Origin of the sequence: Pygmaiobacter massiliensis (assembly GCF_900199435.1) — a bacterium.
Lineage (GTDB): Bacteria > Bacillota > Clostridia > Oscillospirales > Ruminococcaceae > Pygmaiobacter > Pygmaiobacter massiliensis.
In genome coordinates this window covers 1092906-1208248 of record NZ_OAML01000003.1, presented here as the reverse complement: position 1 = coordinate 1208248, position 115343 = coordinate 1092906, and the positions used below count along the sequence as shown (strand labels likewise).

Below are 115343 nucleotides of genomic sequence, written 5' to 3'. Positions count from 1 at the left end.
TTCAGTATTAGAATCAAATTCAGTTTCCACCTCTGATAAAATCCCAAGTGTGGTCAAAAGTGTGGTCAAAGCATAAAACAACGCCCGAAAAATATGGCTTATACAAGCTATATTTTCGGGCGTTTTGTTTGGTGGAGATGACGAGAATCGAACTCGTGTCCAAAAAGAAATCCACTAAAGTGTCTCCGGGTGCAGCCAGACGTTTGCATTCCCTTGCTGTGCCGCCATCTGGCAGGCTGCACAGTTTAGTAGCTTCATTAGTTCATGACGGTCCGCAAAGCTTAAGTCCGTTCACGTGCTCCGCTAAATTGATGCCCGGGTCCCGGCGCGCGGAAAGCCGGGTCGGACAGCTGCCTTAATTAGGCAGCGACTGCTAATTTATTATTGTTAGCTATTTTTTTGGAGCCTTTTATAGTGGTGGCCCCACCACTACCCGCTGCTTCGGCTTCTCTCTCCCTGTCGAAACCTTTACATCCCCATATTAAAACGCAGAAAACTCTGCGTTTTGGCATAGGTTATGTCCGTGCACGTTCTTTCATCGCACGGTCGATGTCGCGCTTCGCATCCCGCTCTGCGGTAGAAGCTCGCTTGTCATACAGCTTTTTGCCTTTGCACAGCCCTACTTCTACTTTTACACGAGAGCCTTTAAAATACAACTTCAGCGGCACCAGGGTAAGCCCCTGCTGCTTCAGCTCCGCGCTCCATTTTGCAATTTCGCGGCGATGCACCAGCAGTTTACGGGGGCGAACCGGGTCCCGGTTAAAGATGTTTCCTTTTTCATATGGGCTGATATGCATTCCCATAACCAGCATTTCACCGTTTACAATGTCTACCCAGGAATCCTTAAGGTTAACAGAGCCTGTGCGAATGCTTTTCACTTCCGTGCCTACCAGCTCAACACCTGCTTCCAGCGCTTCGAGGACAAAATAGTCATGCCGCGCCTTGCGGTTATCGGCAATCACGCGGTTGCCTTCTTTTTCTGCCATTCTGTCCCCTCCCTTCTGGAATATTGAGTATACACGCTTTCGATTATGCTGTCAAGAGACCCTTTGTCGAACGCTGTTACAGCTCATCACGGCTGATGAGACTGCGCCGCAGCGTAGTAGGGTCTGCATATTCCAGCGTACCGCCGACCGGTAGCCCATAGGCAAGCCGGCTTACTTTAACGCCCAGCGGTTTGATAAGCTTTGCCAAATACATTGCAGTGGCCTCGCCTTCTACTGTGGGGTTGGTGGCCATAATGACTTCCTGCACCTCATCTGTGGCAAGCCGGGTCAGCAGCTCCTTTACCGTAAGCTGCTCTGCGCCGATGCCATCCATGGGCGAAATCAACCCATGCAGCACATGGTAAGAGCCTTTATATTCGCGAGTGCGTTCAAATGCGGTCACGTCACGTGGGCTTTCGACCACGCAGATGGTCGTTTTATCCCGCGTAGTCGAAGCACACACCGGGCAAAGCTCGGCATCGGTAAAGTTTTGGCACTGCTTGCAGCGGTGCAGCTTTTCGTGTGCATCGGCAATCGCCTGTGCAAACTCCAGCGCTTCCGCTTTGGGCATGCCCAAAACTTGATAAGCCAAACGGGTAGCGCCTTTGCGTCCGATCCCGGGCAGTTTTGCAAATTGTTCAATCAGCTTTTCCAGCGGCGCTGCATTGGCAGACATACGGTTTGACTCCTTTTATGGCAAAATTACAGGCCAAAACCTGCGGGCAGACCCATAGTGCTGGTCAGTGCACCCATCTCTGTTTCCTGGGTATCACGTACAACGCGCACACCCTCGTTTACAGCTGCTGCAATCAGGTCTTCCAGCATCTCGACGTCGTCCGGATCAACCATTTCGGGTTTGATTTTAACGCCGCGGACTTCGTACTTGCCGTCCATGGTCAGTTCAATCTGGCCGCCGCCTGCGGTAACAGTATGCTCGCGAGCTTCCAGCTCTGCGGTCAAATCTTCCATTTTCTGCTGCATCTGCTGATACTGGGCAAGAATGGCACCGCGGTCCTGTTTGCCAAAGCCCTGAGGAAGTCTTGCTTTCATAATTGATTGTCTCCTTTAAAGTTAAAATCTAGTCGGGAAATGATTCCCATTTATTTGAATTCGACTGGTACGCCGTTTTCGCGCAGCATGCGGAAAGTCTCTTCCGCTTTATCATCCACGGTGCTTGCAGCACCTTTTTTCTTTTCATAAGGTCCTAGGGCATATTTTTCGCCGGTCACCTGTTCAATCAGGCGGCGGATGCGCTCTGCGGAATCCTTGTTTGCCCGCATAAAGCTGAGGAACAGCGGGCTACCGTCAATCAAAACACGTTTTTCCTGCACATATGCACGGGTGTTTTTGATGAATCCATATACCATATTATCCTGTTCCTGCGCAAGATCTATCACCTGCTGCCAAAACGAACAAGGCTGTACCCCTTCTGGAACACTTGCAGCGGCCTTTACAGGCTTTGCCGCTGCAATCTCTTCGGATGAAACGTCTTGCTCCCAATGGGGACGGTCAGCCACGGGCGGTGCAACAACACGCTCCGCTTTAGATGCGGCCTTTGCCACGGCCGGCGCAGCTGCCACAGGGGCTGCTTGCGGTGTGCAAAGCCCTACCAAGCAAAGTTCCAGCTCAATACGCGGGTCGGTACCGCGGCCCATACGGTCGAGGCAATCACCCAACTTTCGCAGCGCATTCAGCGCCACCGGCAGGGGGATTTCTGCAGCTTCTTTTTTATAGCGCTCTGCCAGCGCAGCGTCAGGTGCACCGGTGCTATCCGCCGCATTGGCAGCCGCGAGCATTAAGCTGCGGTAGTGGTGAATCAGCTCTTCGCAAAGCCGCTTCATATCAATCGCCTTTTCGCGCAGCTCTGCCACCAGCAAAATTGCTTTGGCTGCATCCTGTTCTTTCACTGCATCAGAAAGCGAAAACAAATAGCTTTTATCGGTTACGCCTGCCATGCGCCGCACCAGCGGCTCATCCACAGCTTCTTCCGTTGCCGAAGCGCAGGTGTCCAAAATCGAAAGCGCATCGCGCAGCGCTCCATCTGCAAGGTGCGCAATCAGCCGCTTTGCTTCGGGGGTCACCGGGATATTCTCCTCATTTGCCACAATGGTCAGCCGCTCTTCAATAATTTCGGGACGAATGCGCCCAAAATCATAGCGTTGGCAGCGAGAAAGAATCGTGGCCGGAACCTTGTGAATCTCGGTGGTTGCAAGGATAAAGATAACGTGGGACGGAGGCTCTTCCATAATTTTAAGCAGCGCATTGAACGCGCTGGTCGATAGCATATGCACCTCATCCACAATGTAAACCTTGTATTTACAGTTGGTCGGCGTATACACCGCCTCATCGCGCAAATCTCGGATATCGTCGACGCCGTTATTCGATGCTGCGTCGATTTCTACAACATCCAGGATAGAGCCTTCTTCTAATCCGCGGCAGTTGGCACACACACCGCAGGGCTCGCCGTCTTGCGGATCCAGACAGTTGACCGCACGTGCAAAAATTTTAGCACAGGTCGTTTTGCCGGTGCCCCGCGTACCGGTAAAGATATATGCATGACCCACTTTGCCGGAAGCGATTTGATTTTTGAGCGCTTCCGTAATGCTTTTTTGGCCAAATACGTCCGCAAAGGTTTTGGGACGGTATTTGCGGTAAAGTGCATGATGCATTCTCTTCGCCTCCTTAACGGCTAATATGAAAAAACACCGAGCCTGGATTATGCGTTAAATACGAAGCGCAGGCTTGCTGCGGCGCACAAAGAAAACCACTTAATGCTGCTCGGTTCCCCGCCTGACATGGTTCATGGCCCTTCATCGCACAGGGCCAACGCTCCGTATTTAAGGCACAATTTTCCCTGCCCCGTGTCTTTTCATGCTGCGCGGCAAAAGGCTTGCTTTGCCTGCAACGTTATAATTATAACCGAAACTGCACAAAATAGCAAGACAAAAAAGAAAACAGGCTCCATAAAAGGAGCCTGTTTTACGCTTAATTTAGCGAACGATATAGCCGATAGATGCGCCATAAGCTGCATTGCTCTCATCGGTGTCGATGTGCATTGCAAGGCCAGCAGTCTCGGAAACACGTGCCAGAACGTCGTCAAAGATGAGGGTACGGCCTTCGCCGCCGCAAGCAACTTTGATGATTTCTTTGTCTTTCACGCCAAACTCTTCAGCATCTTTCGGGGGGAAGTGAACATGACGGAGCGCAACGATGACGCCCTCTTTCATCTCAATTTCGCCTTTGGGGCCAACTACTTTGCAGCCCGGGGTGCCAGCGAGGTCGCCGGACTCACGGATGGCCGGATCAAGGCCCAGGGTGCGAGCATCGCTTTTGGATACTTCAACCTGGTTGTAGGGGCGCTCAGGTCCCAGGATGGACATTTTCAGCTCACCTTTGGGGCCGATAACGGTAACTTTCTCTTCGCAGGCGAACTGGCCCGGCTGAGAAAGATTCTTTTTCGGAGTAAGTTTGTAATCTTTACCGTAAAGAACATCGAGAGCCTCGCGCGTAACGTGAATATGACGCGCAGAAGTTTCCACAATAAAAGTTTTTTCCATAAGAAAAACCTCCTTCTCTAATTTACACCTTAATTGTAAACTTTCCTTCTTAAAAATTCAAGGGAAATATGTTACAATAAACAAAATAAGGGAATGAGCCGGAAAACAATGACAATTAAAGGATTTTTTTGCACAGATTGCCCTTGCATCTTTGCATATTCCCCTATTAGAATTCCCTAAAAATGCAATCTCACTCTTTTATCTTCACTTCTTGCAGGTGCGGCATTTCTACTTACCAACTACCTGCATGTTGCAATAGAAAGGATCAATATCATGGATTTCAAAACACTCAAACAGGAATGTCTTACCTGCACTCGCTGCGCTCTGTGCGAAACCCGCAAAAATGTGGTATTCGGCACCGGCGCAGAGGACGCTGAAGTGCTTTTTATCGGAGAAGCCCCTGGCCAAAACGAGGACGAGCAGGGTCTGCCGTTTGTGGGTCGCAGCGGTGCGCTGCTGGATTCTTACCTACACACAATCGACCTTGACCGCGAAAAGAACATCTATATTGCAAACACCATCAAATGCCGTCCTCCGCAAAACCGCGACCCGCAGCCGGCAGAACGTGAAGCCTGCCTGCCCTGGCTGAGAGAGCAGTTTCGCCTGATTCGCCCGAAGATTATCGTTTGCTTGGGCCGCATTGCCGCACAGCAGATTATTCGCCCCGACTTTCAGGTAACCAAAGAACACGGGCAGTTTATTGAAAAAGACGGCGTACTGTTCATGGGCACATTTCACCCGGCCGCGCTTTTGCGCAACCCCAATAATAAACCGATTGCTTTTGAAGATTTTGCCGCCCTGCGTGAAAAAATCAAAGAAGTGTGTGACCACACTTACTAACCATTGATTCTGACTCAAACAAATATCCGTGCAAGAGAGTTTTCTTGCACGGATATTTTGTTTTTATCAAAGATTGTCGAGGCCCTATGGTTTAAAATATTGTTCCTCTTTTACGTTTCTTTGGGTTTCAGAGGCTTTTCCCACCTGTTTTCTGCTTTTTTGAAAGCATTCCTTGTAACACATTTTGCTTTTTCGGAATACGATGGGACACAAAACGCAAAAGTCGGAAACCAATAAAACAACTGGCTTTTGCGTCCAAAAAGGAGTGATTTGTTTTGGACGAAAAGCAAAAGCTGGATTTTCTTCTGGGTGCAGTCTCCCCGGGTGGCTTCACCGGATATTTCGACCAGGTATTGGCGGTTAAATCTGGGTGGCGTACGCTGCTGATTAAAGCAGGCCCCGGTTGCGGCAAATCCACAATGATGCATCGCATCAGCGACGCACTGGTCGCCGCGGGCGAAACGGTGGAGTTCATCCACTGCTCTTCTGACCCCGACTCGCTGGATGGCGTCATCTGCATGAATCGCAAGTTCTGCATTGTGGACGCTACCGCGCCCCACACCCTTGAGCCGCGTTATCCCGGGGCATCAGAAGAAATCATCAGCCTGTATGACTGTTTGGACCGCGGCAAGCTACACGACGCACAAAGCGATGTGGTGGATCTTTTCACCAAATGCAGCACACTGCAAGAGCGGGCCGGGCGTTACATCACCGCTGCTGGCAGTCTGCTAACCGACAGCATGCGCATCGCCGGTTCTACGGCAAACCTTCCCGCAGCTAAAGCTTTTGCGGGTCACCTTGCACTGAAGTATTTCCCCAAAAACGGCAACGGCGGCGACGAACAGCTGCGTCTGCTTTCTGCCAATATGGCAGATGGCGTTCTCTTCTATGCCGACACAGTCAAAAAGCTGGCTGACAACATCATCGTGTTGCAAGACGAATTTGGCGCTGTTAGCAAAACCATTCTGCGCACCCTGCATGATGCAGCATTAGCACGTGGTCACAACGTGATTACCTGCTACTGCCCGTTTGCACCGTGGGATAAAATCGAGCACTTGATTTTGCCCGATTTGTCGCTTGCTTTTGTCACCGGCAACTATTTCTTATCGCAGCCGTTTGAGGGCGCCCGCACCATTCATTGCCGCCGCTTCTGCAACAAAGAAACGCTCGCCGGCTACCGCAGCCGTCTGCGCTGGAACCGCCGCGCTGCCGAAGAACTGCTTGAGCAGGCCAGTGCACTGCAAAAAGAAGCGAAAGCAAGCCACGACCTGCTTGAAAAGCATTATACCTCTGCCGCTGATTTTGCTGAGATTGACCGCATTACCGAGCGAATTATCGCTTCGCTTTAGGACGAAAGGCTTCCAGCTTTTCTTTCGAGATGCAACCCGTCAGCCACAAGAACAGCAGATAGCAGATACCGACCGTCAGCATGCCGGCGATGAGCCGTACGACAAGGCCCATCGCCGCGCCGACGAGCGGCAGCAGCACAAACCGGTAAGCGATAAATCCTGCCGCAAGCGAAATGCAGGGCTTAATTGCCCAAAGCGACCAGTCATAGCGCATTCCGGTCACCCGCAGCATGCGCAGCAAATTCAGAACGCTGGTAAACAGGTTAGAGTAGAGCATTACAAACAAGAAACCAGCCATGCCAAAACGCGGCACCAGCAGCAACGTACCCGCAATGCGCAGACAAGAATCGCAAACGCTGTACCGGAAAGTCGCAATCTGTTCGCCAAGGCCGCGCAAGATGCCGTCGACCATACTTTCTAAGTACATCAGCGGTGCCAATGGACCTATCACCCGCAGGTAAAAGCCAATCTCCTCCGAATGGTAGAGCGCCTGCCCCAGTTCGGCAGAAAAAATAGTAAAAAGTCCGCCCATCAGCACCGATACCAGCGAGGTGACCAGCATGGTGGAACGTACCAGCCGCTCGAGTCCTTTGGTATCGTTTTTTGCGTGGGCCTCGGTTATCTCGGGCAAAAGCAAAGTGGAGATGGTTGCCAAAAACGAAAATGGGAAAAAGAGAACCGGCATGGCCATACCTTTTAACTGGCCAAATGCAGAAAGTGCCGCCGCTCTCTCACCAAACCAAGAAGCAAGACAAGCGGGAACAATCATGTTTTCCGCGGTCACCAGTAGGCTGCCGATACCGCGTGTTGCGGTAACCGGCGCACTCATTGCAGCGTAATCGCGCAGCGGATGCTCCAGCGCTTTCGCGGGTTTGCTGCCCATTTTGGCAACATACCGCTTCCAGCTAATCGCCATGTAAAGCGCGGACAAGAACTCCGACACGGTATTGCCCACCACGATAACTGCACAGGCGATCGATACGCCGTACGGCAGAAAACGCGGCAACAAGTACGCCACAAGCGCAATGCGGACAATCTGTTCAAAAATCTGGCTGCCAGAAGAACTGCGCACATTGCGGCAAGCCGAAAAACACCCGCGCAGTGCTGCACCTACCGCCATGCACGGCAGGCTCGGGGCCAAAATGCGCACGGCCAGAATGGCGCGCTCATCCTGCAAAAGCATCGTGCAAGCAGGCTCTGCGCTTACATAAAGCAGCACGCCCGCTGCGCCGCCTACGAGTAAACTGTACCGCACCACCCGGCCTGCCAACTGGCGCGGGTTTCCCCCGTCACGGGCGAGCCATTCTGCCACCATACGGGTAGACGCTACCGAAACGCCGGTGGTTGCCAGAGTAATGCCGAAATTGTACAAGCTAAAGATCAGCTGATAAAGGCCCATGCCTTCGTCGCCAACCTTATTTGCAATGTAAATGCGGAAAAACATTCCCGCCACCCGCAGTAGCAGAGAGGTCACCGTCAGCAACATTGCATTTTCTACAAACAACCGTTTTTTCAATGCTGTTCCCCCATTTTACGCAATCTGTTTCTGCCAAAGCAGAAAAGCGTTTGCCTTCACCACAGCCCGCTGAGCTCTTTACATCTGCTGCCACAGACGCAAGCTTATCTCCTTATGAGCCATAGTGGATTCATTTATATATATGGAAGAACAACGAAATTTAGGTCCCCAAACTAGGCCATGCCGGTTGCAATCAGCACCAGGCCCCAAATTGGAATAGTTGCCATAGAAAGCGCAGTGGTTAGGACAACGATTTTAGCTGCAAAGCGCTCCTCTACATTATAGTTCGCTGCAAGGATAGAGGTTGTCGCGCCAGCCGGCATACCTGCCAGAATAACAGCAACGCCGGTCACCAGCGGGTCTGCCCCGGCAAGCATGCAAACCCCCAGCGTAAGCGCTGGGATACCGATCAGCCGCAGTGCAGAGAAAAGTATCGTCTTTTTGCTGAACACTGTGCGGAAATCCACCTCTGTCAAAATGGCACCGATAACAAACATTGAGAGCGCCGTGCAGCAGTCACTGGATTTTTTAATCGCGGACAGCAGAATTTCCGGCACCGGAATGCGGAAGGTCATAATAGCAATGCCAATGTAAACCGCAATAAGGCAAGGGTGCGTCAGTGCTTTGAAAATTGCTTTTTTATCCTTGCCGCCACCACTGAAATAAGAGACACCGACCGACCACATAAAGAGGCGCTGCGGAATGAGATAAATCGAGGTGTAAACCATGCCGATAGAACCAAACAAGCCTTCCGCGATGGCATTGCCCATAAAGCCCGCATTAGAACAGACAGTGGCATATTTCAAAATGGTCTGCTCCCCTTTGGCGAGCCGCCGATAGAGCACCATTGAAAGCAAAATAGAAGCAATTTCAGTCACAATGCCAATCAGCAGCACCGTCCCAAAGGTTTGCATGGCACTGCCATCAATAATAGCAAATGCGTAAACAATATTGCATGGCACGATAATATGTAAAATCATGTCTGTCAGACACTTTTTGCCCGCGTCTGTCATAAGTCCTTTGCGTTTTGCCCAAATACCTGCTGCCATCAACAAAAACATAATGGCCTGCATTTTCAACATGCTTTGTGCGTCCATAAATTCCTCCTCTGATTGCGTCTTGTGCCTTTAAGTTCAAACAGCCTTTTGCTTCGTTCTCAGCACAATTGCATCGCCTGAAAAAATCCTTTCAGGCTTCCCCCTCCATTTTCAAACAACAAATGCCCTGTCGCATAAAACAGGGCATTTTTGTATTTTTTAAGCCTGTGCCGGAATCTCTTCTGCACGTTTGCGCAAAATCGAAAGCGGCGGTACGTCATGCGGCACCGGCATCGTAAAATGCATCATCGAATGAGGTGTCGCCTGAATTTCTTCCCCTGCTTCGTTTTTCAGCCAGCCCGGTACAAAAGTACAGGTTTCGCCGCTCGGCAGCAACAATTCCACTTCATTGCCAAGGAAAAAACGTCCGCGCTGAGTACAGCTTGCAATGCCATTTTCACAGCTGTCCACCACTGCAAGCACTTCCCAGTCACGCACATAGCTGCTGGTTGCCGTGTTTTGGGTGGCGTGCTCTTTGCCAAAATAAAACCCCGGAGAGTAGTGGCGATGGCTTGTTTTGCCCAGCTCTTCAAGCGTTTCTTCCGGGCAGGTATAGTGGTATGGGTCTGCGAGTACGGCATCCAGTGCACGGCGGTATGCTGCGGCAAGGCTTGCTACATAATAAAAGCTTTTTGCCCGGCCTTCAATTTTAAGACTCGTTACACCCGCTGCCAGAATAAGGTCGAGAAACGGTGCGGCGCAAAGGTCGTCTGCATTCAAAATAAACGCACCATCCTCATTTTCACCAATATCGTAATAATGGCCGGAACGTCTCTTCTCTACAAGCGAGTATTCCCAGCGGCAAGGCTGTGCGCATTCGCCACGGTTACCGTCGCGTCCTGCCATATACTGCGAAAGCAAGCAGCGGCCGGAAAAGCTTAAGCACATGGCACCATGCACAAATGCTTCCAGCTCAAGTTCCGGCGGGGTGTTTTCGCGAATCTCTGCAATTTCCTGCAAAGTCAGCTCACGCGCAAGCACTACACGTTTTGCGCCCATCTCATAGGCGGCATTTGCGGTGGCGTAGTTCATAATGCCCACCTGAGTAGAAAGGTGCAATTCAATGCCGGGGGCATATTTTTTGCACATCGAAATTACGCCAATATCCGCTACGATAAACGCGTCAATGCCGAGGTCGCGAATTTCAGTTAAAAATTGCGGCAATTCTCGAGCTTCTGCGTTTGTGGGAACGGTGTTTAGGGTCAAATACAGCTTTTTACCAGCTGCGTGGGTCAACTGCACTGCTTCTGCCAATTGTTCAAGGTCAAAGTTTTTGGGGGAGGAGCGCATACCGAAACGGTCTGCGCCAAGATAAACTGCATCCGCGCCATAGCTAAGGGCAAAGCGCAGCCGTTCCATATCTCCTGCCGGCAATAGCAGTTCTGGGAAAGTGGATATCATCGTATTAGAAGTTCCTTTCTGGAAGTTTGCCCGCAGGCTTAACCTTTTGCACCAATCGAGGCTTTTACCTGGCCATTAATCTGCTTCATGGTTGCGACGTTGGCAAGGTGCTCTTCAAAGGTTTTTGCATAATAGTATTTGCCGTTAAAATCGGTAAGGAAGAAGTAATAATCGTTCTTCTCGGGGTTCAGTGCAGCATCGATGGCCGCTTCACCCGGGGACGAAAGAGGTCCAGCGGGCAGGCCTACACAATCATAGGTATAGTAAGCCTCTTCCATCCCCGCCGGTACTTTTTGGCCAAGGTTTTCGTAGTAGGGGCGGATAAAGTCCTGGATATAGTACCAGGAAACATCGCTTTCCAGTTTGGGATAGGGAGACCCCTGTGCCAAACGGTTGTGGAAAACGCCCGAAACGCCGGGCATGTTCACTGGGTCGCCGGCTTCTTCCTGAATAAAGGAAGCCAGATTCACAACGTCTTTCACGCTAAGGCCCAGCTCTTTGGCTTTCGCCTGGCGCTCCGGCGTCCATTTTTTATCAAACTCTGCAAACAGCTTGCCCACCATGTTGTGAACAGTGTCATCCGGGAAGAAGTCGTAGGTATCCGGGAAGAGATACCCCTCTGCACGCATAAAGCAGTTTTCAGAAGGCTGCAGTTCATTCCAGATTGCAAGGTTGGAAAAATCGCCGTGGTTTGCCTCTTGCAAAAATTCTTCTTTGGTGCAAAGGCCCGCCTTTTCCATAATCGCAGCAAATTGCAGCACAGTGCTGCCCTCCGGGAAAGTTACCCGAACGGTTTCTACGTTTTTATTGACCTTTTGCAGTTCCTCTGCAATGGCAGCATAGCTCATGCCCTCCTGCAAAGAGAAGGTGCCATACTGGAATTTCGGGCCAACACCTGTCTGCTTAAGGTAAATCTTAAAGCACAGATCAGATCCAATAAAGCCCTCTTCTTTGAGTTTTGCCGCAATGGTATTGGGAGAAGTCCCCTGCTCTACTACAAACTCGCGAGACTCGCCCACAGCGCCGCTGCCTGCAACCTCAGAGGAATAGTAAAAGAAGCCGCCTGTCAGCACGAGGACGCCCACGAGGACGAGAATGCCCAGTGTGATAAGTACCTTTTTCATATTAAAGACCAAACCTTTCACGTTCTTTGGTGCAGCGCACCGCATTTTACCAGTTGGGATAAATGGAGTGCTTCAACGCTGCCGCAACTTCACGGCCTTTGAGCTCTGTAACGAGTGTCAGCCCAAACAGTACCGCGCACCCGGCAGCACGTCCGGTAATCACTTTGCCGTCCACCACTACCGGCTCTTCCGTATATACGCCATGCTCCATCTCGGTTTGCATGGTCGGGTACATTGTAGCGCGGCGTTTATCCAGCAAACCGTTTGCATCCAATACCCAGGGGGCGGCACAAATAGCTGCAACAAACAGGTTGCGTCGCTTTGCTTCTGCGAGCACCTCGCGTACTACGGGCGACGCCATTAAGTGGGTAGTACCCGGCATACCGCCCGGCAGCACTACCATTTCGGCATCTTCGGGCAGTACAAAGTCTGCATCAGTGCGGTCTGCAATCACTTGCACTCCTGCGCTGCTGCGGGGGCTGCGGCTGCCGATGCCAACGGTGGTCACCTCTACCTTGGCACGTTTGAGCATATCCAGCGGTGCCATTGCCTCGGTGATTTCAAAACCGTCCGCTAAAAATAGGTAGACCATTTTTCTTTCGTCCTTTCGCAAAACGTATTTGCCCGCCCAAGGGCAGGCAGCCTTCACCGCTACTTGCGGCAGATGGCTCGTGGAAACAAGTTTGTCAGAGATGCGCGAGCTAGTCACACATCAGCCCCATGTACGGGTCGGTCAGCTGATGCGGGCCATCCAGCCAGCAGAGCATGCCATAGGGGCAAAGCTCACCTTCGCCCAAAAACACATCGCTGTATTGCGGCAGATAAATCTCCGCCTGCTCCCGTCCGGTCTTTTGGCGTGCCGCTTCTAAAATTTTCGCTGCGGCGGAGCTGCCGTCTGCCAGCAGCTCTTTGAAAACCAAAGTATCTCTGGTTTCAAAATAAACGCCATAGCCATTATCTGTTTCTATTGTGGTCGCGCCACCGGTATATAAATCCTGCACCATAGCAGCATGCGCCTCTTTTCCAAAGCTCATATAATCGCATGCCATTCGTTCTTCTCGCAGGGTTGCAAGGCGGGGCGCAGTGATTGTATCAAAATCTGCCACCGCCCACAGGTTTGCGCGGATGCTGCGCTGCACCACGCGCCGATAAAACATCGTTTCGTAGCCAAAGAGCTTGTAATAATCAAACAAAGATGCACTTGCCGGTACGAGTGCGGCAAATGCACGCCCTGCTTTTTTCTCTTCGTTATGCACCGTTTCCAGCAATGCCTTCATTACGCCTTTGCCGCGCAAATCAGCACGGGTGTTGACACCGTAAATGTAAACGCCCGGCAGCTTTTTTAGCAGCACAGGCACCGCGCAGACAGAGGCAATCACTTGGCCTGCCTCTTCTGCCACCCAGGTGTGTTCCAACCCGGCAAAGCGGTCAAATACAAAATCAATATAGGGCTGCTCGTCTTTAAATGCAGCCTGCCAAAGAGCCGACAGGTCGGTCCTGTCTTCCTCTTTTGCTTTCCGGTGGTTCACCATAGCATCATTCCTCGGTTCTTTCAGGCGGGTAAGCAGGTGCCTCCCGCTTTAAAACAGCAAAATATTTTTTTGCAAGCATTGCCGGACGGTACGAGAGCTTCGCCTTACGCAGACCCTCTTCGCCAAGGTCGTCCTCACGGTTAATATAAGTCACGTCCTGCCCGTACATCCGCGCAAACTCACGGTTAATCAGCGCATAAGCGCCGTTTACCTCGTGATAAGCTTTTTCCACGTGGGTACAAAGCACCTCGTCGTTCAGCTTACTGCCATAGCAAAAAGCCAACGGTTTATCTCCATCGCGCAGCAGCCCGCCCACAAGACCCAGCTCAAAGAAGTGGTCCAGCACACGAACGATGGCTCCGTGCTCGCCTTCCAGCCCCGGGTTGTCTGCATCGTACATTGCACCCCAGATTTGGTTAAACTCCTTTACCATTTCAATGTTTTCAGGACTGATAGCTTCAAACGTATAATCCGGATGCTCTTTCAAAAAGCGGCTGACGTGGTTGCGCTTTTTTTGGTATGGCTTGCCCGGCAGGTTGGCAAGGTCGCTGGCAAGATAAAGATAGTCATCGTTTTTGCGCTCTGTGCCAAAGTGAAATACGCCCGGCATAGCCGCTTCAATCCGAGGCAGCTGCGATTCCGGAATCGAGTAAATCATCGGGGTTTTGCCGCCGGCTTTGGCATCTTCAATGCACTCGGTAAGCACCGCTTTCAAGTTGTCGCCGCCCACCGGGTACAAAAAATGGTGATGCGTTCTGCCAATATTACGTACCAGCGCATAGCCCTGATACTCGCCGATATAAGTGTGATACAGCTCTGCCCACATATAGATGTTGGCAAAGGCAAACTCACAGGTTTTGTAATTGGTTGCTTCCAGCAGTGGGCGTACCCACTTGCCGTCTTCGAGTGTTACTTTATGGTATTCCATGTATTCTCCATTTTGCAAATCAGCGGCCTTGACCATGAGTTCATTTTTTTGCTGCGCACTGCTTGTGCGATAAGCCGCCCGCATTGCTTTCAGCTTACCGGGCCGTTACAGCAATGCACTTGCGCGTTGCTGCACCTTTTGATGAATCTCTTCGATAGAAAGAAGCACACCATCACGGGTACAGTCAATTTTTTCCCAGCCGAGCTTTTCGGCGCAGTAGTAGGCCGCCTCCCGGCTGCGGGAAAGGTATTCGAGATCTTTTTCGTGGATATCTTTACGGGTTTCATCGCCGTGGTACCGCTCGTTCATCAGCTTTTGGCTAACCGCTGTGGGCAGATCAAGAAACAATACCTCATCCGGCGCAGGGATACCCATTTTGTTGTATTCAAAATCGAACAGCCAATCAAGATAAGCGTCCCACTCGCCGCGGGGTAGTTTAGAGCACTGATGCACCGCATTGGAGGTAGTATATCGGTCTGCGACGAGAATACCGCCACTTTGGTAAAAGCTGCCCCAATCCTGCTTATAGCTTGCAAAGCGATCTACCGCATAAAAGCTGGAGGCCGCATAGGCGTTTACATCGCCCGGCTTATCGCCAAAGCATCCGGCAAGATACATCTTTACCAGCGCACTGGAACCCGATTCATAGGCAGGGAAGCGGATGCGTCGGCATTGCCTGCCTTCGGCACAAAGCTGCTCTGCAAGCAATTTGCTTTGAGTCGCTTTTCCGCTGCCGTCCAGCCCCTCTATCACGATTAGTTTACCCATTTTCTTTATCAAATCCTTCGTTTGCCCTCATCACTGCGGGGCTACTGTTCTTGCTTTGTTAGCAGCCATCAAAAGGCAATACTTTAGCGCACCGTTTCTTTCAATTCTGCATATTTTTCACGCATTTCAGCTGCAGCGCCGCAGGTCATTTTACCCTCTGGGCAAGCGCCTTTTACGCAGGGCGGGCCAGATTTCACAAACAGTGCCGGCGAAACCTCGCACACCAGACGCAGCATTTCATCTGCCAGCGCACGGATTTCCCACTGTGCACGATTGCAGCAGCGATGAGCAAAGAAATTGTTCAGGCTACGTGCATTCATCGTGACCACCATCTTGGTGTCGCATGCGTTCGGCAGCACAAAACGGGCATCTTCAATTGCCATTTTTTCCGCTTTGCGAGTCGCAGCTTTTTCATCTTCGCCCGCTGCCATCAGCTCATTTTTATGTTTTTCTTTGAGGATTGCCGCAAGCTTGCGATAGCTTTCTGCCTGCTGTTCCATCATTTCATCATAGGCCGCCTGTGCCTCTTCATTTTCTGCAATTTCCGGCGGGGTCACATAATCAAACTCGTTCAGCCGAACATAACGCTGGCTTTGCACGCTGTAACTTGCGATGCGGTGGCGGGTAATCTGTGCCAACAGGCTGCGAGAAACACCCTCAATAGCAAAGGTGAAGCTAACGTGCTCGGTGGGGCTTTCGTGCCCGAGAGATGCCAGCATCTGCACAAACTCAGCTGTTTTCTCCGGGGTAAGGCCCTGCATCAGCTCTTCTACACCCACCTGCGAATAGCAAAGCTTTGCTGCAGCTGCTACAATTTTTTCCGGTTCCGGCGTGTGGGCAATCAACTGTACTTTCATTATTATGACCATTCCTTTCTTAGGGGCTGTGCCGTCTTGAGCTTTGCTGCTTTTTCTATCAGCGCAAATCCAGAGGCACAATAAGCGTTGAAAGAAAATCCTCTCAAAGCTATCTTTTGCGCGGTTTTCTCACCGCGGATAATATGGGCTTGTTGTCGTTTTTTTCTGGCCGCTCTACCGCTGCCGGGGAATTGCACGATAGCAAGCACTGCCTGCCCTAAATTATTCTTCCAGCGTAAGCGGTGCGTAGTTTGCCATTGTCTTTTTCTCACCTACGGTGTCAAAGCGAATCTTCACAATCGTGTCGCCTGCCACCGGGGTAACCTCCAGGACAATACCGCGCCCAAACACTTTATGCCGTACTACATCGCCCGGCTTAAAGGCAGCTTTGGTGCCGGCAGCTTTCGGCTGCGGTGCTGCCCCAGCCAAAGTAGACCCGCGAGAAAAGCTGCCAAGGCCAGCGGCGGGGTGCCGCGGCGCTACGGGTTCTACCCGACGGCTGCCAAAAGCGGCAGCCTGCTCTTTGCGGCGGGCAATCATAAACGAGCAATCCTCTTCGATGAGCGAATTGTCGATTTCTCCCAAAAAGCGAGAAGGCTGGTTGCGCTTGGTCTGGCCAAAAATCATACGCATCTCGGCAGAAGAAAGGTAGAGCGCTTTTTTGGCACGGGTAATACCAACATAACAAAGGCGGCGCTCTTCTTCCAAATCTTCTGCATTATAGCGCGCCATTTCACTCGGGAAGATGCCATCCTCAAGACCTACAATGAAAACATACGGAAACTCAAGGCCTTTCGCTGCGTGCATCGTCATCATAACAACGACGTCGCTGCTTTCGTCATAGCTGTCAATGTCCGCGATGAGAGCAACTTCTTCAAGGTAGCCAAAAAGACTTGCTTCTTCCCCTTTTGCATCTACATAGGTTTTAACGCTGGAAATCAGCTGTCCCAAGTTTTCCAAGCGGGTCTGGCCCTCTTCGCCCTGTGCCTCTAGCATCGAGCGGTATCCGGTGCGGTCAATCACAAAGGTAACCAGCTCGTCCAGCGGTTGCTCCGCAGCAGCGCACAGCAGTTCTTCGTACATTGTGTAAAACTTTTGCAGCGCTGCCGAAGCACGGGAAAGCGCCGGATAGTTTGCTGCTGTGGCGGCAACCTCCAGCATGCAGCAAGAAAGTCCATCTGCGATTTGTGCCATGTTATCGACGGTAGTTGCACCAATTTTGCGGGCAGGCTCGTTGATAATGCGCCGCAGACGCAAATCATCCTGCGGGTTTGCCAAAATCGAAAGATAAGACAAAATGTCCTTCACTTCTTTTCGGTCAAAGAATCGCTGGCCGCCAACGATTTTATAAGGAATACCGGCACGCGCAAAATAGGTCTCGACGGGGCCGGATTGTGCGTTCATGCGGTACAGAATGGCATGGTCGCGAAGCTTTGCACCCTCTTTGATGTGTTCACCAATTACCTCGGCAATATGGGCCGCTTCGTCATGCTCATTATCTGCCTGATAGTGGTGCACTTTGTCGCCATCGCCGTTTTCAGTCCATAGTGTTTTGCCTTTTCGGCCCTCATTGTTTTTGATGACTTCGTTGGCTGCGTTCAAAATATTAGAGGTGGAACGGTAGTTCTGCTCGAGCCGAACCACCTTGGCCCCCGGGAAATGCTCTTCAAAACTGAGGATATTCTCGATGGTTGCGCCGCGGAAACGATAGATGCTCTGGTCATCGTCGCCAACGACGCAGATGTTGCCGCTGCCTGCCGCCAGCTGACGCACAAGCTCGAACTGTGCCACGCTGGTATCCTGATATTCGTCTACCAGAATGTAACGATATTTCGTCTGGTGTTTTTCCAGCACGTCGGGGTGCTGTTCAAACAGCCTTACAGTATGGAAAATCAAATCGTCAAAATCAAATGCACCTGCCGCCCGCAGACGTTTGGCGTAGGCCTCGTAAACATTGCAAATCAGTTTCGAGCGCATATCGCCTGCCTGCTCTGCTGCCTGCTTATAATCGAGCATCTTATCTTTGTAGTGCCCAATTGCAGAGAGTGCCGCTTTCACAGGCAAAAATTTATCGTCGATGGAAAGTTGCTTGTACACCTCTTTCATCGCACGCTGAGAATCGTCGCTGTCGTAGATAGTAAATGCCTGCGGCCAGCCCAGCACCTGTGCTTCACGCCGCAAAATGCGCACGCAAGCAGAGTGAAAGGTAGAGGCAGTAATATCTTCCGCCGCACTGCCAAGCATATCGGAAAGGCGGTTTTTCAGCTCCCCTGCCGCTTTGTTTGTGAAAGTGATGGCGAGGACATTCCAAGGCCGTGCGGTAGAAACCCGCAGCATCTCTTCCAGCTCCGGAGAAGGCTCGCTGGAGCCGCGCTGGACTAAATCTTCCAGCTCAGCAATCCGTTCGGCCGTTACGGTACCGTAAATCTTATCGCTGTGGTAAGCCTTGCCAAACCGCACCAAATTAGCAATGCGGTTAACCAGTACTGTGGTTTTTCCGCTGCCTGCGCCCGCCAAAATCAACAGAGGGCCGTCCACAGTAAACACGGCATCTTTCTGCACCGGATTTAGGCGCCCAAAGCGCCCCTCGATGTAGCGTTTACGGAGGTTCAAAAACTGCGTTTGCTGGTTCTCTGTCATCTCAATGGTCCTTTCCCGATTTTTGCCGCCGGCATATATGTTGCACTATGCCGTTTCATCCTGCAAAAATCGTGTCCGGGAAGGGAAATTCCCGGACGCCTGCTTTTCAATATAGTTCGCTTTATTGTAGCACAAAACAGCATTGTTGGAAAGTGTCGAAGTCACCAAACCGCCAACTTCATAGGCATAAAAAAACGAAAGACCGCTGAGTGAGCGATCTTTCGTAAGAAAAATTTTATCCCAACATATTAATAAGAATACCAGCAGCCACTGCCGAGCCGATAACGCCAGCGACATTGGGGCCCATAGCATGCATCAAAAGGAAGTTTTGCGGGTTTTCTTTCTGTCCAACCTTTTGGGCAACGCGGGCTGCCATCGGCACTGCAGAAACACCGGCAGCGCCAATCAACGGGTTAACCTTGCCCTTGGTGAGCACGCACATCAGCTTGCCGAGCATAACACCACCGGAAGTACCGAATGAGAACGCCACAAGGCCAAGACCAATGATTTTAACTGTCTGCCAGGTAAGGAAGGTATCACCACTGGTGGTGCAGCCAACCGACAAGCCGAGGAAAATAGTGATAATATTCATCAGCTCGTTGCCGGCAGTTTTGCAAATACGATCCACCACACCGGATTCTTTCATCAGGTTGCCCAGCATCAGCATACCGACAAGCGGTGCTGCGGTAGGCAGGATGAGTGAAATCAAGATGGTGCACATAATCGGGAAAATAACTTTTTCTGTTTTGGATACCGGGCGCAGCTGTGTCATTACAATGCTGCGCTCTTTATGCGTCGTTAACGCACGCATAATTGGTGGCTGAATAATGGGCACAAGCGCCATATAGCTGTAAGCCGCCACAGCGATGGCACCTAGCAAATGTGGGGCAAGCTTTGTGGTGACGAAAATTGCCGTGGGGCCATCTGCGCCGCCGATGATGCCGATAGAGCCTGCCTCCGCCCCTGTAAAGCCGAGCATTTTTGCGCCCCAGTATGTAAAGAAGATACCAAGCTGCGCCGCTGCGCCCAAAAGCAGGCTGGCGGGGTTCGAAATAAGGGGCGAGAAATCCGTCATTGTGCCGATGCCAAGGAAAATAAGCGGCGGATAAATACCAAGTTTAACACCCAGGTAAAGCATATCCGCAAGGCCGCCATTATTCAGCACCTGCATAAAGTCGGGATGTCCCGATTCTGTCAGAAAATATTCCATATGGATGATGCCTGCGCCGGGGAGGTTGGCAAGCAGCATACCAAATGCGATGGGTAGTAACAATAGAGGCTCAAATTGTTTGACAATGGCAAGGTACAGCAGAACGCACGCCACACAAATCATAATTAAATAGCGCGGGTCTTCAAACAATCCATTAAAGCCAGACTCTTGAGCGATTCCGCGAATCGCACCTAAAAATCCCTCCATGATTCAAAACACCCTTTTCTGTCAAATTATAAAAGCACTACGCCTTTAAAACGGTTCCGTATAAGCCCTCACTGCCGCACGGGACCAGGCACTGCGGCCAGCCACCTTTTTCTGCTTATTTTTGGTGATACTCAAAATTTCAAAGGGGCCTTCGCTGACTGCTGCCACTGCCGCAGTGATAGCTGCCACGATTTCGCCCGGCACACCAGCCGGTGAAGCGTTTGCATAAGTCGCGCCGGCAATTGCCGCTACCAGTTCCGGCTCCACTGCTGCAGCGGCCCCCGCGGGTGCTACATTTGCTACCGGGCTTGACGATGCAGGCTGTGCTTTGCTTGCAGCCGCCTCGGTTGCTTTTTTACGGTCGATGCCAGTGAAAATTTTGCCCTGCAGCTTAATAACTAAAGTAAGCAGTACCAAAATTGCAAAGACTAAAGTAATACCTGTCAGGATAACGATCCATTTACTAGGCTCCATTTGAATTTTCCTCCTTTTTCCTTTAAAGCCAATCTGCGTCTATTATAGTTGATTTGCTAGGGGCTTGCAATGCGAATTTTGTGATTTTTTAAACAAACTCCAAAAGTGTCCAAATTTTGCGGTTGGGACACTTGGCGCGCTAAAAACGTTGCAGACTAGCGTTTTCAGCGGCATACACCTTCTTACTGCACCGCAATAAATGAAAAGAGTGCCTTTTGCAAGCCATTTATATGCAAAAATATTTGGCAGATTCTTGACATTTCTTGTGCGATGAAAAGGTTCTATTTTGCTTATTCGCGATATGCCTCTACTCGATTTTTGTTCACTGTGTTTTATTGTAGCGGAAAATCAAGCAAAAAGACAAGCCATTTAGGACTTTTCTTCTCTTAAAATGTGATAAGGTTTTTTAGACTTTTTTAGATTTATCAAAATTGCAGCATAGCGCAGGCTGTGCTATATGTCTTTATCGGGAGGCAGCTCTATCGGTGCAAGCTTAGAGTAGACAAGCTTTTGCGCGGCGTACAAACTGTATCTTCCGCTGAGCATATACCCTACCGCTACCGCAATCGCAAAATAAAGCAGCCCCTCGCTGCCGAAAAATTCTACACTTAACGCAAGGCTGGCAATGGGGCAGTTAACGGCGCCGCAGAAAACCGCAATCATTCCCAAGGCGGCGGCAAAGCCCGGATCAAGCCCAAGCAAGCCCCCCACTGCGCTGCCAAATGTAGCACCGATGCAAAGGGTAGGCACAATTTCGCCGCCGCGGAAACCGGCGCCCAGAGTGAGCGCGGTAAAAAGCAATTTCAGCAAAAAGGCTGCGGGGGCAACGGCTTTGCCCTCTATGGCGTGGGCGGCAAGTTCCATTCCCGCTCCGTTATAATCAAAATTACCAACCAGCGTAGTCAAAAACAAGACGAGTAGCGCGCCTACTATCACTCGCAAATAAGGGTTGGGGAAAAACCGCTTATAGATTTTTCCGCTGTTATGCAGCACCTCGCATAGCACAATAGATACTGCGCCGCACAATATGCTAAGCACCAGCACACGGCCTGCTGTGGTAAGCAAAAACACCTCTGGAACGTGGCGCAGCACAAATCGTTCCGGCGCTATTCCGCACCAGCCAGCCAGTTGGTATGCAATGAGCGAAGACCCCAGCACCGGCACCAATGCCGCATACTGAAAAACACCTACGTTAATTACCTCAATACAAAACAACGTCGCTGTCAGTGGTGTGCCAAACAGGGCACTAAACACCGCAGCCATACCGCAAACCATTGCAATGCGCAGCTCCTGGTCGTTCAAACGGGCCACGCGCGCAAATGCCGCGCCGATGCTGCCTCCCATTTGAAGTGCAGCACCCTCTCGCCCGGCAGAGCCACCTGCGAGATGGGTCAATGTGGTACCAATAAAAATAAGCGGAGCGAGCCGCAAGGGCACACGTTCGGCAGAACGTACCGCTTCAAAGATATCGTTGGTGCCCCGATGTTTGCTCATTTTAAATTTGTAGTAAAAAAAGACGATAATCACACCCCATAAGGGCAATAGCAGCATCAAGCGCTTGTCAGCCAGACGCCACGCGGTCACTTTTACCAACGCATAGTGGAATGCAATACCCGCAGCCCCACATAAACTGCCGATTAATATCGACAACAATAACCACTTAGCAAAAGTGAATAGGTACGACTTTACTTTTTTCATCTTTTCGTTGTTAGTCAATATCTTCCTCGCCTCTAAATCATCAATTCGTTTTTTGCATGCTTTATGCAGACGGTTTTTATTATAGCAAAATATGGAAAAATATCAAAATCTTGCTTGATTTTTATTGCCTTGTTTCGTAACTTAGTCACACACTCTAGAAAAAAGCGTTGACTTTGCAAACTGAAACTCACATAATTACAGTATCATCTTTCCCGCTTTACCCAAACGATTTTACCACGTTTGGATGATAGAAAGGATTGTGCTCTATGCAGTTCAAAAAATCACTTTTTATTGTGTCCTTTGCCCTGGCAGCAATGCTTGCTGCCTGCGGCGGTGCTCTCTCTTCCTCCTCCAGCGCCTCTTCCCCCGCTAGCTCCTCTGCCGTAGAAAAGGCTGAATATCGCACCCTGACAGCACAAGAAGCCAAAGCCAGAATGGACAGTGGCGATTCTATTGTCGTATTGGATGTGCGCACCGAAGCTGAATTTGAAGAAAAGCATATCGAGGGTGCTGTGCTAATCCCTAACGAAACAATCATCAGCGAACCACCTGCCGAGCTGCCGGATAAGGATGCTGAAATCCTCATCTACTGCCGTTCTGGAAACCGAAGCAGACAGGCAGCAGAAAAGCTAATTGGGATGGGTTATTCCAACGTTTACGATTTTGGCGGCATTAATAGCTGGCCATACGACACAGTATCGGGAAAGGCAGAAAAATGACCGGTGAATTTTCCGTGGCGGTCCACGCCCTCGTATACCTCAACCACATGCAGCGCCCCCTTACCAGCGACGCACTTGCAGAAAATGTTTGTACCCACCCGGCGCGTATTCGTAAGGTGATGGCAAAGCTAAAAAAAGCAGAGCTCGTTTTTACACGCGAGGGTGCAGACGGCGGCTATACCTTTTTAGGCGACCCGCACAAAATCAACTTAGCACAAATTCTCACCGCTTTAGAGACACCTGTGGTAGAGCTGACCTGGCGCTCCGGCAACTTGGACATGGAATGCCTTGTTGCCTCTGGAATGGCCAATATCATGGATCATATTTGCGAGGAGCTGGACGATACCTGTAAACAAAAACTTGCCCAAATCTCAATCGCTGACATTGATGCCCAGATTTTTCGTCCGAAAAGCCAGAACATTTAATCGGCCGACCTTTTTTCTCTTTTATTTATCCGTAGAAATGTGAGATTTTATTATGAAACAATTTGATGCAATCATCCTTGGCTTTGGCAAAGGTGGAAAAACGCTTGCCGCCGCACTAGCCGCAAGCGGTAAAAAAGTGGCGCTGGTTGAGCGTTCCAAAGAGATGTACGGCGGCACCTGCATTAATGTAGGGTGCATTCCTTCCAAATCCCTCGTGCACAGCGCACTTTCCGCCAAGCAGCACGCCGACGCTGCTTTTGAAGAAAAAGCGGCTGCCTACCGTGCCGCGATTGCCGAAAAGCGCCGTCTAACCAGTATGCTGCGCCAGAAAAACTATGATAAACTTGCCTCTCACCCCAACACCACCGTGTTTGACGGCACTGGCAGCTTTGTGGATGCCCACACTATAAAAGTAGCTGGCGCAGAGAGCGAAGAGCTGCTTTCTGCCCCGCAGATTTTCATCAATACCGGCTCGGTCAGCGTCGTGCCGAAAATTGAGGGCATCGAGGGTAATCGGCGCGTACTGTTCAGCGACGGTATGCTTGACCTCGACACTCTGCCTCGGCGGCTCGTCATCATCGGTGGGGGCTACATCGGTTTGGAATTTGCTTCTATTTACGCCAATTTCGGCAGTGCGGTTACCGTGGTGCAGGATGGTGCAGATTTTGTGCCGCGTGAAGACCGTGATGTGGCAGACGAGCTACAGGCGATTTTAGAAAAGAAAGGCGTGAAATTCATATTGAACACCGCAATCACCCGCCTGGAAAATCATGAAAGCACTGCCGCTGTGGTTTACACCAAAGACGGCACCGAATATACACTTTCCGCTGAGGCTATCCTCATTGCCACCGGCCGCCGCCCCAACACCGATGAGCTGAACCTTGCCGCTGCCGGGGTAGCCACCACGCCGCGGGGCGCCGTGCAGGTAAACGAATATCTGCAAAGCTCTGCGGAGCACATTTATGCTATGGGCGACGTTGCTGGCGGGCTGCAATTCACCTACATTTCTTTAGATGATTCCCGCATCGTAAAAGATCACCTTGCTGGCGGCAACCGCTCTACCGCTGCCCGCACCAATGTGCCGTACAGCGTATTTCTGGACCCGCCATTCTCTCGTGTAGGCTTATCTGAAACAGAAGCTCGCCAGGCCGGATATGAAATAAAAGTTGCAAAGCTGCCCACCGCAGCAGTGCCCAAGGCACAGGTTCTGCGCAAAACGGAAGGTTTTTTGAAAGCTATTGTAGATGCAAAAACCGACAAAATTCTAGGTGCGACGCTTATCTGCCCAGAGTCTTACGAAATCATCAACACCGTAAAGCTGGCAATGCAAATGGGTGCAGACTACACCGTTTTGCGCGACCAGATTTTCACCCATCCTACCATGTCAGAGGCTCTCAACGATTTATTTTCCCTTATCTAGCAAAATCATAAAGGCTCGCTGCTTTTCTCTTGCCGAGAATGCAGCGAGCCTTTCGCTTTCAGATTGCCCTAAGGCTGTTCAGTGCGATAACGATGAATCTGATCTTCCAGCGTGCGGTACAACAAATCTGGTATCACAGGTTTAGAAAGATGCAGGTTCATGCCTGCGGCAAGCGCCTGCTCAACATCCTCCTGAAAAGCATTTGCCGTCATCGCGATAATGGGCACCTTTTTAGCGTCCGCTCGTTCCATTCGGCGCAGCCCGGCGGTTGCGGCATATCCATCCAGCACCGGCATACGGATATCCATCAAAATCGCATCATACCACCCGGGCGCCGAGGCTGCAAACAGCTCCATCGCCTGCTGTCCATCCCGCGCTACTGTCACCGCCACACCTTGGCTTGTCAGCAATTTGCTGGTGATTTCAATGTTGAGCGGATGATCTTCTGCCAGCAAAATCTTCCTGCCTTTAAGCGCTACAGCATAGTCTATCTGCTTTGCCGTTTCTACGGTTTGAGGCTCACTCGCTGGCGAAAGCGGCAGCGCAACTGTAAACAGGGTGCCTTTGTCCTTTTCGCTTTCTGCCTCTATGGTGCCACCCATCAGTTCAATAATGTTTTTTGAGATGGGCAGTCCCAGCCCGGTGCCGCGGTACTGGCTCGTCGCTCCCACGTTTTCCTGCGAGAAAGGTTCAAACATAATGTTTAAGAACTCTTTGCTCATGCCAATGCCGGTATCGGAAATCAAAAATGAAACTTGATGTGATCCCTTTTCAGAGGCTATTCTGGCAACATCCAAACGCACCTGCCCACCCGAGGGGGTGAATTTGATGGCATTGCCCATCAGATTTATGAGCATTTGCTGAATACGCATTTTATCCCCATAAAACCATTCTTCATCTAAGGTGGATTCAATTTTCAGATAAACTTTCTTTTTGATTGCTTGCGTTTCTATCATTTCAAGCACCGGCAGCAGCATCTGGTCAAACCTAAAAGCTTCTTGCCGCACTTGCAGCTTGCCATGCTCAATGCGCGCCATATCCAAAATGTCGTTGATGAGATTAAGCAAATATCCCGCGGCACCGCTGATTTTATTTAAGTAGATCTGCACAGCAGGCGAACTTTCTGCTTCTTTTTTCGCCAAATCGGTAAGTCCGATAATGGCGTTCATCGGAGTACGCATCTCGTGGCTCATGCGCGATAAAAACTCGGATTTACTTTGAGCATGCATCTCCGCCATAGAAAGCGCCTCTCGCAGACGCTGCGTTTGTTGCTGCTCTCTTTCATACAGGTACGTCACATCGTCGCAAGCCAGGCAGAGCAACTGGTTTTCTCGGTCAATATAAGAAAACCGTAAGCGCATCTGTGTCAGTTTTCGCTGCTTGCCAACCAGCGGTACAACGTATTGAAATACGGAAGCTTGTTCTAAATGATGCAGCACTTTGCTCATTGCAAGCTGATGCATAATATCGCCCGGTGCGGTTTTATCCTTGTGCTCGTAAACCCATTCCAGAAGCCTTTTCTCAAAGCCCGAAATCTGCTCCATATTATTTTTATCGTTTTTCCGGGGGAATAGCTGTGCAACGTCTTGCTGCACATCAATGTAAAAAAGTGCCTCATAATCATTTAGGATTAAGGTGCTGATGAGTTTTTTCATCAGCGTCTCGTTTTGAATGGTGCGGGTATAGAAAAACACGGTAATTTCTTCACTGCCGGGGCGCTTTAATATTCGAGCAATGCTTTCTACCCAGTGCAGTTCGCCTGTTTTCAGTCGTCTGCGGTAGGCTAGTTGGGCATCGGCTTTACCGGCTGCAAAATTTTTGCGCATCTGCTCTAACCCGAAAAAGGCACGGAATGCCTGCTTGTCTCGCTCCGACGGAATTGTTTCGACAATGCGATTGACAAGCTCATCGCAGTCCACAACGCCACTAAAGCAATAATCAGCCTGTGTATCTTCCACTTTTCCGGTAATTAAGTTCATTTTGAGGGAGGCAAGCATTTGGTCATTTTGCAGCAACGCTTTGCGATACGCAAGCTCCTCTTGGTAGCGTCTTTCCAGGCTGCGGTTTTGCTCTTTTAGCAGCCGTGCGTGCTTTGCCCGTGTAAAAACAAGTGTTGCAAATAAAACTACCGCCAGCACACCGCACAATATAACGAAGGTATGGTTTACATCCAGCACCTCACTCATCGTTATTTTTTCATTCATCATTGCCGCGTCGTGCAAAATCTGTTTTTCTGTTTCGGTGCGTTCCATTGCCGCAAGTGTTTTGCTTAAAACGCTACGTAGCATTTCGTCGTTCGATGCCACATTGAAGCTGACGCGCTCCTGCGTTATTTTCCCTTCAAAAGTGCGCAGTCCACTATACTTGTTGTTTTGCAATAAAGAAGATACGTAGTAGCTGCTTTCCAGTGTTATGTCTGCCTGACCGCTGAGCAGCTTATTCAAGCATTGCTCCAAATCGTCAGCTGCAGTAATTGACAGTGTTGGATAAGCAGAAAGCAACGGTTCTGCAAAAGCTTTCATAGAGCTGGGCAGTACCAAACGAACGGTATTGTTCCAATCCAAAACAGCCTCGCCCCGTTTTACAAATTGAATATCTCCGGTAAAGAATCCTAAAGAATTACCTTCTGCCCGCGTTCTCATTGGCAAGCTTTCCACTTCGATCACAGTTGCCTGGCTTTGCCCGGATTCAGAGGCGATTTCTGCACGAAATTGCAGCCCCGAAAGGTCAGTCATCGTTTGAAGAATACGTGGTACAATACCTTCCATTTTTCCGGTTTTGTCATCCTCTACAAAAAAAGGCCCGCGTTTCCCACTCAGCTTTACTGTAATTTCGGGAGCGGTGCGGATGTATTCTGCCTCAGCACGGGTAAAAAGAGGGAATCGGCCAAGATTTTTTCGCCAGTAAGTGCTATGCAGCGTTTCACGGTAAAACGGGTCTTCCTGCTCAATGCGGAGCATCGCGGTGTTCAGCTGCTGCATCTTTTCATTTTCAGGCAGCGCATATAAGTAAGCTGAGGGAGCTTGCATCAAAGCAATTACTTTGCGTTCTGCGCACTCCTGCATTTCTTCCGAGATTGCAGCGTCAATTTTGCCCGCTTCCAGCGCCTTTTCCATTGTATCAGCGGTTTGGTATTCTTTGTGAACGCTTACAAAGCCCTGCTGAGTTTCCAGCTCCTCCAGCAGTTCTTTCGAAAAGCTCTCTTTTACATAGCCAATTTTCTTTTTATTTAAAGACGCATAATCCTCATAATATAAATCGATTTGAGGCATGGTATATAAAACTATCCCCCGCTGTGCCAGTGGCAGTTCGGAACGCAAAAGCGGTTCCTCTTGTGCGCTCGGCTCTGTGGCACATAAAAAATCAATTTTCCCTTCGCGCAGCAACCGCTCTGCTTCCCCTCTGGACACATAAAGGTACTGATAAGACCAGTCTGTGTACAGCGCAACACGTTGCAGATAAGCATGCACATAGTCACTCGCGGTTTCTTCGTTCGGGCTTACCGAAAAATCTGATGTCGAATAAGCGATTTTCACCGGGTTCTGCTCAGCTGCCGCAACGGTTTGGGCATGCGCATACCTAGCCCCGCCGGTTACTAAAAGCACCAGCGTTGCCAACGTGGCGAGCCATCTTTGTTTTACCCTAACACTATGTGCCATGTAGTCTCCCCTTTTCGCGTTTTCCGTTTATATAGTATCATAAAGGTATACAAATTTCCAAAATCTCACATAAATTTGTGATTTAGCCTTTGCGGCAGATTTTAAGCGCGTGCCAGATGCAAGCGTTTGATAGCGAGAAATGGGAGGCTTTCTTTTTCTATATTCGGTAAGAGTAATCTATTCACAAAATGCCATTTTTCAAAAAAAGCAAAAAAATGCAAAAAACTTGATTTTTATGCTTGACTTTTGCGTCTGTGGTATGATAGAATAATTCTCGCGGCACGGGAGACCGATGCCCAATATATGCGGAAGTGCTGGAATCGGCAGACAGGCACGTTTGAGGTGCGTGTGTCTATGACGTGTGGGTTCAAGTCCCATCTTCCGCACCAGAAAAACACCGAAGATTGAAAAATCTTCGGTGTTTTTCTTTTATTTATGCGTTTACACCTAAAACGAAAAAGCGAGCTCTTTGAGCTCGCTTTTTTCATTGCACCAGTTCGCCTTTCCACTGAGCTATGCCGCCTGCATTGATTACATGGGTATAACCCAAACGCTCAAGAATCCCCGCTGCCTGCGTGCTGCGTATCCCGCTTTGGCAATAAACAATCACAGTGGTACTCTTGTCTGGCACCAGCTCTTCCAACGCTTCGGTACGGGGCAGCGGCAGCGATTCGCTTAACGGCAGATGCCCTGCACGATACTCCTGGGGTGTGCGTACATCCAGAAGACGTACCTCGTTATCACCGCTCATCAGTTCAGGAACAGTATTAATATCTGTCAGCTTTGCAGATCGCGACTTTTTAAAAAATTGAAACATTTTGTGCCTCCGTCTATTTCTTATGTGCCAATTTTAACTTTTTAGCGCTTTTATTACAGTAACCTGATTACAAATTCTCCACGTTGTGCGAGAGGATAAGTGTTGTTTTACTTTGTAAGGGTTTCCTTTTTCGTCACAAAAATACCAGACTGTGAATTCACCTAATGCTTTTGGGTTCTGATACACGCGCAAGCGACATTGTGCATAATGTAAAGTCAGACAAGGAGGAGTACTATGAATTCGATTGCACTTTCTTTGGTGATTGCCGTTACGGTAGAAGGCATTATGGAATATCTAAAAACTCTTGTCTTGGCTTTTCAAAATAAAAAGTATAAAAAACTCGTTTACTATACTTCATCCTTGCTGCTTAGCATATTGCTTTGCTTTTTAGGCAAAATCGATTTATTCTCTACCCTAACTATAAAATTTTCACCGGCATGGTTGGGTGTTTTACTTACTGGCACCTTCGCTTCGCGCGGCACCAATTATATGGGGGCATTTACCTCCCAGCTGGAAACGGTGCGTGATGAATGAGCCATTTTCTCTCAAAGCTTATAAGCGCAAAAAAGAGCCGCCCAACACGGGCGGCTCTTTTTTATTATGTAGTTTATTCGTCTTCGTCGGCTGCGTCCAGCAATGCGCCGGTGGGGGCAGTGGGCAAACTCGTAACTTTTTTGAGTTTTCGCTGAATCTGACGCGTCCGCACGCCCACCAGATTTTCCAGCTCATCAGAAGCTTGGTTAATACGGTTTTGTGCCTGCGAAAGTGCTTTGCCGAAAGTTTCAAACTCCGACTTTACGCCGCCGAGAATATCCCAAACCTCGCTGGAACGCTTTTGGATGGCAAGCGTTTTAAAGCCCATCTGCAAGCTGTTCAGCAGGGCCGCCATGGTGGTAGGGCCAGCAATGTTCACCTTGTAGTCCGCCTGCAACCGTTCTACCATACCCCGACGTACCACCTCGGCATACAGCCCTTCTACCGGCAAGAACAGAATACCAAACTCGGTGGTTTCCGGCACATGAATGTATTTATCACGAATATCCTTTGCCTCGCTTCGAATACGGTTTTCAAGCGCTTTGCCCGCTGCGTTGATGGCATCGGAGTCGCCGCTGTCGTATGCATCCATCAGGTTGCTGTACAAATCGCCAGGGAACTTTGCATCGATAGGCAGATAGATTGATCCATCTTCTCCCGCAGGCAGCTTTACTGCAAATTCAACACGCTCTGAAGAGCCCTTGCGGGTCGCAACGTTTTCGTCATATTGATCCGGTGTCAAAATCTCCTGCAAAATTGCGCCCAATTGAATTTCGCCCAAAATACCACGTGTCTTAACGTTAGAGAGTACTTTTTTCAAATCACCAACGCCAGTGGCAAGGTTTTGCATTTCGCCAAGACCTTTGTACACCTGTTCCAATCGCTCATTCACAAGTCCAAAGCTCTTAGTCAGCTTATCCTCCAGTGTTTTCTGCAGTTTTTCATCCACCGTGGCGCGCATCTGCTCCAGGCGTTTGTTGTTATCGTCCTGCAGTGCTGCTATACGGTTTTCCATTGTGGCACGCACGCCAGTTAGCTGCTGCTCTGTCTGCACACCGAGGGTTTTAAAGCGTTCATCGAGTGCGCGCAGGCGGGCATCCTGCATGGTTGCTATCTGGCCTAATGCGGCAGACTGGCTTGCGCCATAGGTTTTCAGCGCTTCATTCACCGCAGTGGTCATTTCAGTACGGGTAGCGCGCAGCTCATCGCTTACATCGCGCCGCAAAGCGTCCAGCTCCGCGCGGGAAATCGCATTTTTATCGCGTTTGAGCAAACACAAAATCGAAACAACAAGGCAACCTGCCGAAAGCGCGGCCACCAGGTAAAGTAAAAAATCCATACAAATCTCCTTTAATAATCGGGGGATAGCTTACATAGACATAGTATAAATGCTTTGCCCAATAGAATCAACCGAAAGGTGGCCATCCCTTAATGTTTTGTTCGTTTCGTATCCGTAAACGCCATTTACTTACCGCACTTTGTGCCGTTTCGGCACTGGCAGTTTCGGTTTCGCTGCTAAAAGGCGGCGGTACCGAATACTGCACCAACGAAATGCTCGCGACCGCTGCAAAAGCCAACTCGGAGGTGGCGGAATCTCCCCCCACGCAGGACACCGGTGCCGAGGGTGAAAAAGTCGCCTATCTCACCTTCGATGATGGCCCGAGCGAAACCACAGAGCTGGTTTTGGATGTTTTAAAAGAATATGGCGTACGAGCGACCTTTTTTGTGTGCGCCGCTGAGAATAACGAAAACTATCTTCCTACCCTCACTCGTACGGTATCAGAAGGCCATCAGATTGGCCTGCATTCCAGCAGCCACAGCTACAAAAAGATTTACAGCAGCCCCGAAAGCTACTGGAACGACATTGAGGAATTGAAAGAGAAAATAGCCCCCTATGTAGGCGACACCGCTCATCTTACCTGCCTGCGCTTCCCTGGCGGCAGCACCAATTCTGTTTCGCACAAATATGGCGGCAGCGGCATTATGAAAACGCTAAAACAGCAAGCAGACGAAAAAGGTTACCGCTACTTTGACTGGAACAGTTGCGCCGACGACGCGGTGGGGGAGAAAAAATCTCCCGAAACTTTGTTGCAGCATGTCATGCGCGACACCAACAACCGTAAACGAGTGATTGTTCTAATGCATGACACCAAAGCCACGAAAACAACCGCACAAGCCCTGCCTGACATCATCGAATCTTTGCGTAAGGAAGGGTATGTGTTTGATGTGCTGGAAAATTATCCTCCAAAATCCGCAACCCCGGTTATAACGACTGAAAGCCAGCCGCCGGTCTGAAAATTCATCAAAAATTAACATAATTCCCCCTGCGCATATTTGTAATGCAATACGAAATCCTGTATAATAGTATTACTTTGTATGTGAAAAGGGGGATGTTTTTTTGTTTGGCACCATCACCCCGCTAACAGAGGAACTGCGCGTACGCGAGTACACCGAATACCGCAGCGTTTACTGTGGGCTTTGTAAAGAACTAAAGCGACGTTACGGCTTCTTCGCCCGTCTTTTGCTCAACTACGACCTTGTGCTGGTCGCGTTGCTGGCAGATGGCCTTTCCGGTGAAGATGGCGGCACCCGGCCGGAGCGCTGCATCGTTAACCCGGTGCGTCCGCGCCCCACTGCCGGTGAATCTGCCGGTCTTGCACTTGCCGCTGACAGTCTGCTGCTGCTTTCGTGGCACAAACTGCGCGATAATTTGCACGACGAAAAGCTTAGCAAAAAGCTGCTCTGTGCAGCCGCTCTGCCGTTCTATCATTTCCATTACCGCCGTGCAGCGCAGCATCGACCCGAGCTTTCCGCAGCCATTGCCGCTGCGATAGAAAAGCAATCTGCATTAGAAGCTGCGGGCTGCACCTCTCCCGATGAGGCCGCTGCCCCCACCGGCGAGATGCTCTCTGCTTTATTTGCCGACTGTGCAGAAGGTGCTGACCGCCCCGCTGCCGCAAGGCTTGGCATGTTTTTGGGACAGATTATTTATTTGCTGGATGCTGCTGATGATTTCGACGAAGATGCAGCCAGCGGCAGCTACAATGTTTACCATGCTGCCGGTATCCCGAGGGACGAAGCCCTGCGGCTTGCCAAAGAACAATGCAATATGCGCGCGGGCGAAGCCACGCTTTGCTATCATTTGCTGGCGATGCGCCGCTACCGCGAAATTTTTGATAATGTTATGTATCTGGGGCTACCAAAAGCAATTGCCGCAGCAGGCTGCCCCAAAAAGAAGGACAATCCTTCTGGCGAACTCGCTTAACATTCCTTTACAGAAAGGCTGATAAAAATGAGAGATCCTTACGAGGTACTGGGCCTTGCACCGGGTGCAAGCACCGACGAGATTAAATTAGCTTACAAAAAACTTGCTCAAAAATACAGTGCAGATAATTATGCCGGCAGCCCGCTGGAAGCAACCGCCAAAGAGCGCCTTGCTGAAATTGACGCAGCTTTTGACCAGCTGATGGGCCAAATCCGCACTGGTGGTGCCACTGCTGGCAGCAGCGCTGGCCAAACCGCCGGTGCCGGTACTGCCTATGCCGACATTCGCACCATGATTAACGAGGGGCGCGCTGATGAAGCCATGAGCCGACTTTCTGCCATGCCTGGTGCTGATACCGACGGCGAGTGGAACTTTTTGTATGGCAGTGCCCTTTATTACAAAGGCTGGCTTGCCGACGCTGTGCGCTATTTTGAAAAAGCTGTCAGCCTTGCACCGGGAAACCAGGAGTACCAGGCAGCTTACAACCGGCTGCGCAACTCGGCAAACGGCAACGTTGCTGGCAACCCCTACGGTGGCTACCAGCCCACTGCGGCCGGCTGCAACTGCTGCGACATGTGCACTGCATTGATGTGCATGGATATGTGCTGCGGCTGCGGGCGCGGATGCTAATCTGCCACCCCTCTGCGGGCCTTGCCGCGCAGTGTCTATTTTGAAAGGAAGTTTGCCTTATGCGTGAAAATAGCCGCAAGACCGCACTTTGCGGTGTACTTGCCGCCCTTTCCGCTGTAATGATGTTTATGGGCGGCTTACTGCCGCTTGCCACCTTTACTGCTCCGGCACTGGCCGGAATGTTCTTGCTGCCTCTCGCGCTGGAATTTGGAAAAAACAGCGGACTCATCGCCTATGCTGCTGTTGGCTTTATTGCATTTTTCATCGTTCCTGACCGAGAAATCAGCCTGATTTTTATTTTTTTTCTCGGTTATTACCCAATTATCAAATGGTCGCTTGACAAAATCAAGTCGTTCATCATACAATGGGGCACGAAACTTCTTTTGTTTAATGCCGCAATCTTTTCCATGTATGGCATCATTTTATTTTTGTTTCCCATCCGCGCCGTGGTAGAAGAATTTGCCGATAGTTCTTTTTGGTTTACCGTCGCACTTGTTCTTCTTGCTAACGTCGCGTTTATCATCTACGATCTTGCACTGGTCAAGATCCGGTTGATTTATTATTATCGGCTCCGTCCCAAGGTGCTGAAATAGTAGCATTGGACGAGGGAAAGGCCGAAACCAAAGAAAGGGGCTGAAAGAGAACAGTTTTATATGTAAAGCGCCGGGCCCGTTTGCAATGCGGGTGACGAGGTGCAGAGTTATCGAAAGATTCGGCGGATGCTCTGCTGGCCCTAGACGAGTTATGAACGTCGCTTTCCCGAGGGCCATATGAAAACGCACAAAGAACGGCAGCAATGCCGTAACAGAAGCGTTTTTAAGGGAACTTTTTGAATTTAATCGCTGCCGGAAGGGCGGCGGTGTGATATTTAAAGCTTGCCTGTAAACACTGCAACCGAAAGCAGGCGGCAAAAGTTTGCTTTGCCAGCAGCATTTTTGCTGTTTTCTTTGGCGGGCACAACTTCTTTTTACGATAATATAAACCGAGCCTCGCATTTTTGCGCAGGCCTTTGAGAAAGTGCGGCAGTTTGGGCGATACCCTCTGCGGTGCCTGGATAGCTGTCTGCATTTTTCTCTACACCATAAAGGAGAATATGTCTTATGTGTGGAATTGTTGGATACGTGGGCGAAAAAGAAGCCCAGAAAGTTTTAATCGATTGCCTTTCTAAACTGGAATACCGCGGATACGATTCTGCTGGCGTTGCACTGTTTGAAAAAGACGGAATTGAAGTAATCAAAGCAACCGGCCGCCTGCAGGTGCTTGCAGATGAAATTGCAAAGCGCACAGATTTGACCGCTACCTGCGGTATTGGACACACCCGCTGGGCAACCCACGGTGCCCCCTCTGATGTCAATAGCCACCCCCACTCCAGTGAGCGCATCACACTGGTGCACAATGGCATCATTGAAAACTATTTGAAACTGAAAGCACTGCTTACCGAAGCCGGCTACTCCTTCCAGAGCGAGACCGACACCGAAGTGCTCGTCAAGCTGCTGGATTACAACTATGACGGCGACCCGCTTTGCACCATCCTTAAAACGCTCTCGCAGGTGCGTGGCAGCTATGGCCTGGCCATCATGTTCCAAGATTATCCGGACCGCATCTATTCTGTGCGTAAAGAAAGCCCGCTCATTGTCGGCTACGGCGAAGGCGAAAACTTCCTGGCTTCGGATATTCCTGCTCTGCTCAAATACACGCGTGATTACAGCATCCTCGAAGAGGGTGAAATCGCTGAGATTACCAAAGAGAAAATCCAGTTTTATAACGAATTCGGCAACCCCATCAAAAAAGAGCGTCTGGTCGCTGACTGGGATGTCGAAGCAGCAGAAAAATGCGGCTATGCTCACTTTATGCTCAAAGAGATTCACGAGCAGCCCAAAGCAATGCTGCAAACCATCAGCTCCCGCATTGAGGACGGTCTGCCGAAGCTGCGACTGGAATCTATGACCACCGATTATCTGCGCAGCCTGCGCCGCATTCACATCGTCGCTTGCGGCACCGCAATGCACGCCGGCATGGTGGGCAAAACCGCCATCGAAAAGCTGTGCCGTGTACCGGTAGAGGTAGATATCGCTTCCGAGTTCCGCTATCGTGATCCCATCATCGAAAAAGATGAGCTGGTAATTATCATTTCGCAGAGCGGCGAAACGCTGGACACACTCGCTGCGCTGAAACTTGCAAAAGAAAAAGGCGCACATACCCTCGCTATCGTCAACGTGGTCGGCTCTTCTATCGCCCGTGCCGCCGATGATGTAATTTACACCTATGCCGGTCCCGAAATCGCTGTGGCAAGCACCAAGGCTTACAGCGTGCAGCTGGCAGTGCTTTATGTCTTTGCGCTTCGCCTTGCGCTGGCCCGCGGCACAAAATCCGAAGAGGAAATCCGCGCTGACGTAGCTGAGCTGCTTCGTTTGCCGGACCTGCTGGAGAAAGTGCTCGAGAGCAGTGACCGCATCAAATATCTCGCATCGCTATTCATGAACTGCGACGATCTGTTCTATCTCGGCCGTGGCTTTGACTATGCGCTTAGCCTCGAAGGTTCACTGAAGCTCAAAGAAATCAGCTACATTCACAGCGAAGCATATGCCGCTGGCGAACTGAAACACGGCACCATTAGCCTGATTGTGGATGGCACCCCTGTTATTGCTCTGGCAACCCAGGATGATGTCTTTGAAAAGACCATCAGCAATATCAAAGAAGTCAAGAGCCGTGGTGCCCGCGTTATTCTCTTTACCAAAGAGGGCGTGTCGGTTCCCCAGGATGTTGCGGATTATATCGTCACCCTGCCGAAATATGCTGAGCTCTTTATGCCGATGCTGACTGCGGTTCCGCTGCAGCTGTTCGCCTACTATATGGCGGTTCTGCGTGGTTGCGACGTTGATAAGCCACGCAACCTTGCTAAGAGTGTAACTGTAGAGTAATTTTCAGCGAACCGCTTGTTGCTGTAATCTTTAAAGGCACCTGTTTTAATACAGGTGCCTTTTCTCTTTTGTTTGTGCCCAGCAGTTTTTGCATACTCGAATATGCATAAAATCGTTGCTCGATCAATGTCTTTCTTTTGTATTTGGGCACGTTTTATGCTATACTTTTTGCAGCAGCAAGCAAAGGCTCTGCGCTTTTGCTGTACTGATTACCGGAAAGGAACAAGAAGTAATATGGGCTTTTTTCAATTAGGCGACCACCCCGTTGCCGAATCTCGTGCTGAAGGACCGCAGGACCGCGCAACTGGCCGCAAACTGCTTTTGCAAATTTTAAGTGAGCGGGGCTGGGACCTTGCGGTGTTTAACTTTATCTATTTTTTATTTTGTGCGCCGATGCTTTGGGCGCTCTGGTCTTTTCTTACCGAAGTCCCTTTGCTTATTTCAGCAGGTATGCTTATCCTTTCCGGCTTGCTTGCAGGCCCGGCTTCGGTCGCTATGGCTAAACTCGTTGCTAGTCTGTTGCGCGGTACTGCGTACGACCCTTACCGTATCTTCTTCTCGGCTTTTCGCGAGAATTGGCGCCGAGGGGCGCTGGCAGGTGTTGCGGCGCATGCTGTGGCGGCCGTCCTGCTTGTTTCGGCTGTCTTTTATCTGTTTAACCCCGGCGCTGTTTCGGCTGTTCTGCTCACCTTCTGCGGCCTGCTGACACTTGCTCTTGTTTTGGTAATGTTCTATGTTTATATGATGCTTGCAAATATCCAGCTTCCCACGTCTGCCACACTGCGCAATGCCGTGCTTTTGCTTTTGCTCATGCCAGCGCGCACTGGCTGCATGGTTCTTCTTTTGCTTGGTGCCACAATAGCCTGCCTAATTGCAATGCCTTATACGCTTTTTCTTGTCCCTATCGTTTACTTTAGTTTTCTGTGGCTTTTTTGCGGATACTTGTGCTGGCAAACAATTCTCGGCCATGTTGCAAAGCCAGAAGAATAAGCTGCTCGTAATTGTTTGTAAAACAAAACTCCCCTCACCTGCTTTTGCGGTGAGAGGAGTTTTTTATTTAATCGCCGGTTGTGCCCTCAGCAGCAGAAACATCCTGCGAAGCTTGCTCCGGCTGTGCCGGTCTCTTCGGTGTTCTCGGCTTACGAGGTTTGCGAACCGGCTTTTTTTCCAGTTCGTCAGCAACGGGTTGCCCGTCTACTTTTGGGGTTGGTGCCGTTTTAGTTAGCTTTTTTGTTTTACCACGCGGCTTTGCAGCTTTCTCCGCTTTTTCAGCCTTTTCGGCCTTTTCGGCTTTTGCCTGTTCCTGCTTTTCGCGCAGTTTTTTCTGTTTTTCTGCCTGTTTTTGTTCTTCTTTCAGTCTTTTCTCGTCTTTCAGCTTTTGTTCCGCCTGGGTTACTTGCTTACGCATACCCATCTTAAAGCGGTGACGATGACGGAACACGTGCAACAGCATCAAAATCAGCGCGGCAAGGTAAACCAAACTGCGCACCAGAGGCAACGGCATTTTCTCAACGGTAGAGAGCATCGCCGGCAAAGCCGTAAGAATACTGAGCAACAGCGCAAAACCGCAGCTTTTGCCAAGGCGTCCACCTGCTGCAAATACTACAACAAGTGCTAGGTAGCCGTAGCTCTGCGGTGCAGCACTTTCGCTGCTGTATATAATGCCAGAGCCGAGTACACAGCCAATACCTGCAAAGCTTGCAAGCAGACCAGAAATAAGCAGGCCCTTCATCTTCAAAGCTGAAACCTGCACACCGGCATTTACAAGCGCCGTGGGGTTTTCTTCCGCAGCACGCAGGCAAAGGCCGAGCCGTGTACGGTTTACCAGCATATAGATGCCCACCGGCACAAACGCCGTAAGCCAAGACAAAATACTTGATTGACCAAGAATAGGCCCAATGATGGGGATTCCATCTAAAAAAGCAAGCCGCACAACAGGCAATTTGCTGATGGCCGCAGTGCTTACAATGCTTGCAGCAAGCCCGGTGATAACAAGGCTAAAGTGCCGTGCCGCATAGTTTGCAACAAGTCCCACGATAATATCGTTGCCGCCAGCATAAATAATCAACCAGCCAACAAGGGCGGTAAAAACCACGCCTGCAAACACACCTGCCAGCACGCCAGCCAGTACAGAAATCGCGCCCGGTTTGTCGCCCATCCAGTGGGTGGTGAGCTGTGAAAACAAAAAGGCAAAACACGCACTCACAAGAATAGTGCCATCTAATGCCAGGTTGAAAATGCCACTTCTGCGCGCCATAAAGGCAGCCAGCGTCGCAAGCAGAAAAATCGTCGCTACCAGCACCAATTTTTGAATGCTAATATCGCTGATAAGGTTTTCCATCACGGTTAAAATCCAATCAAACCAGCTCATTTCGGCTCCACCTCCCCAGTGTCAGTTGTGTGCCGAACAAGCTTTTGCATGAAAGGCAGCCCTGCCGGATATTTTTTGGAAATATAACGGAAGGCAAAAAGGAACAAAAGAATCATCGCCTGTGCCAGGCCGCCAAGTCCCTGCGAAATACCGGTATTTTGCTCTAAAAACAGTCCGCCGGTATTTAAATAGCCAAACAGCAGTGCCGAAAGCGGAACCCACGCAGGGTTGCAGTTTACCAGCAATGCCACAATAATACCTGCAAAACCGATGTTGGAAAAGACACCGTCCCAGGTATATCTCGGCGCAATACCCATCATCTGTATGGCGCCGCCAAGCCCTGCCATGGCGCCCGCAAATACTTGGGAAAACATAACGATGCCCGCAGAAGAAAGCCCAACGTAAGTGGCAAGGTTCTGGCTAGCCCCTACCATGCGCACTTCATAGCCGCGGCGGGTACGGTAAAGCACCAGATAAGCAATGATGCCAGCTGCAATCGCAAACAGGGTGCCTACACGCACCATTGGGGAATGCAGAATCACCGGCAGGCGCATCCGCTCAGGAATGCTGAACGAGACGGTTTCTGTCTGCAACGGGTCCGCCATAAAACGCTCCAGCAGCCAAGTGGTAACCTGCAGAATGAAAAAGTTCATAATTGCAGAGCTTAAGGTAACATTTACGCCGTGCTTTGCATGCATCTGCGCTGGCACCCATGCTGCTGACATACCAGAAACTGCGCCTATAAACAGTGCACCGACAATAAGAAAGCTGCTCGGCTTTGTATTGTTGTAGAGCAAAAACAGACTGACAGTGCAAGCACCCAACAAAAATGAGCCCTCAGTAATCAGGCTGTATTGCCGGCACTGATACATTACTGATACGCCGATTGCAATGAAGGTAAACGTGGTTGCCGCATTTATCATCTCGCTCCAGCCGTTAGCGGTGGTAAGTGGCAGAATGAAAAAGCTCTTAAGGGCTTCTCCTCTGCCGCCGGTAGCAAACAAAAGCAAAAATAACAGGCAAACTGCAAGCGATGCCACAATAGCAAGCAAGCTATGCTGCACTTTTTGTGAAAGAGGAAGTTTCTTTTTGTTATTCAAAGCACATAGCCTCCATTTCTTCGCGGGTCATGCACAGCTCGCCCGAAATATATTGGTCCAGAAGCTCCTGCTCGGGCTTACCCTGACAGCAAGCTGTCTGACGGCCCTGATGCAGCACCAAAGAGCTGTCTGCCAAAAGGCGATATTCCTCTGCATCCGTCGGCACCAGCAAAATTGCGGTGCCTTCGCGGCGCAGTTCGAGCAGCTTTTGGCGCAACAGCGACGCATTCGCGCCACTGGTGCCCGCTGTGGGGCGATAAGCAATCAGCAGCACCGGCTCGTTAGAGCATTCTCTTGCAAACAGCAACTTCTGTTTCGATGCAGAAGACAATGTGCTAGCCAGATCATTTACATCATCGTAGTCAATTTGGTATTCTTCCAGCAGGTGCTGTGCTTCCTGCGCGAGTTTGTCGTTATCCAGCAGGCCCTCGTTCAGATATTCCGGGTTGGAATACTGATACGGCAGCAAGTTTTCTTGAATGCTCAGCGTGTTGGCAACACCAGTACGGTGAGAAGCCGCAATCAGGAACGACACGCCCAGTGCACGGGTGCCCTGTACGCCGTCTTTGGTAACATCGTCATCGTATACGGCAATCTGCCCGCCTACAATGTGCCCCAGCCCCGCAATGGCTTCGCACAGAGTGTGGGTGCCACTGCTTGCGTTGCCCAGCACTGCTAAAATTTCTCCTTCACGCACTGAAAAATTAATGTCGGTAAGCGCAGTGAGCCCCGGCGTGTGATAGGTAGCAAGGTTGCGCACTTTCAGCACGGTATCCTGGGGACGAAACGGTGATTTAAGCAGCGGCTTAATTGCTCTTTCCGAGGTAATGCCGCGGCGCAGCTCGGTGGCGGTGGTGGCTGCCACCTCAACTGGCTCCTGCGTGGTACCGTCGCGCATAATCGTAACCCGGTCGCAAATATGCATGACCTCTTTTTCGTGATTCGTCACGTACAATATTGTAATGCCTGCATCTTTCAACTTGCGCAGCATTGTAAACAGGTACTCTACCTGCGCCATGCTGATATGAGAAGAGGGCTCATCGATAATCAGCAGCTTGACCCCTTGGTGCACGGCTTTGAGCAATTCTGTTTCCAGCGCATCCTCTTCATTCAGGCGCACCGCAAGCTGGTTTGGGTCCAGCACAATGCCAAACTGGTCGATAAGAGCCTGTGTAGTTTTCACCGCTTGTTCTTTATCAAACAAAAAGCCTTCGCCTTTGCCCAGACAGATGTTTTCAGCCACAGTCAACGAAGGAACCAGATCAGACCGTTTTTGCAGCTTGAAAACGCCATGCTGCGCTGCCTCTGCCGGCGTTTTCACCGTATAGGGCTTGTCCTCCAGCAAAATGACGCCTTCGTCCGGCGGCAATACGCCCGAAAGCAGCTTAACGAAAGTGGATTTACCCGCACCGTTTTCGCCCAGCAACCCATGAATTTCGCCTTTGCGGACCTCAAGATTTGCGTCGTGTATGGCAACAAAGCCCTCTCGATAGGCTTTGGTGATATGTTGCATTTGCAATGCAAATTCAGACATTAATGCTTCATTCCTTTCCGCGGCTCGGCTTATCTTGTGCACCAGAACTTGTCACAGGAGGCAAAGCCAGAGTTTGAAAAACTTTCAAACTAAAATCGAGTATCGGCAGCTTTCAACCACCTAAGTAGATTTCTGCATATATGAATATATTTTATCCTAAAATCGACCAAAAGTAAACCTGCCCGCCTGTTTTTCACAAGGCTGACACACCAAGAAACAGCAAAATTATCGATGAAAGTTACCGTTTTGCATCCGCTGCGCCTTTGTAGTTCTTCCCTCACTTTTGTAAGAGATAAAATATAGCATCTGGTCTTTTTGGCTTGTTTTCCTAGTTTTTTCTAGAATGCGTCAAAAGACATAATAAAAGAGCGAAAAATAAAGCAAGAAGGGCAAAGAAAAAAACAAGCCGCCCGTCAGCAGAGTGCTGAGAGCGGCTTGCCATTTTTTGTTAATAGTCGTCGCGCTTTTTGCGCACGTTTTTGCGCCAGATGCTCAGGATAATTACCGCTACCGCAATCAACATCAGCACTGGAATAATCCATCCGCTGCCACCCTCTTCGTGGGCTTTCATGCTGCTCCATGCAGCGTCCATTGCAGTATTGATTTCTTCCGGTAGCACCTCAAACACCTCAGTGTTCTCAAGCACCTCTTCAGAAGGATACATAATCGGGCTGTTTGCCAGCTCTTCCGGCAGCAGCTTCACTGCTTCTACCTGCGGGGTGGAATATCCAATAAACTCGCAGTTGGCAAGGGCCACTTCTGTTTCGCACATATAGTTGATGAACATCTCGGCAGCCTCTTTGTTGGTGCTGCCTTTCGGGATGCACATTGCATCAACGAAATAGTTCGTGCCCTCTTTGGGAATCGCAAAAGCAAGGTCTGGATTATCTTCAATCATTGTGATGGCATCGCCTGCATAGTAAGGGGCAAGCGCAGCCTCTCCGCCGGTCATTTTATCAAAGATTTCGTCCATGACATAAGCCTGCACGATGGGCTTTTGCTTTTTCAGCTCAGCGGCAATCTCATCGATTTCTTTCTGGGAGGAAGGATTGAGGCTAAGCCCCAGCTTTTTTGCGGCAATTGCAAACGCATCGCGGCTGTTGTTGAACATCAGCACGTTGCCGCTATAAGCTGCATCCCACAAAATGTCCCAGCTGTCTACTTCGCCATCTACCATGGTGGTGTTGTACACGACACCCACAACGCCCCAGGTGTAGGGCACGCTGTATTTTTCGTCGGAATCATAGGCAAGACCTTTGTACTGGTCGCCAATCATTTTATAGTTGGGGATGTTATCGAAGTTCAGCTCTGCAAGCATCCCCTCCTGCGCCATCTTACCAATCATATAGTCGCTGGGAATAATGACATCGTAATCCGCACCACCGGATTTGATTTTTGCATACATGCTCTCGTTGGTGTCGTAGGTGGTGTAGTTTACTTTAATGCCAGTCAGCTCTTCAAAGTCTTTCACCACATCTGCAGCACCATCGCTGCCGTCAGAAATATAAAGGCCCCAGTTATACACGTTTAGCGTAACACCTGCACCTTTAAAACGGGTATAGTTATAATCAGACTTTGTTTCTGCTGCGGCTGCCGAAACCATTGGCAGCATCGCAGTAAGCACCAGCGCAAGCAGTGCCGAAATCATTTTTTTCAATTCTGTTCCATCCCCTTTTTCACCGAGTAACGCGTGAGGTCACGCTCTTGTTTTCTTCTTTTTCTGGCTTTGGCTGTCTTTTGCGTTGATCAGCAAAATAACCGACAGAATGACCACGAACATAATCGTGGAAAGCGCATTAATCTCTGGGCTGACCTTTTTACGCGTCATGCTGTAAATTGCAATGGGCAATGTCTGCACAGTGCCGCTTGCAAAATAGCTGATGATAAAATCATCAATCGAGTAAGTCAGGCAGATTAAAAAGCTGGAAACGACCGCGGGCATAATTTCGGGCAGAACAACTTTAAAAAACGCCTGCCGCGGATTGCAACCAAGGTCAAGTGCCGCCTCGTACATCTTTACATCCATTTGTTTGAGTTTAGGAGTAACATTAAAGATAACGTATGGCAGGTTGAAAGTAATGTGAGCAATCAGCAATGTGCTCATGCCGAAGATTTTGCCGCCCATCGCCGTTTTAGCTACAACAAACAGCAGCATCAGCGAAACACCGGTAATAATCTCCGGGTTGATGACGGGCATATAGCTGATATTCATGATAATGCCGCGGGTGGTTTTGCGCATGCTGTTGATGCCGATGGATGCCAGCGTACCAATCACGGTAGCCACAATGGCAGACCCAAACGCAAGCACCAGGGAGATGCCAAGCGCAGACAAAATCATCTCATTGCGGAACAGGCTTTTGTACCAATCCAGCGTAAAGCCGGTAAAAACGCTTCGGCTTTTGGATTCGTTAAAGCTGAAAACAATCATGACCGCAATGGGGATATACATGAACGAGAAGAATACGGCGAGATATATCTTAGAAAAAACACTCATTTTTTTCATCAGAGCATACCCTCCTTTTCTTCGGAGTCAAGCTGGTTGGTAAGGCTCATGCAAAGCAGAACGATAACCATTAATACCAAGCTCATGGCACTGCCGAGGTTATAGTTATAACTGTTGCCCAGGAACTGAAGCTCAATCAAATCGCCAATCAGCAGGTTGCTGCCGCCGCCAAGCATACGGCTGATGATGAAGGTCGAGATACTCGGCACAAACACCATGGTGATGCCGGTTGTGATACCGGGCATCGAAAGCGGAATAAGCACTTTTGTTACGGTGCCAATCAGGCCGGCACCGAGATCCTGTGCTGCTTCAATCACACTATTGTCGATTTTTACCATAATGGTGTAAAGCGGCAAAATCATATAGGGCAGATAGTTATACACCATGCCCAGTACTACGGCCCCCTGTGTATTGATCATCTGGAAAGGTCCGAGGCCAAACAAACCAAAAAAGCGGTTAATCAAGCCATTCTTTTCCAAAAGAGTCATCCAGGCGTAGGTGCGCAGCAAAAAGTTCATCCACATGGGCAGCATAATCAGCATCAGCATAATGCGCTGCTTTGAGGCATGCAGACGAGAAAGCATATAGCTAAGCGGGTAAGCCAGTACAAGGCAGATAACTGTGGCGATAGCGGCAAGCAGAATGCTGCGCACAAACACCGCGGAATACTGCCCCAGCCCCGAAAGGTTTGCCAGCGTAAAATTGCCCGCTTTATCCGTAAAGGCAAAATACAGCACCATTAGCAGCGGCGCTGCAATAAAAATCACCATCCATACCAGATAAGGATAAGCGCAGGGTTTCGATTTCATGGCACTAATCCTCCATCTTATGCATGATGTGGATTTCGTCCGGGCCGATGTTCATGCCGACGATTTCGCCGGGCTGCTGCGCTTGGGTGGAATGAATCTTCCACTCATAGCCTGCCTGCTCGACAATCATCTCGTAATGCACGCCCTTAAACAGAACGCTTTTTACGACGCCGGAAAGCTGACCCTGAATGGTGGGGACGATTTTGATATCCTCGGGACGAACCACGACATCTACCAGCTGCTGGCGGGTAAAGCCCTTGTCCACGCAGGTAAAGGTTTGTCCACCAAACTCGACCATAAAGTCTTTGTCCATCACGCCCGAAAGGATGTTGGATTCGCCGATAAAATCTGCTACAAAGGCATTTTGCGGCTCGTTGTAAATATCAACGGGGGTGCCGATTTGCTGAATGTAGCCGCCTTTCATAACGACGACAGTGTCGCTCATGGTCAATGCTTCCTCTTGATCGTGAGTGACGTAAATAAAGGTAATATTAAGGCTCTGCTGAATACGCTTAAGCTCCGCCTGCATCTCTTTGCGGAGTTTGAGGTCCAGCGCGCCGAGCGGTTCGTCCAACAACAGCACCCGCGGGTGGCCCACCAGCGCACGCGCAATTGCAACGCGCTGCTGCTGCCCGCCCGAAAGAGTGGTTGTGTTGCGGCGCTCAAATCCCTTGAGGCCAACCAGCTCGAGCATTTCAAGTACCGAAGACTTAATCTGAGCCTCCGGCACCTTCTTCAAACGAAGAGAAAACGCGACGTTCTCGTACACATTCAGGTGCGGGAACAGCGCGTATTTTTGAAAGACAGTATTCACGTGCCGCTTATACGGTGGCAGAGCCGTGATGTCTTTACCGTCAAAAAAGACACTGCCGGACTTTGGTGACTGAAACCCACCGATTACTCGAAGTGTCGTGGTTTTGCCGCAGCCAGAAGGCCCAAGCAAGGTCACGAACTCCTTATCGTGGATGTCGAGAGACAATCCGGATAGGATAGACTCATCATCAAAATCAACAACAATGTCTTTAAGTGCTACAATTACAGTATCATCCATTGTGCATCCCCCTTTGCGGTAGTTACTACTTGCCGTGCAGAAAAGCCGCACGGACAGGCTCAGCGTCAATTATACTGCCCCGCAAAAGGTTTGTTACACCACCGGGAAGCCGGCAGCTACAGCGGTACATACAACGCCAATGTGTTATAAGATGCAAACACACAATATGTACTATACGGCGAAAGCCGCATAATGTCAATACTTTTTTGCAAATTTCTGCGAATATTAGGAAAAAACCGACACTTGCCGTGTTTTTCTCAAGGATTTCATGGATTGCCTCTGTTTTGCTTGCGTTTCCTCTCAAATCCTCGAACATCCTTTTTTATTTCAGCTTCTGCCGCTAATGGTTTACAGTTTAAAAACTATGCCTGCCACAGCGGCCAGCGCCAGCCAAAGCGCCGGGTGTAAATCTTTTGTTTTCTTGAAGTTAAGCGGAATCAACCCGACCAGGAAGAGAACAAGCAGCTTCCAGTCAATGCCGGTTTCTAAAAACAGACAGCTTTGTAGCAAAGACCATGCCGCTGCTGCAATCAATGCGCAAACTGCCGGGCGCAAGCCATAAAAGATGTGCTTCACCAACGGCTTATCGGCAAAGCCTGAAAGAAATTTGGCAATAAGCAATATAATGACGATGCTGGGCAGCACCAGGCCAAAAGTAGCGGTAAATGCACCCGGCAAGCCTGCCGTTTTAAAGCCTGCATAGGTCGCCATATTTACGCCGATCGGCCCCGGCGTGCTTTCACTGATGGCAATAATATCAGTCAGCTCGGCTGCGGTAAACCAGCCGTATTTGGCGGGCAGCTCCATTAAAAAAGGAATTGTGGCAAGGCCGCCGCCCAAAGCAAAGAGGCCAGTTTTAAAAAACTCAGCAAAAAGCAGCAGATAGGTCATTGCTCTTCCCCTTTCTTTTTCAGCTTTTGTGTAATTACACCTGCACTGCCAGCACCAATGATGCAAACTACGGTGGGCAAGCGGAACAAAATCGTTCCAAATAGTACGAGCGCAAAGATGCCCAGCGTCAGTTTATCTACAATGCTTTTCTTTGCAAGCCGACACACTGTGCTGACGACTAATGCACAAACCATCGCCCGCACCCCCTGCATGGCATGGTTAAACGCGGCCATATGGGTCAACATGCCCAGTACATTCGCAAGGGTAGCAATGAGTATAAACGGCAAGAAAATCTCGCCTATGGTCGCCACCAACGCCCCCATAACTCCGGCTACTTTATAGCCAATGAAGGTTGCGGTATTAATTGCAATAATACCCGGAGTGCATTGACCAATCGCATAAATATCCAGCAATTCTTCCTCAGTTGTCCATTGGTGAACATCCACCACCTCGTGCTGTAAATTCGGCAGCATCGCCATGCCGCCGCCAAAAGTAAGGCCGCCTATTTTAAAAAACGACCAGAATAGCTGCCACAACTTGTTCATTCCACTTCCACCTTTTCAGAAAAAATCACCGTATTATTATACCATTGTGATGATTTTTTTCAATAAAAGAAGCCCATAGTTTAAAGCGCCGTCAAATTTTGCTTGAAAGTTTGCTTTAACATGTTACAATAAATGGACAAACTAAATACCCTTTGCCCATTGGATTTATGGAGAAGCAGGTGAAATTCCTGCGCGGTTCCGCCACTGTAAAAAAGCATTGCTTTTAAGCCAGATCGCCACCCAATGTGGGTACTGCTGTTCACGATGAATGGATACAGTGCAAAACAAATTTGTTTTTTCTGCACCCTTTCTCGGCGAAAGGGTGTTTTGTTTTGTGATTTTTCCATCATCAAAAAGAAAGGACACAAAAAAATGAAAAACAAGAAAAAACTTTGGATTGGCATTGCCGTTGTCGTTGTGCTTGCCTTGCTGCTTGGCAGTGTTTATGCGGTTTGGGGGCCGAAAGGTACCGCTGGCAGCAAAACCATCGTAGTCAGTGTTGTAGACACTACCGGAAAATCAGAGAATTTCACTCTGCACACCGATGAAGAATACCTGCGCGGTGCATTGGAAGAAGCCAAGCTGGTAGAAGGCTCTGAAAGCAATTATGGCTTATTTGTCACCGCGGTAAACGGCATTAAAGCAGATGATGCAAAACAGGAGTGGTGGTGCTTTACCAAAGGCGGCGAAATGCTGGCAACCGGCGTAGATACTACCCCGATTGCAGACGGCGACCAATTTGAGGCCACGTTGACTGTCGGGTACTAATTTAATGAAACCAAAAGAGATTGTCATGACGGGATTGCTGGGCGCCGTGCTCATGTTAGCGCAGGTCGCACTCTCTTTTCTCCCTAACATTGAGCTGGCTACCTTGCTGATTGTCTTGTATGCGCTCTGTTTTCCGCGTAAGGTGGCGCTGGGTTCGATTTATGTATTCGTGCTGCTCGAGGGCTTGATCTATGGCTTTGGCAGCTGGTGGTTTGGCTACCTGTATATATGGCTTGTTCCGTTTTTGCTGGCTTTGCTTTTCCGCAAAAACGACTCTGCTGTGTTTTGGGCTGTAGTCAATGCAGCATATGGGCTGTTCTTCGGACTGTTTTTTTCCCTTACCTATGCTGCAATTGGCGGTTTTTGGGCTGGCGTCAGTTGGTGGATTGCCGGTATTCCGTTTGACATTGCACATTGTGTCGGCAACGCCCTTTCTGCACTGTTCCTTTATCGGCCGCTTAAACGGTGTTTTGACCGTTTGGCAAAACAATTTTTTACGCAAAATGCATCTTCTGAAAAGCTAAGCTAATATAACACTATAAAAAAAGCCGTACCCTCAAATGTTAAAAGGGTGCGGCTTTTTTATACATCTTGATACTTGATAGGGATTTCGTTATCAACTGGTTTTCTGTTTTTCTAATATCTTTTTAGCGTTATCCTTTTACGCTCCAATTACGCAAATGCGCCTGCTGTACTCAGCTGTGGAGTAAGCGGAAAAAGGGTTAGCAAATTAGAAAAAACAGAAGGCGGTGTTTCATCGCCTTGCGCCAAATTAATAATCAAATTCTGCCGTAGGGTCATCCTCACGGTCCTCGTGAATCGGATCCATCAAGTTCTGGCTCTGCTGAGCACTGTGTTGCGAGTCCATTTCAGGGTCCCAGGTGTATCCGCCGTCGTAGTCCGTCTCCAGTGCAGAGAAGATTCTTTCATTAATATTGCGAAATTCGGGACGGCCACCGTCAAAGATCTGATGGTCGCTTTTACTTTCTTTTTTCTTGTGACTCATGGCTTTTTCCTTTCCGGGAAGATACGACCTTTGTCTTAGTTTGCTTTTTGGCCCGATGGGGGCCCTGCACACAAAGCCTTCGCCTGCTTGCATCTAAATAAATTTATTTGTGAGACGAAGTGATCTCCCGACATTAGTATATGTAGGTGGATATCGCATATACAGTGTCAGTTCTTGTCAAAAAATGAAGATTTTTACCTGTTTTATCAGTTTTATTTAAAAAAACAGTTGACAATTTTAAGGCTAATAGATATAATATATTTGCTGCCCAAAAACAGGCAGATATCCGGGTGTGGCGCAGCTGGTAGCGCGCTTGACTGGGGGTCAAGAGGCCGCATGTTCAAGTCATGTCACTCGGACCAGATAATCCGTAGAAATTGCTTTGTTGAGCGGTTTTTACGGATTATTTTTTTATATTAACAAGATTTATTTCTCAGCAAAAACAGTCCAATCTATTTTTCTGTTTTTTATTTTCAGTCATTCTTTTTTACATTATATAAAGGCAAAAGATAATAAAAGCCGAGCCAGTAAAGGCTCGGCTTTTTCTTTCTTGGACGCTTAAAATATACGTGTAGGCTTGTAATATCTCCACGTCCACGCAAACGCCCTCAGCGGCACTGTTGCTGGCGCCAGTGCAAGGGAGCTGCAATCCACAGCACATCCACGCTCCCGGCCTCACAGCTGCGGCTAGTACATCCTAAAGCATCCTCTCACCTAGGCTAACTTCTTTTCCGTTCATCTAGCACTCTGAACAATATCTTGTATCAATGGAGCGATTAGATTTTTGTCCACGAAACTCACATCCTGCCCGTAGGTTTCCAGCATGGCTTTGTCATCACTGCGCAGCTCGCTCTCCGGCTTTTTTAATAACATTTTGTGCATCATTCCCATCATGGATTTATGCATAAAACTCATTTTGGAATAAGACAATCCGCCGCGAAAATGATAAACTTTGATTTTCTCCAGCATGGGAGGTGTAAGCACCCGAGCGAGGGAACCTTTTATAGAAGCAATATTTTCTTCATCGCTAACGTCGGCTGCTCCCACTGTGAAGAGGTAGAGAGATTTGTCTTGGAGACTTTCAAAATTTCGAGTAATCAAAGAGACACCGCTTACTCCGCCTGCATATAATCCGCCCCCATAAATAATTGTATGGTACCGCTGCAAATCAGTCGCTTTTACTTTATCAGCTTCCATTAAGTCTGCAGATAATTCTTCCGCAATCCAGTTGGCGTAGGTTTTGGTAAATCCATAGTGGGATTTGTAAATAACTGCAATATTAGACATGAGCTTCTTCCATCCTCTCAATATTCTCAAATAAAGTATCAAAGGTCTGACGTGTGGTTGCGAGCTGTTCTGGGCTGATATTCTGGAAAAGCTGCTCAAGCAAGGCATCGCCCTGTGCCTCAAACTGCTCAAAAAAGTGCTGCGTTTGAGAAGTCAGCGCTACTGATAAATTTCTTTTGTCTTTCTCGTTTTGGCTAAGAATGACATAGCCTTTTTTCTCCAGTGCCTCTAGCATTTTACGTATATTTTGCCTTGTGCTGCCCATGAAGACTGCAACTTCTGTCACTGAAGGTCGTTCTTTGTCAATTGTCTGAATCATAATAAGCAGCAGCCATTGTTTTAGCGTGATTTCTTTTAAATAGCCATCGCCCAAAGCTTGTAGTTTGTTCGACAGTAAAAAGATGCTGCCAAATAAAAATTCTTTTGTCAGTATCATCTTGGTGCACCTCCGTAAAAAATGAGCAACCTATTGCACATTATACGCAATAGATTGCTTATTGTCAATCTTTTATTAATCTATTATGGGCTTGCTTGGGGGTTAGTTTTATATTTTGTACAGGCTGCTTGTGCGGTTGCCCTGCTTGGCATTGTACGTAGAATCGACTCCTTGTAAAGGCCGCCTTGTAAACATCGGCTTCCTTTTCACTTTTGCTTGGGCGCATCATTCCAAGTTCTGCGTTTTTGCGAACTGGCAAGCTACGCAAACTTTGGATTCTTTTGTCACAAAAGTGTCCCTGCTGTAATATGCTGAAACAGAAAGTTCTTTAGGAAATATTATGCCTTTTTACCGGAGGCCATTATGTTTGCAGTAAATACTTATGAAGAAATTGAGAAAAACGAGCGACAGCTAAACGACCGCCATATTATTGTTTTGCTGTTTGTGCGCCCCAGCCTACGAGGGGCACAAGAAATCATCAATGAATTTGACTACCTTAAGTACAATGCGGGCCGCTATTGCTCAGTGTATGCCGTAGGCTACACGAACGATGCGCAGGTGGCAAAAGAAGCCGGATTTCGTGCGATATCTGAAAATCTGGAGGGGGATTGGTATTTCAGCGAGAAAGCTTTTTCCGACTTTAAGAACGCGCTGGAAACAAGGCTTGGCTGGAGATACTCAGGCGAAGTGGAAATTGTCGTGTTGCAGAGCAATCCGGACGGTGCGAAAATTTTAAACTTCCAGAACTATGTCGCTCTTGACGTGAACTATGGCATTCAAAGAGGCTATATCGCTTCTTTTCCGCGGTTGATGGAGGCTTTGCTATACAGCGCCCGTTCAGAAGTGACAGCGGCAGAAGCCGTCACAAACGCCAGCTTTTCACGTTTCAGCATTCGCAATATTTTGCTCACAGCGATTGAAGGCTGCAAAAAAATCCCCTCCCCCATCAAATCCATTTTGGGAGACCGCTTGTTTTACTGGCCCTCTTTCTATAAGGCACCCGAGCCTTCATTGGAGTAGTTTTTTGCCACACATGCAAAACCGCTACATCACTTATCCGTCGTTATCAAAAGAAAAAAGGGCTTTGCCAAACGGCTCAGCCCTCTTTTTTATTTCTCTTCTTCCGCCATGCGGTAACCCACGCCAACTTCAGTGAAAATGTAAATCGGCTCGTCGGGGTTCGGCTCGATTTTGCGGCGGATATTCGCCATATGTACCCGCAATATCTTGTTGTCAGAGCCAACAGAAGGCCCCCACAACTCGCAAAGCATCTGCTTGTAGGTCAACACCTGGCCTGCATGTTTGCCCAGCAGTGCGACAATTTTAAATTCGTTGGGGGTAAGGTTGGTATCCACATCATCGAGATATACCCGGTGCTTGCGGTAGTCAATGCGCAGTTTACCGACGCGGTAGCATCCACTCATTGCAATTTCGTCATTTTCCAAATTGGTTCTGGTATGGCGCAATGCGGCGCGGATACGCGCAAGCAGCTCTACCGTGCCAAAAGGTTTGGTCAGATAATCATCTGCACCAAGATCCAAAGCACGTGCTTTGTCGTCTTCATTGCTGCGTGCAGAAATGACAATGATAGGAATTTTGGTCCAGCCACGCACATTTTGAATTACCTGGTTGCCATCCAAATCGGGCAAGCCAAGGTCCAGCAAAATGCAGTCTGGGCAATGAGATGAAATCATCGCCAGCGCACTTTTTGCGGTTTCTGTAATTACCACATCATAAGAATTTGCGGTAAGGTTCGCTTTTAAAAACTTACCAATACCGGGATCATCCTCTACAATCAAAATTTTATCCCGTAATACAATGCTCATTACAATTCTCCTCGTAAGGCAGCCAAAAAGAAAATGTTGCGCCGCCGTATTCATTGTTTTCTGCTGTCATATCTCCGCCATGTGCAGAGATAATGGAACTGCACACCGAAAGGCCAATGCCCATATTTCGTTTGCCGTCCTGGGTTTTGGGCCCCTGCTGCAATTCACAACCTTCAAAAATGTGCGCTCTGCGAGAGGGCGGAATGCCCACTCCGTCATCTGCGACCCGAAAAATCACCTGCCCGTTACGACACTCGATATTTACCCAGATGTGAGTTGCTTTTTCGCCGTGGGCCACCACGTTCTCGAGCAGGTTAATCAGCACTTGCTCGATCAGCACCGCGTCCATCGGCACGAGTAAAATCTCACTCGGCTTTGTGACCGTGATTGGAATAGACGCCTGGTTTTTTCTAAACTTCACAATGGCGCTGCTGACGATTTCTTCCACAACTTCGTCGGACTTTTTCAGGATTACATTATCACCGCTGAATTTTGTCACCGACAACAGATTTTCCGTCACCCGTACCAGCCACTGTGCATCCTTATTAATCTCACGCAACAAATCGTCTCGTTCTGCAGTGGGCAGCCCATCATTTTCAAGCAAGGTTGAGCTGGCACCCATAATAGAGGCAAGTGGCGTGCGAATATCGTGCGAAATGGACCGCAGCAAATTGGCTCGCATTTTCTCTTTTGCCGCTTCGTATTTCAGCTTTTCCTGCATTTTCACCCGTGAGGTCAGCGTGCTGATAATTAAAGAAACAAACAGCATTACCGCAAACGTCAGCGGATATCCTGCAATCGTCAGATTGAATTCCCAAAACGGATAAGTAAAAATGATATTCACACAGAATACCCCTATTACCGAGCTGACAATGCCATAAAGGTAGCCATCAGTAAATCGAGAAATCAACGCAATCGCCAAGATAAACACCGGTGCTGCAAACTGGTTGTTGTCATCAAAGATTTGCGACATCCGCAAAGAAATGGCCAATGATAATCCCATCACCAGCAAGCTGTAAACCAAATCTCTTAGTTTTTTGTTGTACTTCATCTTTTAAGGTCTCCTCTGAAAGAGTTAGAGTAGACATTCGTTAAAAGCTGTACCGCAACCGCATAACGCTTAAAGCCATATAGTTGCACAAAATCCAAAACAGACTGTTTGGGGCTTAATAGAATGCCTGATGGAGCTATTATAGCACATTTTTATATTGCTGCAATCTTCTGTTCTTTCTCAGTTCGGCACTGGCCTACATTGATTATATCACAGCTCTAAAAATTACTCGATAAGGAAGTGGAAATCTGCCACTCCTTTCCGAAAAATTAGCGCGCGGTTGGATTATAATGCATATGGAAAGCTAAGCGGCATTTTGGTTCCGCAAAGCTAGAGCATTAGGAGGAATGAATTATGCATAGTCCCGAATATATCCAAGCACGCAAAGAGTTTATCAACTGTCTTGTACTCTCTCCCCTCGGCTTTTTTGTCCCGCTGGTTCTGGCGTTCACCGAATGGCTCCCCGCCATGAAGGCCGCTCGTCTCAAAGAGAACCAAACTGCAAAAGTTTAAGTTATTACATAACCAAACCTTTTGCCGGGTTTGAAACTTAGAAAGAGAGGCCGGCGCTTTTGCGTTTGTCCTCTTGCTATCGCTGTGGCTTTTGCCGTATTTCGCCCAGCGTAGTTCCCCTTGCAGTGCATACTGCCGCTGCGCCCTCTAGGTTTCTCCCCTCAGATACGCCGCCACTGGCAGTGTATCACTCTTGTATTGAGTTCAAAATTCGCTTGCCGTGCCGATAGTGCCTACCTTTTTAGCAAAAGCTATCCCCTTTTGCTTTCACCCTACCGGGTAAAAGATGAACACTTCTGCCTCCTGACGAATGGACTAGTGCTGTGACTTTCCACGCAGCACGTATGGCAAAGCTTAGGCTTTGCTGGTGGATCTCCAAAAATTTCACACCAAACAAAAGCAGTCTTGCCAGCTCCCTCCGGCAAGGCTGTTTTTGTTTCTCAGCGCTTGTTACAGCTTTTAGCTGTGGCAGGCGTTTTTTACTTTTCATGATTTGACAGTAAAATCACTATTTTTCGACCATTTTTGCCGTCCAAAGCGATGCTAATATAGAAAATTAAGTGACGGGTAACCGACTGCCCACATACTATGAGGTGTGTAGCGAACTAACGGAAGGAGTACCTGGGCATGATTATTGAACTCCAGCAGGTTGCCCTGACTTACCAATCTCCTGATGGAGAAATCGAAGCGTTAAAAGATGTTTCGTTTCACATGGCAGAAGGTGAATTTGTCAGTATCATTGGCCCTTCAGGCTGTGGAAAATCGACGTTGCTCTCTTTAGTAGCGGGGCTGGAAAAACCATCGCATGGCGCCATCTGGGTAGACGGTGACATCGTAACCGCACCATCCCCCAAAATAGGCTTAATGCCACAGCGCGACCAATTATTTGAGTGGCGTACTATATGGAGTAACGTTACCTTAGGGCTGGAAGTAAGACATGAGAACACACCGAAGCGACAGGCTCACGTGCGGGAGCTGTTAGAACGATATGGCTTAAGCGAATTTTTGAGCAAAAAGCCGTCCCAGCTTTCAGGCGGTATGCGACAGCGCTGTGCACTGATACGCACCCTCGCCACTGACCCTCGCATTTTGCTTCTCGACGAGCCGTTTTCCGCATTGGATTACCAAACTCGTCTCTCGGTGTCCGATGATATTCACAGTATTATCCGGCAAGAAAAGAAAACCGCGCTGTTGGTTACTCATGATATTTCTGAGGCCATCAGCATGTCTGACCGAATTGTGGTGCTCTCTCACCGCCCCGCAACGGTGAAAGCGATTCATGACCTGGGAGAGCTGCGATCGCTTTCTCCGATGGAACGCAGAGATGCCCCCAATTTTCGCACTTATTTCAATCAAATTTGGAAGGAGCTGGAGATCAATGTCTGATAAATCTTCTTCAGCAGAGCAAGTCTCATGGCTGCGTGCCCGCCAAGCCCGCCTGGCAGAGCCCGGGCCGCCCCCCTCAGAAGAACGTGTTGCCTATCTGCAAGCCCGTAAACGCCGCTTAACAGCCATTCATGTGATACGCATTTCCCTGCTGGTGTTTTTTCTTGCTTTTTGGGAACTTTCTGCGCGCATGGGTTGGGTAGATGCTTTTATAGTCAGCTCCCCTACGCGGGTGGTGGCTACCTTGCGCAAGCTATATGAATCCGGAGACTTGTGGCTGCACCTTGGCACCTCCACACTTGAAACTGTCGTGGGCTTTACACTGGGCACCGTGCTCGGCACCTTGATTGCTATCGGGCTTTGGTGGAGCGACTTTCTCTCACGCATCCTTGAGCCATACTTAGTGGTGCTGAATGCACTGCCGAAAACAGCGCTAGGCCCTATTTTCATCGTCTGGATTGGTGCAGGCACCGGCTCCATTATTGCTATGACCCTCGCAATTTCCATCATTGTGACCATTTTAAATATGCATGTTGGTTTTCTTTCTACCGACCCTCAAAAAATTCGTATGATGCGCACCCTGGGCGCTACGCGTGGGCAGATTTTACGCTATCTAGTCTTCCCCGCGAACTACGATACCTTGTTCAATACGCTGCGTGTTAATGTCGGTCTTTCTTGGGTTGGTGTTATCATGGGCGAGTTCCTGGTTTCGAAAGCTGGGCTTGGTTATCTGATTGTTTATGGTTCTCAGGTCTTTAACATGGATCTCGTTATGGCTACCGTGCTGTTACTTGCAATCGCGGCTGTCGTAATGTATCAATTTGTGCTTTGGTTGGAAACTTTTATGAAAAAACGTATAGGAGTGATTGCATGAAAAAAGCGTGTTCTTTGCTGCTTACACTGGTCTTAGTGTTGGCACTACTCTGCAGCTGTGGCAAAACCGAAGCTGTAACCACCGTCCGACTCAACGAAGTAACCCACTCGGTGTTCTACGCACCCCAGTATGTCGCAATGAAGCAGGGCTTCTTTAAAGAAGAAGGTCTAAACATTGAGCTTACCAACGGCGGCGGTGCAGACAAGGTAATGACTGCCGTACTTACAGATCAATCCGACATCGGTTTGGCGGGACCGGAGGCTTGCATCTATGTGCTGAATCAGGGCAAAGAAAATTACCCTGTTGTATTTGCACAGCTGACCAAACGTGATGGTTCCTTCCTGGTGGGCCGCAGCAAAGATGGTTTCTCTTGGGATGACCTCAAGGGCAAAACTATCATTGGTGGCCGTGCCGGTGGCGTGCCGGAAATGACTCTTGAATACGTAATGCGTCAGAACAACGTAGTTCCGGGCAAAGATGCTACTGTTGACACCACTGTACAGTTCAACATGATGGCTGGCGCCTTCACCGGCGGCAACGGCGACTTTGTTACCTTATTTGAGCCCACGGCGACCGAAATTGAGCTGGCTGGCAAAGGCTATGTACTCGCTTCTATCGGTCAGGAAAGCGGCGAAATCCCCTACACTGCTTATTTCGCTTCTCAGACCTATATCGCAGATCATAAAGATGTAATTCAGAAATTCACCAACGCAGTAGCAAAAGGCCAGAAATGGGTGCAGGAGCATTCTGCGGAAGAAATTGCAACCGCCATTGCTGACCAGTTCCCCGATACTGATATCAAAGTGCTCACCTCTGTTGCACAGCGCTATAAGGATATCGATGCCTGGAATGCAACTCCTGTGATGAAGCAAGAAGCGCTCGAGCGTTTGGAAACCGTAATGGAAACCGCTGGTCAGCTGCAACATGAGCAGTGGGTCGACTTTAATCGCCTCGTGGATAACACCTACGCAGAAAAAGCCGCAAAATAAATATAGTAATTTAAGCTTCTCTTCTCACAAAGCCTATTTAATATAGTAAAAGCAGAACGCCCCGGCTTTATGTGCTTGCTGCACGTTGCCGAGGCGTTTACTTTTATGCCATTTTGGTTATGGCGTATTTGAGCCTCTGAAAGCAGAAAAATCCGAGAAGTGCTATAAAGCAGCTTCTCGGATTTTACTAGTTGTTATTCCCACTCAATCGTTGAGGGCGGTTTTGTAGTGATATCATATACGATACGGTTGACACCGGGGACTTCGTTTACGATACGAGAGCTGATTTTCTCCAGCACTTCGTACGGAATCTTAGCCCAATCGCTGGTCATGCCATCAATGCTGGTGACCGCACGGATTGCCACTGCATCGCAATAGGTTCTGCCGTCGCCCATAACACCAACACTGGTGATGCCGGGCAGCACGGTGAAGTACTGCCAAATCTCTTTATCTAAGCCTGCTTTCGCAATTTCTTCGCGCAGGATGGCATCGCTTTCGCGGATGATGAAGAGTTTCGGCTCGGTTACCTCGCCGAGGCAGCGGATTGCAAGACCGGGACCCGGGAACGGCTGACGATCTACAACGTAGTTGGGTAAGCCAAGCTCACGGCCAACGTTGCGCACTTCATCCTTAAACAGCAGACGAAGCGGCTCAAGCAGCTCAAACTGAACGTCTTCCGGCAAACCGCCAACATTGTGGTGGCTTTTGATGACTGCAGCGTCACCGGTGCCAGACTCGATAACGTCGGGATAGATGGTGCCCTGCAACAGATAATCCATTTTGCCAAGTTTTACAGCTTCCGCATCAAACACACGAATAAACTCGTTGCCGATGATTTTGCGCTTCTGCTCAGGCTCAGTCACACCAGCCAATTTGCCCAGGAAAAGCTCCTTGGCATTGACGCGGATTACTTTCATATCGAATTCTTTTGCAAGAGTATCCATAACCTGATCGCCTTCATCTTTACGCATCAGGCCGTGGTCAACAAAGATACATGTAAGCTGGTCACCGATTGCTTTGTGTACCATAACTGCAGCAACCGTAGAATCCACGCCGCCAGAAAGAGCGCAGAGCACACGTTTGTCCCCTACCTGCTCACGAATCGCAGCAATACTGCTATCAGCGAAGCCAGCAGCAGTCCAATCGCCAGCGCAGCCACAAATATCAAACAAGAAGCTGTGAAGCAGCTCTTTGCCAAACTCAGTGTGGTTTACTTCCGGGTGGAACTGTACTGCATACAGATGCTTCTCCGCATTTTCCATCGCAGCTACCGGGCAGGTAGTGCTGTGCGCAGTTGCAACAAAGCCTTCCGGCAATTTAGAAATTTGGTCGGTGTGGCTCATCCAGCAAATTCCTTCGCTAAAAACGCCTGACATCCAGCCGCCGTCTGCGTTAACCGGAATTTTGCCATATTCGCGATGCTCCGGGTGATAAACTTCGCCGCCGAGCGTATATGCCATCAACTGAGCGCCGTAGCAAATGCCCAGCACGGGAATGCCAAGCTCAAACACTTCGCGGTTAATCGCAGGTGCGCCTTCTTCATACACACTGGCAGGGCCGCCGGTAAAAATAATGCCTTTGGGGCACTTTTCTTTGATCACATCAACAGCTTTCGTAAACGGCACCACTTCGCTGTATACGTTATTTTCACGCACGCGCCGTGCAATCAGCTGATTGTACTGACCGCCGAAATCCACGATGATAATTGTTTCGTGAACCATACATGACCTCCATTTTTTGATACTAGCAGTGCCTAACACTGCAAAAGAGCCTTTTGGGCTTTGCTCTACCTAAACGCTTAGAGTTTTAGATAGAGCAAAGCCCCCTTACGGAACCGCAAAGGGGCTTCACAATGTTGCTTAATTAGGCATTGACTTTGGAAACAACGCCGGAGCCAACGGTACGGCCACCCTCACGGATAGCGAAGCGCAGACCTTCCTCGATAGCAATCGGGGTGATCAGCTCAACGTCCATGGTGACGTTGTCGCCAGGCATGCACATCTCAACGCCTTCCGGCAGTTCGATAACGCCGGTAACGTCGGTGGTACGGAAGTAGAACTGCGGACGATAGTTGTTGAAGAACGGGGTGTGACGGCCGCCCTCATCCTTTTTCAGGATGTAAACCTGTCCAGCAAATTTGGTGTGCGGGTGAATGGAACCCGGCTTTGCGAGAACCTGGCCACGCTCGATGTCAGAACGCTGCACGCCACGGAGCAGAGCGCCGACGTTATCGCCAGCCTGTGCGAAGTCGAGCAGTTTGCGGAACATCTCGAGGCCGGTAACGGTGGTTTTAGCGGTTTCTTCGGTCAGACCAACGATCTCAACCTCTTCGCCGACTTTGATGGTGCCACGCTCAACACGACCGGTAGCAACGGTGCCACGGCCAGTGATGGTGAAGACGTCCTCAACGGGCATAAGGAAGGTAAGGTCAGCAGCACGATCCGGGGTGGGGATATAGCTGTCAACTGCTTCCATCAGCTCAAGAATGCATTTGTACTCAGGAGCATTGATGTCGGTGGATGCAGACTCAAGCGCTTTCAGCGCAGAGCCTTTGACGATCGGGGTGTCGTCGCCGGGGAAGTCGTAGCTGGAGAGGAGGTCACGGATCTCCATCTCAACCAGCTCGAGCAGCTCGGGATCGTCAACCTGATCGACTTTGTTCATGAAGACAACGATATAGGGAACGCCAACCTGACGGGAGAGCAGGATGTGCTCACGGGTCTGGGGCATCGGGCCGTCTGCAGAGGAAACAACGAGGATAGCGCCGTCCATCTGAGCAGCACCAGTGATCATGTTTTTAACATAGTCAGCATGGCCCGGGCAGTCAACGTGTGCGTAGTGACGAGCAGCGGTCTGATACTCAACGTGAGAGGTGTTGATGGTGATGCCGCGCTCGCGCTCCTCAGGAGCTTTATCGATGTTGGCATAGTCCATAAAGTCAGCGCCGCCCTGCATAGCGAGCACCTTCGTGATAGCAGCGGTCAGAGTGGTCTTGCCGTGGTCAACGTGGCCGATGGTGCCGATGTTGACATGCGGTTTAGTACGGTCAAATTTTGCCTTACCCATGGTAATTAGCCTCCTTAATAACTTTGTTAGTCACTTGCATTAATTGTAGCAATTAGAGCTATAAAAATCAAGTGGATTTTTGTTTTATCCCGGGCATTTTGCCAGGAATTAGTCCTCTTTTTTCGCACGGCCGGCCATAATGGTCTCGGCAATATTCTTCGGAACTTCCACATAGTGGCTGGGCTCCATCGTATACTGGCCACGGCCCTGCGTTTTGCTGCGCAGGTCGGTTGCATAACCGAACATGTTAGACAGCGGGACAAACGCATTGATCTGCTGGACAGCACCGCGGGACTCCATGCCCTGGATCTGACCACGACGTGCGTTGAGGTCGCCGATAACGTCGCCCATGTAATCCTCGGGGACGATAACTGCAACTTTCATGATGGGCTCGAGGATAACGGGGTCTGCCTTGCGAGAAGCCTCTTTGAATGCCATAGAACCGGCAATCTTAAACGCCATCTCAGAGGAGTCAACCTCGTGATAAGAGCCATCATACAGGGTGACTTTAACGTCAACTACCGGGTAGCCTGCAAGCACACCGGCCTGCATTGCGCCCTGGATACCCTGATCAATCGGTCCGATAAACTCTTTGGGGATAGAACCACCAACAACAGCGTTGATGAACTCGTAACCCTTGCCGGATTCATTCGGAGCGATGCGGATTTTAACATGGCCGTACTGACCTTTACCACCCGACTGACGAGCATATTTGGTATCCTGGCTCACTTCACGGCGAACAGTCTCGCGGTAAGCAACCTGGGGTTTACCAACGTTTGCTTCAACCTTAAACTCACGCAACAGGCGGTCAACGATGATCTCCAAGTGGAGCTCGCCCATGCCCGCGATGATGGTTTGTCCGGTCTCTTCATCGGTATAGGTGCGGAAAGTCGGATCTTCCTCTGCCAGTTTTGCCAGCGCGATGCCCATTTTCTCCTGGCTTGCTTTCGTTTTAGGTTCGATAGCAACACGGATAACGGGTTCCGGGAAGTCCATGCTCTCAAGAATAATCGGGTGCTTTTCATCGCACAGGGTGTCGCCGGTGGTGGTATTTTTCAGACCAACAGCAGCAGCGATATCGCCTGCATAGCAGGTGTCGATGTCCTGACGATGGTTTGCGTGCATCTGAAGGATGCGGCCCATACGCTCGTTATTGTCTTTAACCGAGTTGTAGTAGGTCGAACCAGCCTCTGCTTTACCGGAGTAAACGCGGAAGAAGCACAGCTTACCAACAAACGGGTCGGTCGCAATCTTAAATGCGAGCGCAGCGAAGGGAGCGTCGTCAGAAGACGGACGAGTCTCCTCTTCTTCAGTGTCGGGGTTTACGCCTTTAATGTCCTCGATATCAGTCGGGGCGGGCATATAGTCGACAATGGCGTCAAGCAGTTTCTGGACGCCTTTATTTTTGTAAGAAGTACCGCAGACAACCGGAATAACGGTGTTTGCGATGGTCTCTTTACGCAGAGCTGTTTTGATCTCCTCTTTGGTGAGTTCTTCACCGTCGAGGTATTTCATCATCAGTTCTTCATCACTCTCAGCAATCATTTCGATCATCTCGTCATGATACTTTTGAGCGATTTCTTTCATATCCTCAGGAATTTCTTCCTCGCGGATATCTTTACCCAGATCGTCATAATAAATATCGGCTTTCATCTCTACGAGATCGATGATACCTTTAAAGGTCTCCTCTTTGCCGATGGGCAGCTGAATGGGCAGTGCGTTTGCTTTCAGACGATCTTTAATCATGTTGATAACGTTATAGAAATCAGCACCCATAATGTCCATTTTGTTTACATAGACCATACGGGGAACATGATATTTGTCCGCCTGATGCCACACTGTCTCAGACTGGGGCTCAACGCCACCCTTTGCGCACATAACCGTAACAGAACCATCAAGAACACGCAGAGAACGTTCAACCTCAACGGTGAAGTCAACGTGACCCGGGGTGTCGATGATGTTGATGCGGTGACGGTTTTTCTTTGCTTTGGCAGGATCATTCTGAAGCTCAGTGTGGCTCCAGTAGCAGGTGGTCGCAGCAGAGGTGATGGTAATACCACGCTCCTGCTCCTGCGCCATCCAGTCCATCGTCGCAGCGCCGTCATGAGTCTCACCGATCTTATGGTTAACACCGGTATAGAACAGAATGCGCTCGGTGGTGGTGGTCTTGCCCGCATCGATATGCGCCATTATGCCGATGTTTCTGGTCAATTCCAGAGAAACGTCTCTTGGCATAGTTACCTCCTAAAATCTTAAGACAGCGATTAGTATCTGTAGTGAGCGAACGCCTTGTTGGCCTCAGCCATCTTGTGCGTATCTTCACGTTTCTTAACAGCGTTACCGGTGCCGTTGACGGCATCCATGATCTCGCCAGCCAAACGCTCGCGCATGGTGCGCTCGTTACGGTTACGAGAGTAAGCTGTCAGCCAGCGCAGACCAAGGGTCTCGCGGCGTTCCGGACGAACTTCCATCGGCACCTGGTAGGTAGAGCCGCCGACACGACGAGCTTTAACCTCCAGCAAGGGCATGACGTTCTCGAGAGCTTTCTCGAACATCTCCAGGGGATCGTTACCGGTTTTCTCTTTTACGATGTCAAACGCACCGTAAACGATTTTCTGTGCGACGCCTTTTTTGCCGTCCAGCATGATGCTGTTGACAAGACGGGTGACCATCTTCGAATTGTAGATGGGATCCGCGAGCACGTCGCGCTTTGCAATATTACCTCTTCTAGGCATCTTTTCTTCCCTCCTTCACATAATGATATCATCGGTACTCGAAAGTTGTTTTGGCTTCCGACAGTGCTATAAGAGGTTGATTGCTATATCAAACCTGCTTACTTGCATGTCTAGGCGACTAAAACTACTTCTTTGCTTTCGCTGCTGCACCGGCCTTGGGGCGTTTTGCACCGTATTTGGAACGAGCCTGGTTGCGGTTTGCAACACCCTGGGTATCAAGAGTACCGCGGATGATGTGGTAACGCACACCGGGAAGATCCTTTACACGGCCGCCGCGGATCAGGACAACGGAGTGTTCCTGAAGGTTATGGCCGATACCGGGAATGTAAGAAGTAACCTCGATACCATTAGTGAGCTTAACACGGGCAACTTTACGAAGTGCGGAGTTCGGCTTTTTCGGGGTCATGGTACGCACTGCGGTGCAAACGCCACGTTTCTGCGGAGCGTTCTGCTCGGTGTACTGCTTTTTCTGGGCATTGTAGCCGCGGAGCAGAGCCGGTGCAGTGGATTTCTTTTCGATGACCTCACGACCTTTGCGGACGAGCTGGTTAAAAGTAGGCATTAGTTTTCTCCTTTCTTCAAGTATTTGGCAGGTTTTGTGCTACCATTTGCTGTGTTGCTAGGGCGGCTTGACCACAAAATGCGGTTTAAGGCCTACACCTATAGCACAACGTTTATATTTTACACGGAAATCTCGTTCCTGTCAACAGAAAAGGTTCTACTTTTTCGGCATATTGCTGATTTTTTCTTTCCAGTTCCGTAGCATTTATAAAAGTTGTGCTTGCACTCTGTGGTATTTTGCGGTCTGGTTTGGAATATATACATTTTTTCTCAAACTTACTGTATCTTTCTTCCATAAAAAACAAAGCCTCCCGTAAAAACAAGAGGCTTTGTTGGAAATGCTATAAATAAAGGTAGAGCAGTTTAATAAGCATTAAGAGCGCTGCTATGCCGAGTAAGATAACGAACAAAAGATTCCAGTCGCGTGCTTTTGGCGTAGGCGTCACTCTTCCCTGCTCGGCTTGCTCGCGCATAAATGCCTGCATTTTTTTGCGCTCGTAAAGTGCGATACAAAAAGCAAGTAGTATCGCTGCAAAATTAATCCAGACACAGCCAGCGCGTAAAGTACTCCCTAATGGAGCCCATTGTTCACATTCTGAAAACACAAGCCAGGCAACGCAAAGAAATAGATAATACCATTCATACTTACTTTTGTATTTCATCTGTATCTCCCCTTTCGGCAAATACAAGACCAAATCTTGCGCACTATACTTCCCTGCTGGAATATATTCATCATAGCACTTTACAATGCCGGTTGCAATTTTTTACAAAGAAAAAACGCAGAAGAAGCTTTCACACTTCTTCTGCGTTTTTGTTTGCTAAAACAGGGGTTACATATCGTCGGTGAGATCATCGAAGAACATTCCGGTATCGCTATTGCGATTGTTGGCTTCGATGGGGGTGCCGTCCTCAGAAAGGCCGGTACCTGCCGGAATAAGTTTACCGATAATAACGTTCTCTTTGAGGCCCAGCAGCGGGTCTTCCTTGCCTTTGATGGCAGCCTCGGTCAGGACACGAGTGGTCTCCTGGAAGGAAGCAGCGGAGAGGAACGAATCGGTAGCAAGAGATGCTTTGGTGATACCAAGCATAACATCGGTGGTTTTTGCCTCGGCGAGATTGGTTTCGCCGTTTGCAATGCGCTCGCGGATTTCCGCGTTCTGGCGCTCCACCTCACGCTTGTCGGCAAGTGCGCCGCCAATCAGGGTGGTAGAGCCTGCATCGTCTACACGAACCTTGCGCATCATCTGGTGTACGATAACCTCGATGTGCTTATCGTTGATATCAACACCCTGCATACGGTAGGTCATCTGTACCTGAGCAATGATGTATGCTTCGGTTGCAGCGCGGCCCTTAATAGCAAGGATGTCGTGCGGATAAGCGTTACCCTCGGTGACCATATCGCCAAGCTCAAGCACATCGCCCTCGGCAACGCGGATGCGCTGGCCGAACGGAATCATATAGCTCTTCTCAACGGGTGCGCCGTTTTCGTCAACACCGGAAACCACGATATGGCGGTTTTTCTTGGTGTCGTCGATGTGGACGGTACCTGCAATCTCGGTCATGATGGCGAGCGATTTCGGGCGGCGTGCCTCGAACAGCTCTTCAACACGCGGAAGACCCTGGGTAATATCCTCAGCATTCGCGATACCGCCGGTATGGAAGGTACGCATGGTCAGCTGGGTACCCGGCTCACCGATAGACTGTGCGGAAATGATACCGACAGACTCACCGATTTCGACCGGACGGCCGTTTGCAAGGTTTGCGCCGTAGCATTTTGCGCAGCAGCCGTGACGTGCGCGGCAGTGAAGCACACTGCGAAGCTCAACCTTTTTGATGCCGGCTTCGACAACCAGTTTGGCCTCTTTTTCGTGCATCATGGTGTCGGCGGAAACCAGCAGTTTGCCGGTTTCCGGATCCAGAATGTCGCGGACCGGATAACGACCGAGCAGACGCTCTTCGAGCGGCTCGTACATCTCGTTGCCGATGCGGATATCCTCAACCCAGATGCCTTCGGTGGAACCGCAATCATCTTCACGGACAATAACATCCTGAGAAACGTCAACCAGACGACGGGTCAAGTAACCCGAGTCAGCGGTACGAAGTGCGGTATCAGCCAAGCCCTTACGAGCACCACGACTGGAAATGAAGTACTCCAAGATAGAGAGGCCTTCACGGTAGTTTGCCTTGATGGGCACCTCAATGGTCTTACCTGCGGTATTTGCAAGCAGACCACGCATGCCAGCCAGCTGACGAATCTGGTTCATAGAACCACGAGCACCGGAATCCGCCATCATGAAGATGGGGTTGCGATCAGACAGGTTCTCGGTAACTGCTTTAGAAACGTCGTCGGTTGCCTTATTCCAGATGTTGATGCAGCTGTTATAGCGTTCTTCATCAGAAATAAGACCACGGTTGAACTGTTTCAGCACCTTGTTAATCTGCTGCTCTGCACCGGCGAGAATTTCTGCCTTCTGCGGCGGAATCTCTGCGTCGGAAACTGCAACGGTAACTGCGCCGCGGGTAGAATATTTAAAGCCCTGCGATTTAATGGCGTCCAGCATCTCGGAAGTGATATCTGTGCCATGCACATGAATGCAACGGTCAATCAGCTGGCCGAGGGTCTTTTTGGTGACGAGGAACTCGATTTCATAGCGGAAGAGGTTTTCTTCAACACTGCGGTCGACATAACCAAGATCCTGCGGAATCGGTGCATTGAAGATGATTTTGCCCATTGTGGTATCCACGAGGCTGCTCTTCATCTCACCGTTAATCTCCATGGTGCGGCGCACTTTGATGGGTGCCTGCAAGGTGATAACACCTTCTTGGTAGGCCATCATCGCCTCATCTTCGTTACGGAAGATTTTGCCTTCGCCTTTGTCGCCTTCGTTGACCATGGTGAGGTAGTAAGAACCAAGCACCATATCCTGCGTCGGCACGGTGACGGGCTTACCGTCAGACGGTTTGAGCAGGTTGTGAGAAGCGAGCATCAAGGTCATTGCCTCGTGCTGTGCCTCTTCAGAAAGCGGAAGATGCACTGCCATCTGGTCGCCGTCGAAGTCGGCGTTAAATGCGGTACATACGAGCGGGTGCAGCTTAATGGCACGGCCCTCAACGAGAACCGGCTCAAAAGCCTGAATGCCCAGACGGTGAAGGGTCGGTGCACGGTTCAGCATGACCGGGTGGCCTTTGATGACCTTCTCAAGAGAATCCCAGACCTGCGGATGGATGCGTTCGACCATCTTACGGGCAGATTTGATGTTGTTTGCAACGCCGTTCTCAACGAGGTCCTTCATAACGAAGGGCTTGAAGAGCTCGAGCGCCATTTCTTTCGGCAGACCGCACTGGTACATTTTGAGTTCCGGGCCAACGACGATAACCGAACGGCCGGAATAGTCAACACGTTTACCAAGCAAGTTCTGACGGAAGCGGCCCTGTTTACCCTTGAGCATGTCAGACAAGCTCTTGAGCGGACGGTTGTTCGGGCCAGTAACGGGACGGCCGCGACGGCCATTATCAATCAGAGCATCAACCGCTTCCTGAAGCATACGCTTTTCGTTGCGGATAATGATGTCGGGAGCACCGAGCTCCAACAGACGGCGCAGACGGTTGTTGCGGTTGATAACGCGACGATACAAATCGTTGAGATCACTTGTCGCAAAACGGCCGCCGTCCAGCTGAACCATCGGGCGGATATCGGGCGGGATGACCGGGATTGCATCGAGAATCATCCACTCCGGACGGTTGCCGGAAAGACGGAATGCCTCAACCACTTCAAGACGTTTCAGCAAGCGCATACGTTTCTGGCCGGAGGCATCCTCCAGCTCGCCGCGCAGCTGCTCAGAAAGCACCTCAAGATTAATTTTGGCCAGCAACTCTTTGACAGCTTCGGCGCCCATGGCAGCCTTAAACTCGTCTTCATAGCGCTCGCGCATTTCGCGGTACTCTTTTTCGCTCAGCAGCTGTTTCTCTTCGAGCGGGGTAAGGCCCGGATCGGTAACGATATAGCTTGCGAAGTAGAGTACACGGTCCAGCAGACGGGGGCTGATATCGAGGATCAGGCCGATGCGGGACGGGATACCTTTAAAGTACCAGATGTGGGAAACCGGTGCTGCGAGTTCAATGTGGCCCATGCGCTCGCGGCGCACTTTGGCGCGAGTTACCTCGACGCCGCAGCGGTCGCAGACTTTGCCTTTGTAGCGGATGCGTTTATACTTTCCGCAATGGCACTCCCAGTCTTTCATGGGTCCAAAGATTTTTTCGCAGAACAGGCCGTCCCGCTCAGGTTTCAAGGTGCGGTAATTTATAGTTTCGGGCTTTGTAACTTCACCGTAGCTCCATGCACGGATCTGTTCGGGAGAAGCAAGCCCGATTTTGATAGAATCAAAGACGTTAAACTCCATTGAGCGAACCCTTCCTTTACTGTAATTTATAACTACTATTCGATGTCGTCGAGATTATCGGCGAGAGTGTCTTCTCCCAAATCCAGGAACAGGTCGCCGCTGTCTTCTTCGTCAGTAACTTCTGCGTCGCCCTCTTCGGCATCGTTGATGGTGTAGTTTTCCAGTTCGCTTTCCACCAGCACATCGTCACCAAGACGCATGCTCGCGGGGTCAAAGCCCATATCGTCATCGTCAAAGTTCTGCTTGAGGTCGATCTCGTCGCGGTTCTGGTCGAGAACACGCACGTCAAGGCCAAGGCTCTGCAGCTCTTTGATAAGAACGCGGAAGGACTCAGGGATGCCCGGCTTCGGCACGTTCTGGCCTTTGACGATTGCTTCGTAGGTTTTTACACGGCCCACAACGTCGTCAGATTTAACGGTCAGAATCTCCTGCAGGGTGTAAGCTGCACCGTATGCTTCAAGTGCCCAAACCTCCATCTCACCAAAGCGCTGGCCGCCGAACTGTGCCTTACCGCCGAGAGGCTGCTGGGTCACGAGGCTGTACGGGCCGGTGGAACGGGCGTGGATCTTATCGTCAACAAGGTGATGCAGTTTGAGGTAGTACATATAACCGACAGTAACGGGGTTATCAAAGCGCTCGCCGGTTCGACCATCGTAAACGAAGGTCTTGCCGTCTTCACGCATGCCGGCTTCTTTAAACATGTCGCGGATGTCGGATTCGTGTGCGCCGTCAAAGACCGGAGTCATCACCTTGATGCCCAGGGCTTTTGCAGCCATACCAAGGTGAACTTCAAGCACCTGTCCGATGTTCATACGAGACGGAACGCCGAGCGGGTTGAGGCAGATGTCCAGCGGAGTGCCATCGGGCAGGAAGGGCATATCCTCCTGCGGCAGAATGCGGGAAACAACACCTTTATTACCATGGCGGCCTGCCATCTTATCGCCGACGCTGATTTTGCGCTTCTGAGCGATATAGCAGCGAACAACCTGGCGGACGCCGGGGTTCAGCTCGTCGCAGTTTTCCGGAGTAAAGACCTTAACGTCAACGATGATGCCATATTCGCCGTGCGGTACACGCAGCGAGGTATCACGAACTTCGCGGGCTTTCTCGCCGAAGATGGCGCGCAGCAAGCGCTCCTCTGCGGTCAACTCGGTCTCGCCCTTCGGGGTGACCTTGCCAACCAGAATATCGCCGGCTTTTACCTCTGCACCGATGCGGATGATGCCGCGCTCGTCGAGGTCTTTCAGTGCGTCGTCACCGACGTTCGGAATATCGCGGGTGATTTCCTCAGGTCCCAGTTTGGTTTCACGGGCTTCCAGCTCGTACTCCTCAACGTGGATAGAAGTGAACACGTCTTCGCGGACAACTTTCTCGTTGATGAGAACGGCGTCCTCGTAGTTATAACCTTCCCAGGTCATAAAGCCAATCAGCGCATTTTTGCCCAGCGAAATCTCGCCGTTTTTGGTTGCGGGGCCGTCGGCCAGCACCTGTCCGGCCTTGACTTCCTCACCTTTTTCAACAATGGGACGCTGATTGACGCAAGTCCCCTGGTTGGAACGCATAAATTTAATAATGTCATAGGCATCGGAGGTGCCATCGTTTGCACGAACGACAATCTTATCTGCCGAAAGGTGCTCAACAATACCATCACGTTTTGCCAGTACGCAAACGCCGGAATCGCAGGCGGCCTTGTATTCCATACCGGTTGCAACAAAGGGCTGCTCGGTAATCAGCAGAGGCACAGCCTGACGCTGCATGTTGGAACCCATCAATGCACGGTTCGCGTCATCGTTCTCAAGGAACGGAATCATCGAAGTTGCAACAGAAACCACCATGCGGGGGGTAACGTCCATGAAGTCAGCCTTTTCACGCTCAACCGACATGATTTCGTCACGGCAACGAGCATTGACGCGCTCATGGATAAACCAGCCGTTTTCGTCCAGCGGCTCGTTTGCCTGAGCAACAACATAGTTATCCTCGACGTCGGCGGTCATGTAGACAACCTCATCGGTAACGCTGTGATTCTCTTTGTCAATGCGGCGGTAAGGAGCCTCAATAAAGCCGTACTGGTTGATCTTCGCAAAGGTTGCGAGGTAAGAGATCAGACCGATGTTCGGACCTTCAGGCGTCTCAATCGGGCACATGCGGCCGTAGTGAGTGTAATGAACGTCACGAACCTGGAAGCCTGCGCGGTCACGAGACAGACCACCCGGTCCCAAAGAGGACAGACGACGCTTATGAGTAAGCTCTGCCAGCGGGTTGTTCTGGTCCATGAACTGAGACAGCGGAGAAGAGCCGAAGAACTCTTTGATTGCTGCCACGACAGGACGGATGTTAATCAGTGCCTGCGGGGTAACCGCTTCGGTATCCTGCAGGGTCATGCGCTCGCGGATGACACGCTCCATACGGGCAAACCCGGTACGGACAGCATTCTGGAGCAGCTCGCCGACGCAGCGAATACGACGGTTGCCAAGATGGTCGATGTCGTCAGTTACGCCAATGCCGTAAGCGAGATTGTTCAAATAGTTGATGGAAGAGAGCATATCATCCACTGTGGTATGACGCGGAATCAGCAAATCGCGATTCTGGTCAAGCAGCTTTTTCTGCTCTTCAATGTCGCTTGCTGCGGTCAGGATTTTCTGCAGCTCGTTGAAGTTGACCATCTCTTCGAGGCCGACCTCAAGGGGATCAAAGCTCAGGTAATCGGCCGGGTTTACCATGCCGTTGGAGATAACCTTAACCTCTTTGCCCTCTGCATCAATATAGACAACAGAAACGCCGTTTTTCTGGATTTCGTCAGCAACCTGTGCGGTGATGACTTCACCCTTGGCGCAAAGCAGCTCGCCGGTCAGCGGTGCAATGATGTCGCGCATCGGCTTCTGGCCCTGAATGCGGCGTGCAATCGCCAACTTCTTGTTCAGCTTGTAACGGCCGAAACGGGACAGGTCATAGCGGCGATCATCAAAGAACAGGCTGTTGAGGTGTGCCTGGCTGCTCTCAACCGTCGGGGGCTCGCCCGGACGCAGTTTGCGGTAAGTCTCCAGCAGGCCCTCTTCTTCAGAGTGGGTGCTGTCTTTTGCGAGGGTTGCTTCAATGCGGTCGTCCTCGCCAAAGAATTCGCGAATCTGGGCATCGTCGCCGAGGCCGAGTGCGCGGATAAAGGTGGTTACCGGCAGTTTGCGGTTTTTATCAATATGAACATAAAACACGTCATTGGAGTCGGTTTCATACTCCAACCATGCACCGCGGTTCGGGTTGAGGGTTGCGGTGTAGAGTTTTTTACCGGTTTTATCATAGCTGAAATCAAAATAAACACCGGGAGAACGAACGAGCTGAGAAACAATAACACGCTCTGCACCATTGATGATAAAAGTGCCGGCGTCGGTCATCAGCGGGAAGTCACCCATAAAAATTTCTTGCTGCTTAACTTCCTGAGTTTCGTTATTGAAAAGACGTGCCGTAACATACATCGGCGCGGCGTAGGTAACGTCGCGTTCCTTGCATTCTTTAATCGTGTACTTGGGCTCGTCAGAAAGACGGTAGTCCACAAAGTCCAGAACCAGGTTGCCGGTGTAGTCTTCGATCGTGGAAATGTCGCGGAAGACCTCTTTTAAGCCTTTTTCCAAAAACCACTTATAAGAGTTTTTCTGGACCTCGATCAAGTTGGGCATTTCCAGCACTTCATCGATTTTAGAAAAGCTCATTCGCGTGGTTTTACCAAGCTGTACGGGCTTGACATTCACCATAATTAGCGACCACTCCTATTCATCTATAATTTACTTCTGCGTAACAGACACGAAAACGGGCATTGACTTCTCACGCTGTTGTGCATCTTGCACAGCATAATACATCAAAGTTTGTGAAAATTGACAGGACTACCCGTTTTTATACAGTTGAATATTATATAGCACTATTGTCAACTTGTCAACACTTCCGACCTAATTCTCACAAATAAAATAAAAAGAGCAACGGCGTCCCCTGTTGCTGCAAGGTACGCCGCTGCTGCTCTTTATGTGAATGTAGTGAAAGCAATTAAATTATAGTTCCATATTAGGCCCCTATGCGGGCGGTTTGCAGTTACTGCAAGCAGCTATTCTACATCCTGCAAAGCCGCAACCCCAATCTCCCCTGTGCGAATTTTTACAACGTTCTGAACGTCGTAAACAAAGATTTTTCCATCGCCCGTATGTCCGGTATATAAAACCCGTTTTGCGGTTTCAATCACATCTGCCACGGGCACCTGGCTGACTACAACTTCAACTTTGACCCGGGGCAACAGGTTCATATCCTGCGGAACACCGCGGTAATATTCTCCACCCTTTTGAATGCCGCATCCCTGTACATGGGTCAGTGTCAGCCCTGTAATGCCAAGGTCGTTCAAAGCAGTCTTCAGTGCCTCAAATTTCGTCTGACGGCAGAGGATGACGACATTGGTTATCCTCCCCGCTTGCGCAGAATCTGCCGGATAACTGGTAGTCTGCATTACTGGTATTGCCGCTTCTATCGCTGCCGGTGAAGCCGAAATATAATCGTCATTGCCGAGATTGGTGTTTTCGTTGACTGCCATACTTACGGGCATAAAATCTGCATAAGCCGAAATCAAACCATGCTCGTGCAGATCCAGCCCGTCGATTTCCTCTTCTTCTGAAACACGCAGGCCCACCACACGGTCAATCAGTCGAAAAATTACGTTCATGGTAACCGTAACCCATAATGCAACAGCGGCCACACCCAAAACCTGCACCAGCAGCTGTGCCGTGCCGCCGCCGTAAATCAGCCCAAGCCCCTGTCCTTTTTGCAAAACCGTGCTGTCGGTATACGGGTCAAAGTAAGCAAATACCCCCACCAATATCGTACCCGCACCACCGCACAGGCAGTGTACACCAACTGCACCTACCGGGTCGTCAATTTTAAGTTTCCGGTCTACAAATTCAATACCAAAAACCACGATCCAACCGGCAAGCAAGCCGATAACCGCCGAGCCCGTGACCGTTACTGTAGAGCAGCCCGCAGTAATTGCAACCAGCCCTGCGAGCGAACCATTCAACGTCATGGATACGTCCGGTTTGCCATAGCGCACCCAGGTGATCACCATTACAGTGCAGGTTGCTACTGCCGCAGCCATATTGGTGGTTACAAAAATGCGTCCTACGTTTGCTTCCAGCCCTTCCACCCCAAGCGAGGAAGCAGGATTAAAGCCAAACCAGCCAAACCATAAAATAAACACACCCAGTGCACCCAAGGTCAAGCTATGCCCCGGTATGGCATTGGGGCTGCCATCCTTATTATACTTACCGATGCGAGGTCCCAGTATTTTTGCCCCAATCAAAGCGGAAAGTCCACCCACCATATGCACTGCGGTGGAACCGGCGAAATCGTGAAAGCCATAAGCGCCGAGTCTTGGCAAAAGACCTTCTGCCGTTCCCAACGTGGAAAGCCATCCGCCGCCCCAAATCCAGTGCCCCGAAACCGGGTAAACCACTGCACTGATTGCAATGGAATAGAGCAGATACGCTTTAAAATTCGTGCGCTCAGCCATGGCACCGGAAACAATGGTCGCAGCGGTGGCGCAGAAAACCGTCTGAAAAATCAAATCTGTCCATCTGGTATCCGCCTGCCAGGCTACGCTTAAATTCCCCAGTAAACCGGGTAGCAGCTCTGTGCTTCCATACATCAGGCCAAAACCCAGCACCCAATATACTACTGTTCCGCAGGCAAAATCCATCAAATTTTTCATGATAATATTGCCCGCATTTTTGGCCCGGGTAAAACCCGTTTCCACCATGGCAAAGCCAGCCTGCATAAAAAACACTAAAGTAGTGCCCAACAAGACCCATACGGTATCAATCGCTGAATACATCGTCTCTCCTCCTCGGTTTCACCAAGCCCGTGCGTTTTTTTAAGACCTCATGCACAGACATACAACGTTTTGCGCTGTGGTGCGCTGCCACAGCTAAACCGGCCGGAAAAAGCAAAAAAGGCGCTGCCGTTTTACGGCAGCGCCTTTGCTTTCGATGCTATTCATTCTATCACGTTTACGCGATATGTCAATAACAGTTTTCTTTTTTTGTTCACTTTGCTGTTTGTGAAGTTTCGTGCTTTTCCTTTTTTAACAAATCAGCGAAAGTAACCGCCGAAAGCTGACGATTGATACTCTCAGAAATCTTTGCAAATTCATGCTGAAAAGCACAGCACCCAGATGCTCCGCGATTACATTCCCCGCCTTGCGAAATACAGCGGCTGATTACATATGGCGAACCCTCTACCGCATCTACCACATCTTTCAAGGTAATCTGCGACGGGTCACGGGCCAGCTCGTAGCCGCCATGGGTACCTTTAAAGCTTTTCACCACACCGGCAGCACTTAACTTACCGAGAATTTTCAGTGAAAACCGCAGTGTTACGTTCATTTGTGCGCCAAGGCTGCCGGCATCTTTGCGGCCCCCGCTCTCAGCAAGGCAATAAACGATTCGCACCGCATAATCTGTTTCTTGTGTAAGATACATGGTGGCGACCTTCTCTCCAATAAAACTATACTAAACGAATATACATTGAGTATAGCAAACGAAACAGGTACTGTCAAGCGATGCGGCGCGATTTGATGGGTTTAAAATAAAGCATCACCGGCAGCGCCAGCAGATACCAGATACCCGTATAATAAAGGCACACCTGTCCCAGCAGATTAAATGGCTCATCCGCATAGCTCCAAACATTCATTTGCAGCCAAAGGTTAAAGATTACGCCAAAGCAAAACTCAACCAATGTAATGCCCAGTGCCCCGGCAGCTGCCTGCAGAAAAACGTTGTAATCTGCCATGCGCTGGCTTACTTCAAATAGCAACAACAAGCAAAGACCGCCTGCAATCATCATGCTCCAATGCGTATAGCCACGCGTTAAAACTTCCAGCGAAGCATAGCCAAAAGCCCCGTAAAAAAAAATGCCGATGCGCCTGTTTTTAAACTTCATAAAAAAATCACCCAGAAGAAGTGTCTCCCGGGTGATTTTAAATATTCGACTTTTTGCGGTTTCTTTCTTGCTTTACAAATGCTTTGCGTCGTCTGAGCAACCCTTGCCGGCGCAATTTTTCGCGTATGCGGTAAATACGGATATGTAGCGAGGCAACTTAAACCAAAGCCGCCGCAAAAATAGTAACCCTGCCAGCGCAAACACGTGTTGTCAAATCTATTGTGCCGGGCTGCCGTTTGCTAACTGAAAACAACCGCAACACACAAAACCTTACGCAACTTGCACAGGCATTTTACATTCCCAGGAAATAGGTCCGCTGCATTTTACAAAAGGCTTTCAAAATACGAGCAAAAAAGCATGCTGCTTTGAGCCCAGCCGGCGGCACACAAGAGGCACGTCGGCTTTTCACGTTAAAATGCTGCGCGACTGTCTACTAATCGAGGAAATCGCGAAGCTTTTTGCTGCGGCTCGGGTGACGGAGTTTGCGCAGTGCTTTTGCTTCAATCTGGCGAATACGCTCACGGGTAACGTTGAACTCTTTGCCTACCTCTTCGAGGGTGCGGGGACGACCGTCTTCCAGACCGAAACGCAGGCGAAGCACCTTCTCCTCACGCGGAGTAAGGGTTTTCAGCACGCCGCCCAGCTGCTCTTTCAGCAGCGTGTGGCTGGCTGCCTCTGCGGGTACCGGAGCATCCTCATCGGGGATAAAGTCGCCAAGGTGGCTGTCTTCCTCTTCGCCGATGGGGGTTTCGAGGCTGACGGGTTCTTGTGCAACACGCATAATCTCGCGCACTTTATCTACCGGCATCTCCAGCTCTTCTGCAATTTCTTCTGCAGTGGGCTCATGGCCGTTGCGGTGCAGCAGCTGGCTGGATACCTTTTTCACCTTATTGATGGTTTCGACCATGTGCACCGGAATACGAATGGTACGAGCCTGGTCGGCAATGGCACGGGTAATTGCCTGACGAATCCACCATGTGGCATAGGTGGAAAATTTAAAGCCTTTGGTGTGGTCAAATTTTTCTACAGCTTTAATCAGACCAAGGTTGCCTTCCTGAATCAAATCAAGGAACTGCATACCACGGCCGACATAACGTTTTGCAATAGAAACAACAAGTCGCAGGTTTGCTTCTGCCAGGCGCTGTTTGGCCAGCTCGCCGCGGCGAACTGCTTTTTTCGCAGCCTGCTCACCCTCTTCAGATAAAGCAAAGCTTTCGTCTTCTTTTTCGCGTTTGAGCATCTCATCTGCGGCTGCACCGGCAAGAATACGTTCTGCCAGTTCAATCTCTTCTTCCGTAGAAAGCAGCGGCACACGACCAATCTCTTTGAGGTACACCTTAACAGGGTCATCGATAGAAACGCCTTCTGCTGCAAGAGCACCTTCAAACTGATCGGTGTTTTCTTCGGTCAATTTAAACTCTTCAACTTCGGGGTCCGGCTCGTCCACAATTTCGATGTTGTGCGATTCGAGCATTTCGTACAGTTTGTCTACCTGCTCTACTACGTCAAAGCCGATTTCCTCCAGCGCGTCACTGATCTCCTTTGTGGTGACCTTACCGTTGCGCTTACCGGTTTCGATCAGATCTTTGATTACATTCTTTTTTTCTGCCATGATGATTCCCCTTTATCGGTCATTGTTTTTTTGCCTTTAATTGTTGCATATATGCCGCAAGCTCCTGGGCAGACATTTCTGCCGCCTTGCTCGATTTCGGCACACTTTCTTCGATGCGCTCAAAATAAAAATCAAGATCTGCATCGGTAAATCGGATATCGTAATTATCTGCCAGCGAGCGGGTCAGCGCGGTGCGCGCCTCGTCCGAAAGCTGATGTGAAACGGTTGCCAGCTCTGCGGGCAGTCCTGCCTCGTGTACTTCTTTGAGGACGCGAAACACCTCTGCCATCTGCGGTGTGATAAACCGCTCTGGCGAAAGGCGCTCGCAGACACGCACCAAATGCTGTGGGTCTTTTATTGCGGCTGCCATAAGCTGATATTCAGCGTTGGCTACGCCTTTGGCTTTATCTCCACCCTGGCTGTAAGGCACCTTGATGCGAGAAATTTGTCCCTCGCTCAGCAGTTCCTTTTGCCGGTCTTTTTCTGCCTTGCGGTATTTTTGCTTCAGCCGTGTTTCCAGCTGATTGAGCAGCGCTGCTTTGGTAACGTTGGTTTCCTCCGCAATGCGCCCGGCATAGACATCCCGCTCGGTAGGCGTGCAGCGGCCCGCCAGCACCTCGATAGCATCTTTTATATAGCCCACTATGCCGTCTGGTCGCGTAATATCATATTTATCCCGTGCGCGAGAAAGCTCATACTCTATCGCATTATCGCTACCATCCAGCAGCATACGAAAGCGCTCGGCCCCAAACTTGCGAATAAATTCGTCCGGGTCTTTTGCGTCCGGAATTTTCAGCACCGAAATTTTCATCGGTTCGCTCGCCAGCAGGCTGATGGCACGCTTTGTCGCTTTTTGCCCTGCCTCGTCGCTGTCGTAACTCAGCACCAGCTCGTCCGCATAGGTAGAAAGCAGCTTTGCCTGTTCTGGCGTAAACGCGGTACCCAGCGGTGCAACAGCAGTATCAAAACCAGCCTGATGCATCGCGATAGCATCCATATAGCCCTCACATAGAATATATCTGCGTGAAGTGGACTTTTTGGCTATGTTCATCGCAAACATGTTGCGGCTTTTCTTAAACACGGGGGTGTCGCCGCTGTTGAGGTATTTCGGGCCACCCTCATCCCCCATGCGCCGCCCGCCAAATGCAATCACATTGCCGCGCAGGTCAAAAATAGGAAACATGACCCGTCCATGGAAGAAATCATACACGCCGCCTCTTTGGCTGCGTTTGACAATGCCGCCCGCGAGCATTTCTTCCTCAGTATATCCCCGACGGCGCAGATAATCACTCGTTGCGCTATATCCATCCGGAGAAAATCCCAAACCAAAGCGTCTGATGGTAGCATCAGAAAGCGCACGGCCACGCAGATAGCGCCTTGCCGCCAACCCTGCTTCGGTATTGAGCGACTCGTAATAAAAGCGCGCCGTCTCTTTGTTCATTGCAAGAATCCTGCTTTTCAGCTTGCCGGTATCGTCTCGCTCATCGGGCAGAGGCAGCCCGGCACGCGCTGCAAGAAGTTTCACTGCCTCTATGTAGTCGACGTTGTTGATTTGCTTCACAAAAGTAATCGCATCCCCGCCTGCCCCGCAGCCAAAGCAGTAAAAGCTTTGGTTTTCAGGGTAAACCACAAAGGATGGCGACTTTTCGCTGTGAAAAGGGCAAAGCCCGGTATAGGTTCGGCCGCGGTGCCGCAGCTGAACATAACTGCTTACAAGTTCAACAATATCACTGCGCTGATGTAGTTCCAGCAAATAGTCTTGAGAGATCACCCGCAGCACCTCCTCTCGGCTTGGTTTTTGGGTTTTGGTGCGGGCAAAAAGCTGTAGTTAATATACGCTCCAGCTTTTGGGGACAAACAGCGTTTCAAACGCGCGGATTGCAAACTCATCGCTCATACCCGAGATGTAGTCGGTCACAGCGCGATCCTGTCCCTCCTGCTCAGCAATATGCTGATATTGAATCGGCATTTCTTCGGTGCGCTGCAGGTAATGGTCGTACAATGAAGCAATAACCCGCTCGACCTTCTGCTCTTCTTTTTTTGCAATTTTATCGACGTAAACAGTGCTATACATAAAATCGTGCAGGGCCTCGTACTGCGCCTCTATCTCTGGGGCCATACATATTTCCTCTCCACCGTGCTCTACAAGCGAGGTGATGAGGGTTGTAATGCGCTGGCTTTTGGTTTTACCCAACACACGCACAGCTTCTTTTGGCAGAGCATCCGGGTGCAGCACGCCAGCAGTAATAGCATCCTCTATATCATGGTTGATATAGGCAATATGGTCAGCATATTTTACAATGCGGCCCTCGCGCGTTGCCGCCTCTGCCCCACGGGTGTGGCAGGCAATGCCATTGAGCACTTCCCAGGTCAGGTTGAGCCCATCCGGATATTTCTCCAGTTTATCTGCCACACGCACACTTTGCAGATAATGCCGAAAGCCCTCTGGGCAAAGCTCATTTAGCGCACGCTCGCCTGCATGCCCAAAAGGGGTATGCCCAAGGTCGTGGCCGAGCGCTATCGCTTCGGTCAAATCCTCGTTCAGACGCAAGCTGCGGGCAATGGTGCGCGCAATCTGCGATACCTCCAGCGTATGGGTCAAGCGGGTGCGATAATGGTCCCCTTCCGGAGAGAGAAACACCTGGGTTTTCTGCTTTAGCCGCCGAAAACTTTTGCAATGAATAATGCGGTCGCGATCTCGCTGATAGCAGGGGCGCATCGGGCAGGGTTGTTCCTGCACAGCACGGCCGCTGCTATCTTCCGAAAGCGCCGCAAAAGGCGAAAGTGTCATGCGCTCGATTTCTTCCGTTCGCTCTCTTATCGTCATGCACTTTCACCTCGCACTTTATCTATTTAGAGATGGCACTTTGCAAAAGCCATCTAATATAATATACGATGCAGCGAAGTAAAACCCTTTATTTTTTCAAAAAAATTTTTTGCCAAGTGCTTTTTCGCGGGCATTCGCCCCTATCTATGGCCGTCCGTCCGGCTTTGCTGTCTAACATCCTGTTATTGTGCGGTTTTATTCCATTTTTATACAATAGCCCGATTTTTTTCGAGTGCAGAGAAAACACTGCCACATTTTTTCGCGTTTTTCTTGATTTTCTCCTTAAAAAGGAGCGTAATATGGCTCGCTGAGGAGCGCATCCGGCTCCCCTCTGCACAGCTCTTGCAAGGCAACCAGCAGCGGCTCTTCCCTGCCGCAAAGCAAGGTAGCGCTAACGGTAACGCCACTGGCAAAATCGGTAGAGGTTACTTTTGCACCAGCAGCTTCCAAAAGGCGCAGCGCCTGCTCATAAAGGCTATACTCCAGTGCAAGCGTAAAATCGCGCACTGGCTGCACGGTGACAATTTCAGCATTTTCGATGGCTGCCTGTGCCGCGGCAGTGTAAGCGCGTACCAGACCGCCTGTGCCCAAAAGAATGCCGCCAAAATATCGCGTGACAACGACAATTATGTCGGTAAGCCCGGAATGCCGCACCACTTCCAGTACCGGCAGCCCTGCTGTTTTTGCCGGCTCGCCGTCATCAGAATAGCGGGTGCGGCCGCCTTCGCGCAGCAGGTAAGCGTAAACATTGTGCCGGGCCGTGCGGTGCTGCGTGCGGACGGTATTTAAAAACGCCTGTGCCGCTTCTTCGCTTTCAGCAAACGAGGCGCTCGCGATAAATTCGCTCTTTTTTTCCACAATGGTGGCGGTTGCGGTACCGGAAATCGTTGTATAAGCTTCCATCGAAATCCTCCGTTTCGTCATTTTTCGCACTGTGGGCAGCAAAACGCCCTTGTGGATATGAAAAAACACAGCGCGGTTATCTGCATAACCGCGCTGTTCGTTTTTGAGATTAGTCTTCGATGTTGAAACGCTTTTTGAAACGATCAACACGACCGCCAGTGTCAACCAGCTTCTGCTTGCCGGTGTAGAAAGGGTGGCACTTGGAGCACACCTCAACACGGATGTCAGATTTAACTGAACGTGTTTTGAACACTTCGCCGCAGGCACAAGTGACAGTAGCTTCCTCGTACTTCGGGTGGATACCTTCCTTCATTTGATTCACCTCTCTCTGGTTCTGATTATTAGTGCATGTTAGTTGGCATACACAGCATCACAACCTCTGTTTATAGCGATTGCTTTCATATCCTATCACAATCCACAGAAAATTGCAACTACTTTTTTACATTCTCACAGCTTTTTTAGCTTGGATTATTTTTACAGTCCAAGCAGGTCGCGCGCGCCTTCTGCCAGCTTCTTTTGCAGGGTTTCCGCTGCTGCAGGTGTATCTGCTTTTGCAGCGTAATACACCTTGATTTTCGGCTCAGTACCAGAGGGACGAATAATGACCGAAGCACCGCAGTCAAGGTGATAAATCAGCACGTTTGCAGCAGGCAGGTCAATAGCTGTCTGGGTTCCCGTAGTAAAGTCGGTGGTCATCTGTGTTGCATAGTCTTCCAGCATCACCACAGCACAGCCGCCGATTTCCTCGATTTTCTCGCGTCGCAGCGAAGCCATCAGTGCTTTCATCAGCTCCATACCAGCAAGGCCTTCAAACTCGAAAGAATCAACCTTGTGCAGGTAGGTGCCGTAAGTGCCATAGATACGCTGTAACTGTTCGATGATGGAGCTGCCGATAGAAGCATAGTAAGCTGCCATCTCGCAGATGAGCATACTCGCCACAACGGCATCCTTATCGCGCACATAGCCACCTGCAAGGTAGCCGTAGCTTTCTTCAAAACCAAAGAGGAAGCGTTCCTCCTCACCTTTCTGCTCCAGATGCAAAACCGTCTCGCCGATATACTTAAAGCCTGTTAGTACCTTGATGGGTGTAACGCCGTAACTTTTCGCCACTTCATCTGCGAGCGAGGTAGTAACAATGCTGCGCACGTAAACAGGGTCTTTGGGCATCGTGCCTGCCTCGGTGCGAGCCTGGCAGATGTAATCCAGCAACAGTACGCCTACCTCGTTGCCTGTCAGCAGCTTATAATCGTCGCCGTCTTTTACCGCAATGCCCACGCGGTCTGCATCCGGGTCGGTCGCCAGCAGCAGGTCTGCGCCGGTCTGTTTGCAAAGGTCCAGCCCAAGCTGCAACGCTTCGCGAATTTCCGGATTGGGATACGGGCAGGTCGGGAAATTGCCATCCGGCATCTCCTGCTCGGGCACGACAGTGATGTCGTCAATGCCAATCTCTTTGAGGATATGGCGCACGGGCAGATTGCCGGTGCCATTCAACGGGGTGTAAACAAGCTTGAGGCCTGCGCCTTCACATACGCCGGGGCGCACACTCTGCTTCTTCACATTGTCGTAGTAGTCGGCAATCACCGACGGCTCAATATAGCTGATGCTGCCTGCGGCAAGCCCTTCCGCAAACGGAATATGTTTTACGTCATCAAAAATATCACTGTTCTGAATTTTCGCGTAAACTGCATCTGCACTTTCGGTTGTCATCTGGCAGCCGTCTGGGCCGTAAGCCTTATAGCCATTGTACTTTGCAGGGTTATGGCTCGCAGTGACCATAATGCCTGCATCGCAGTGCAACGCACGCACCGCAAACGAAAGTGCCGGGGTCGGCATCAGGGTATCATAAATGTATACTTTGACACCGTTCGCTGCAAGCACGCCTGCTGCTGCCTCGGCAAAAGCCACGTTTTTGTTGCGGCTGTCGTACGAGATGGCAACGCTGGGCTCTGCCTTTTGCTCTTTCAAATACGCTGCAAGGCCTTGGGTGGCCTGGCGCACAGTGTAGATATTCATGCGGTTGGTGCCTGCACCGATAACGCCGCGCAGGCCCGCGGTGCCAAATTCAAGGTTCACCGCGAAACGGTCGCGGATTTCTTCATCATTTTCACGGATATTTTCCAGTTCGGGCAGCAAATCTGCATCTTCCAGCGGAAAAGCCAGCCATCGCTCATAAGCTTCTTTATACATAAAAACTTCATCCTTTCCGGAATCTATAATCAATTTGTTACATGGTTTTAGTATACCCTAATTCCTTGCAAGAGTAAAGTTACACTTGTAGAAAATTGGCAGGCAGGTTATGATGAAAGCACTAATGTTTTGTAAAATGGAGGCCACGCTATGTATGCACAAGTCACCAGCTGCGGCAGCTTTGCGCTGGAAGGGTTCCGCGTCACAGTAGAAGCCGATATTTCAGGCGGGCTTCCTGCCTTTGAAATTGTGGGTTTGCCGGACAGCGCCGTTAAAGAGGCAAAAGACCGGGTGCGCAGCGCGCTGAAAAACAATGGCTTTTCGTGGCCGGTCAGCCGCATCACGGTGAACCTTGCCCCTGCCGATATTAAAAAGACGGGGCCCGTATATGACTTGCCGGTGCTTTTGGCTGTGCTGCTGGCTTCCGAACAACTACCGTCGGGTTTACCAGTTGAGAGCGGCTTTTTAGGCGAGCTTGCGCTGGATGGCACGGTGCGAAGCGTGACTGGCGTGCTGCCCATGGCGATTGCCGCAGCCGAGCACGGCGTGCGCGTTTTGTTTGTTCCGCAGGACAATGCACCGGAGGCAGCTGTGGTTGATGGGCTTACCGTCATTGGCGTGCCCTCCCTCTCTGCTTTGCTAGGACACCTTTCGGGCACATGTTTATTGCCGGTGCAGCCGCGTATTTTGTTTGACGCTGTGGAGCTGCCGGCAATGCCCGACTTTGCCGAGGTGCACGGACAGGAAGAAGCGCGCCGTGCGCTGGAAATTGCCGCTGCCGGATTTCACAATTGCTTGCTCGTTGGACCGCCTGGCACCGGTAAATCAATGCTGGCCAAGCGTCTGCCTTCCATCTTGCCTCCGATGACGGAATCCGAAGCCATTGAAACCGCAAAGGTGTACTCAGTGGCTGGGCTCTTAGAAAAAGGCACTGCACTTTCGGCAATACGCCCTTTTCGCAGTCCGCACCATTCGGTGTCACCGATGGGGCTCTCGGGTGGCGGCAGTAATCCTCGCCCGGGCGAAGTAAGCCTTTCGCACAACGGTGTTCTGTTTTTGGACGAGCTGCCGGAATTTTCACGCGATGCGCTGGAAATTCTTCGTCAGCCTATGGAAGATGGCACCGTGACCATCAGCCGTGTAGCGGCGACTGCAACTTATCCCTGCCGTATGATGGTGATTGCCGCTATGAATCCCTGCCCCTGCGGGTTTTATGGGCATCCTACCAAGCCTTGCAGCTGTACGCCTTCTGCCATTGACCGCTATCTGCAAAAAATATCCGGCCCGCTGCTTGACCGTGTCGACTTACACGTGGAAGTGCCGCCAGTGGAATATAGTGCCCTCTCCAGCTCCAGCGGCGGCGAATCAAGCGCAGAGATTCGTGCAAGAGTGGTTGCCGCTCGAGAGTTACAGCTTGCACGTTACCGCGGTACCGGCATTACCTGTAATGCACACCTCACACCAAAACTGCTGCGCCGCTTTTGTAAGCTTACACCCGCCGCCGACCAGATGATGGGGAATGCTTTTGCACGGCTTGGCCTCTCTGCACGTGCGTATGACCGTATTTTAAAGGTAAGCCGCACCATCGCAGACCTTGCAGGCTGTGAAACAATCGAGGCGGTACATTTGAGCGATTTGTACGATAAAGCATGTTTTTACTTTTTATTCGCACACTAGAATAAATTCGAGTAAATCTTTGCTCGTTTTCCTGATTTTTCGTCTCTCCCTCTTGACAGGCATGATACAATTAATACTTGTTGACAATTTGTACAAAATATATGTTTATATATTGTAATATAATTCAAAGAAAGAATAGGTATCTTCATGCAATTTAGTGAACTTTCCTTAAAACCCGAAATTCTCCACGCGTTAGAGGAGATGGGTTTTGCTGAGGCGACGGACATTCAGGCGGGCGCTATCCCTGCAATTTTGGCAGGCAGCGACGTTACTGGACGTTCTTCTACCGGCACCGGCAAAACAGCGGCCTTCGGTTTACCTGCAGTGCAGATGGCGTCCGAGTGTGACGACAAGGCCAGCGTACTCATCCTATCCCCCACCCGCGAGCTCGCAATGCAGATCGCAGGCGAAATCCGCAAATTCGCAAAGTATCTGCCGGGCATCAGCTGCGGTGTGGTTTACGGCGGTGCAGCAATGGATAATCAGATCCGTCAGCTGCGCACTGCCAAAATCGTCATCGGCACTCCGGGGCGCATCATGGATCATCTGCGCCGCCGCACCCTTAAGCTCGACAACCTGCACACCGTCATTCTCGATGAGGCTGACGAAATGCTGAACATGGGCTTTGTAGATGACATTCACACCATTCTCGAAAGCGCTCCCGAAGAGCGTCAGACTGTGTTACTCTCCGCAACTATGCCCCCCGCAATTCTCAAAATCATGCAGGACTTCCAGAAAGATCCCGTCATGGTTACGGTTGACGGCGGCAAAAAAACGGTAGACGGTATCACTCAGAACTTCTACAATATCCCGCAGGCAGGCAAAATCGATGCATTGAAACTGTTGATTGAATACCACCGCCCGAAACGTGCTCTGGTGTTCTGCAATACCAAAAAAATGGTCGACGAGCTTTGTGCCAGCCTTTGCGAGGGCGGATTCCGCGCTGCCGGGCTGCATGGCGACTTGAAGCAGAGCCAGCGCAACACCGTGATGAGCGAGTTTAAATCTGGCCGCGCCAACATTCTTATTGCTACCGACGTTGCTGCACGCGGCATCGACGTAGAAGATGTGGAAGCAGTTTTCAACTACGATATCCCGCAGGAGTATGAATACTATATCCACCGCATCGGCCGCACCGGACGTGCAGGCAAAGCGGGCGCTTCTCATACACTCGTTGCGAACCGCAACCAGCTGATGCGCCTGCGTGAAATCGAGCGCTACATCGGTGCACAGATCTCTGAGCAGCCGGTACCGAGCCTTGAAAGCATTGCCGAGCACCGCATGACCGATTTTGCAGACGACCTTCGCAGCCGCCTTACAGACGGCGTGGACGACGGCTGGCGCGACTTTGTGCACAGCCTCGTAGAAGAGGGCTTTGCTGCTGAAGATATTGCTGCAGTGCTTTGCGAGCGCGCCCAGAGCCGCAACAAACGCCTTGCCAGTGTACGCAATGTCACTTCTATCTCCAGCTCCAGCAAAAAGAGCTTCGGCATTCAGGCTGCTGCTCCCGGACGCTGCTGGGTTCGCACCACAATTGGCTCCGATGCAAAAATCGGCCCCAACTTTATCGTGGGCGCGATTGTAGAAGGCACCGGTCTGCCGGCTTCCAGCATCGGCAAAATCAATATCTACAGCGATCATACCGATATTGATCTTGCCAACGAAGATGCTGACCGTGTAATTGCGGAAATGAAAAACGCAAAAATCAAAGGTCGTGCTGTTTCGTTCTCGAAAGCAGCAGAAAGCGGACGCGGCGCTTCTCGCGGCGGCTTTGGACGAAAGACCCGCGATTTCGGCGCTCGTCGTGAATTCCGCGGCAAACCGAAAAAAGACGGTTACCACTCTCATCGCGACAGCAAATCTCACTCCCGTTTTAACGAAGGCTAAAAACAAGTCTTTTAATCGCATAATAAAAGCCCCGGCGTTTCTGTATATTCCAGAAATGCCGGGGCTTTTTTGTTGTTTTCTCGTTTTCGGTGCAAGGGCTTATGGCTTATAGCCAGGGTGTCTTATGGGCGGGTATTGGGCACCAAAAATCTTTGTCTTAACTTGTTCTTGATTGCCCCAAACACGCCAGCCGATAAACCGATATAACTGCAGGCAATTACCTCCAAATTAAAACAAAAAGACGCAAAACAAATCATTTTGCATCTTTTTGTAGACCACTGAGTCTGTTTATGTTTTCGCGGTTATATGCATGACAATCCAAAAAATCGATTTCTCCGGAGCCAGTAAGTCGGCAAGTGTGCGCAAATCTCCTGCATCCCCACCAAAGCAAACACAAGGCAGTGCTGCTTCCTGAAAAGGGGCCCGCGGCAAAAGCAGTGCTGAAAGCGCATTATACCAGCAAAACAACGGTGCACCGTCTTTCTCGCCATCGGCTGGAGAAAAAGCTACAAAGTGCGCCGTGCGCAGGTCGCCCCGCACGTAATAGATGATATTTGCTGCGCAGTTTTTTGCTTTTTTCTGCGCGGCAGCCTTTGTGGTAGAAAAGCTGACAGAAAAGCCTTTTTTAAGAAAGTAGGGAGCAAGCTGTACCGTGCGGGTGCCCCGTTTTCCGCCAAAAACAAATGCCGTTTCAAGTTCCAAAATGGTTCTTGCTGCATTCTGGGGTTTACCGAGCAAGCGCAGCGCGTCGTAGCAGGCCACCCAGCCACATCCCGCATTTTCAGAGGTTACCCTCCCCATGCGGTAGGCGCTGAGCATATGCTGATCAACGATTCTGCCCCTGCTATCTGTCGCACAGCGCAGAGTTCCGTTTTGTTCTTTCGCCTGCTTGCCAAGCTGCAATGTTTTATTGTATAGGTAATTTTCAAACTGCCGGGTCAATTTTGCATCTCCCCTTTTTTCGCTTTGTGCTTACTTATGATATTTCACGCCCGCGTTGATGGTGCAGGCGCGGTAAATCTGTTCTGTTAAAAGCAGGCGGGCCATCTGGTGTGTAAAAGTCATACGGCTCATTGAAATTCGTTTTGCAGCACGCTGCTTCACACTCGGGTCAAGCCCGTGAGAAGAGCCGATTACAAATGCAATATCTCCATTTCCGGAAAGCGCTTTTTCGCTAAAATAAGCCGCCATTTCTTCACTGGAAATCGGCTTTCCCTCAATGCAAAGTGCACAAATCTCCGCACCCTTTGGCACTGCTGCAAAAATTTTCTCGGCCTCTTTTGCAAGTGCTTTTGCAATGGCTGCCTCCGAAGCGTTTTTTTCTCTAATCAATTCTTCGGACAGTTCCAGTACTTTAAAATTACAAAAAGCAGAAAGCCGCTTAGTGTACTCGGCACAGCCGTCCTGTAAAAAAGCCTGGCCTAATTTGCCAATTACAATCAGGGTAATATTTTGCATTTTTTCTCCTTAAAATTCAATAGGCGCTGTCACCATATGGCGAGAAAGTGTTTTAAGTAAGCCATCCTGACCAATCTGCGCCCCTTGTGCTTCAAACGCTTGCTGCACTGCACCCCGCGCCAACTCAGGAGTATTATTCTCATTGCTCAAATGGCAAAGCGCAAACTTTTCGCAGCCTTCCGCAAGCAATCGTGCCAAAGCGGCAGCGCAATCGGTATTGCAAAGATGTCCTCTGGCAGACGCAATTCGGGTTTTTAAGTAATAGGGGTACGGGCCATTTTTCAGACGCATCGCATCATAGTTGGCTTCGAGCACCACAAGGTCTGCATTTTGCAGATTGCTATAGACCGATTCGCTCACCCAGCCAAGGTCGGTCGCCAATGCAAGCTGCCGCCCGTCTGCAGTAGTGATACGATATCCGTGGCAGTCTACTGCGTCGTGGCTGGTGGCAAAAGAAGCAACTTCAAAGCTGCCAATCTGGTCGCTTTTTCCCTCGAGTGGAATTAACACGGTGCTCGGCTGAACCAAATCATATTCTGCAAGATAATCCAGCGTGGCACTGCTGCCATATACCGGAATGGCATATTTCTTCAAAAAAACCTTCAGCCCTGCAATATGGTCCCGATGCTCGTGCGTTACCAAAATGCCTTGCAACCGATGGGGCTCCACCTGCGCATCGTGCAAAGCCGCCAGCGTCGTTTTGCAGTTTTTGCCCATATCTACGCAAAGGTATTCATCGCCGCACCCTACCAGCGCCGCATTGCCGGAAGAGCCTGAGTATAGTGAAGTAAAAGATGCCATATAGAAAAATGTCCTTTCTGGTACTAGCCGCAAAGGCTGAAAACGGCAAAGAATTGCTGTTTTAAAAGATAAATCTGTGCTAAAATCCTTGTGGTTTTCAACTTTTTTATTTTTCTGCAAAACTTCAGATTCTATTTGAAACCTAATCGCAGCCCAGCTCGTATTATTTATAGCATTAAAATATAAATTTACAAATGAAAAAACGCCAAAATGCAAGATTTTGGCGTTAAAGGTTTTACAGTGCTTTTTTCAAAACGGAATCGGGCTTTTCGATACGTTTGATATCTGCCCCTACGCCGCGCAGTTTTCCTACCAGATTTTCATATCCGCGCTCGATATAGCTAATTTCATCAATCTCAGAAACACCGTCGGCTGCCAAAGCGGCAACTACCAATGCTGCACCTGCGCGCAAATCCATTGCACGTACCGGTGCGGGCGCAAGCTTCGGCACACCTTCGATGACTGCTGTGCGGCCGTCTACCTGAATATTTGCACCCATGCGCAACAACTCGTCCACATAGCGGAAGCGGTTGTCCCAAATGCTTTCTTTGATGATAGAAGTCCCTTTAGCGACGCTTAGCAGCACAGCCATCAGCGGCTGCATATCGGTGGGAAAGCCGGGGTGCGGCATAGTTTTAATGTTCAGCGGCTCAATATCGCCAATGCAGCAAACCCGTACCGAATCGTCAAATTCCTCAATGGTTGCGCCCGCCTGCTCCAGCTTTGCTGTAATCGGCTCAAGGTGCTTAGGAATCACGTTTTTAATCAGCAAATTGCCGTGCGTAATGGTTGCGGCAACCATATAGCTGCCCGCTTCAATCTGATCCGGAATGATGGAATAGGTGCAGCCATGCATCTCGGAAACACCGCGAATTTTAATTACGTCGGTGCCAGCGCCACGCACATCTGCGCCCATCGTGTTTAAAAAGTTGGCAACATCGACAATGTGCGGCTCTTTTGCAACGTTCTCAAGAATAGTTGTACCTTCTGCGCGTACAGCTGCAAGCATGGCGTTAATGGTAGCGCCTACGGAAACGGTGTCGAAGAAAACATGATCGCCCTGTAAGTTATCACAGCTTACATTAATCATGCCATAATCCACGTTATAAGAAGCTCCCAGCGAAGCAAATGCTTTCAGATGCTGGTCAATCGGGCGGGGGCCCAAGTCGCAGCCACCCGGCATCGATACGCTGCCTTCACCAAAACGGCCAAGCAGTGCCCCCAAAAAGTAGTAAGACGCACGCATACGGCGGCTCAATTCTTCGGGTGCAACGGTAGTAAACATGTGTCCGGTGTCAATCTCGAGCGTAGAAGCATCGATCATGCGCACCTGTGCACCCATGTCGCTTAAAATTTTTACAGAGGCCGCGACATCGCTGATGTCCGGCAAATTTTCTATTACACAGCGTCCTTGTGCCAGAATAGTGGCAGGCAGAATGGCAACCGCGGCATTTTTAGCGCCGCTTACGGTGATTTCACCGACAAGCGGTTTGCCACCGCTGACAACAAACTTTTCCAATATAGTAAACTCCCCTTACAATAGGTTCCTGCTTATTTTTAGTTTAAATAATACCAAACGTGCCTGAGAAGAAATGTAAAGTGACATCGTATGGTAACTGCATTAAGAATATGGTCAAATTTCTAAATTCCATACTTTCACAGCTCTTATTATTATATCACTTTTGTGCTCCAAATAAAAGTAACAATTTTACTTAAACAAAAGTAAGTTTGTGCCTTTTTCGGCAATTTCTCTCTCTATTTCAAGGCAAAACAAATGCTCCCGACGAGCGGGAGCATTTGAGCGTTCCGGTAAAGGTTAGCTTGCCCTAAAATTTAGAAGTAATTCATGGGGTTCACACGTGTACCATTCATGATAACTTCGAAGTGGCAGTGCGGGCCTGTGGAGTTACCGGTAGAACCGACATATCCAATTAGCTGGCCCTTTTGCACAGCCTGTCCGGCACTGACAACGAGGCCGCTGCAGTGACCATACAAGGTAGACATACCGCCGCCATGGTTGATGACAGCATGGATGCCATAGCCGCGATTGCTGTAAACAGCAGTGGTCACTACACCACTCTGCGCCGCATAAATCGGCGTGCCGACGTAACCACGCAAGTCGAGACCGTTGTGGGCATAAACGCCCGTGAAGCCACGGCTCATACCCTTATAGCCTGCGCCAACCGGGAACATCAGCGGGCCGGTGCCCATCGTAATTGTCTGGCCACTTGTAGTCACTTTTGCACCCACGGAAACTTCTTCTGTGACCGGTGCGCGCAGAACGGTGCGGGCAACCTCGGTATGCGATACACGTACACCATCCACATAAGTGTCGGTATAGGTAACGCTATCGAGACCCTTCTCGCCTTTTTGGGTTGTTTTAGAAACACCAAAAGCAAGGTTGGAATCGTTTGTTTTATTTGTAGTAAACGGAATTTCTTCCTCCACCACTTCGGTCTTTACCGCTTTTACCTGTAAGAACGACTGAGCGCCCGAGATCAGCAATTCCTGACCAACAAAAACGCTCTTGCCGTTTTCCAATACGGGGTTCAGCGCATACAGATCCGCCAGCTTGATATCATTTTTCCCTGCAATGATAAGCGGGGTATCGCCCTGGGCAATCGTGTAGGTGCGCTGGCCTTGAACCTGGCTGGTCAAAAGCGAGCTCAGCTGCGAATACTCTACCACGCTGGAGGTCAAATAAACGCCGGATTTCAGCTCGACATTCTGTACGAAGCCAATCTCTGCGTCAGGGTATTGCTCCTGGTAAGGCTTTTTAATCTGCTCAAGGTCATTCTCCAGCTGCAATGCATCGGTTGTTGCACCGTAGAATTGCCCATCAACGTATAGGCCGACGGCTTCCGAGATTTCGGCACCGCTCTTTTCGAGGATGGCATTGGCCAGTGTTTCGGTATCGCTGATTTCCGCATTGGAAGCGGCAACTACCGAGAAAGTCGGGTCAATGGACCAGCTCTGCTGGTTAGAATCGGTGTAAACGATACGGCCTTTTACCATTTTTTCAGCGTTCTGGTAAACAGACTCTTCTTTTACATAGCCTACCACCTGGCCCTGGTACTCTACAGCCAGCGCATAATTGGTAGACATAAACTGATATACTGTGACTACAAAAACCACAGCAGCAGCAAGCGGAAGAATATAATACGCTAAGTTTTTTGCGAGGTATGCGTTCTTCTTGACACCCTCTTTTGCATAGCCGCCAGCCATACGTAAGGCGTGGCCCATACCATTTGCCTTTTCGTCGGCAATCAAAGTTTTAAGGCCGCTGGCCCCCTGCTTTGCACGGGTAACCGGCTCGCTGATGTCAGATCGAACATTGTGGAAGGTGTGGTGCAGATAGGTTTTGAATCTCAGCTTCCAACCTTTTAAAATACGCTGCAAAAATTTGCCGAGCTGGCACAGGCGTCTGCCTGCGCAAACTACTCTATATTCGGCTTCGGAGCCGAGGGCATAAAAAAGTCTGCCCAATTTAATTTTAATTTTTCTTAACGTAGAATATACTTGACGCTTCGTGGATTTCTGGCTTTCCATTGCTGCCTTAGGGGACGTTTCGCGACGATTATCGCTATTCGTTTCACGGGGCAAAGGATGGCTCACCTCCTTGTAGGATGTGCCGACGCAAGGATTCTGTGCCGGCAAGCATACCTTATATTATACACTATTTCGCGCTATCTGCAATCTTTTTGTAAATATTTCATCTCTCTCACACATCACCTTCCGATTAAAAAATAGCTGGCATTTGCTTTTTCGTGAAAGATATTTTCCTTTTATTGTACAGAAATTATTGGCCAAATAGCTCGAGTTTTGCGCAGAGGTCTCTCATATCCTGTGGAAGAGGTGCTCCAACGAGATGCGGTGTGCTGTCAAGTGGCTCAAAAAAGCGAAGCTGCGCCGCATGCAGTGCGTGCCGTTCAATCAGTGTCCTGCTGCCGCCGTACATATCATCCCCCGCCAGCGGATGGCCCAAAGAGGCAAAATGAACACGTATTTGATGCGTGCGTCCTGTTGTTGGCTCTACCCTCACCAGGCTATGCCCATTTTTCGCGCAAAGCACAGTATATTCTGTAATGCTCGGCTTTCCGTCTGGGGCAACACAGCGGCAAATGCTGCTTTCTTCCGCCAAGGCAATCGGCGCATTGATGGTGCCCGCCCCGAGCGGCATTTCACCTTCCGTCACCGCATAGTATACCTTGTGCAGATTTTTCCCCAAAAGCGGCGCGGCAAACCTGTTTTTTGCACAAAGCACAAGTCCTGAGGTGTTTTTATCAATTCGGGTAATGGGGCGCATCGGCGCCGGGGTGCCCCGCTGTTGCATCAGCCAGCACCAGCCGCCCGCAAGTGTGCTTTGTGCCTGTGCTACCGAAGGGTGGACCAGCTGCCCTGCCGGCTTGTTAAAGATAATCGAAAAATCGCTTTCATATAAAATTGTCATTGGCATTTCTTCGGGCTGTACCGAGGTGTCCGGCTCTTCCGGCATAAAAACGCTTACAGTTTGCCCGGTGCAAAGCAACTGGTTTGTTTTTGCCCGAACGCCGTCAACTTCGAGGCCTTGCTCTTGATATTTAATTGAGCGAATCAGCCCGGTCGTAAGCCCTACCGCATGTAAAAAGTCAGAAAGGCGTCTGCCGTCGTAATTTTGCGGCACAGTAAAATTCAGTTTCATTCACGCGTTCCTTTCTTTCTTTTTATAGTATTCAGATTATAGCAAAAAACCGCAGCAGTTGCAAAACACCCCTGTTTTGTGATACAATAAATTATATTTTTGAAATAGGAGAGACGCGCATATGTTCTGCCGAAATTGCGGAAAAGATTTTGCCGAAGCTGAAGGAGTTTGTCCAGCCTGTGGTATGCCTGCCGGTGACGGTCAGCATCATTGCCCGCGCTGTGGAAATATTACGGAAGAGCACTCTGCTTTTTGCACCAACTGCGGCGCCCCTCTTGCGGGCCCGGAGCCTGCACCTGCCGCTGCATCAACCGATAATTCGGGCAGCGGAATGCCGCCTCCCCCACCTACCTATACACCGCCTTATGGCAATGCCGGGTATCAAGCCCAGCAAAATAATTACCGAAATGTACCGCCTTACCCGCCCAAAAGCAAACTTGCTGCTGTATTGCTTGCAATTTTTCTTGGTGGATTCGGCATACATAACTTTTACCTGGGGTACAATGACAAGGGCTTATGGCAGCTGATTCTCGGCATTCTGTGCTGCGGCACCATCAGTTGGGTTTGGGCTTTTGTTGAAGCGATTATGATTCTTTGTAACTCGATTACAACCGACGCTTACGGTGTACCCTTGGGCAACTAAATATTGTTTTAAAGCGAGCAGTCCATACGACGGCGCTACGCTGTGGCAACACAGCGGGTGAGGAAAGTCCGGGCTTCACAGAGGCATGGTAGCTGCTAACAGCAGCCGGGGGCGACCCTAGGGACAGTGCAACAGAAATAGACCGCCGCAGCAATGCGGTAAGGATGGAAAGGCGAGGTAAGAGCTCACCAGCGCATAGGCGACTATGCGGCTATGTAAACCCTACCTGAAGCAACACCCGACCGAAAGCGATACACAGCCTCGTGTGCTTTCACGGAGGTGGCGTGAGCCCTGCGGCGACGCAGGGACAAGAAAGATCGTCGTTTAATACAGAACCCGGCTTACGGGCTGGTCGCTTTATATAAAAAAGAGCAGGTCGACGATTCTTCGTGACCTGCTCTTTTTTCATGCTAGACACATCAGCCGCAACAGCAGCATGGTAATGACACCAGGCACACCCAGCACTACCGCAATCAGTGCAGTACCATAGCTGAGCGCTATGGAAATGCCTGTATACTCGGCCAAAAGGTTAATTGCCCCCAAAGAGGCTGCACCCAATACCCCGTTGCCCAAGGCAGAGCGCAGCGGGTGCTTGCCGCGTGCGGCGGTAGCGGCAACTAAAATTGCTGCTATCGCGCCAAAAATAAGTATTCCCCATCGAATCATGCTTGCCCGTTCCTTTCTCAAACTCCGCCAGCCACTTAGGCACTAAATTGCCTGCACAGGGCAAAAGGGCAGAAATTTCTTCATCGGCGGGCTGGGCTGCACCTTGCGGTGGCGTTCAGCCCTCCCGCATTTTTTCCAGCAGGTATTTATGGCGGCAAAGCAGTGCTTCCCGTTCATAAATTCTGCTTTCTATCATGCTGTCTTCTGTTTCCATGTTGAAAAGCGTTTCATTGCTGCGCAACAGACGTTCGCATTCTTTTAATTGGCTGCGATATTCTGCGCGATCCGGCTCAGCGAGTGCCCCGCAAGTGACCTCTTCTCGCACTGCCGGACGCAGCCGCGTCGTAAGCATTGCTGCAAATTCCAATTGCTTCACCTCTTTCTCAGTTTATGCCAAAAGTATGGGCAAAAAGAACTTGCTTAAACAGGGCAAGCCCGCAAAACGAGAGCTTTCTCATTTTGCGGGCTTGTCTATTTGTTTTTTATTTTTCCGTAGCGTCCGCTACCAGCTCAAAATCAATGTTGCCGGCAGAAACCGAAACGCCAATCAAACGTACCTTCACCGGATCACCGATACGGTAGCTTTTGCCGGAAAGCACATCCACAAGGCTGATATTGTTTACTACGCTCATTTCGCCGTCAGAAAGATGGCTGATGTGTATCAGTCCTTCTACGGTGTTCGCAAGCTCGACATAAATGCCAAAGCTGGTGACCGAAGAAACAGTGGCATCCATAACCTCGCCAATCTTATCCTGCATAAATTCTGCTTTGTAGCAGTCATCAGAATCTCGCTCGCTTGTCATGGCAAGCACTTCGCGTTCGCTGCAATGTGCAGAGGCCTCTACGACGAAGTTGCCATATTGCCCTTTCAACGCTTTTTCAGGCACACCTGCCAGCACAGCGGAGAGCATCCGGTGCACAATTAGGTCAGGGTAGCGCCGAATAGGAGAAGTAAAATGGGTGTAGTCTTGCAGCGCCAAGCCATAATGTCCTTTCGGGGTCGACATATATTTCGCTTTTGCCATGCTGCGCAGCACGTTGATGTGCACAGCGCGCTCCAGCGGGGTGCCGCGGGCATCGTCCAGCAACTTAGCAAGCTCCAGCTGGGTGGGCAGCTCACCGGCAAATTTGGCATCAAGGCCCATGCCGGTGAGCGCATCATGCAGCTTTTCTACCCGTTCGGGGTCAGGCAGCTCATGCACACGGTAGACAAACGGAATCTCCATTTTCTGCCCCATCCGTGCGGCACTGGTGTTGGCCAGCAGCATAAACTCTTCAATCATCTGCTCGGCAATGCCGCGCTCGACCTTTTTAATGTCGATAGCCCGGCCATTTTCGTCCAGCACAATCTTTGCTTCGCCGGTTTCAATCTCCATACAGCCTCGGGCTGCACGGCGCTGCGCCAGCTTTTCATATAATTCACGCATCAGATGCAAGGTGTCAACGCATTCGCTGTATTTGTCGAGTAGCTCTTTGCTTGCGGTTTCCGCATAAATCTCATTGATTTCGGTATAAACGCCTTTGACGCGGCTGCGCATGGCCGCTTTTACAAAGGTATAATCAATAACTTTTGCAGTGTTGTCCAGCTCCATAATGCAAGAGAAGCAAAGCCGGTCAACCTGCGGGTTAAGCGAACAGATGCCGTTCGACAGCTGCCGCGGCAGCATCGGAACGACCGCGCCCGCGGTATAAACCGAGGTAGCACGTTTGTAAGCTTCATCATTCAACGCGGTGCCCTCTGTCACATAATGGCTTACGTCAGCAATATGGACACCCAATCGATAACCACGCTCGGTACGAACCAGCGAAATTGCATCATCGATATCCTTGGTATCAGCGCCATCTATCGTGAAAATCGTCCAGTCACGCAGGTCGCGTCTGCCGCGCAAATCCTCTGTCGACACCTCTGCGTTTTCATATTTCTTCGCTTCTGCCTTTACCTTTGCCGGGAAAGGCTTCACGATTCCATGTGAGAACAAAATAGCTTTGGTGCAGGCTTTGGCGTTATCACTGGAGCCAAAACATTGCGATACACCTACACGGTGATCGCGATGGCTTTGCCCGCGTTCGAGGAACTCCGCTGCCACCTTTTCGCCAATTTCAGCACCGCCATCTGCACTCTTTTTAATCACAAGCGGCAAAGCTGGGCAGCGGTCCGGCAGTAGCACCAGTCGCCCGTCGATTTTATCGACAGTGCCAACCAGCTTATTGTTCTCTTCGACAATTGAAACCACTCGGCCTTCATCACTGCTACGCTCGCTGGGGGTAACAACTACCATGACAACATCTCCCGGCATAGCGCCCAGCAAAAAGCGTCCGGGAATGAAGTAATCGGCAGGTTTGTCCCCTGCTGCGGCATCACCTTCCAGCACGGGGGTAGCAAAGCCAAAGTTTTTGGCCAGCTTGGAGATAACGCATTTTACGGTTTTGCCGCCTTTTACTGTGGCGGGCACCGGACGGGTTGCTTTGGAATAAACGCCGTCTTTTTCTTGAATCAATCCATCTTCGACGAGGTAACCCAGCACCGATTGCAGCTTTTTCTCCTGCCCAAACCGCAATTTCAGCTCTTTATAACGGCGGGGTCTACGCTCTACATCTTTTAATACTTTTTCTCTTAATGACATACTAATTTCCGTTTCCTTTCCGGGTATTGCGCACTGTGGCTTTGCAGCCTTTACGCAACGCAAACGACCTGCGCTGTCGCGAGGCAGTTTTCCCTCCGCTTTCGCGGCTTTCGGCCTGCAAGCCGAATATTACACTTCTTCCAATCTTCCTTTTTCTTTTATTTTAACCCAATTAGCTCAAGAAAACCAAAGGCTGTCGTTTATTACTGCCAATTTTTTCCTAAAAATCAATGTAAAAAAATCCCGCCGGCAAGGGCGGGACTTTAAGCATTTGATTATTTGCCAAATACGCTAAATAAGCTAACCGCCAGGGTTACAACAAAGAAAACAATGGCAGCTACTTTGGTGTATTTTGCAAGGAGCGCATCCGTGGTGCGCGTCCGGGCTTCGGTCATCTGGGTTTCGCCACCGCCGATTGCACCGGAAAGGCCTTTGCCTTTAGATTCCTGCATCATGACCATCACGATGATAATCAGGCTGCTTGCGATCAACAAAACGCCGCCAACAATCTCTAAAACACTCATGTTTGAACCTCCTAAAGTTAGGTGACAGGGCTTTGCCTACACCATAAGCAATATTTAGTGTAACATACTCTTGTATGAAAAGCAATAGATTTGCGAATTTCTATTGGTTATGCTATCCACCGCCGCCATAAAATAGCAATCAAAAAAAGTAATAATGCCGCCGTCCCGTGCTATACTACCACCATAACACACGGTACGAAAACGGAATACTTATTTTACACAGTACGCAGCACTGCGAATTGTCGTATCTTGAGTAAACCGCAGTGCTGCTGATGTTATAAACGCCCGGAGATAATCCGGGCGTTTTGTTTTGCCTATTGTTAATTAATAAAGCATCGAGAAAAAGCCAAAGAACATACCGGCAATAATGCCCCATATAATCGAGGCACCAACCGTAATAGCCAGCAAAATCCAGACGTTTGCAGAGGACACCCCGCCAAATTTAGCAAAGTATGCTTCTTTCTCTAGTTGTGGCATTCCACTTGCAGCAATCGTGTGAGTATCCACATGTCGCATATAAAGCCAGTTGCCAAACAAGCCTGCCAACAGTTCAATCACGAACCCAGGGTAAACGCTGTTCAGTAAAATCCGCAGGCCCCAGGTACCGACTATGTAAATGACAGCTTCTTTGTACATCTTACGATAAACTGCCCAATACGGGAAAACAAAGAAAGCACACCAGTTCCACGAAACCTTGTTGTTGGTTGTACGCATTTTAAAGAAAGAATACTGGTAATAGTCCTGTTTCACTCCAATAAAAGCAATCTCGTCTTCAGATAGACCCGCTGCCTGGCCGCTTGGTGAAGTACCAGCGCCATTCTGCGCAGCAAATTCATCTTCGAGGCGTGCTCCGCACTGCTGGCAGAACTGGCTGCCCTGCGGGTTTTCGGTGCCACATTTCGTGCATTTCATAATAAATCCCCCTCACATACCCGGCGCAGTCACACACCACGCCGGGTTTTAATCGTTGGTTTACTTAAAACGAGATTTGCTCCGCAATATCATCTGCTTTTACCAGTGCGCCTGTGGCAGGCAGCGTGCGCACGCGGTAACGATGCGGGTCTGAAAGCTCGAGCATATCTGCTCTGCGCACGCTTTCGATGCGTACGTTTTTCTTTAAAGTGACAACTGCTACACCCACAGTGGTGCGGGTCGCTTTTTCAGGAATTTGAGTAGAGTGCACCAGCAGCATACGGCCGGCACTGGTAGTTACGGCAAGCTCCGCTTCCTCCGGCAAATATTCCATATGCACCACCGGCGACTTATCATTAAAGGCCGCCAGCAGTTTACGGCGGTTCTGCTTTGTCTGGTAGCTTTCCATAGGGATTTTTGCCGCCTTGCCATTTTCAAAGAAGAAGACCATATAACCTTTAAAATCTTCGGTCAGCGCCATGTAAAGCGGCAGTTCTCCATCTTCCATACCCATGCGTGCCGGAATGTATTCGCCCAGCACACTGGCTTTGGTATCGTCAAACTCACCCGCACGGCACTTATATACTTGCGCTTTGTTTGTGAAGAACAAAAGGTTTACGTTGTTTTTTGTTTCAATCTGGCAGCGCAGCGCGTCGCCCTCTTTCAGCTTTTGCTCATTGCTCATGCGCAAAGACTGCGGGGTGATCTTTTTAAAGTAACCTTCTTCGGTGTAAAAAACAGTAACGGGATAGTCAGGCATCTCTTCGGCGCCGTCCTCATCGTCTGCCCCACCGGGGATTTCGTACAAAATCTCAGTGCGGCGCGGCTGGCCGTACTTTTTGCGTACTTCCTGCAGCTCTGCAATGATGATTTTTTTGATGCGGGCCGGCTTTTCCAAAATCTCTCGCAGGTCGGCAATGTCATCTTCCAGCGAGGAGATTTCTTCGGTTCTTCTTAAGATATATTCACGATTGAGGTGACGTAGTTTAATTTCTGCAACATATTCGCCCTGAACTTTATCAATGCCAAACCCAATCATTAGGTTCGGCACCACTTCGCTCTCTTCTTCGGTTTCGCGTACAATGCGCACCGCTTTATCAATATCCAGCAAAATGGCTTTCAGGCCGCGCAGCAAGTGCAGTCGTTTTTCTTTCCCGGTCAGGTCATAATAAGTGCGGCGGCGCACACATTCGGTGCGGAACGCGCTCCACTCGGTCAGAATTTCGCGCACGCCCATAACGCGCGGCTGCCCACCGACGAGGATGTTGAAGTTGCAGTTAAAGCTATCCTCCAACGGAGTAAGCTTAAACAGTCGTGTCATCAGCTTTTCGGGGTCCTGCCCGCGCTTGAGGTCAAGCGTAAGCTTCAAACCGCCGAGGTCGGTTTCGTCGCGCATATCGCTGATTTCCCGGATGCGTCCCGATTTTACGAGTTCTGCGATTTTATCCATGATTGCTTCTACCGTTGTGGTCGGCGGAATCTGGGAAATCTCAATCATATTGTTTTCTTTGACATACACATATTTTGCGCGCATACGCACTGCACCGCGGCCGGTATCATAAATTTTACGCAGCGCCGCCTCATCGTACAACAGATAGCCGCCGCCCACAAAGTCCGGTGCTTTCAGTGTAGAGATAATTTCATGCTTTTCATCGCGCAGCAAAGCAATCGTCGTTTCACAAAGCTCGTCTAAGTTAAACGAGCAGATGTTAGATGCCATGCCGACCGCAATGCCAAGCGTATTATTACAAAGAATCGTCGGAAAGCTTACCGGCAGCAACGTCGGCTCGGTAGTTGTGGAGTCGTAGTTGTCTACAAAATCGACAGTTTCCTTATCAATATCCGCAAATAGTTCCGCGCAGATGGGTTCCAGCTTCGCTTCGGTGTAACGGGAAGCAGCGCAGGCCATATCGCGCGAATAAGCCTTACCAAAGTTACCTTTGCTGGATACATACGGCACCAGCAAACTTTCATTGCCGCGCGCCAGGCGGACCATCGTATCATAAATAGCCTGGTCGCCATGGGGGTTCAGGTGCATCGTGCTACCTACAATGTTTGCAGATTTGGTGCGGTTGCCTTTCAGCAAGTTCATCTCATACATCGTGTAAAGCAGCTTACGGTGCGCGGGCTTAAAGCCGTCGATTTCAGGCAGCGCACGAGAAACGATAACGCTCATTGCGTAGGGCATATAGTTTGTTTCCAGCGTTTGCGTAATCGGGGTTTCTACCACGACGCCCGCATCCAGTATCTCGACATCATCGCCAAGCTGAGGGCGATGCAGGATATTTTTTTGAGCTTTCTTTTTTGCCATCGGTCAATTTCGCCTTTCTTCCGCACCTGAAGCCAGGCACAGAATTTCGTTTTTGCCGCAGGCTGCGGCGGCTGGGCTAGGATACATCGAGATCGTCCAGGTATTCGTAGCCGTGGTTTGCAATATGTTCTTTACGCCCCTCCAGGTTATCGCCAAGCAACAAGTCGAATACTTGGGCCGTGCGTGCCGCATCATCCGGCGTTACCTTAATCAGGCGCCGGGTTTCAGGGTTCATTGTTGTCAGCCACATCATGTCCGGCTCATTTTCGCCAAGACCTTTAGAACGCTGAATTGTGTATTTATCCTTGCCGATGCGGTTCATAATCGAAGTTTTTTCCGGCTCGGTGTAGGCAAAGTAGGTTTTCCCTTTGCTTTCTATCTCATACAGCGGAGATTCTGCAATAAACACAAAGCCTTCTTCAATCAGGGTCGGCATCAAGCGGTAAATCATCGTCAAGATAAGTGTTCGAATCTGATAACCGTCAACGTCAGCATCGGTACAAATGATGACTTTGTTCCAGCGCAGATTGGCCAAATCAAAGCTCGAAAGTTCTTTTTTTGCTTTGCCGTGCAGCTCTACGCCGCAGCCCAGCACCTTTACAAGGTCGGTGATAATATCGCTTTTAAAAATGCGGTCGTAATCTGATTTCAAACAGTTCAGGATTTTACCACGTACCGGCATGATGGCCTGAAACTCAGAATCGCGGCTGGTTTTGCAGGCGCCAAGAGCAGAATCGCCCTCCACGATGTAAACTTCGCGGCGAGACATATCTTTGGTGCGGCAATCGACAAACTTCGCCACGCGGTTTGCAATGTCGAGCTGACTCGTCATCGTCTTTTTAATGGACTGACGGGTCTTTTCTGCATGCTCACGGCTTTGCTTGTTGATGAGAACCTGGCTGCACACCTTTTGCGCTTCGTCCGGGTTTTCAATAAAGTAAACTTCAAGTGTATGCTTCAAAAACTCGGTCATTGCAGTGGCAATGCCGCGGTTGGTAATCGCTTTTTTGGTCTGGTTCTCGTAGCTTGTCTCGGTAGAAAAGCCACTGGAAACGTACATCAAGCAATCCTGTACATCGGTAAAAGTAATGGTGCTCTCACCTTTTTTGTACATATTTTTGCTTTTCAAGTAAGCGTTAATCTGCCCTACAAACGCAGTTTTTACCGCGCGGTCCGGGCTGCCGCCATGCTCCAGCCAGCTGGAGTTATGATAATATTCCAGCAGCTGACGCTTGTTCGAAAAACAAAAAGCAGCGCTCATCTTCACTTTGTATTCCGGTTTATCATCACGGTCGCGCGCCATTGTTTCGGATTCACGGAAAATGACCGGAGTCATTCCATCCTCCCCTGCAAGTTCGGCTACATAGTCCGCAATGCCGTGCTCATAGCAAAACTCGGTAGTGGATGCTGGATCCTGAGATTCATCATTAAAGATAAACTGGATACCAGCGTTGACAACTGACTGACGTTTCATTACGTCAAGAAAGTAATCTGCGGGGATGTGGGTATCGGTAAATACCTCCGCATCCGGCAGCCAGCGAATGCAGGTGCCTGTCCGCTTTTGGCGGGTAGGCTCTTTTTGCAGCCCACCCACATTTTCACCGCGCTCAAAATCGAGGTGATAGTGCATGCCATCACGGTAGATATCCGCTTTCAGCCAACGCGAAGCGTACTGGGTGGCACAAAGGCCAAGGCCATTGAGCCCCAAAGAATAGCCATAGTTGTTGCCATCGCCTTTGTCATACTTGCCACCTGCATACATTTCGCAGAACAGCAGCTCCCAGTTATAGCGTTCTTCGTTTTTGTTGTATTCTACCGGGATGCCCCGGCCGTAGTCTTGTACCTCGATGGAGCCATCTTTATATTTGGTAACGACAATGCGATCGCCATAGCCTTCGCGGGCTTCGTCAATCGCGTTGGAAAGAATCTCGAACACCGCGTGTTCGCAGCCTTCCAATCCGTCAGAGCCAAAAATAACGCCTGGGCGTAACCGTACCCGGTCAGCACCTTTTAGGCTGGAGATGCTCTCATCATTATAAGCTTGTTGTTTTTTTGGCATCTTTGCCTCCAGAATCTGAATTGAAAAGGGTGCACTGCACCCTTACTTCTTATTATTAAACACTTTTCGTTGTGGCTTTGTCAAGGCGGCACCAAAGATATTGTGCTTCGCTCGTAACCAATTTTTCTCACTTATTTTTGTTATTTCCGGTTACGTGGTACTTATGCAGTGACAAAAAAGCAGACAGTATGTTTTCTTCAACATACTGTCTGCCACGAGAATCTTTCTAGATATCGTGATTTTCTTCGTCCTGTGTTTCCTCAGGCTGCGCTGCCGGTGCTTCGGCATCTGCGGGCGCTGCCAGCTCGGTTGCGGGCTCTGCTGCCGGGCTCTCCTGCTCTGCCGCTTCGCTTACTTCCGTAGCGGTCGCCTCAGCGGCTTCGCTCGGCTGCTCTTTCGAGGCGTCCAGCTCCAGCGGGGGCAAGGTGCCGCCCGTCATCAGGGTGCGGAACTCGCTGCCCGAAAGGGTCTCACGCTCCAACAGAGCATTTGCCACAACATGCAACTGCTCCATATGCTCGCTGAGCAGTTTGGTGCATTCTGCATATGCCTCTTCAATAAATTCGCGCATCTCTGCATCAATCTCAGAAGCAACCTCTTCAGAGTAGTTGCGGCCCTGGCTAAAGTCACGGCCCAGGAAGGTTTCGCTCGGGTCGGTACCGTACACCATGGGGCCCAGTTTATCCGAGAAGCCATAGCGGGTGACCATTGCCCGGGCAATTGCAGTCGCGCGCTGTAAATCGTTGGATGCACCGGTCGAAATATCGTCCAGCACCAAATGCTCGGCAACACGGCCGCCCAGCAGAATGACGATTTCGTCCTCCATATGGCGCTTTGTGTCAAACGAAACATCTTTTTCAGGCAGGCTCATCGTAAAGCCACCTGCCATTCCGCGCGGGATAATCGTGATGGTATGCACCGGGTCACCCGTGGGGCTGTAATAGGTGGCGATGGCGTGGCCGCCTTCGTGGTAAGCGGTAAGCTTACGCTCTTTTTCGGTCACGACGCGGCTCTTTTTCGCCGGGCCGGCGACAACCTTAATGCTTGCCTCTTCGATTTCGGACTGGGTAATCGCCTTTTTACCGCGGCGTGCAGCAAGCAGCGCTGCCTCGTTTACAAGGTTTTCCAAATCCGCACCGGTAAAGCCGGGGGTGGTTTTTGCAATGGTAGACAGGTTGATGTCGGGTCCCATCGGTTTGTTGCGGGTGTGCACGCGCAGAATCTGCTCGCGGCCACGCACATCCGGCAGGCCAACATAAATCTGGCGGTCAAAACGGCCCGGACGCAACAGCGCACGATCGAGAATATCCGCACGGTTGGTTGCAGCAATGACAATTACACCATCGTTGGCGGTAAAGCCGTCCATCTCAACCAGCATCTGGTTCAGGGTCTGCTCACGTTCGTCATGCCCACCGCCAAGGCCTGTGCCACGCTGGCGGCCTACGGCGTCAATCTCATCAATAAAGATAATGCAGGGCGCATTTTTCTTTGCTTTATCAAACAAATCACGTACACGGGAAGCACCGACACCGACATACATCTCGACAAAGTCAGAGCCGGAGATGGAGTAGAACGGTACACCTGCTTCGCCTGCGCAAGCGCGGGCAATTAAAGTTTTACCGGTACCCGGAGGGCCCACCAACAATACGCCGCGCGGAATACGCGCACCTAAAGTGCTAAATTTGCCTGGAGTTTTCAAAAACTCGACAATCTCTTCCAGCTCAGCCTTTTCTTCGTCCGCACCAGCCACATCCGCAAAGGTAGCGCGTCGGCCGGTTTCTGTCTGGTCTTTCACTTTGGCTTTGCCGACATTCATCATGCCGCCGCCACCGCCGCTTTGACGCATCATAAAGTAGAAAAGGCCACCCATCAAGAGCAAGCTACCCAGTGTCGGCAGCAGGGTGATAAACCAGTTGGTGGTGGCAGGGATAATGTCATACACCATCGGGCTATCCGGATTTGCCTCATTATAAGCAGCGATGTCATCGCGAACTTCTGCATAAAGCAGGTCAACGGACGGCACCTTGTAAAGGATATTGCCGTTTTTATCGCTGTTATTATCCGGTTTTTGCAGCTTCAACGTCAACTGGCTTTTGCCAGCGTCAATGGTGAATCCTTCGACTTTCTGCTCCTCGAAGTAGCTGAGAATCTGCGAATACTTTACCGTCGAATATTCCGAGGGCATACGCAGTACCACAGCCATAATCACCAGCGAAAGAATCAGCATGATATACATGCCGGCAGAATTCTTTGGTTTTTTGATCAAATTCAGTTCAACTCCAATTTCAAATGGTTCGCCGCTTTATTAAAGAAAACAGCCTTAAACCGTATAAACCTCGGGTTTGAGAATGCCGATAAACGGCAGGTTGCGGTACTTTTCATCATAGTCGAGACCATAGCCGATTACGAATTCGTCGGGAATGGAGAAGCCAATGTAATCCGCCTGGATGTTTGCCTTGCGGCGTGCGGGTTTATCAAGCAGAGTCGCAATTTTGATGCTCGCCGGGTTGCGGTCACGCAGCAGCTGGGTAAGATACTCCAGCGTAATACCGGTATCGAGAATATCCTCCACGATCAAAATATCGCGGCCGGCAATCTCGGTGTCGAGATCTTTTACAATTTTGACAACGCCAGAGCTTTTTACGCCGGAACCGTAAGAAGAAACGACCATAAAGTCAATCTCCGCGGGCAGGTCAATTGCGCGCATCAAATCGGTAAGAAAAACAACCGCACCTTTCAGCACAGTAACCAGCAACAAGTTTTTGCCCTGATAATCTTTGCTGATCTGTGCGCCCATTTCGGCAACCTTTGCAGAAAGCTCAGCCTCGCTGAGCAAAACATTTTTAACATCATTATACATTTCGTGCATCCTTATTTTCCCCCTGAAGTTCTATGGTTCAATTTTAACAAGCAGGACTTCCTCCGTCTGTGACCCGGGCACATAATCTTCTGCAAAGCCATATCCCCAAGCCCACAGCACTTCGCTGCCACATGCAAGCACAGGCAGCCGGTCTCTTTCCGGCAGCGGTACTCCGTCTTCGATAAAAAGCTTTTTCAGTGTCTTGCCAACACCGCGTCCTGCCGGTCGAAAATGGTCCCGTGCACGGCGGGTTCGCAACACCCCGCCTTTTTCGAGCTTATTTTTTATCATACCATAATCGGCATAATTTTTTAACTCTTTTTTGTTTTGTTTACAATTTTTTATCATTTGGTCCACAGGTAACACTAAAATTTCGAACCCGTGTTCCGGAAACTCTGTATAAACACGCAAGTCGGGGGCAAGTTCCCCGATAGTTTGCCCCGGCTCTTCGCGGTAAATTACAAAACTGCCCTGCCGCACAGCAGCAAAAACATTAAGTCCACGCGCCAGCTGTGCTTTTTTTGCACCTTCCAACGCTTTTGCGCAAGCTTCCACCTTGGCACGGTCGGGGGTGCAAAACGGTTCCATCAGCTGGCAAAAAGCTGCTTTACGCACCGGCAAAGGTGCACGGCGCAGTTTAGCGGCAGCAGTGCCGGTGTCTGTACGCGCCGCTGACAGCAGTGCACACGCCTGCTGATCAATGTACTGTGCGGTTTCGGCAGCATCCTGCGCAAACAAAGCAATGTTTTGTGCAGCACGCGTGTTAATGCGGGCAAGTTCAGGTGCTACCTTGTGGCGCACCCGGTTACGGGCATATTGCAGGCTGGCGTTTGTTTCGTCGGTGACGAAACTCAGAGTTTCCGCCTTACAATATTGCTCTACCTCCGCTCTTGTGCAAAATAAAAGCGGGCGAATAAAAACATCCCGCTGTACGGGTATGCCCCCCGCCCCGCCGAGTGAACAACCACGGGCAAGCCGCAGCAATACCGTCTCAGCATTGTCGGTGAGGGTATGTGCGGTAGCAACCTTTGCCCCCTGCTCTTTTGCAAGCTGGTCAAAAAAAGCATACCGCGCCTCGCGCGCATCATTTTCGGATGTTTTCCCCTTCGCGGCAAGGTCGGCGTGGCATACAAAAAGCGGCACGTCGGCATTTTCGCAAAGCTGCCGTACAAATGTTTCATCCGCATCTGCGGCAGCCCCGCGCAGCCCATGATTTACATGAGCTGCCAGCAGCCGAAAGTCCTGCTTCTGCGAAAGGTCGTGCAGCAGATGGAACATCGCAACCGAATCTGCACCGCCTGACACTGCCGCAATCACAATTTCTCCGCTGCGAATCAGCCGCCAAGCAGCAATGGTATCCGATACTTTTGCTTTAATACTCATCGCGTGAATACTCCAAATTGAGGAAGCGGGTATGAGCGCCGTCCCAACCAAGGTTTACGGTGCCGACCTCGCCGTGTCGGTTTTTTGCAACAATGCATTCCGCGGTGTCAGCACTGGTTTCTTCACCATCGAGGTCATAGTATGCCTCGCGGTACAAAAACAGCACCGAGTCCGCGTCCTGTTCGATTGAGCCGGAATCACGCAAGTCCGAAAGCATCGGTCGATGATCTCTGCCGCTGCCACGCTCGGTATTACGAGAGAGCTGTGACAGACAGATAACCGGCACATTCAGCTCTTTTGCCATGATTTTTAGGTTACGGGTAATATCACTGATTTCCTGTACGCGGGATTCGTTGCGCTTACCGGAGCTCATGAGCTGTAAGTAGTCAATAACGACCAGCCCAACGTCCGGCTTTTGGGGATCTTGATTGATACGGCGCACCTTTGCTTTAATTTCCGGCACAGTAACCGATGAGGTATCGTCCATAAAGATGTGCGTCTGAGCCAGAATATCACCGGCCTGTGCAAGGTCGACCCAGTCTTCGCCCGAAAGCGTGCCGGTGCGCAGCTTTTGGCTATCGATACCTGCCTCACTGGAAAGAATACGGGTCGTCAACTGGTCTTTTGTCATCTCAAGCGAGAAAATTGCAACCGGCAGCTTTTGCTTTTTCGCCACATTGGTGGCAATGTTCAGCGCAAAGCTGGTTTTACCCATACCGGGGCGAGCCGCCAGAATAATAAGGTCGCTTCGTCCAAGGCCGGTCAGCATTTTATCAAGATAGGTAAAGCCTGTCGGGATGCCGAGGAACTTGTCACGGTCGGGACCTGAAATCTGCTGCAAATGAGAATAGGTCTCAATGATTGTGCTGGAGATTGGCTGCATGGCGCTTTGGTCGCGACCAGAGCGAATCTCATAGATTTTCTGCTCGGCGGCTTCCAGCAAAATGTCCGCGTCCGATTCCTCATTCGACTGCGCAAGAATGTCTTTGGCGGCATTCATCAGCTGACGGATGAGATACTTTTCATAGACCATATCCGCATAGGTCGGAATGTTGGAAATCGAGGGCACAGTTTCTGCAAGTGCCGTGAGGTACACCTTTGCCTCGTCTGCAGAGCCAAAAACGCCAGCACCTGTCACTGCGGTAAGTACCGTGACAAAATCAATCGCACCGCCGCCGGTAAAAAGACGAATCAGCTGACTGAAAATCTCGCCGTTTTGACGAGAATAGAAATGCTCCGGACGCAGCTTTTCAATGAGCAGCGGCACACAGTCGCCAGAAAGCAGCGCTGCACCCAGCACCGCTTGTTCGGCTTCCATATTGTAAGGCAGATTGATGCCAAGACTTTCAAGTGTGAAAGAGAGGTTGTCCATAAATTGTTCCTGCTTTTCGATTGGATTTTTTGAAACCGAAGGGTGAATCATCGTCAGGGCTGCCGCCCCGCAATGGGGCTATAACCTGCAAAGCAGATGCCCGGCAGACCCCAAAAAATGAGCAGCCGGGCATACGCTGCCGCGCCATATCAGCACGGCAGAACGTTTATTCTTCTACTGCGACCGCCAGCTTTGCGCTGACGCCCGGGTAAACTTTTACCGCAATTTCATAACGGCCATAGTTTTTAATTTCGTGGTCCAGCACAAATTTGCGTTTATCCATCTGCTGGCCCAGCTGTTTTTCCACAGCCTCGGCAATGTCTTTTGCTGTAACAGCGCCAAACAAGCGGCCCCCCTGGCCTGCTTTGGCATGCAGCGTCACGGTCTTGCCGTCAATTTTTGCCGCTGCCGCTTTGGCTTCTTCCAGCTCCACCTCTGCGTGGTGCTGTTTTGCACTCTCTTTGTTTTTGATATCATTCACCGCAGAAGCAGAAGCTTCTACCGCAAGTTTACGGGGCAGAAGAAAATTGCGGCCATAGCCGTCAGATACTTCCACCAGCTGATCTTTTTTACCGATGCCTTTGACATCCTGTTTGAGTACGACTTTCATTTGAGTTCTTCCTTTCTGAACACTGCGCTGACGCAGGCAGCCCTTCGGCAGAGCCTGCACCGGTGCAGAGAGATTATTCTTTATTCTGATTGGTGCGATATTCATCAATCGCAGCCATCAAATAGCTTTTTGTTTTTTCCATGCTCACATCCTGAAGCTGTGCACCTGCCATCATTAAATGGCCGCCACCCCCCAGTTTTTCCATAATGAGCTGTACGTTCACTTCGCCCATACTGCGAGCCGAAATCATAATACCGTTGCCGGTATCCACTGCCACAAAGCTTGCCTGTACCCCTTCGATGGCAAGCAGATCATTCGCCGCCTGCGGTATTACAACCGCAGAGTCGGATTCGACCTGCTCTGCCGCTACAATGGCACAGCCTTTGTAAATCTTCGCCTGTGCAACCAGCTTTGCCTTTGCTTCATAGCATTCCAGCGAACCGTCGAACAGATGCTTCACGTTTTGGGTTTGTGCGCCCATGCGGCGCAGGTAAGCGGCGGCCTCAAAGGTGCGCACACCGGCATTGATGGCAAAATCGCGGGTGTCCAGCATAATGCCGCCCAGCAACGCTTCCGCTTCCAGCGGGGTGGGTTTCTCTTCCCTGCCGCCGGTATATTGCAACAGCTCTGCCACCAGTTCGCTGGCAGAAGAAGCATACGGCTCGTGATAAAAGATAACAGCATTGTCGATGTGGCCGACCATCTTACGGTGATGGTCAATGACCACGACGTTTTGCACTCGCTCGTAAATTTCAACCGATTCGAGCAGCGTCGGAATATGGGTATCCACAACGATAAGCAGCGTAGAGGTAGTCACTCCGTCCAGTGCATCCTGCACCGAAACAAAATCTTCGCCATAGCCATTTTGGCACATGCGGTCAATGACGCTCGTTGCAAGCGTACGCGAGCGGTCAACTACAATAGCTGCGGGCTTATCGAGAATTTTACAGATACGCAGCACACCGATAGCGGCCCCCATCGCATCCAAATCGGTCATACGGTGACCCATAATCAGCACGCTGTCGCTTTGCGCAATAATATCGCGCAGTGCTGTTGCAACAATACGGCTTTTTACTTTTGTGCGTTTTTCTACGCTACGCGAAACGCCGCCGTAGAATTCAAATCCTTCCGGAGATTTTACAGCAGCCTGATCTCCGCCGCGTCCCAGGGCCATATCCAGTGCAGAATCCGCCATCTCCAGACATTCCCGGAAGCCTTTTCCGCCCCGGCCAACGCCAATGGAAAGCGTCACGATGCCTGTTTCGGTACCGACGTCCCGCATTTTATCGAGGATGTCGAACCGGCTCTCTACAATTTTCGCAAAGTTTTGCTCTTCCATAACCGCTATGTAGCGCGACGCTGAGGTGCGCTGCAAAAAACCGGTAGTCGCTTCGATAAAAGTTTCGAATACGCTGTCAATTTCGCTGCTAATGCGCGCTTTCTCGCTGTCTTTCAGCTCTTTGAGCACCTCATCATAAGTATCCACAACAATGCGCATCACCACCGGGCGCGAAAGGCTGTATTCTGCGGCTCGCTGCTTTAGGTCGGTATCTTCTGTAAAGTAAGCAATGTACAGGCCATCTCCGCTGAAGGCACCGGTCCCCTGTACCGTAAAGCCCCGGCCATTTGCCTCCAGTGCCTGCCCGCCCGGCGCCGAGATTTTTTCGGCGTCGAACCCTGGCAGTACGCGGTAAATACTTTGCAGATAAGTCTCTTTGCCGTGCATGACATCATTTAAAAATGCATCGTTATACCAAACAATGCTTTTGCCCGAAAGAATCAGCACCGGCATGGTAAGGCGTGCAAGGGACATCTGGGTAACACTGTCATCGTAGCCCGCACCATGCAAAATATTAGCGATTGTTTTGCGCATTCGGTAAATGTTAAGGGTTAGTACAAGCCCCACAGCACCCAGCACAACAAGCGCTACCACAAACAGTGCCGGGCTTGCCAGGGCGAGCAGCAGGGCCAGCCCGCCACACGCCACTGACAGCAGCACGATTGCAAAATCGGTTGTAATAAACTGTTTTTTCATGCGCAGTTCTCCCAAAGAATGACAAAGCGGCCCCGTTTATGCCATCATTAAACTTCCAAAATCACCGGCAGAATCATGGGGCTGCGGCGGGTTCGGCGATACATCAGCGTAGAAAGACCGTCCCGCACTGCGCCGCGCAGCTCTTCGGGGTTGCGGCGCTGGAACTCTGCCTCGTTCTTATCAATGATTTCTTTCACAAGGGTTTTTGCCTCACGAATCAAATCTTCGGCCTCTTTCATATAAACGAATCCGCGCGAGACAATGTCCGGGCCGGAAACAAGAGAGCCAGTCATGCTGTCCACCGCTGCAACTGCCATAATCAGGCCGTCCTCCGAAAGGTGGCGGCGGTCGCGCAGCACTACGCTGCCAACATCGCCAACGCCAAGCCCATCGACCAGTACGCGGCCTGCCGGCACAGTGTCCTCGATGCCGATGGCATCATCGGTCAGCCGGATAACATCACCGATATCTGCAATCAGGATATTTTTGGCGGGAATGCCGGTATCCTCGGCGGTAAGAGCATGTTTTTTGAGGTGCTTATACTCACCGTGAACAGGAATGAAAAATTTCGGTTTGGTCAGGCTCAGCAGCAGTTTCTGCTCTTCCTGGTAGGCGTGGCCCGAGGTATGGATGTCATACATGCTCTCGTAAATAACCTCAGCACCCAGCTTCATCAAGCTGTTGATTACTTTGGTAACCATCTTCTCATTGCCCGGAATGGGGGTGGCCGAAATAATAATGAAATCGCCGCTTCCAACCCGCACATTGCGGTGGCTTCCGCCGGACATACGAGAGAGCGCAGAAAGCGGCTCGCCCTGGCTGCCGGTGGTGACGATAACGAGGTCTTCGGGGCGAATGCGACCGATTTGGTCGATGTCTACAATAATGCCTTCCGGTGCTTTCAGATAACCCAGCTCAAAAGCCATTGCGGTATTGTTAATCATGCTGCGGCCAGAGATTGCCACCTTGCGCTTGTATTTCACGGCCATATCGATAATCTGCTGAATACGCTGCAGGTTGGAAGCGAAGGTTGCAATGATAATGCGTTTGCCCTCTGCTCTTGCAAACAGGGTTGCAAAGCTGGCGCCCACCGACCGCTCGGAACGGGAAAAGCCCGGACGCTCGGAGTTAGTGGAGTCCGAAAGCAGAGCCAGCACGCCTTTGTCGCCATAAGCGCCAAACGCTGCAAGGTCGATAACTTCGTCGCTGACAGGAGTGAAGTCTACTTTAAAGTCGCCGGTCTGAATTACGGTGCCTGCCGGAGTTTCGATGGCAAGCGCGACTGCATCGGGGATGGAGTGGTTGACCCGGATAGGGGTGACACTCATGCAGCCAAGCTGAACCTTCTGCTTCGGCGTAATCACATTGAGTTTTGCCGAGGCTTTAAGACCGTGCTCTGCCAGCTTATTGCCAATGAGCCCGCAAGCAAGACGGGTTGCATAGATGGGCAGGTTAATCTGTTTGAGCAGATACGGCAGCGAGCCAATGTGGTCCTCGTGGCCGTGGGTGATGATAATGCCTTTGATTTTATCTTTATTCGCCATCACATAGCTGAAATCCGGGATAACGAGGTCAACGCCGAACATTTCGCCGTCCGGGAACATCGATCCGCAGTCCACCAAGAACATATCGCCATTGCATTCGTACAGCGTCATGTTTTTGCCCACTTCACCCAGGCCGCCCAGCGGGATGATGCGAAGTGCCGATTTCTTTTGCCCGCCATTACGGCCGCGGCCGCGCTGGTTGTTTTGGCGGGGCTGTTTTTGCTGTACGGGCTTTTGCTGCGCTGCATTTTTCTGCTGCTGCGCTGCTGCGTTTGCCTGTGCGGCAGGCTGGTTTTGCACATTGTTCTTTTTCGGCTGGTTATTTCTACGTCCGCGCTGCTGGTTGTTCTTGCGCTCGGGCTGTGCTGCCTCTTCTGTTACAGCAGCACCGACCGCAGCAGCAGCCGGGGCAGCCGGCTGGGCTGCTTTGGGTCTGCGGGGGTAATACTTACGCTTGTTCTGCGCTTTCGTCGAAGCGGTACCTTGAACAGCCGCTCCGTTTGCCGGGGCGGCATTTTTATTATTTTCCATTTTGTCCTCCAATTTTGGGCAAAGCCATACACATGGGCGGAGAACCCCCGTTCCCCACCGAAAATGCGGTCACTTCCGCTGCGTCGCTTTTAACCCGGTCAATCATTTTATTGTCTTTTATCTAAGCGCCGGCGTTGCCGCGCATTTAGCCTTGCTGGGTATCCGTCAAATGCGGAAAAGCAAATCTTGTGCAATAATTAGTATATAGTATAGCACACTTTATCTTTTTTTCATACGGGGACCCTACTTTTTTTCTTGCGCTGTGGGCACCGTTTCTCCATCTTTCCCTCCTCTTTGCACAGTAGTTGTGTTTCAATCAAAAAGCCGATATAATACAATAATAAATGTAAAAAAGAATATCACATTAAAAAGGAATGTTGAGGATATATGAAACAAGTTACAATTTTTTCGGACGGTGCATGCAGTGGAAATCCAGGCCCTGGCGGCTGGGGTGCCATCTTGCGTTATCGGCAGGTAGAAAAAGAGCTTTGCGGCGGTGAGCCTGAAACCACCAATAACCGCATGGAACTGACCGCGGTACTGCGTGCACTGGAACTGTTGCGCGAGCCGTGTGAGGTTACCCTTTGCAGCGATTCTAAATACGTGATTGATGGCTTACAGAAAGGCTGGGCCAAAGGCTGGCAGCGCAATGGCTGGCGCAAAGCGGATAAAAAGCCCGCACTAAACAGTGACCTTTGGGAAGCACTGCTTGCCGCTGCCGAGCCCCATACCTTAAAATATCAGTGGATTAAAGGCCATGCAGGGCATGCAGAAAATGAGCGATGCGATGCAATGGCGGTCGCCCAGAGCCAAAAATACCGCAAATAGTAAATCCCTCGCACCTGCTTTTCAACTTTTATAAAAGGTGCCTGCTTTTAAGATTGGCAATCCCACAAAATGTATTCCGGAAAGTACGATTCGAAACCGATTTTTTTATCCCTGTGTTTTTGTGGCAAGCCTTTTTTCGCTTTTTTCGCCCGCCTTGTTGCTGCTTTGCATCTTGGCGGGCTTTATTTTTGGGCACGCTTGTGATGCACATAAAAAATTTTTTAAACTATACTGAAATTGAGTAGTTTGCTATTGCAATTCCTACCTTATTGGTATATATTAATCACAGAGGCCGGACTTTCCCCGGTTCTCGGCTATTAACAGGAAAGAATGGTGAATTGTTTTGAAAACGATCTATCTGGATAACGCAGCCACCACACCGGTTGCGGAAGATGTTTTAAACGAGATGCTGCCTTATTTTAAGGAGCATTACGGCAACCCCTCCAGTATCTACTCGGTGGCACAGGCAAGCCGCGCCGCTGTAGAAGCGGCACGCGGCAAAGTAGCCGCTGCGCTGGGCTGCGAACCCGCTGAAGTATTTTTCACCGCGGGCGGCAGCGAAAGCGATAACTGGATTATCAAAGGCGTTGCACATAAATTGGCCCCCTCGGGCAAAAAGCACTTAATCACCACCGCTTTTGAGCATCATGCTGTGCTGCACAGCATGGCTTCGCTTGAAAAAGAAGGCTTTGAAGTGACCTACCTGCCGGTAGATGCAGACGGCCTTGTCACCGCCGAGCAGGTTCGCGCCGCGCTCCGCCCTGACACTGCGCTGGTTTCCATTATGTATGCCAACAACGAAATCGGCACCATTGAGCCGATTGCTGAAATTGGCGAAGTATGCCACGCAGCGGGTGTCTTTTTTCACACCGATGCGGTTCAGGCTGTCGGCGCTGTCGAAATTGACGTTAAAGCTCAGCACATTGATGCTCTTTCGCTTTCGGGCCATAAGTTCAACGGCCCCAAAGGCATCGGTGCTGCTTATATCAAAAAAGGCGTGCGTCTGCCCAACCTCATCGACGGCGGCGGACAGGAGGGCGGACGTCGTGCCGGTACTGAAAACGTCGCAGGCATCGTCGGCCTGGGCAAAGCCATTGAAATCGCAACCGCGGATATTCCGCACAAAGCTGCAAAGCTTACCGAGATGCGCGATTACGTGATTAAAA

Annotated in this window: 98 protein-coding genes, 2 tRNA genes, 3 other RNA genes and 1 riboswitch (2 of these 104 cut by a window edge); of the genes, 28 read left to right on the top strand and 75 right to left on the bottom strand. The window is 50.1% G+C overall.

The window, feature by feature from the left end:
• Positions 1–76, top strand: partial view of a site-specific integrase gene (locus tag C1A11_RS13845; protein WP_180950317.1) — the end only. Its footprint begins 290 nt before the window's first position; the window shows 76 of its 366 coding nt (coding positions 291–366); the start codon falls outside the window, past its left edge; it ends in the stop codon at positions 74–76.
• A 53-nt stretch (positions 77–129) separates the two neighbouring features.
• Here the strand turns inward: C1A11_RS13845 and ssrA are convergent.
• The 7 genes from ssrA to pduL form a co-directional block, all read right to left on the bottom strand.
• Positions 130–478: a transfer-messenger RNA gene (gene ssrA, locus C1A11_RS10290) on the bottom strand.
• A gap of 37 nt (positions 479–515) precedes the next feature.
• Positions 516–986 carry an SsrA-binding protein SmpB gene (smpB, locus tag C1A11_RS10285; RefSeq protein WP_102050374.1) on the bottom strand — a complete coding sequence of 157 codons (471 nt, stop codon included), beginning with the start codon at positions 984–986 and terminating at the stop codon, positions 516–518.
• Between the two features lie 76 nt (positions 987–1062).
• The gene (gene recR, locus C1A11_RS10280; protein WP_102050373.1) at positions 1063–1662 is read right to left on the bottom strand and encodes a recombination mediator RecR; all 600 of its coding nucleotides are present in this window, start codon (positions 1660–1662) and stop codon (positions 1063–1065) included.
• Between the two features lie 26 nt (positions 1663–1688).
• Positions 1689–2036, bottom strand: a complete 348-nt coding sequence (locus tag C1A11_RS10275; protein WP_102050372.1) for a YbaB/EbfC family nucleoid-associated protein — start codon at positions 2034–2036, stop codon at positions 1689–1691.
• 50 nt (positions 2037–2086) lie between these two features.
• Positions 2087–3655: a DNA polymerase III subunit gamma/tau gene (dnaX, locus tag C1A11_RS10270; RefSeq protein WP_102050371.1), complete on the bottom strand. Its 1569-nt coding sequence runs from the start codon at positions 3653–3655 to the stop codon at positions 2087–2089.
• Positions 3656–3717: 62 nt separating this feature from the next.
• Positions 3718–3816, bottom strand: an RNA gene (gene ffs / locus C1A11_RS10265) — signal recognition particle sRNA small type.
• A gap of 160 nt (positions 3817–3976) precedes the next feature.
• Complete coding sequence (pduL, locus tag C1A11_RS10260) at positions 3977–4543, bottom strand: phosphate propanoyltransferase (protein WP_102050370.1); 567 nt, start codon at positions 4541–4543, stop codon at positions 3977–3979.
• Between the two features lie 273 nt (positions 4544–4816).
• Here pduL and C1A11_RS10255 point away from each other — a divergent pair, with 273 nt between their 5' ends.
• Together C1A11_RS10255 and C1A11_RS10250 are read left to right on the top strand one after the other, a co-directional pair.
• Positions 4817–5383: a uracil-DNA glycosylase gene (locus tag C1A11_RS10255; protein WP_102050369.1), complete on the top strand. Its 567-nt coding sequence runs from the start codon at positions 4817–4819 to the stop codon at positions 5381–5383.
• 275 nt (positions 5384–5658) lie between these two features.
• On the top strand, positions 5659–6732 hold the full coding sequence (locus C1A11_RS10250) for a hypothetical protein (protein WP_102050368.1): 1074 nt from the start codon (positions 5659–5661) through the stop codon (positions 6730–6732).
• Here the strand turns inward: C1A11_RS10250 and C1A11_RS10245 are convergent.
• The 13 genes from C1A11_RS10245 to C1A11_RS10180 all read right to left on the bottom strand — a co-directional run bounded on the left by C1A11_RS10245 (position 6716) and on the right by C1A11_RS10180 (position 22136).
• The gene (locus C1A11_RS10245; protein WP_102050367.1) at positions 6716–8248 is read right to left on the bottom strand and encodes a putative polysaccharide biosynthesis protein; all 1533 of its coding nucleotides are present in this window, start codon (positions 8246–8248) and stop codon (positions 6716–6718) included. The genes C1A11_RS10250 and C1A11_RS10245 overlap by 17 nt on opposite strands.
• Before the next feature lie 173 nt (positions 8249–8421).
• A complete protein-coding gene (locus tag C1A11_RS10240) occupies positions 8422–9345 on the bottom strand; it encodes an AEC family transporter (RefSeq protein WP_102050366.1) in 924 nt (307 codons plus the stop codon).
• 159 nt (positions 9346–9504) lie between these two features.
• Positions 9505–10746: a peptidase U32 family protein gene (locus C1A11_RS10235; RefSeq protein ID WP_341458144.1), complete on the bottom strand. Its 1242-nt coding sequence runs from the start codon at positions 10744–10746 to the stop codon at positions 9505–9507.
• 38 nt (positions 10747–10784) lie between these two features.
• Positions 10785–11870 (bottom strand): endolytic transglycosylase MltG, encoded by a 1086-nt coding sequence (mltG, locus tag C1A11_RS10230; RefSeq protein ID WP_180950316.1) that lies wholly within the window; start codon positions 11868–11870, stop codon positions 10785–10787.
• 46 nt (positions 11871–11916) lie between these two features.
• Positions 11917–12462, bottom strand: a complete 546-nt coding sequence (locus C1A11_RS10225; protein WP_102050364.1) for a DJ-1 family glyoxalase III — start codon at positions 12460–12462, stop codon at positions 11917–11919.
• A 109-nt stretch (positions 12463–12571) separates the two neighbouring features.
• Positions 12572–13402: a GNAT family N-acetyltransferase gene (locus C1A11_RS10220; RefSeq protein WP_102050363.1), complete on the bottom strand. Its 831-nt coding sequence runs from the start codon at positions 13400–13402 to the stop codon at positions 12572–12574.
• A gap of 4 nt (positions 13403–13406) precedes the next feature.
• Entirely contained in the window at positions 13407–14330 is a 924-nt protein-coding gene (locus C1A11_RS10215) for a DUF2156 domain-containing protein (RefSeq protein ID WP_180950315.1), read from the bottom strand.
• A 105-nt stretch (positions 14331–14435) separates the two neighbouring features.
• A complete protein-coding gene (locus tag C1A11_RS10210; protein ID WP_102050361.1) occupies positions 14436–15098 on the bottom strand; it encodes a dTMP kinase in 663 nt (220 codons plus the stop codon).
• An 83-nt stretch (positions 15099–15181) separates the two neighbouring features.
• A complete protein-coding gene (gene thyX, locus C1A11_RS10205; protein ID WP_102051065.1) occupies positions 15182–15958 on the bottom strand; it encodes an FAD-dependent thymidylate synthase in 777 nt (258 codons plus the stop codon).
• Between the two features lie 219 nt (positions 15959–16177).
• Positions 16178–18595, bottom strand: a complete 2418-nt coding sequence (locus C1A11_RS10195) for an ATP-dependent helicase (RefSeq protein ID WP_102050359.1) — start codon at positions 18593–18595, stop codon at positions 16178–16180.
• Positions 18596–18830: 235 nt separating this feature from the next.
• Positions 18831–20012, bottom strand: a complete 1182-nt coding sequence (locus tag C1A11_RS10190; RefSeq protein ID WP_102050358.1) for a sodium ion-translocating decarboxylase subunit beta — start codon at positions 20010–20012, stop codon at positions 18831–18833.
• Between the two features lie 45 nt (positions 20013–20057).
• Positions 20058–20486, bottom strand: coding sequence for an OadG family protein (locus C1A11_RS10185; RefSeq protein WP_102050357.1), 429 nt, complete (start codon positions 20484–20486; stop codon positions 20058–20060).
• Positions 20487–20939: 453 nt separating this feature from the next.
• Entirely contained in the window at positions 20940–22136 is a 1197-nt protein-coding gene (locus C1A11_RS10180) for a chloride channel protein (protein ID WP_242965905.1), read from the bottom strand.
• Between the two features lie 314 nt (positions 22137–22450).
• Here C1A11_RS10180 and C1A11_RS10175 point away from each other — a divergent pair, with 314 nt between their 5' ends.
• From C1A11_RS10175 to C1A11_RS10165, 3 genes are read left to right on the top strand one after another with little or no spacing between them, the layout of a single operon-like run.
• Positions 22451–22903 carry a rhodanese-like domain-containing protein gene (locus C1A11_RS10175; RefSeq protein ID WP_102050356.1) on the top strand — a complete coding sequence of 151 codons (453 nt, stop codon included), beginning with the start codon at positions 22451–22453 and terminating at the stop codon, positions 22901–22903.
• Complete coding sequence (locus C1A11_RS10170) at positions 22900–23328, top strand: RrF2 family transcriptional regulator (protein ID WP_102050355.1); 429 nt, start codon at positions 22900–22902, stop codon at positions 23326–23328. The genes C1A11_RS10175 and C1A11_RS10170 overlap by 4 nt, the downstream gene beginning before the upstream one ends.
• 52 nt (positions 23329–23380) lie before the next feature.
• Positions 23381–24748: an FAD-dependent oxidoreductase gene (locus tag C1A11_RS10165; protein WP_102050354.1), complete on the top strand. Its 1368-nt coding sequence runs from the start codon at positions 23381–23383 to the stop codon at positions 24746–24748.
• A 68-nt stretch (positions 24749–24816) separates the two neighbouring features.
• On the opposite strand, the gene C1A11_RS10160 is transcribed toward C1A11_RS10165, so the two are convergent.
• On the bottom strand, positions 24817–28407 hold the full coding sequence (locus C1A11_RS10160) for an ATP-binding protein (RefSeq protein WP_102050353.1): 3591 nt from the start codon (positions 28405–28407) through the stop codon (positions 24817–24819).
• Between the two features lie 305 nt (positions 28408–28712).
• On the opposite strand from C1A11_RS10160, the gene C1A11_RS10155 reads away from it, so the two are divergent.
• Positions 28713–28796, top strand: a tRNA-Leu gene (locus C1A11_RS10155).
• A gap of 95 nt (positions 28797–28891) precedes the next feature.
• Here C1A11_RS10155 and C1A11_RS10150 read toward each other — a convergent pair.
• The gene (locus C1A11_RS10150; protein WP_102050352.1) at positions 28892–29224 is read right to left on the bottom strand and encodes a rhodanese-like domain-containing protein; all 333 of its coding nucleotides are present in this window, start codon (positions 29222–29224) and stop codon (positions 28892–28894) included.
• A 234-nt stretch (positions 29225–29458) separates the two neighbouring features.
• Here C1A11_RS10150 and C1A11_RS10145 point away from each other — a divergent pair, with 234 nt between their 5' ends.
• Positions 29459–29758, top strand: coding sequence for a hypothetical protein (locus tag C1A11_RS10145; RefSeq protein WP_102050351.1), 300 nt, complete (start codon positions 29459–29461; stop codon positions 29756–29758).
• A gap of 73 nt (positions 29759–29831) precedes the next feature.
• On the opposite strand, the gene C1A11_RS10140 is transcribed toward C1A11_RS10145, so the two are convergent.
• On the bottom strand, positions 29832–31097 hold the full coding sequence (locus C1A11_RS10140; protein ID WP_102050350.1) for a DNA recombination protein RmuC: 1266 nt from the start codon (positions 31095–31097) through the stop codon (positions 29832–29834).
• 92 nt (positions 31098–31189) lie between these two features.
• Between C1A11_RS10140 and C1A11_RS10135 the strand changes: the two genes are divergently transcribed.
• From C1A11_RS10135 to C1A11_RS10110, 6 genes are all read left to right on the top strand, one after another.
• On the top strand, positions 31190–32053 hold the full coding sequence (locus C1A11_RS10135; protein ID WP_102050349.1) for a polysaccharide deacetylase family protein: 864 nt from the start codon (positions 31190–31192) through the stop codon (positions 32051–32053).
• Positions 32054–32156: 103 nt separating this feature from the next.
• On the top strand, positions 32157–33023 hold the full coding sequence (locus tag C1A11_RS10130) for a DUF5685 family protein (RefSeq protein WP_102050348.1): 867 nt from the start codon (positions 32157–32159) through the stop codon (positions 33021–33023).
• A gap of 27 nt (positions 33024–33050) precedes the next feature.
• On the top strand, positions 33051–33653 hold the full coding sequence (locus tag C1A11_RS10125) for a J domain-containing protein (RefSeq protein ID WP_102050347.1): 603 nt from the start codon (positions 33051–33053) through the stop codon (positions 33651–33653).
• A gap of 59 nt (positions 33654–33712) precedes the next feature.
• A complete protein-coding gene (locus tag C1A11_RS10120) occupies positions 33713–34246 on the top strand; it encodes a hypothetical protein (protein ID WP_102050346.1) in 534 nt (177 codons plus the stop codon).
• A 507-nt stretch (positions 34247–34753) separates the two neighbouring features.
• On the top strand, positions 34754–36574 hold the full coding sequence (gene glmS, locus C1A11_RS10115) for a glutamine--fructose-6-phosphate transaminase (isomerizing) (protein ID WP_102050345.1): 1821 nt from the start codon (positions 34754–34756) through the stop codon (positions 36572–36574).
• Positions 36575–36808: 234 nt separating this feature from the next.
• Positions 36809–37564, top strand: a complete 756-nt coding sequence (locus tag C1A11_RS10110) for a DUF624 domain-containing protein (protein WP_180950314.1) — start codon at positions 36809–36811, stop codon at positions 37562–37564.
• A 67-nt stretch (positions 37565–37631) separates the two neighbouring features.
• On the opposite strand, the gene C1A11_RS10105 is transcribed toward C1A11_RS10110, so the two are convergent.
• The 9 genes from C1A11_RS10105 to C1A11_RS10060 all read right to left on the bottom strand — a co-directional run bounded on the left by C1A11_RS10105 (position 37632) and on the right by C1A11_RS10060 (position 47378).
• Complete coding sequence (locus C1A11_RS10105; RefSeq protein WP_102050343.1) at positions 37632–38945, bottom strand: ABC transporter permease subunit; 1314 nt, start codon at positions 38943–38945, stop codon at positions 37632–37634.
• Positions 38942–40045: an ABC transporter permease gene (locus C1A11_RS10100; protein ID WP_102050342.1), complete on the bottom strand. Its 1104-nt coding sequence runs from the start codon at positions 40043–40045 to the stop codon at positions 38942–38944. The genes C1A11_RS10105 and C1A11_RS10100 overlap by 4 nt, the downstream gene beginning before the upstream one ends.
• The gene (locus tag C1A11_RS10095; protein ID WP_102050341.1) at positions 40038–41579 is read right to left on the bottom strand and encodes an ATP-binding cassette domain-containing protein; all 1542 of its coding nucleotides are present in this window, start codon (positions 41577–41579) and stop codon (positions 40038–40040) included. Before C1A11_RS10095 ends, C1A11_RS10100 begins: the two co-directional genes overlap by 8 nt.
• A 448-nt stretch (positions 41580–42027) precedes the next feature.
• Positions 42028–43227, bottom strand: coding sequence for an ABC transporter substrate-binding protein (locus tag C1A11_RS10090; protein ID WP_102051063.1), 1200 nt, complete (start codon positions 43225–43227; stop codon positions 42028–42030).
• Between the two features lie 48 nt (positions 43228–43275).
• Positions 43276–44082, bottom strand: a complete 807-nt coding sequence (locus tag C1A11_RS10085) for an ABC transporter permease (RefSeq protein WP_102050340.1) — start codon at positions 44080–44082, stop codon at positions 43276–43278.
• The gene (locus C1A11_RS10080; protein ID WP_102050339.1) at positions 44082–44891 is read right to left on the bottom strand and encodes an ABC transporter permease; all 810 of its coding nucleotides are present in this window, start codon (positions 44889–44891) and stop codon (positions 44082–44084) included. Before C1A11_RS10080 ends, C1A11_RS10085 begins: the two co-directional genes overlap by 1 nt.
• 4 nt (positions 44892–44895) lie before the next feature.
• A complete protein-coding gene (locus C1A11_RS10075) occupies positions 44896–45942 on the bottom strand; it encodes an ABC transporter ATP-binding protein (protein WP_102050338.1) in 1047 nt (348 codons plus the stop codon).
• Between the two features lie 348 nt (positions 45943–46290).
• A complete protein-coding gene (locus C1A11_RS10065; RefSeq protein WP_102050336.1) occupies positions 46291–46833 on the bottom strand; it encodes a chromate transporter in 543 nt (180 codons plus the stop codon).
• Complete coding sequence (locus tag C1A11_RS10060; RefSeq protein ID WP_102050335.1) at positions 46830–47378, bottom strand: chromate transporter; 549 nt, start codon at positions 47376–47378, stop codon at positions 46830–46832. The genes C1A11_RS10065 and C1A11_RS10060 overlap by 4 nt, the downstream gene beginning before the upstream one ends.
• A gap of 144 nt (positions 47379–47522) precedes the next feature.
• A riboswitch (adenosylcobalamin (AdoCbl) riboswitch) is annotated at positions 47523–47661 on the top strand.
• An 89-nt stretch (positions 47662–47750) separates the two neighbouring features.
• Between C1A11_RS10060 and C1A11_RS10055 the strand changes: the two genes are divergently transcribed.
• Together C1A11_RS10055 and C1A11_RS10050 are read left to right on the top strand one after the other, a co-directional pair.
• Positions 47751–48146, top strand: a complete 396-nt coding sequence (locus C1A11_RS10055; RefSeq protein ID WP_102051062.1) for a DUF4430 domain-containing protein — start codon at positions 47751–47753, stop codon at positions 48144–48146.
• A gap of 25 nt (positions 48147–48171) precedes the next feature.
• Positions 48172–48675, top strand: a complete 504-nt coding sequence (locus C1A11_RS10050; RefSeq protein WP_242965902.1) for a hypothetical protein — start codon at positions 48172–48174, stop codon at positions 48673–48675.
• A 243-nt stretch (positions 48676–48918) separates the two neighbouring features.
• On the opposite strand, the gene C1A11_RS10045 is transcribed toward C1A11_RS10050, so the two are convergent.
• Positions 48919–49152 carry a hypothetical protein gene (locus tag C1A11_RS10045; protein WP_102050333.1) on the bottom strand — a complete coding sequence of 78 codons (234 nt, stop codon included), beginning with the start codon at positions 49150–49152 and terminating at the stop codon, positions 48919–48921.
• Positions 49153–49438: 286 nt separating this feature from the next.
• Here C1A11_RS10045 and C1A11_RS10040 point away from each other — a divergent pair.
• A tRNA-Pro gene (locus C1A11_RS10040) sits at positions 49439–49514 on the top strand.
• Positions 49515–49887: 373 nt separating this feature from the next.
• On the opposite strand, the gene C1A11_RS10035 is transcribed toward C1A11_RS10040, so the two are convergent.
• The gene (locus tag C1A11_RS10035) at positions 49888–50439 is read right to left on the bottom strand and encodes a flavodoxin domain-containing protein (protein WP_102050332.1); all 552 of its coding nucleotides are present in this window, start codon (positions 50437–50439) and stop codon (positions 49888–49890) included.
• Positions 50432–50875: a MarR family winged helix-turn-helix transcriptional regulator gene (locus C1A11_RS10030; protein WP_102050331.1), complete on the bottom strand. Its 444-nt coding sequence runs from the start codon at positions 50873–50875 to the stop codon at positions 50432–50434. The genes C1A11_RS10035 and C1A11_RS10030 overlap by 8 nt, the downstream gene beginning before the upstream one ends.
• Positions 50876–51238: 363 nt before the next feature.
• On the opposite strand from C1A11_RS10030, the gene C1A11_RS10020 reads away from it, so the two are divergent.
• A complete protein-coding gene (locus C1A11_RS10020; RefSeq protein WP_102050329.1) occupies positions 51239–51895 on the top strand; it encodes a hypothetical protein in 657 nt (218 codons plus the stop codon).
• 89 nt (positions 51896–51984) lie between these two features.
• On the opposite strand, the gene C1A11_RS10015 is transcribed toward C1A11_RS10020, so the two are convergent.
• A complete protein-coding gene (locus C1A11_RS10015; protein ID WP_102050328.1) occupies positions 51985–52701 on the bottom strand; it encodes a response regulator in 717 nt (238 codons plus the stop codon).
• Positions 52679–53752, bottom strand: a complete 1074-nt coding sequence (locus tag C1A11_RS10010) for a sensor histidine kinase (RefSeq protein WP_102050327.1) — start codon at positions 53750–53752, stop codon at positions 52679–52681. The genes C1A11_RS10015 and C1A11_RS10010 overlap by 23 nt, the downstream gene beginning before the upstream one ends.
• A 354-nt stretch (positions 53753–54106) precedes the next feature.
• Between C1A11_RS10010 and C1A11_RS13840 the strand changes: the two genes are divergently transcribed.
• From C1A11_RS13840 to C1A11_RS09995, 4 genes are all read left to right on the top strand, one after another.
• Entirely contained in the window at positions 54107–54265 is a 159-nt protein-coding gene (locus C1A11_RS13840) for a hypothetical protein (RefSeq protein WP_180950313.1), read from the top strand.
• 621 nt (positions 54266–54886) lie between these two features.
• The gene (locus C1A11_RS10005) at positions 54887–55651 is read left to right on the top strand and encodes an ABC transporter ATP-binding protein (protein ID WP_102050326.1); all 765 of its coding nucleotides are present in this window, start codon (positions 54887–54889) and stop codon (positions 55649–55651) included.
• On the top strand, positions 55644–56525 hold the full coding sequence (locus tag C1A11_RS10000; RefSeq protein ID WP_102050325.1) for an ABC transporter permease: 882 nt from the start codon (positions 55644–55646) through the stop codon (positions 56523–56525). The genes C1A11_RS10005 and C1A11_RS10000 overlap by 8 nt, the downstream gene beginning before the upstream one ends.
• Positions 56522–57514 carry an ABC transporter substrate-binding protein gene (locus tag C1A11_RS09995; RefSeq protein WP_102050324.1) on the top strand — a complete coding sequence of 331 codons (993 nt, stop codon included), beginning with the start codon at positions 56522–56524 and terminating at the stop codon, positions 57512–57514. The genes C1A11_RS10000 and C1A11_RS09995 overlap by 4 nt, the downstream gene beginning before the upstream one ends.
• A gap of 194 nt (positions 57515–57708) precedes the next feature.
• Here the strand turns inward: C1A11_RS09995 and guaA are convergent, their stop codons facing one another.
• The 18 genes from guaA to C1A11_RS09905 form a co-directional block, all read right to left on the bottom strand.
• Positions 57709–59235: a glutamine-hydrolyzing GMP synthase gene (gene guaA / locus C1A11_RS09990; RefSeq protein ID WP_102050323.1), complete on the bottom strand. Its 1527-nt coding sequence runs from the start codon at positions 59233–59235 to the stop codon at positions 57709–57711.
• A gap of 142 nt (positions 59236–59377) precedes the next feature.
• Positions 59378–60580 (bottom strand): elongation factor Tu, encoded by a 1203-nt coding sequence (tuf, locus tag C1A11_RS09985; RefSeq protein ID WP_102050322.1) that lies wholly within the window; start codon positions 60578–60580, stop codon positions 59378–59380.
• Between the two features lie 108 nt (positions 60581–60688).
• The gene (gene fusA, locus C1A11_RS09980) at positions 60689–62815 is read right to left on the bottom strand and encodes an elongation factor G (RefSeq protein ID WP_102050321.1); all 2127 of its coding nucleotides are present in this window, start codon (positions 62813–62815) and stop codon (positions 60689–60691) included.
• Between the two features lie 29 nt (positions 62816–62844).
• A complete protein-coding gene (gene rpsG, locus C1A11_RS09975) occupies positions 62845–63315 on the bottom strand; it encodes a 30S ribosomal protein S7 (RefSeq protein WP_102050320.1) in 471 nt (156 codons plus the stop codon).
• A 124-nt stretch (positions 63316–63439) separates the two neighbouring features.
• The gene (gene rpsL / locus C1A11_RS09970; protein ID WP_102050319.1) at positions 63440–63877 is read right to left on the bottom strand and encodes a 30S ribosomal protein S12; all 438 of its coding nucleotides are present in this window, start codon (positions 63875–63877) and stop codon (positions 63440–63442) included.
• 112 nt (positions 63878–63989) lie between these two features.
• Complete coding sequence (locus C1A11_RS09965) at positions 63990–64172, bottom strand: hypothetical protein (RefSeq protein WP_102050318.1); 183 nt, start codon at positions 64170–64172, stop codon at positions 63990–63992.
• 45 nt (positions 64173–64217) lie between these two features.
• Positions 64218–64538, bottom strand: a complete 321-nt coding sequence (locus tag C1A11_RS09960; RefSeq protein WP_102050317.1) for a hypothetical protein — start codon at positions 64536–64538, stop codon at positions 64218–64220.
• 168 nt (positions 64539–64706) lie between these two features.
• A complete protein-coding gene (rpoC, locus tag C1A11_RS09955; RefSeq protein ID WP_102050316.1) occupies positions 64707–68276 on the bottom strand; it encodes a DNA-directed RNA polymerase subunit beta' in 3570 nt (1189 codons plus the stop codon).
• Positions 68277–68311: 35 nt separating this feature from the next.
• The gene (gene rpoB, locus C1A11_RS09950) at positions 68312–72022 is read right to left on the bottom strand and encodes a DNA-directed RNA polymerase subunit beta (RefSeq protein ID WP_102050315.1); all 3711 of its coding nucleotides are present in this window, start codon (positions 72020–72022) and stop codon (positions 68312–68314) included.
• A gap of 344 nt (positions 72023–72366) precedes the next feature.
• On the bottom strand, positions 72367–74136 hold the full coding sequence (locus C1A11_RS09945) for an ammonium transporter (protein WP_102050314.1): 1770 nt from the start codon (positions 74134–74136) through the stop codon (positions 72367–72369).
• A gap of 211 nt (positions 74137–74347) precedes the next feature.
• Positions 74348–74782 carry an RrF2 family transcriptional regulator gene (locus C1A11_RS09940; protein ID WP_102050313.1) on the bottom strand — a complete coding sequence of 145 codons (435 nt, stop codon included), beginning with the start codon at positions 74780–74782 and terminating at the stop codon, positions 74348–74350.
• A gap of 73 nt (positions 74783–74855) precedes the next feature.
• On the bottom strand, positions 74856–75242 hold the full coding sequence (locus C1A11_RS09935) for a putative ABC transporter permease (protein WP_102050312.1): 387 nt from the start codon (positions 75240–75242) through the stop codon (positions 74856–74858).
• 433 nt (positions 75243–75675) lie between these two features.
• A complete protein-coding gene (gene rpoD, locus C1A11_RS09930) occupies positions 75676–76854 on the bottom strand; it encodes an RNA polymerase sigma factor RpoD (protein WP_102050311.1) in 1179 nt (392 codons plus the stop codon).
• A 19-nt stretch (positions 76855–76873) separates the two neighbouring features.
• Positions 76874–78625: a DNA primase gene (gene dnaG / locus C1A11_RS09925; RefSeq protein WP_102050310.1), complete on the bottom strand. Its 1752-nt coding sequence runs from the start codon at positions 78623–78625 to the stop codon at positions 76874–76876.
• A 57-nt stretch (positions 78626–78682) separates the two neighbouring features.
• Positions 78683–79681, bottom strand: a complete 999-nt coding sequence (locus C1A11_RS09920) for a deoxyguanosinetriphosphate triphosphohydrolase (protein ID WP_102050309.1) — start codon at positions 79679–79681, stop codon at positions 78683–78685.
• 282 nt (positions 79682–79963) lie between these two features.
• On the bottom strand, positions 79964–80584 hold the full coding sequence (locus tag C1A11_RS09915; protein WP_102050308.1) for an IMPACT family protein: 621 nt from the start codon (positions 80582–80584) through the stop codon (positions 79964–79966).
• Between the two features lie 109 nt (positions 80585–80693).
• On the bottom strand, positions 80694–80897 hold the full coding sequence (gene rpmE / locus C1A11_RS09910) for a 50S ribosomal protein L31 (RefSeq protein WP_102050307.1): 204 nt from the start codon (positions 80895–80897) through the stop codon (positions 80694–80696).
• A 161-nt stretch (positions 80898–81058) separates the two neighbouring features.
• Positions 81059–82771 carry a phospho-sugar mutase gene (locus C1A11_RS09905; protein ID WP_102050306.1) on the bottom strand — a complete coding sequence of 571 codons (1713 nt, stop codon included), beginning with the start codon at positions 82769–82771 and terminating at the stop codon, positions 81059–81061.
• Positions 82772–82921: 150 nt separating this feature from the next.
• On the opposite strand from C1A11_RS09905, the gene C1A11_RS09900 reads away from it, so the two are divergent.
• A complete protein-coding gene (locus C1A11_RS09900) occupies positions 82922–84448 on the top strand; it encodes a YifB family Mg chelatase-like AAA ATPase (RefSeq protein WP_102050305.1) in 1527 nt (508 codons plus the stop codon).
• A 147-nt stretch (positions 84449–84595) separates the two neighbouring features.
• Complete coding sequence (locus C1A11_RS09895) at positions 84596–86335, top strand: DEAD/DEAH box helicase (RefSeq protein ID WP_102050304.1); 1740 nt, start codon at positions 84596–84598, stop codon at positions 86333–86335.
• A 288-nt stretch (positions 86336–86623) separates the two neighbouring features.
• Here the strand turns inward: C1A11_RS09895 and C1A11_RS09890 are convergent, their stop codons facing one another.
• The 6 genes from C1A11_RS09890 to C1A11_RS09865 all read right to left on the bottom strand — a co-directional run bounded on the left by C1A11_RS09890 (position 86624) and on the right by C1A11_RS09865 (position 93275).
• Complete coding sequence (locus C1A11_RS09890; RefSeq protein ID WP_102050303.1) at positions 86624–87277, bottom strand: hypothetical protein; 654 nt, start codon at positions 87275–87277, stop codon at positions 86624–86626.
• A gap of 30 nt (positions 87278–87307) precedes the next feature.
• Positions 87308–87793 (bottom strand): 23S rRNA (pseudouridine(1915)-N(3))-methyltransferase RlmH, encoded by a 486-nt coding sequence (locus C1A11_RS09885; RefSeq protein ID WP_102050302.1) that lies wholly within the window; start codon positions 87791–87793, stop codon positions 87308–87310.
• 9 nt (positions 87794–87802) lie between these two features.
• Entirely contained in the window at positions 87803–88594 is a 792-nt protein-coding gene (locus C1A11_RS09880; RefSeq protein WP_102050301.1) for an MBL fold metallo-hydrolase, read from the bottom strand.
• A 235-nt stretch (positions 88595–88829) separates the two neighbouring features.
• Complete coding sequence (locus C1A11_RS09875; protein ID WP_102050300.1) at positions 88830–90113, bottom strand: UDP-N-acetylglucosamine 1-carboxyvinyltransferase; 1284 nt, start codon at positions 90111–90113, stop codon at positions 88830–88832.
• A 314-nt stretch (positions 90114–90427) separates the two neighbouring features.
• The gene (locus C1A11_RS14010) at positions 90428–92197 is read right to left on the bottom strand and encodes a M23 family metallopeptidase (RefSeq protein WP_145995752.1); all 1770 of its coding nucleotides are present in this window, start codon (positions 92195–92197) and stop codon (positions 90428–90430) included.
• A gap of 196 nt (positions 92198–92393) precedes the next feature.
• A complete protein-coding gene (locus C1A11_RS09865) occupies positions 92394–93275 on the bottom strand; it encodes an RluA family pseudouridine synthase (RefSeq protein WP_102050298.1) in 882 nt (293 codons plus the stop codon).
• A 121-nt stretch (positions 93276–93396) separates the two neighbouring features.
• On the opposite strand from C1A11_RS09865, the gene C1A11_RS09860 reads away from it, so the two are divergent.
• Positions 93397–93918 (top strand): TM2 domain-containing protein, encoded by a 522-nt coding sequence (locus tag C1A11_RS09860; RefSeq protein ID WP_102050297.1) that lies wholly within the window; start codon positions 93397–93399, stop codon positions 93916–93918.
• 14 nt (positions 93919–93932) lie between these two features.
• Positions 93933–94277: RNase P RNA component class A (rnpB, locus tag C1A11_RS09855), an RNA gene on the top strand.
• Between the two features lie 46 nt (positions 94278–94323).
• Here rnpB and C1A11_RS09850 read toward each other — a convergent pair.
• The 14 genes from C1A11_RS09850 to C1A11_RS09785 all read right to left on the bottom strand — a co-directional run bounded on the left by C1A11_RS09850 (position 94324) and on the right by C1A11_RS09785 (position 113349).
• A complete protein-coding gene (locus C1A11_RS09850) occupies positions 94324–94584 on the bottom strand; it encodes a pro-sigmaK processing inhibitor BofA family protein (protein WP_102050296.1) in 261 nt (86 codons plus the stop codon).
• Positions 94585–94699: 115 nt separating this feature from the next.
• Positions 94700–94951: a hypothetical protein gene (locus tag C1A11_RS09845; protein WP_102050295.1), complete on the bottom strand. Its 252-nt coding sequence runs from the start codon at positions 94949–94951 to the stop codon at positions 94700–94702.
• Positions 94952–95066: 115 nt separating this feature from the next.
• On the bottom strand, positions 95067–97208 hold the full coding sequence (gene rnr / locus C1A11_RS09840; RefSeq protein ID WP_102050294.1) for a ribonuclease R: 2142 nt from the start codon (positions 97206–97208) through the stop codon (positions 95067–95069).
• A 275-nt stretch (positions 97209–97483) separates the two neighbouring features.
• Entirely contained in the window at positions 97484–97732 is a 249-nt protein-coding gene (secG, locus tag C1A11_RS09835) for a preprotein translocase subunit SecG (RefSeq protein WP_102050293.1), read from the bottom strand.
• Between the two features lie 324 nt (positions 97733–98056).
• The gene (locus C1A11_RS09830) at positions 98057–98644 is read right to left on the bottom strand and encodes a zinc ribbon domain-containing protein (protein ID WP_102051061.1); all 588 of its coding nucleotides are present in this window, start codon (positions 98642–98644) and stop codon (positions 98057–98059) included.
• Between the two features lie 64 nt (positions 98645–98708).
• Positions 98709–100955, bottom strand: coding sequence for a DNA gyrase/topoisomerase IV subunit A (locus C1A11_RS09825; RefSeq protein ID WP_102050292.1), 2247 nt, complete (start codon positions 100953–100955; stop codon positions 98709–98711).
• Between the two features lie 76 nt (positions 100956–101031).
• Positions 101032–103014, bottom strand: a complete 1983-nt coding sequence (locus tag C1A11_RS09820; RefSeq protein ID WP_102050291.1) for a DNA gyrase/topoisomerase IV subunit B — start codon at positions 103012–103014, stop codon at positions 101032–101034.
• Between the two features lie 226 nt (positions 103015–103240).
• Positions 103241–105241, bottom strand: a complete 2001-nt coding sequence (gene ftsH / locus C1A11_RS09815; protein ID WP_423242030.1) for an ATP-dependent zinc metalloprotease FtsH — start codon at positions 105239–105241, stop codon at positions 103241–103243.
• Positions 105242–105334: 93 nt separating this feature from the next.
• The gene (hpt, locus tag C1A11_RS09810) at positions 105335–105874 is read right to left on the bottom strand and encodes a hypoxanthine phosphoribosyltransferase (RefSeq protein ID WP_180950380.1); all 540 of its coding nucleotides are present in this window, start codon (positions 105872–105874) and stop codon (positions 105335–105337) included.
• A 30-nt stretch (positions 105875–105904) separates the two neighbouring features.
• Positions 105905–107257 carry a tRNA lysidine(34) synthetase TilS gene (gene tilS, locus C1A11_RS09805; RefSeq protein ID WP_102050288.1) on the bottom strand — a complete coding sequence of 451 codons (1353 nt, stop codon included), beginning with the start codon at positions 107255–107257 and terminating at the stop codon, positions 105905–105907.
• Positions 107247–108629 carry a replicative DNA helicase gene (dnaB, locus tag C1A11_RS09800; protein WP_180950379.1) on the bottom strand — a complete coding sequence of 461 codons (1383 nt, stop codon included), beginning with the start codon at positions 108627–108629 and terminating at the stop codon, positions 107247–107249. The genes tilS and dnaB overlap by 11 nt, the downstream gene beginning before the upstream one ends.
• A gap of 166 nt (positions 108630–108795) precedes the next feature.
• On the bottom strand, positions 108796–109239 hold the full coding sequence (gene rplI, locus C1A11_RS09795) for a 50S ribosomal protein L9 (RefSeq protein WP_102050287.1): 444 nt from the start codon (positions 109237–109239) through the stop codon (positions 108796–108798).
• Positions 109240–109312: 73 nt separating this feature from the next.
• The gene (locus tag C1A11_RS09790; protein ID WP_102050286.1) at positions 109313–111274 is read right to left on the bottom strand and encodes a DHH family phosphoesterase; all 1962 of its coding nucleotides are present in this window, start codon (positions 111272–111274) and stop codon (positions 109313–109315) included.
• A 47-nt stretch (positions 111275–111321) separates the two neighbouring features.
• Positions 111322–113349: a ribonuclease J gene (locus C1A11_RS09785; protein WP_102050285.1), complete on the bottom strand. Its 2028-nt coding sequence runs from the start codon at positions 113347–113349 to the stop codon at positions 111322–111324.
• Positions 113350–113736: 387 nt separating this feature from the next.
• Between C1A11_RS09785 and rnhA the strand changes: the two genes are divergently transcribed.
• Positions 113737–114177 (top strand): ribonuclease HI, encoded by a 441-nt coding sequence (rnhA, locus tag C1A11_RS09780; protein WP_102050284.1) that lies wholly within the window; start codon positions 113737–113739, stop codon positions 114175–114177.
• A 337-nt stretch (positions 114178–114514) separates the two neighbouring features.
• Positions 114515–115343, top strand: the 5' portion of a protein-coding gene (gene nifS, locus C1A11_RS09770) for a cysteine desulfurase NifS (RefSeq protein WP_102050282.1). 380 nt of this gene lie beyond the right edge of the window; only the first 829 of its 1209 coding nucleotides appear in the window; its start codon is at positions 114515–114517; the stop codon falls past the right edge of the window.

Bases quoted from the DNA above. Each gene is read 5' to 3' on its own strand.
- smpB (WP_102050374.1), bottom strand. From the start codon at position 986: ATGGCAGAAAAAGAAGGCAACCGCGTGATTGCCGATAACCGCAAGGCG.
- recR (WP_102050373.1), bottom strand. From the start codon at position 1,662: ATGTCTGCCAATGCAGCGCCGCTGGAAAAGCTGATTGAACAATTTGCA.
- C1A11_RS10275 (WP_102050372.1), bottom strand. From the start codon at position 2,036: ATGAAAGCAAGACTTCCTCAGGGCTTTGGCAAACAGGACCGCGGTGCC.
- dnaX (WP_102050371.1), bottom strand. From the start codon at position 3,655: ATGCATCATGCACTTTACCGCAAATACCGTCCCAAAACCTTTGCGGAC.
- pduL (WP_102050370.1), bottom strand. From the start codon at position 4,543: ATGGAAAAAACTTTTATTGTGGAAACTTCTGCGCGTCATATTCACGTT.
- C1A11_RS10255 (WP_102050369.1), top strand. From the start codon at position 4,817: ATGGATTTCAAAACACTCAAACAGGAATGTCTTACCTGCACTCGCTGC.
- C1A11_RS10240 (WP_102050366.1), bottom strand. From the start codon at position 9,345: ATGGACGCACAAAGCATGTTGAAAATGCAGGCCATTATGTTTTTGTTG.
- C1A11_RS10235 (WP_341458144.1), bottom strand. From the start codon at position 10,746: ATGATATCCACTTTCCCAGAACTGCTATTGCCGGCAGGAGATATGGAA.
- mltG (WP_180950316.1), bottom strand. From the start codon at position 11,870: ATGAAAAAGGTACTTATCACACTGGGCATTCTCGTCCTCGTGGGCGTC.
- C1A11_RS10225 (WP_102050364.1), bottom strand. From the start codon at position 12,462: ATGGTCTACCTATTTTTAGCGGACGGTTTTGAAATCACCGAGGCAATG.
- C1A11_RS10220 (WP_102050363.1), bottom strand. From the start codon at position 13,402: ATGGTGAACCACCGGAAAGCAAAAGAGGAAGACAGGACCGACCTGTCG.
- C1A11_RS10215 (WP_180950315.1), bottom strand. From the start codon at position 14,330: ATGGAATACCATAAAGTAACACTCGAAGACGGCAAGTGGGTACGCCCA.
- C1A11_RS10210 (WP_102050361.1), bottom strand. From the start codon at position 15,098: ATGGGTAAACTAATCGTGATAGAGGGGCTGGACGGCAGCGGAAAAGCG.
- C1A11_RS10195 (WP_102050359.1), bottom strand. From the start codon at position 18,595: ATGACAGAGAACCAGCAAACGCAGTTTTTGAACCTCCGTAAACGCTAC.
- C1A11_RS10190 (WP_102050358.1), bottom strand. From the start codon at position 20,012: ATGGAGGGATTTTTAGGTGCGATTCGCGGAATCGCTCAAGAGTCTGGC.
- C1A11_RS10185 (WP_102050357.1), bottom strand. From the start codon at position 20,486: ATGGAGCCTAGTAAATGGATCGTTATCCTGACAGGTATTACTTTAGTC.
- C1A11_RS10175 (WP_102050356.1), top strand. From the start codon at position 22,451: ATGCAGTTCAAAAAATCACTTTTTATTGTGTCCTTTGCCCTGGCAGCA.
- C1A11_RS10170 (WP_102050355.1), top strand. From the start codon at position 22,900: ATGACCGGTGAATTTTCCGTGGCGGTCCACGCCCTCGTATACCTCAAC.
- C1A11_RS10165 (WP_102050354.1), top strand. From the start codon at position 23,381: ATGAAACAATTTGATGCAATCATCCTTGGCTTTGGCAAAGGTGGAAAA.
- C1A11_RS10160 (WP_102050353.1), bottom strand. From the start codon at position 28,407: ATGGCACATAGTGTTAGGGTAAAACAAAGATGGCTCGCCACGTTGGCA.
- C1A11_RS10150 (WP_102050352.1), bottom strand. From the start codon at position 29,224: ATGTTTCAATTTTTTAAAAAGTCGCGATCTGCAAAGCTGACAGATATT.
- C1A11_RS10145 (WP_102050351.1), top strand. From the start codon at position 29,459: ATGAATTCGATTGCACTTTCTTTGGTGATTGCCGTTACGGTAGAAGGC.
- C1A11_RS10140 (WP_102050350.1), bottom strand. From the start codon at position 31,097: ATGGATTTTTTACTTTACCTGGTGGCCGCGCTTTCGGCAGGTTGCCTT.
- C1A11_RS10135 (WP_102050349.1), top strand. From the start codon at position 31,190: ATGTTTTGTTCGTTTCGTATCCGTAAACGCCATTTACTTACCGCACTT.
- C1A11_RS10125 (WP_102050347.1), top strand. From the start codon at position 33,051: ATGAGAGATCCTTACGAGGTACTGGGCCTTGCACCGGGTGCAAGCACC.
- C1A11_RS10120 (WP_102050346.1), top strand. From the start codon at position 33,713: ATGCGTGAAAATAGCCGCAAGACCGCACTTTGCGGTGTACTTGCCGCC.
- glmS (WP_102050345.1), top strand. From the start codon at position 34,754: ATGTGTGGAATTGTTGGATACGTGGGCGAAAAAGAAGCCCAGAAAGTT.
- C1A11_RS10110 (WP_180950314.1), top strand. From the start codon at position 36,809: ATGGGCTTTTTTCAATTAGGCGACCACCCCGTTGCCGAATCTCGTGCT.
- C1A11_RS10105 (WP_102050343.1), bottom strand. From the start codon at position 38,945: ATGAGCTGGTTTGATTGGATTTTAACCGTGATGGAAAACCTTATCAGC.
- C1A11_RS10095 (WP_102050341.1), bottom strand. From the start codon at position 41,579: ATGTCTGAATTTGCATTGCAAATGCAACATATCACCAAAGCCTATCGA.
- C1A11_RS10090 (WP_102051063.1), bottom strand. From the start codon at position 43,227: ATGATTTCGGCACTGCTTGCGCTGGTGCTTACTGCGATGCTGCCAATG.
- C1A11_RS10085 (WP_102050340.1), bottom strand. From the start codon at position 44,082: ATGAAAAAAATGAGTGTTTTTTCTAAGATATATCTCGCCGTATTCTTC.
- C1A11_RS10080 (WP_102050339.1), bottom strand. From the start codon at position 44,891: ATGAAATCGAAACCCTGCGCTTATCCTTATCTGGTATGGATGGTGATT.
- C1A11_RS10075 (WP_102050338.1), bottom strand. From the start codon at position 45,942: ATGGATGATACTGTAATTGTAGCACTTAAAGACATTGTTGTTGATTTT.
- C1A11_RS10065 (WP_102050336.1), bottom strand. From the start codon at position 46,833: ATGACCTATCTGCTGCTTTTTGCTGAGTTTTTTAAAACTGGCCTCTTT.
- C1A11_RS10060 (WP_102050335.1), bottom strand. From the start codon at position 47,378: ATGAACAAGTTGTGGCAGCTATTCTGGTCGTTTTTTAAAATAGGCGGC.
- C1A11_RS10055 (WP_102051062.1), top strand. From the start codon at position 47,751: ATGAAAAACAAGAAAAAACTTTGGATTGGCATTGCCGTTGTCGTTGTG.
- C1A11_RS10050 (WP_242965902.1), top strand. From the start codon at position 48,172: ATGACGGGATTGCTGGGCGCCGTGCTCATGTTAGCGCAGGTCGCACTC.
- C1A11_RS10045 (WP_102050333.1), bottom strand. From the start codon at position 49,152: ATGAGTCACAAGAAAAAAGAAAGTAAAAGCGACCATCAGATCTTTGAC.
- C1A11_RS10035 (WP_102050332.1), bottom strand. From the start codon at position 50,439: ATGTCTAATATTGCAGTTATTTACAAATCCCACTATGGATTTACCAAA.
- C1A11_RS10030 (WP_102050331.1), bottom strand. From the start codon at position 50,875: ATGATACTGACAAAAGAATTTTTATTTGGCAGCATCTTTTTACTGTCG.
- C1A11_RS10020 (WP_102050329.1), top strand. From the start codon at position 51,239: ATGTTTGCAGTAAATACTTATGAAGAAATTGAGAAAAACGAGCGACAG.
- C1A11_RS10015 (WP_102050328.1), bottom strand. From the start codon at position 52,701: ATGAGCATTGTATTACGGGATAAAATTTTGATTGTAGAGGATGATCCC.
- C1A11_RS10010 (WP_102050327.1), bottom strand. From the start codon at position 53,752: ATGAAGTACAACAAAAAACTAAGAGATTTGGTTTACAGCTTGCTGGTG.
- C1A11_RS13840 (WP_180950313.1), top strand. From the start codon at position 54,107: ATGCATAGTCCCGAATATATCCAAGCACGCAAAGAGTTTATCAACTGT.
- C1A11_RS10000 (WP_102050325.1), top strand. From the start codon at position 55,644: ATGTCTGATAAATCTTCTTCAGCAGAGCAAGTCTCATGGCTGCGTGCC.
- C1A11_RS09995 (WP_102050324.1), top strand. From the start codon at position 56,522: ATGAAAAAAGCGTGTTCTTTGCTGCTTACACTGGTCTTAGTGTTGGCA.
- guaA (WP_102050323.1), bottom strand. From the start codon at position 59,235: ATGGTTCACGAAACAATTATCATCGTGGATTTCGGCGGTCAGTACAAT.
- tuf (WP_102050322.1), bottom strand. From the start codon at position 60,580: ATGGGTAAGGCAAAATTTGACCGTACTAAACCGCATGTCAACATCGGC.
- fusA (WP_102050321.1), bottom strand. From the start codon at position 62,815: ATGCCAAGAGACGTTTCTCTGGAATTGACCAGAAACATCGGCATAATG.
- rpsG (WP_102050320.1), bottom strand. From the start codon at position 63,315: ATGCCTAGAAGAGGTAATATTGCAAAGCGCGACGTGCTCGCGGATCCC.
- rpsL (WP_102050319.1), bottom strand. From the start codon at position 63,877: ATGCCTACTTTTAACCAGCTCGTCCGCAAAGGTCGTGAGGTCATCGAA.
- C1A11_RS09965 (WP_102050318.1), bottom strand. From the start codon at position 64,172: ATGGAAGAAAGATACAGTAAGTTTGAGAAAAAATGTATATATTCCAAA.
- C1A11_RS09960 (WP_102050317.1), bottom strand. From the start codon at position 64,538: ATGAAATACAAAAGTAAGTATGAATGGTATTATCTATTTCTTTGCGTT.
- rpoC (WP_102050316.1), bottom strand. From the start codon at position 68,276: ATGGAGTTTAACGTCTTTGATTCTATCAAAATCGGGCTTGCTTCTCCC.
- rpoB (WP_102050315.1), bottom strand. From the start codon at position 72,022: ATGGTGAATGTCAAGCCCGTACAGCTTGGTAAAACCACGCGAATGAGC.
- C1A11_RS09945 (WP_102050314.1), bottom strand. From the start codon at position 74,136: ATGTATTCAGCGATTGATACCGTATGGGTCTTGTTGGGCACTACTTTA.
- C1A11_RS09940 (WP_102050313.1), bottom strand. From the start codon at position 74,782: ATGTATCTTACACAAGAAACAGATTATGCGGTGCGAATCGTTTATTGC.
- C1A11_RS09935 (WP_102050312.1), bottom strand. From the start codon at position 75,242: ATGAAGTTTAAAAACAGGCGCATCGGCATTTTTTTTTACGGGGCTTTT.
- rpoD (WP_102050311.1), bottom strand. From the start codon at position 76,854: ATGGCAGAAAAAAAGAATGTAATCAAAGATCTGATCGAAACCGGTAAG.
- C1A11_RS09920 (WP_102050309.1), bottom strand. From the start codon at position 79,681: ATGACGATAAGAGAGCGAACGGAAGAAATCGAGCGCATGACACTTTCG.
- C1A11_RS09915 (WP_102050308.1), bottom strand. From the start codon at position 80,584: ATGGAAGCTTATACAACGATTTCCGGTACCGCAACCGCCACCATTGTG.
- rpmE (WP_102050307.1), bottom strand. From the start codon at position 80,897: ATGAAGGAAGGTATCCACCCGAAGTACGAGGAAGCTACTGTCACTTGT.
- C1A11_RS09905 (WP_102050306.1), bottom strand. From the start codon at position 82,771: ATGTATAAAGAAGCTTATGAGCGATGGCTGGCTTTTCCGCTGGAAGAT.
- C1A11_RS09900 (WP_102050305.1), top strand. From the start codon at position 82,922: ATGTATGCACAAGTCACCAGCTGCGGCAGCTTTGCGCTGGAAGGGTTC.
- C1A11_RS09895 (WP_102050304.1), top strand. From the start codon at position 84,596: ATGCAATTTAGTGAACTTTCCTTAAAACCCGAAATTCTCCACGCGTTA.
- C1A11_RS09885 (WP_102050302.1), bottom strand. From the start codon at position 87,793: ATGCAAAATATTACCCTGATTGTAATTGGCAAATTAGGCCAGGCTTTT.
- C1A11_RS09880 (WP_102050301.1), bottom strand. From the start codon at position 88,594: ATGGCATCTTTTACTTCACTATACTCAGGCTCTTCCGGCAATGCGGCG.
- C1A11_RS09865 (WP_102050298.1), bottom strand. From the start codon at position 93,275: ATGAAACTGAATTTTACTGTGCCGCAAAATTACGACGGCAGACGCCTT.
- C1A11_RS09860 (WP_102050297.1), top strand. From the start codon at position 93,397: ATGTTCTGCCGAAATTGCGGAAAAGATTTTGCCGAAGCTGAAGGAGTT.
- C1A11_RS09850 (WP_102050296.1), bottom strand. From the start codon at position 94,584: ATGATTCGATGGGGAATACTTATTTTTGGCGCGATAGCAGCAATTTTA.
- rnr (WP_102050294.1), bottom strand. From the start codon at position 97,208: ATGTCATTAAGAGAAAAAGTATTAAAAGATGTAGAGCGTAGACCCCGC.
- secG (WP_102050293.1), bottom strand. From the start codon at position 97,732: ATGAGTGTTTTAGAGATTGTTGGCGGCGTTTTGTTGATCGCAAGCAGC.
- C1A11_RS09830 (WP_102051061.1), bottom strand. From the start codon at position 98,644: ATGAAATGCACGAAATGTGGCACCGAAAACCCGCAGGGCAGCCAGTTC.
- C1A11_RS09825 (WP_102050292.1), bottom strand. From the start codon at position 100,955: ATGGCAAAAAAGAAAGCTCAAAAAAATATCCTGCATCGCCCTCAGCTT.
- C1A11_RS09820 (WP_102050291.1), bottom strand. From the start codon at position 103,014: ATGCCAAAAAAACAACAAGCTTATAATGATGAGAGCATCTCCAGCCTA.
- ftsH (WP_423242030.1), bottom strand. From the start codon at position 105,241: ATGCTGATTCTTTCGCTGGTGATTATGGCTGTGGTACTGCGTATGCCC.
- hpt (WP_180950380.1), bottom strand. From the start codon at position 105,874: ATGTATAATGATGTTAAAAATGTTTTGCTCAGCGAGGCTGAGCTTTCT.
- tilS (WP_102050288.1), bottom strand. From the start codon at position 107,257: ATGAGTATTAAAGCAAAAGTATCGGATACCATTGCTGCTTGGCGGCTG.
- dnaB (WP_180950379.1), bottom strand. From the start codon at position 108,629: ATGGACAACCTCTCTTTCACACTTGAAAGTCTTGGCATCAATCTGCCT.
- rplI (WP_102050287.1), bottom strand. From the start codon at position 109,239: ATGAAAGTCGTACTCAAACAGGATGTCAAAGGCATCGGTAAAAAAGAT.
- C1A11_RS09790 (WP_102050286.1), bottom strand. From the start codon at position 111,274: ATGAAAAAACAGTTTATTACAACCGATTTTGCAATCGTGCTGCTGTCA.
- C1A11_RS09785 (WP_102050285.1), bottom strand. From the start codon at position 113,349: ATGGAAAATAATAAAAATGCCGCCCCGGCAAACGGAGCGGCTGTTCAA.
- rnhA (WP_102050284.1), top strand. From the start codon at position 113,737: ATGAAACAAGTTACAATTTTTTCGGACGGTGCATGCAGTGGAAATCCA.